Source organism: Enterobacter sp. SST3 (assembly GCF_000286655.1).
GTDB classification, from domain to species: Bacteria; Pseudomonadota; Gammaproteobacteria; order Enterobacterales; family Enterobacteriaceae; genus Enterobacter; species Enterobacter roggenkampii.
In genome coordinates this window covers 173015-263253 of the sequence record NZ_ALNS01000023.1, presented here as the reverse complement: position 1 = coordinate 263253, position 90239 = coordinate 173015, and the positions used below count along the sequence as shown (strand labels likewise).

Here is a 90239-nt window from a genome sequence, read left to right as displayed (position 1 = left end):
CGGGTGGCGCTGCGCTTACCCGGCCTACGTTCGAGCCGTTGTAGGTCCGGTAAGCGAAGCGCCACCGGGCGGAAAAGATGTCTATTTAAACAACGCGTGCACGTTGTTTTGTTTGTAATTGAGCGTTGGGTGCAGCTCGTCCAGCTCAAACGACAGCGCCAGATAGCGGCTCGCCATCAGCGCCGCGAAGTGCGTTTTAATCAGCGCAAACAGCATTTCACCGACCTCTTCCCGGCTCTCCAGACTGCGCCCCGCGCCAATCTTCAGCGTCATATGGACAAAGGCGTAATCGTGCTTGCCGTCGGCCATCTGCCAGGTGTCCAGCCAGTGGGCGCGGCTGCGGATACCGCCGATAGGGAAGATGCCCGTGGCGGCGAGCGCCTCGTTCACTTTGGCGAACAGCCCCGGCAGGTCGGCCTGCTCGCGGATGTTGTCGGTACATTCAGCAATAAAGTGCGGCATGGTGGCTCCTTAGGCGGGCAGCGGGAAAACGGCGTTGACCTGGCCGGTGCCGGAGCTGGCGAACAGCTCGGTGAGAAACTCCACCTTGCCGTCGTATTTGTCCCAGCCGAGCATCCCCAGCAGCATCACCGTGTCGTGCATGTTGCCCTCGCCGTAGCAGTAGTCGGCGTACTCCGGCAGCATGCTGCAGAATTCTTTGAACTGACCCTCGCGCCACAGCTTCACCACGCGCTCGTCCATCTGGCGGTCGAACTCCCGGGTGTAGCTGTTCATCCCTTCTTCCGCGCGCTGGTCGTCGATAAAGCGGTGCGACAGCGAGCCGCTGGCGAGCACCGCCACGGTGCCGTCATATTTTTCGATGGCGCTGACGATGGCCTCGCCCAGCCTGCGGCTGTCGGCGAAGTCGTGAACCGTGCAGAACGCCGAGATGGAGACCACTTTGAAGTGCTTATCCGCGTTCATGTAGCGCATTGGCACCAGCGTGCCGTACTCAAGCTTGAGGCTCGGAATGTTGTGCGCTTTGGCGCGCACGCCACGCTTCACCGCCTCGTCGGCGATCAGCTGGCCGAGTTCCGGGTTGCCGTCGTAGTCGTAGGTCATGTCGCGGATAAAGTGCGGCAGCTCGTTGCTGGTGTAGACGCCCGAAAAATGGTCCGCACAGTTGATGTGATACGCGCTGTTCACCAGCCAGTGGGTGTCGAAGACGATAATGGTGTCGACGCCCAGCTCCCGGCAGCGCTTGCTGATCTCTTTGTGTCCGTCGATGGCGCCCTGGCGGCAGCCGTGGTTTTTGCCCGGCAGTTCGGAGAGATACATCGACGGCACGTGGGTGATTTTTGCCGCTAACGCTAATTTGCCCATTTTCAGATCCCCCACTTTGGAATCGGATGGTCGCCCATGGAGATGCAGACGTTCTTCATCTCCGCGAATACCTCGAAGCTGTACTCGCCGCCCTCGCGGCCGGTGCCGGAGGCCTTCACGCCGCCAAACGGCTGGCGCAGGTCGCGCACGTTCTGGGTGTTGACGAACACCATGCCGGCTTCAATGCTGCGCGCCAGGCGCAGCACTTTGCTGACGTCCTGGGTCCAGATATACGACGCCAGGCCGTACTCCACGTCGTTGGCCAGGCGCAGCCCTTCCGCTTCGTCCTTAAATGGCAGCAGGCAGGCCACCGGCCCGAAGATCTCCTCCTGCGCCACGCGCATGCGGTTGTCGACGTCCGCCAGCACGGTCGGACGCAGGAAGTTGCCGCCCTTCAGGTGCGCAGGCAGATCGGTCGGTTTGTCCGGGCCGCCCGCCAGCAGGGTTGCGCCTTCCTCGATGCCGAGGCGGATATAGCCGGAGACTTTTTCCCAGTGCTGTTGGCTGATGAGCGCGCCAATCTGGGTGTTCGGATCGGTCGGGTCGCCCACGCGCAGGCGGTTGGCGCGCTCGGCAAAGCGCTTCACGAATTCCGGGTAGATGCTCTGCTGGATGAAGATGCGCGAGCCCGCGGTACAGCGCTCGCCGTTGATGGAGAAGATGGTGAACAGGGCGGCGTCCAGCGCGCGCTCGATATCCGCGTCTTCAAAAATCAGTACCGGGGATTTGCCGCCCAGCTCCATGGAGTACTTCTTCAGCCCGGCGTTTTTCATGATGTTGCGCCCGGTGGCGGTGCCGCCGGTGAAGGAGACCGCGCGCACGTCGTGATGCCGCACCAGCGCATCGCCTGCCGTCGCGCCGTAGCCCTGCACCACGTTGAGCACGCCCGCCGGAATACCCGCCTCCAGGGCGAGCTCGCCCAGACGGTCGGCGGTGAGAGGGGAGAGCTCGGACATCTTCAGCACCGCGGTATTGCCTAAGGCCAGACAGGGCGCGACCTTCCAGGTGGCGGTCATAAACGGCACGTTCCACGGCGACACCAGCGCGCAGACGCCCACCGGCTGCACCAGGGTGTAGTTGAGCATCTTGTCGTCGACCGGGTAGGTCTTGCCGTTCATCTGCTGGCACACCTCGGCGAAAAATTCGAAGTTGTGCGAGGCGCGCGGGATCAGCACGTTTTTGGTCTGGTGGATCGGCAGCCCGGTATCGGCGGTTTCCATGGCGGCGATCTCCGGCACGTTCTGGTCGATCAGATCGCCCAGACGACGCATCAGGCGCGCGCGCTCCTTCATCGGCAGGTTGGCCCACTTCGGAAACGCCTCTTTGGCGGCGGCAACGGCCTGATGGATTTCGGCTTCGCCGCCGGAGGCCACTTCTGCCAGGACCTCGCCGGAGGCCGGGTTAGTGGTGTGGAAGTAGTCGCTGCCCGCGACGTTTTTACCGTTGATCCAATGGTTAATCTTTTTCATTTTGCCGTCTCCTCACTCACAATTCGGTTCACCAGGCGTCCCACGCCTTCCACTTCCACCACCACCTCATCGCCCGGCACCACGTCGGACAGCCCCTTCGGCGTGCCGGTGGCAATCATGTCGCCCGGCTGCAGGGTCATAAAATCGCTCAGGTAGGCGATCAGGTACGGGATGCTGAAGATCAGATCCGCCGTGGTGCCTTCCTGACGCAGCTCGCCGTTAACGAAGGTGCGCAGGGCGAGGTTGTGCGGGTCCGGAATGGCTTCTTTTGGCACGATGTTGGGGGAAATGGGGGTCAGCCCGTCGCGGCTTTTCACCCGCAGGTTCGGGCGGTAGTAGTTTTCGAGATAGTCACGAATGGCGTAGTCGTTGCAGACCGTGTAGCCCGCAACATAGTCCATCGCCTCGGCTTCGCTCACCTTGCGGGCGGTTTTGCCGATGACCACCACCAGCTCCGCTTCATAGTGCATGTACTCGACGTTGTTCGGGCGCACCGAGGTCTGGTTGTCGCCGTTGAAGGTGTTAGGCGCTTTGATAAAGACCAGCGGCTCGGTGGGCGGCTTGAAGTCCAGCTCGCTGGCGTGATCGGCATAGTTCAGGCCGAGGGCAAACAGCGTGGCGTGCGGCGGCGTGCGGTGCGCAATAGCGACGTCGCGCTCGTCCACCACCGGGTTTTCCAGCGGCGGAAACCCTTCCGCCAGAATACGCACCCGATCGCCCGGGCGGATCTCAACGCGGCTGTGCGGGGTACCGAGCAGGATCGCATCACCGGGATTAAGGGTGGCGAACTCGCTCAGGGCGCTCAGCAGTTCGGCAGCGTTACGCTGCAGATCGGCGGTGTTCCAGTGGTCCGCTTCGCGGCCGTTGATCTCGGTGATGATGGTCAGGCTATCCACGTTATCAACGGCGACCGGTTCGCCGAGCGGGCAGAATCCGTCGCGGCATTTGGCCTTGATGGCCGGGCGGTAGAAGCTCTCTTCCGGCAGGCTCACCTCGTTGGCCAGCGCATATCCGGCGATGTACGCCGCGGCGTCCTCCACGCGTACCTTACTGGCGGTTTTACCGACCACCAGCGCTACCGTGGCGCCGCTCAGCACCGTTTCCCCCTGCGGGAACGGAATGGGGTCGCCCGCGCGAATCACGGTGTTATGCGGTTTGATAAACCACACCGCCGTTTTCGGCGGCGTGTTGTAGGGGGCTTTTTCAAACGCCTCTCGCCAGGCTTCGCGCTGGCTCTGATGGTTGAGGGCGACGGCAAAGACGGTACCTTTCATTCACATACTCCTCAGGCCGGAGGTCCGGTTTGGATTTCATTAATATGTTAATGATCTGGTTTTATGCTTTTGCTGATTATTTCGCAATCAGAAGTGAAAGATTTGTGATACGAATAACAATAAATTTACATATTGGTTTTTATTGGTATTAAAATCAGAGTGTTAATAAACTTAATGGGTTTCTGTTAGACTTTTTGACGGAAAACGTGTTGTTTATAAAAGCATCTTTTATGAATTGTTTACGTGTTAATGATGTGAAGGGGAGAGGCTATGCATGATTCATTAACCATCGCGCTGCTGCAGGCGCGGGAAGCGGCGATGTCCTACTTCCGACCGATCGTGAAGCGCCATAACCTGACCGAGCAGCAGTGGCGCATTGTGCGCGTGCTGGCTGAACATCCGTCGATGGATTTTCACGATCTGGCGTTTCGCACCTGCATTTTGCGCCCGAGCCTCACCGGCATTCTGACGCGCATGGAGCGCGACGGCCTGGTGCTGCGCTTAAAGCCGCTGAACGACCAGCGCAAGCTGTACGTCTCGCTGACCAAAGAGGGCAATGCGCTGTATGAGCACGCCCAGGCGCAGGTGGAGGAGGCGTATCAGCAGATTGAGGCGGAATATACGCCGGAGAAGATGAAACAGCTGACGGCGCTGCTGGAAGAGTTTATTGAACTCGGAAACCGACATAACGCAGCGCGGGAAGAAGAGTAAAAACCACAAATTTCAGGATGAATTTCGTAAAGTTTTCCCTTTCCAGGCCGAAAATTCTGTATCTGTCTGAGGAAAGAGAAAACATGTTAAACCGTATCAAGATTGTCACCAGCTTAATGCTGGTTTTAGCGATATTTGGCCTTTTACAACTCACATCCGGTGGTCTTTTCTTTAATGCTCTGAAGAATGACAAAGAGAATTTCACCGTCCTGCAAACCATTCGCCAGCAACAGTCCACGCTGAACGGCAGCTGGGTAGCGTTGTTGCAAACCCGTAATACCCTGAACCGCGCGGGTATCCGCTACATGATGGATCAGAGCAATATCGGCAGCGGCGCGACCGTGAACGATTTGATGCAAATCGCGTCTGCGTCTCTGAAACAGGCGGAAAAAAACTGGGCTGCCTACGAAGCCCTGCCGCGCGATCCGCGTCAAAGCGATGCGGATGCCATGGAGATCAAGCGTAACTATGATATTTACCACGGCGCGCTGGCGGAGCTGATCCAGCTGCTGGGCGCGGGCAAAATCAACGCCTTCTTCGACCAGCCGACCCAGAGTTACCAGGACGGTTTTGAGAAACAGTACGTGAGCTACCTGCAGCAGAACGACAAGCTGTACCAGATGGCGGTCGAAGACAGCAACAGCTCCTACAGCCAGGCTATCTGGGTGCTGATGGGCGTCCTGATTGCCGTGCTGGTGGTGATTGTGGCCGTCTGGCTCAACATCAAGCAGACGCTGATCTCCCCGCTGAATCGTCTGATCGACAACATTCGCCATATCGCCAGCGGCGACCTGGTGAAGCGCATTGAGGTTCAGGGCACCAACGAGATGGGTGAACTGGCCGACTCGCTGCGTCATATGCAGGGCGAGCTGGTGCGTACCGTTGGCGACGTGCGTAACGGCGCGAATGCGATCTACAGCGGCGCGAGTGAAATCGCGATGGGCAACAACGACCTCTCCTCCCGTACTGAACAGCAGGCCGCTTCCCTGGAAGAGACCGCTGCCAGCATGGAGCAGCTGACGGCGACCGTTAAGCAGAACGCCGAAAACGCCCGTCAGGCGAGCCATCTTGCGCTGAGCGCCTCTGAAACCGCGCAGAAAGGCGGCAAAGTGGTGGACAACGTGGTGCAGACCATGCGCGATATCGCGGGCAGTTCGCAGAAAATTGCCGACATTATCAGCGTGATCGACGGCATTGCTTTCCAGACCAACATCCTGGCACTGAACGCGGCGGTAGAAGCGGCGCGTGCGGGCGAGCAGGGCCGTGGTTTTGCGGTGGTGGCAGGTGAAGTGCGTAACCTGGCCCAGCGCAGCGCCCAGGCGGCACGCGAGATCAAGAGCCTGATCGAAGACTCCGTGGGTCGCGTGGAAGTGGGTTCAACGCTGGTCGAAAGCGCCGGTGAAACCATGGGTGAGATCGTGAATGCGGTCACCCGCGTCACGGACATCATGGGTGAAATCGCCTCTGCGTCTGACGAGCAGAGCCGCGGTATCGACCAGGTCGGTCTGGCGGTGGCAGAGATGGATCGCGTGACCCAGCAGAACGCCTCGCTGGTGGAAGAGTCTGCCGCAGCGGCAGCCGCACTGGAAGAGCAGGCAAGCCGTCTGACGCAGGCCGTGGCGGTGTTCCGCATTCAGCAGGAGCAGGTGAAAGCGCGTGAGTTCGCTTCTGCGAAAACCGTTGCAGCACCGGCGATGGCGCGTAAAACGGTTACCGCTGATGCAGGTGATAACTGGGAAACCTTCTAACGCCGTATGTTGTGCCGGGTGGCGGCTGCGCCTTACCCGGCCTACGGTTCGTGGTTGTGCCGGGTGGCGGCTGCGCCTTACCCGGCCTACGGTTTGTGGCTTTTGCCGGGTGGCGGCTACGCCTTACCCGGCCTACTGTTCAGGGTTTTGTAGGCCCGGTAAGCGCAGCGCCACCGGGCGGTATTATAGAGGCAGGCGCATGGCGCAGCGCGTTTCATATGCGAAACCGTGCGCCGTCTCTTCTTCCCTTTTCTGACTCAGTTCAGGCGTCAGGGTCGTCATTTTTTCAAACCCCAGCCGGGCATAGAACGGCGCATTCCACGGTACGTCCCTGAACGTCGTCAACGTCAGCGCGGTCATCCCCCTGTTACGGGCATGGTCTGCCACGCAGGCGATGAGCTGCCTGCCGATCCCTGTTCCCTGCCAGTCCAGATCAACCGAGAGTTCGACAATAAACAGTGAAGACGGATGGGCTTCGGCAAGGATAAACCCGACGGGCTGGTCGTTTGCCAGCGCCAGCCAGCTTAACCCGCGTTCGACATAGTCGAGGTGTTGCTCAGCGGAAATGACCTCGCCGTCGGCAAGCCAGGCGAGTGCCGGGAAGTCACGGAAGCGCCCGGCCGCCGCGCGTTCAATGGCGGGCAGGGCGGCAATGTCGTTGAGGGTGGTGGGGCGAATGCGAAGAGTCATGGCGGCAAGTATAGCCTGACCCGTCGACATTATTCCGAGCAGATCAGCACCGGCGAATAGAAATTGCTGATCACCAGCGCGTCTTCCGGCGTGCGCTCGATCGTCAGAAGCCTTTTATTGCCCAGCGTCAGGCCGGCAACGTATTTTTCAAAGACCCCGGGCGGCATGGCGTCATGGCTAAAACGCTCCACTTTTTGAATAGCGATCTCATACAGTTCGCCCTCCACGTGACGCCATTTAAACATCTCCTGGCGAGAAACCTCCCAGCTGCGTGGGGCATTTACCACGCTGCCGTTAACCGTGATGTACCCGGTTTTGTCGGGATGAAAACGCATAATGATCTCACCGTCAAAGGTGAAATCGTGGTTGTCGCGCCGGTCGGAAAAGGTCAGGTTTCCGTCGCAGGCCACCGACAGCGGGGGCGTGTGAAAGTACCACGCCAGCACGGTGCCCAGCAGCAGCAGGTTGAGGATCAGGGTTAGCCAAACTTTTTTGTGTCCCATCATCACCACTCGTAATAGTAAAGCGTACGACAGGCGCTGGCTTTACCCTGCGTGAGGGAACATTGGGAGAGCACCAGCCGCCCTTCGTGGCCGTAGAAAAGCGTTCTCTGAATGTGCATGTAGAAAATTGAATTTTTCAGGCACGGAAGATGGCCGTCCTTCTGAAGCGTTTGCGCCAGCGCTATTGCCTTCCCGTGAAATACGTCCGCCAGCGGCGTAAAGGTATAGACCGGGCAGGTGCCGATATGCGTCAGCAGATGGATCTCCCTTTGTGAATTTTCTGGCTTGATCAGCACGATCCAGAGGCATAGCGCAACGACGACCAGCGTGAGCGCGCCGCAGAACAGCCATTCAGGGCGAACGCGCCATGCAGGTTTCGCTGTTTCGGCGGTCGGTGGAGCCTCCTCCAGCGGAGTGACCGTAACGTCCGCGCTGAGCATAAAGCCCGTTTTCGGTACGGTAACGATAAGCAGCGCGTCGGGAAGCAGGGCCGCCAGCATCTTGCGCAGAATGCTGATGTACTGGTTTAAGGAGTTGTTAGACCCCTGAAGCCCTCGCCGATCCCAGACTTCCTGGAGAAAGGTTTCCCGTTCAACCACGTTCCCATGATGCTGAACCAGCAGCTTCATGATGGTATTGGCCGTACAGGTGAGGAGCTGCGCATCCTCATCCGGCGCATTGATAAGAGAAACAGAACCGTCCTCGTCGTTATAGACGATGGCGTCAGCAAGCAGGTATTTCATAAGTTGTTGTAATAAAAACAGAGATAAAAAATAAAAAGAGAAGGTCTACGCCTTCCGGGCTGCATTGCTGGCTATTTTAACGCCACTGTTACCGATAACATTGATCCAGACAGGATTTTGGGTGGTTTAATAAGTCAGCGTGATAATCACGTCATCAATAAATTCCCCGGTACCGGTTAGCGGCTGTGCCGGGACCTCGCCGTAAACGGTGTAGTTCTGGGTGCCGCCAGCGGGATTGGTGACCTGCAGCGCATCGCCGCTGCTTTGATCTCCCCAGCGTTGCGTGGCCGCCTCATCCTGCCAGAGCCCGTAGTGCAGGCACTGGCCCTCGCTGTTGCAGAGCTGCCGCTGGTTACCGCTGGCATGGTTGCCTTTGCCCATGGCAAGGGTGAACGCGGTTCCGGCCGGACAGCGCGTGGTCAGGGTGGCGGTGGAACGCGTCGGACGCAGGGTCGCGGTGCTGGTCAGGGTGCCGAAGTTAAGGGGCGTCACGCGCTCGATGTAGCATCCCTGGCTGATTTCGGCCTGCGCGCTGGTGCCGCCCTGCACTTGCTCCCCCTCTGCGGAACCGTCCGAGCAGTTTTGCAGGGCATCCTGACGCAGGGCGCTGTGCCAGGCGATGCGCAGATTCATGTTGTAGTTGTAATAGTGGTAGGCCGGAAGCTGGCTTTGCCCTGCCGGAATGGTAGCGATAAGCGGAAAGGTACCGCTGACGTTGGCATTGCTTTGCGCGGCCAGAGTCTGCTGAATCAGGTTCCCGCTGCTGGCAGGCCCCAGCTCCTGAGAGCGTGCTGCGCCGTTCAGCAGGCGGAAGAGGAGGGTGTACTGTTTTCCCTCCTGGTCCCCCGGCGAGATCATCTCAAAGGGCGGGGCGTCTACGCTGCTCAGGCAGACGTTGAGATATTCCGTCCTGCCCTCGTTGTCGGCCTGGCAGCTAAACTTGACCTCGGTGTTGACGGAGGTGGTATTGCCCGCCACGACGTTGCCAAAGTTAATGGCGGGCATGGAGGTTATCCAGCAGGCTGCCGCCATCGCCTTTACGGACAGGACGAGCAGCAATAATAACGGCGCTCTTAATGACACAGTTGTTCTCCCATATTCTGTATAGATGACGCGGTACGGGGCGCCGGAAGCGCGACCCGGCACTCTCCCTCACCGGTCTTCACCACCAGTTCACCCGGCAGAGGCGGATCTTCAAGCCAGATAAAGCCATCGCGGCCCACGATGGTGGCACCCTGCGGCGCTGACACGACGCTGCCCAGCGGGAGCGGCCTGCGGCGGCTGTCGACCAGCCGGGCCTGAACCGTGACGGCGTGATGGACGTTAAAATCGACTTTGACCGCGCTGTTGTTGCCCGGCCTGGCATGCATGTCGGTGACGGGGGCGATCACATCGGCGGGCAGATCGAGCGGGTTAATGCTGACTTTGCTGTTGTGGTAGCGCGGCAGGTCGGTCAGCAGGAGATAACCGTCCTCATCCGTTTCACCGGCCGGGCGGTTTTCCAGCATCACCGGTACGTGCCCAATGCCATGCGTGGACACCAGCGCCATGCCCTGCTGGATGTAGCGCAGCGCGTGCAGGCTGCCGTCCAGCAGCGTCAGGCTCCCTTCGGCTGAGGCGTACTGGTTGCGCTGGCTGGCACCTTGCTGCAGCCCAACGTGCCATTCGCCCGCGCGGCCCAGATAGCCTGCGTCTGCATATCTTTCACGTCGTTCGCCAAAGCCCTGGCCCAGCTCCCATGACCAGCCGCCGGCCTCATCGTCCGGCTGGTGGCGGTAATCCATGCGTGGTTTATCCCGGCTGGCCTGAACGGAGAGCGTGTCCTCGCGACCCAATGGGACGGAAAGCAGTAGCTGAACCTGACTCGACGCATCCGTAAACGAGCGGGTATAGCTCAGCGTGGTGGAGATGTGTGCCGGCAGCGACACCGACCAGGAGGCATTGAGGTAGCGCTGCGTGCTGCCCTGAATGTTCTGCTGTACCCAGCCCGCGCCCACGGTGCCGAAGTGGGGGACGGACTGGCTTACCCAAACGCTGTCGCTGCGTCTGACGGGGGCGGCACCGCTCATGCGGGCGTTGTCGGCGAAATCCGCCTCGGTGCGGACGGTGCTGGCAGAAATGCCCGTTCCTCTGCCGTTCCACTGCCAGCCGAGGCCCCACTGAACGCCCTGACCGTAAGGGCTGTCGCTCACGGCAACGTGCTGGCTAACCACCCCTACGGCGGGAGAGACCAGCCAGTCAGCGCCCGTGCCCACGTTGTGCAGCCTGCGCTGCTGCTCCGTATGCAGTGCCAGCGTCAGGTGATTATTCACCCCATAGCGCCAGCCCGCGTCCAGCAGCGGCGAGGCGGCATAGTCGTCGGAGTGCAGGGCGTAGTTTTCCCGCATCCAGCCGATGTCCAGCGAACCGCTGCTGAGCCCTTCCGCCAGCATGCCCGGCGCGCCGTAGAGATCGAGCTGTACGGTGCGACGCTGGCCGTTGATATCGGTAATCACCACCTCCGCCTGCCCGCTTCCGGTGAAGGAGGGCAGGGTATCCAGCAGAAAGTCACCCGGCGTGACGCGCTGGCTGCTCTGCTTAAGGCCGTCGATATACAAATCGACCGTGGAAGGCAGTACGGCCGTGTCGCTGTAGCGGCTGCGCGGTTCAGTATTGAGTTGCGGATTGAGCTCAAAATTACGTGCCCAGTGCAGCCCGCCAAAGCGCACCTGTCGGCTCCAGCGGGTGCCGGTGGTGATGCTGTCGCCCAGCGCCAGCGTGGTCAGCGAGTCGGTGTTGTCCCACTGCCAGCGGGTTTCGAGACGCGTGTGGGTCGGTCGACCTGCGCTGTTTTCCTCCCCGGCATGGCTTGAGAAACTGCTGCTGAACGTTCCGGGTAATCCTCCGGATGCGGTCAGCATGGTCTGGGCGTTGAGCTGGCGCTTCCCCTGCGCATCGCTGGCGTAGAGCGCGTATCCGAGCGTATAGGCGCTGACGGGTTGCGCATCAGGGTAGCGATACATCGGCGCGGGCTTTGAGGCGGTGAGATGCTGCTGGCCCTCAAGCGCCTCTGCCTCAGCGGTAATCGACACCTGCTGGGACAGCACGTCGAGATTAACCTTCAGGCCCGGCAGGGACGTCAGCTCAACCCATTCGGCGCGATCGTCCGGGGCGTGAAGCCCCAGCTTTTTCATGTCGCTGCGGCTTATCCATAACGCATTATCCACCACCCGGCAGGCCCAGAGCTCGCCTCGCGGGGCGTGGTTTACGGTAATGGCCAGCCATTGTACGGTGTCGGCGGGTTCAGTCCGGGCTGACAGCATGAGCGGTAGCCAAAACAGGAGCGCGAGAAGCGAGCGGGCGCAGGGGTATCTGGCTGGCATGGTGGTCATCATTGAGATAGACGCGCAGCGTGCTGAGCGCGTGACGTGAAGCGTGTTTAAGCGGCAAAAGGGCGGTTTGTCCCGGGAGCACATAGCCCGCCAGGCCTTTAATCGCCCCTACAACCTGCCCATCGGCCGTCAGGGCCTCAAGGTGGCTCAGACGGATGTGGCGGTTTCCGGCATTAAAGCAGCGAAGGGTGGCCGGTATTTCAGACTGCTCACAGCTCAGGGCATCGTGGCTGACGGGCGCGCTCTGGTTACCGGCAATAAACACCGGAATCGAGTAGCGCAGCAGGAAGTGCACCGCGGTGGGATTGGCGGCACGGGACGTGGCGTCCGGCAGTTCGTCGATAACCAGCCGGTAACTTTGCTCCTGTGCACGGATGCCGGGCTGCATGACGATAATACGTACCAGCTGCTGCTGGCCCGGCGCCAGTGATGTCATCGCCGGGCTGCTGACCACCTCCCCGGTGGCCACCAGAACATCTTTACCGTTTTTTTGCGTCCATTCGTACACCCGAATCTGCGCATGGATGGCCGCTTTCCCACTGTTAGTGAGATAGACCGCCGCTGCCCGCTGGTCGCTCTGCAGATCGAGCGTTACCGGGGCCACCTGAAGCGTGGCGGCCAGCGCGTAGCGTGACAGCAGCGCCAGCATCATGAGCCACAGAATGAAGCAGGAAAGATAGCGACGCACGATCAGTACTCCAGTTTTAACGTGATATCGTCGCTGTAGGTACCTGCCTGGGCGGTTGTCAGCGCCCCGGCGTCAATCACGCCATACAACGTTTCTTCCTGTTCCGCACCGTTGCCGGTATCGTCCAGGCCATTCGTGCCGGTGATTTGCGTCTGTTTGCCTTCGTCAGCAAAGAGTTTCCACGCAATCTTCTGCGCGCCCGTGTCGCCGTTTTCCGGCTTCAGCCAGAAGGTTCCATTTTCGCCGTCGTTGCTGGTGGCGGTCAGAGTGAACGGCGTGCCGTTGGTGCAGACGATATCGACCTGCGTTTTGGCCTGGATTTCGCTCGACTCATCGGAGCCGTGACGCGAGAAGTTGAGGTCGTTGGCTTTGAGGGTGCACGACTTCACGACCTCAAGTGATACGTGCATCGTCGCGCTTGCGGTGCTGTCTGCGGCGATCGCAGCAGCAGGAAGCAGGAGAACGGAACAACATACAGCGGTGGGAATAATTTTCATGATCTTATTTCCTGACGTGAGTAACAGTGCAATTACAAAGCGAATGACTGAGCGTCCAGCAGGCAGCGTTTTTGATGGAATGCCGCCAGGTTGTGGCAGCAACAAGTGGGGCAAGGCCATAAGCAGGCATTGCCGCGCAGAACGATGACCTTATCGCCAGCATTCGGAATGAGAGGGGTCATTTTCTGCCCCACAGATAGCCCTGGCCGTAATCGGCCGCGCTGGCGCGGGCCAGCGCGAAATCACCCGCGGTTTCAATGCCTTCGATCAGCACCTTGCTGGCGACGCGCTTGCACTGGCGGGTGAGATGCAGAAACTTCGCCTGCTCGGTCCGTCCGTTCCAGAAGGTATGTTTGTCAATTTTGATGCCGCAGAAGCGGATCTGGCTGGTCAGAAGTTCGGGAAGAAGGTCTTCGCAAACATCGTCTGCCCACACTTCTATCCCCCACTGATGGAGCGTTGCGATGCATTTCCGCAGCGCCCGGCTTTGCGTATCGTCGAGTTGGACCATCGTATGGAGATCGGTGATCTCGATAGCAAGTCTCTCCGGGCACGGGGTTTCTTCTTTTAGCCTGTCGAGGAAGTCCGTGTCCAGCAGTAAATCCGATGTCGCATTGAGATAATACTTGTCGCCATCCTTGCAAAACATGGCGTGACGAAGCTGCGCAAAGAAGTGCGCTTTACGCTGCGTCGCGGTCATCGAGCCAAAGTAATCTTCAAGATTGATGTTGGGCTTTGCCGTGGACAATACCTCCCAGGCAATCACATTTTCACTGCGCAGTGCCCGGATGGATTCGAACTTATAGCCGGTTAGCATGATAAAAGTGCGTAACGCTCCGTGGTGATTTCAGGAGCTGCACATTTTATGTATTTGGTTTTTGGCAGGATATTTATAGATAAAAATGGCTTATATAAAGTGCTTTTATCTATTTTATAAGATTTATAAAGGATTATTTATTTTCATAAGCGCCCGGCAGAACGCCGGGCGCGACGCGCATTAACCCGCTTTGCTGATGATTTTGATTTCGACCATGCCAATTCCGATCTCGCGCGGCGAATGCCCAAGGATATTTCCCTCATTCGTGGACTGCGGGTCCGGCGGTACAATCACCAGGGTATTGCTGCGCGAAGGATTCTCAAAATGCAGCGTTTGTGTGCTCACGTCGTTTCCAAGCGTTAACGTCTGCTCCCGATCGCCCACGCGCACGGGTACGGGCTTGTTAGCATTAGGCCCATAGGCCCTGGCGGTGATCACCAGATCAAATTGTTCCGGCAGGGGATGGGTGTACTCAATTTTCACCTCATTGCCCAATTGCGCGTTGGACCAGCGTCCCCAGGACTCCGGCCGCGAGATGCCGCTAAACTGTTTCACTTCCTCCGGCGCGCCGGCCACGTTAAAGATAAAGCTGTCCGCTTTGTAGCGAATATCGTTGTCGACGATTTTCAGCATGTCGACGTTACGCTGATAGCGCGCGGTATCTATCACCGTATCTTTAAAGGCGGTTTTGCCCTTCCACTGCGCCTTATCCACGTGCTGCACGGTTTGCTCTCCGCCAAGCTGGCCCTGCGAGACGCACCAGTCGGTCGAGAGCGCCAGCGGCTGCGACCAGAGCTGGCCCATTTTGTAGCACCGGTCGACCCAGACGAAGTTATCGCGTGGCGCAAAATCGGCCAGCTGGTAGCGCAGCGGCGCGGAATACTCGCTTTCCGGCAGCGGCTCAACGCGTCCTTCCGATACGCGCAGCAGCAGCGGCAGACGGAAGTTGCTGCCCGAGAAGGCAATGGTGTTTTTATCCCGATCGACGGTGAAGTCTTTCATCTCTTTCGGGAAGTTCCACAGGCGGATGATGTCTGGCTTCCAGGCGAGAATTTTTTCCTTCATGTTGAGGAACACTTCCGACAGGGATTGCCCCGACAGCGTGCTGCGGCCCAGGCCAATAAAGTTGTCGCCGCCCAGAATGTCCAGCACGGTGGCGCCGTTATCCATGGAGTTGCGTTTGGTGGCCATCTCCTCCTGCTGCGGCTGGTCGCCGCGCAGGACGAAGAACAGGTTGCTGCGATCCTGCTTGTTGAGCTGATCCCACGCGCTGTTTTTCATCGCCAGATGGTCAGATGAGACGACGATGACGGTGTTTTTAAACCAGGGCGAGGCTTTGATTTTCTCGACCAGTGCGGCGATGTGCTCCTGACTGCAGGTGACGGCGCTGAACGATTTGTTGTTTTTGCCATCAATCTCATAGCTTTTGCGCTTGCAGGTGCGCGAGACAAACCCGTCCGGATGGTGGGTGTCCACCGTCAGCGCAAAGAGAGAGAAACGCTTGCCCGCGCGGGACAGCTCCTCGAATTTCTTCCAGGTTTCGTCGAGTACCGTATCGTCATAGAAGCCCCAGTCGTTGCGGTAGCTTGGATCGGCAACCGTCGTTTTTAACTCTTCTGAGCCGTACAGGTGGTCAAAACCGTGGGATTTCAGGAACACATCTTTTCCGGCGAAGCGCAGGTTTGCTCCCTGCATAAAATAGTTTTCGTAGCCGGAGTTTTTCAGGATATCGCCGAGGCAAATATTCTGCGGGAAGAAGGTCGACATGGAGGCTGAGGCGTTACCTTCAAAAGGCGCGAACAGCGGGATACCACACTGGGAGGCAACCATCCCGGCAATCGTATAATCCGTGCCGGGCAGCTGCATGGTGTGGCTGAAATCGAGACCTTCATTTTTCAGCGCGCCCAAATCTGGCGTCAGGTCCGGGAAGGCATCGTTATCAAAGTAGGTGCGCTCCAGGCTTTCACCGTAGATATAGACGAGATTGAGCGTCGGGTTGGCGATCGTTTTCGACGGCTCTTTGTAGTAAGCCGCGAAATCCGGATCGCCATCGCGCGACTGGGATTTCACCAGCTCGGTGATCTGATGGAACGCCGGGCTGGCGTCGACGGAGGCCAGCGCCAGGAATAACGCCAGCAGGCTGTAGCCATGATGGTGTGGATGATGGCGACGGCGACGCAGCACCCAGGCCAGCGCGCCAAAAATCATCACCAGCGCGACGATAAGGCCGAGCCCCGGAAGTATGTACTTACCCACACCTGCGCCCGTCAGGCTGTTCGTCAGGGTGTAGAGCACCGCATCGTTAATACCGTCACCGGTAAAGTAATCGCTGGCGTATAAGGTAATGTTTAAAATAATAAAAATGCCGAGCACCACCAGCGTGGCGATAAACCACCAGGTGTGACGGCCGGCTTTCCAGGCGTAAACGCCGACAGAAGCCAGAAAAAGGATAAGAGACAAGAATTCTGACAACAGCATATCCTCATGACGCCAGGTGCTTCGCTGGCTAACTGTTTATTTTTTGGGTGATACAATGTAATTGCGATGTCGTTAAGCTGCAATTTTAGTGTCACGAAAGTGTGCTGTTGTTAGGATTTGGTTTAGAAAATCGTTTTTATGAAGATGTGCACATCCTGACAAACGGACGCTGAGACGGTGGCAGGCAGGAAAAACGCTCATTTAGCGCCGCGCTGCAAGACTATCGCACTAAACGCGGCGTGTTGTGGCAGAAAATGGGGTGGATCAGGAGATGAAATTAACGCCTTGTTTCAGCACCAGATCGCAGGCTTTGGTTTTCACCTGTTTGGCCAGAGAAGAGTTGCCGAGGGTGCTCAGGTTAAGCTGCTGACCGTTCTGCGCGTTAAGCAGGCCCTGAATGCCGTCCATGTAGTTGGTGTCCGCTTTTTGCTCCTGAGTATCCAGACCCAGTTTACCCAGCACCTGGTTTTTTACATTTTGCGCGTCGGTCACGGAGGCCAGCTTTTGCTTCGCGCAATATTCCAGAATCCCCGCCGCGTTGTTCATCGTGCCCGCGCTGAGGCTCTGGGAACTGTTGCCCAGCAGGCTGGTGAGGGAAGAGGCGGAGAGTCCGCCCTGCGTGCTGCTGCTCTCTTTGGTCAGCTCATTTGCTGCGCTTGACAGGGATTCCTGCCAGGACGCCGCCTGCGCTGCGCCGGTTACCAGCAGCGCGCCTAAAAAGGTGCTGATTAGAATCTGTTTTTTCATCATGGCTCTCTCAAAAAGGTCCGTTTTGGGCCGAAGGGGTTCCAGTATATACCTGCGACCTGTCGGCGATTCCTGGAACTGTCTTAATACTCTTTCCCGGTGACGCGGCTGCGGTAACTGTCCCAGTCGAAGATGACATACAGGCTGTTACCCAGCTTCATGCGGTCCATGACGCGTTCCCCCAGCAGGCGGGTCATCTCGTCGATGTTGTGGTTTGTCAGCATGCCGGTGGGGCGTTTGGACGAGGAGCGGCGATCGACAATCTGGTTGATGATGACTTTTTCATAGCGGGATTCCGTCTGAACGCCAATCTCATCGATGACCAGCAGGTCGACGTTACTCAGATCGTTAAGCAGCTGTTCTTCGCTGGTTTCACGGTTGCTGAAGGTGTCTTTCATCGCGGACATGATATCGGCCACGGTGATGATGAGGACCGATTTACCGCGCAGAAGCAGCTCGTTGCAGATGGCGGCAGCAAGGTGGTTTTTGCCGGTGCCCGGCTTGCCGCTAAAGATGAAGCTGGCGATATTGCCGTCGAATTCATCCACGTACTGCCGCGCGGCGGCGAGCGCGTTCATCTGCCCGGTGGTCTCAATTTTATAGTTATCGAACGAGCAGTTCTGGTGCAGGGGACGAATACCGGAACGGTTAAAGGTGCGCTGCATTTTCATCGCCCGATTTTCGCGGGCGAGCGCGGCGGCGCGGATCTTGCCTTGCTCTTTTTGCCACGCCAGCAGCTCTTCACCGGTAGTGAAAGCAGGCTTTACGTTGGCAGGCATCATTTTTTGCAGACGTTTCATCAGGTCGCCGACGTTCTTCATTTCGCACCTCGGAATCCGCTGGGGATCTGTTTATCCGGTTCTGAAAAGGCATTGATATCACGTTTTGGCTGGCCGTTGTTGCCGGCGCGGGTAATCTGAAGATGACGCGCGAGCTTTTGCTGCCACTGAATATGGGTGAACACTTTACCCTCCGCCTGCCACCAGGCGGTAAACGCGGCAAGCTCTTCCGCGGTGGCGGGTTGGGTTAACGAAATGCCCCACAGCGCGGCCTGCCGCTGAAAATCTGCATCCGGCTGCCAGCCCGCATAGAGGGCAAATTTACCCATCGGAACGGTCACGGGAACGTTAACCGGTTCATCAAAGAACTGGGTATCCAGCGTGACATCGCTTGCCGGGCGTGCCAATTGCGCTTCGATCTCCAGAAGCTGTGCCAGACGTTCCGGTGTGATTGCGTAAAACGCTGGCGCGTTGTCGGCAAAAACCGCAACCGTGCCGCCTTCGGCGTGGGTCAACACACCGCGTGGGTCGCGCATAAAGGCATCAATACCAGCAATGCTGGTGGTCAGAATTCTGGAGGACATAACGCTTACTCTACTGATGACTACGGGCGTGATAGGGGCTTATGGTAGCACAGAGAGGGGAAAGGAAAGGAGGGGATTTCCCCGGTGGCGCTGCGCTTACCGGGGCTACAGTCGTAGGCCGAATAAGCGCAGCGCCATCAGGCAGTTATCACGCAATGATGTTCAGCGTGACGTCGATGTTGCCGCGGGTCGCGTTAGAGTACGGGCAAACAATGTGTGCCGCATCGACCAGCTTTTTAGCTTCCGCAGGATCCATACCTTCAACATGGATGTTCAGTTTTGCTTCGATACCAAAACCGGTAGGCAGCGGACCAATACCCACTTCGCCTTCAATAAAGGCATCTTTTGGCAGGGTAAATTTGTCGCGTGCCGCCACGAACTTCATCGCGCCCAGGAAGCAGGCAGAGTAGCCCGCGGCAAACAGCTGCTCAGGGTTGGTCACGTCTCCCCCCATGCCGCCCATCTCTTTTGGCACACCCAGTTTGACGTCCAGTACGCCATCGGAGGAGGTGGCACGGCCGTCACGGCCACCGGTGGCTTTTGCTTTGGCGGTATAAACAACTTTTTCTAAAGACATGGCAGGTTCCTCATTTTGTTTAGATGCGTACTATTAAATAGCGTGCGATATATATAGGTAAATAATGACGCGTAAAGTATAGCGTTACGCGCGGTGTAGCTGTTGTCGCAAAAGTTCGAGCTGCTGTTTGAGTGCCAGCAAGGTGTCTGTATCACACTGCGCTGCGCAACCTACCGCATGGGGGATACCCAATGCCTGCTGCTGGAGATCACGTCCCGCTTCACTCAGGGTGACGGCGACCTGACGCTCGTCTTTGCGCGAACGGTGGCGGTTGATGAGCCCGGCGCTTTCCAGACGTTTCAACAGCGGCGTCAGGGTCGCAGAGTCAAGGAACAGCCGTTCACCGATGTCCGACACCGTCATATCATCCTGCTCCCACAGCACCAGCATCACCAGATATTGCGGGTAGGTCAGGTTCAGTGGTGCCAGCAGCTGCCGGTACAGCTTGTTAAGCGCCAGGTTTGCCGAATAGAGGGCAAAGCAGAGCTGGTTATCCAGCTTGAGCGCAGCGGTTGCATCGTTCGTTTTCGCGTTCATGAGATGAATATAGATAGTGTACGATTTAATTGCAAGCAATTTTATGGGCAGGTGTAACGGAGCGCCACCTGAACGGCCATTTTACGGTAGTGCTGGCGCTGCGCCTGCTCGTCTGCGCCTTCTTCAAACAGCAGCGTAAAGGTGTAGCTGTTGGCAACGTAGTGAAAGCTGAAGCTGCTTATCAGACGATGAAGATCGCGGGCGTCAACCGTCTCACTGAAGAGCTGTTTTTCTTTCCCCCGGCGCAGGATCTCCTCCAGCAGATCGAGCGCGCTGCGGTTGACCTGGCGGAGATAGCTCGACTGCTGCATAAAGCGGCCGCGCTGCATGTTTTCCATGCAGATAATCCGGATGTAGTCAGGGTGGTCGGCATGATAGTCAAAGGTGGCTTCAACCAGATTGACCAGCGCTTCGACCGGGGGCATTCCCGTCAGGCTTAGCGCTTTTTCACTGGCGCGAATCTGGGTGTAAACATGTTCAAGTACGAGGAGATAGAGGTTCTCTTTATTCTTGAAATGGTAAACCACCATGCGTTTGGTGGTGCCCGCTTTCTCTGCGATCTGCTCCATCCGTGCACCGTTCAATCCATACTCGGCAAAAAGCGCGATGGCGCTCTGAAAGATTTTCTCTTTCAGGCTGGATTCTTCACTGTGCTCGGGGTGTTCGCTGCCAGGGTTAGCCACATCCTTTCCTTATTTTCACCAAACGGACCAGACGGATTATCTCCACGGCAGCGAAATAACACAAATATCAAACGCGTGGGCGTTTACGGTACAGCCACAGGCCGGGGATCGACAGCCCGATGGAGAGCGCGCCGACGATGGATGACGCCTTAAGAAAGTTGCTGAGAAGAAGGATCATCTGAGGCTCGGTATAGCCGAAATGGCTGATTTTCACTGCGGAAATCATCGCGGTATAGGCCGATATCCCCGGAAACATGGGGATCACGGCCGCAACGGTGAATACTTTGGGATGCGCCAGGTACCAGCGCGACCACTGGATGCCGATACTGCCGACCAGCATGGATGCCATAAATGTTGACCATTCGATATTAAAACCCGTCGTCATCATCACCATTCGCGAGCCATGGCCAATCGCGCCCAGCAGCGCACACCACGGCAGCGCGCGTTGCGGTACGTTAAATACCATCGCGAAGCCGACGGCAGGAATGGCGGCCAGAAGCATGTCCTGCGCCAGCGCCAGCAGAAAATCGATCACGCCCATCCGCGTAACCCCCAAAGTGTCATGGCCATGACCACGCCGATGCAGGTCGCCAGCGTCAGCAGGCTGGCGATAGCCCAGCGAGCCAGGCCGGTATTGATGTGCCCTTTAAACATGTCGGCGACAGCGTTGATCAACGGAAAGCCCGGGACCAGCAGAAGCACGCTGGCGGCCATGGCAACGGTCGGCGTGTTGGCAAACTGCGGCATGCGCAGAAGCAGACCGGAAACCGTAGTGGCGACAAACGCGGTAATGCAGAAGTTAATTTGCGGATGCAGCTGCCGATGCGTCAGCAGCTGGCGAACATACATGGCGATACTGCTGGCGAAAAAGGTGATGATTGCACCGTCCCAGCCGCCTTTGTTGAGCTTACAAAAGCAGGCGCACGAGAGCCCTACCATCACCACGACGAGCCAGCGCGGATAACGTAATGGCTTGATCTGGTTGAACCGTTTTTCAATGTCACTGAGATCGAGAAGCTTATGTTCTGCAAGGATGACAATGTGCTGCACTTCGGTCACGACGTGCATGTTGATGCCGCGGTCATGGTTTTTGCGCGTGGAGGTCAGGCACTGACCGTCCTTGATTGTGGTCAGCACAATGGCGTTGGATGAGATTGCGCTTTCGACGCTGTCCATCCCTAGCGCCAGCCCCAGCCGGGTGGAAAGCTCCTCAACCAGCGCGCTTTCCGCGCCGTGCTGGAGCAGAAAAAGACCGCACTGAATACATAGCCGCGTGATAGCACGCTGCGTTGACCGCTCTGCCTGCATGTATTGTCCTGGAAAAAGATGGATAGCTATCTGTTAACCCATAGTGGGTACTTTTAGCACAGAGTGCAGTCCCTCTTGTTGTGGGCCAGATCAAGGTTTGTGCAAACAGTTGCAGTCCGTGTCGTGGAAGGGGGAAGGGATTAATTTATCAATACCGTGAATTATAAATACCAAAATATAAAATATTTGTATTTAGTTATTCTAATTTTATATTGTCGTTATTTTAATGTCTCCACAATTAATTTTTGTTTCGCTTTGTGAGATATTACTGCTGTTTAGGCATTTCTTAAACTAAGCATACATCTCATCTTCTGCTTGTATTAACCAGTCTTACACTCAGGGACGAAAATACTCATACGTTGATGCGTTTTAACGTTACTCATCAAATGAAAAATGGACACGGAGGGTCTATGTTGTCATTGCATGGTAAGCATGGCGTTGTCATTAGCCGGATGCCCGTGATGCAAAACGGGTTAGGGGGCCTGATGGCACGTCATTTCCCCGAATTTGAATTGAGCTATTGCCGCTCATTGCAGGAATTAACGCTGCTCCAGTTGCGCCGCGCGGACGTCATTATTGCCGATATTTCAGGCGAATACAGAAACCCTCGGGGTGCGCTTGAAGAGTATTACGGTTTATTGAATCAATACCGGGATATTCACTGGATCTTTTTAGTCTCGCGGCCGCTTTACCCTATTGCGGTTGAGTTACTTATGCGCCCGGAAAGCACGTTGCTTTCTGACATGGAGCCTATTGAAGGCGTGGTTAACGCTATTCGGGCCGGTAGCGAGCGGGCAGAGCGGATTAGCCAGACGTTATTAACTCCGGAACCACAGAGTACGGAGAATGAAAATGAACACGTTATCGCGCTCACGCACTCCGAACGTAAGGTCCTGCGTCTGTTAGGGAAAGGATGGGGGATTAACCAAATCGCCACATTGCTCAAGAAGAGCAATAAAACCATCAGTGCGCAGAAAAACAGTGCGATGCGACGGCTGTCATTACGAAGTAATGCGGATATGTATGCCTGGATCAACAGTACACAGGGAATGAGAGAGCTGAGTTTGCTATCAGCCTATGGAGAGTTCGAGGAATGGAAAAAACCGATTCAACAAGACATATCGCCATCATCGAAAATTGCGCGATGAGTGCCGTCGGGCTACAGCATCTTTTTGCGATGCCCGGCCTGAGCCATTATCAGCTACACCTGTTTAGTGAATTTGACAGTTTTAAGAATGCACTTCATCACGTTAATTTTTTCTCGCTGATCTACTCCCTTTCCGATGCGCGAGAGGAGCGCCGTAACTGCCTGGCGCACCTGCGGGATCTGGCGTTTACGCACGGTCATATCCAGCGCATCATTTTGGTTTCTGACGAGATGGAAGCACGGTTAATTAGCCATCTTTCGCCATCGCGCCTGCACGGAGTAGTCAGTAAATCGGTGACGCTTGAGCATCTGCAGAAGGAACTTGTGGAGTTGCTCAGCGAAACGCTGCGCATCAATGACAATATGCTGAATCACTGGTACCGGAGTCAGAACAGGATGCTAAGCCCCACAGAACGGGCAATATTGCGTTATATGTCCTGCGGGTATTCCATCCCTGAAATCGCGGCACAGCTTGAACGGAATATTAAGACCATTCGGGCACATAAGTTTAATGCGATGGTGAAACTGGGTGTGAATTCAGACGTAGGGTTGCTCGATGCGGCGGATATTATTACGCATCTTCCTGCAAGAGAGCCGCAATGTTTGGCTCTCCTCACGCCCACATTTTTATAACCCGTCTTTTGCGCGCCAGATATACTCTGGCGCGTCAATCAGATACAGACATCCACCCATTTTGCGGAAGTCAGTTCTGCCATTCTGTCAGGTGAAATGCGCACAGCGCTGTGAATTGCGCCTGCGGCGGGCAGCACTTCGGCGTACTGCTTCAAAGAGATATCGCAATATACCGCGAGCGGGTTTTCCAGTCCGAACGGGCATACACCGCCAACGGGATGACCGGTAATGGTCACCACTTCATCACTGCTGAGCATGCGCGCTTTCGCACCGAACGTGTCTTTGAGCTTTTTGTTATCCAGACGCGCGTCGCCTTTCGCCACCACCAGGATCACCTCATTTTTAACCTTGAGTGACAGGGTCTTGGCGATTTGTCCCGGCTCGACACGATGGGCGGCAGCAGCCAACGCAACGGTAGCAGTACTTTGACTAAGCTCAATAACGTCTATATCCGGCGCGTTGTCGGCAAAAAACTGCTGTACAGACTGCAAACTCATTGTTTCCTCCTGACAAATATCCTGCGTAATCTGTCATAAGAATTTATGCTCTGTAAATATCTCTTAAGTAACAAATACCCCAAACGGCTGATTTCTGGATCCTCTTCACAATCACGGAAACCGGTTACAGTAACCGGTTGCAGAGCGCGGAGCGTAGATTAATACTGAGTACGTAACGTCCCCTGTATCCAATAATAAGAGCCAAATATGAAACCATTTCGTCTGAGCAGTACCGCTGGTTGGCAAGCCAGCAAGGTTGTGAAGCTGATGTATGGAACAACGTGCGGCGCGTATGTGCCCGTAACAAACGTCTGACAGGAGATCTGCCATGTCTGCCAACCATGCTGCGTTTAATCTGATATTCCGTTTCGTCGAAAATTACGTCAGCCCGATAGCCGGGCGGATCTCTTCCCAGCGTCACGTTATGGCGATTCGTGACGGGTTCATCTCCGCGATGCCGTTTATGATTGTGGGTTCGTTTTTGTTAGTCTTTGCTTACCCACCTTTTTCGCCTGATACCACCTGGGGTTTCGCCCGCGCCTGGCTGGATATGGCGAAGCAGTTTGAAGGCCAAATCCTGACGCCGTTTGATATGACGATGGGCATCATGTCCATTTATATCTGTGCCGCCATTGCCTATAACCTTGGCAAACACTACGTCAAATCTCATCAGCTGGACCCCTTTATGTGCGCCATGCTGTCGCTGATGGCGTTTCTGCTGGTCGCGGCACCGAAAACCAAAGGCACGCTCCCTGTCGACAGTCTGGGGGGAACGGGCATTTTTACCGCGATTCTGGTGGCGATTTATTGCGTTGAGATGATGCGTTTTCTCAAAGCGCATAACATCGGCATTCGTCTGCCGGACCAGGTCCCGCCGATGATCAAAAACTCTTTTGATCTGCTGATCCCGGTGCTGGTGGTGGTGGTGACCCTTTATCCTCTGAGCCTGGTGATTCAGTCTCAGTTTGGTATGCTGATCCCGCAGGCCATTATGTCGGTCTTTAAACCTCTGGTTTCCGCGGCAGATTCCCTGCCTGCGATCCTGCTGGCCGTGTTGATTGGTCATCTGCTCTGGTTCGCCGGGATCCACGGTGCCGCCATCGTCTCCGGGATGCTGCAGATGTTCTGGCTGACGAACCTTGGCGCAAACCAGACCGCGCTGGCCGCCGGTCAGCCTTTGCCGCATATCTTTATGGAAGCGTTCTGGACGTTCTTTATCGTGATTGGCGGGTCGGGCGCCACGATGGGATTGGTGATTTGCTATCTGCGTAGCCGTTCAGCGCATTTACGCTCTATCGGGCGTTTGAGCGTGGTACCCAGCTTCTTTAACATCAACGAGCCGGTCATTTTCGGTACGCCAATCGTGATGAACCCGGTGTTCTTTATCCCATTCCTGCTGGCACCGATGGTTAACGCCGTTCTGGCGTGGGCGGCGATGACCTTTGATTTGATTGGACGCGTCATCTCCGTGGTTCCCTGGACGGCACCGGCGCCGATAGGCGCAGCGTGGGCCCTGGGCTGGGATTTCCGCGCGGCGATTCTGGTTGTGGTTCTGGCCTGCGTATCGGCGATCATCTACTTCCCGTTCTTCAAAGTGTATGAGAAGCAGCTGCTGGAGCAGGAAGCGGAAGAAGCGCAGCGTAGCGCGGAAGAGGACAATCAGCAGGTGGCCTAGGTAAAAGCAAAACGGCAACTCAGGTTGCCGTTTTTGTTTTTGTCGGCCCGGTAAGCGAAGCGCCACCGGGCAATTCACTGCTCTACTTGAGCGTGCAATCCCCACACTGCTTAACGTCCGGCAGGCGATAGCGCTGGCAGCAGGTGCGGCGAACCAGAAGCCCACCACGGAGCACGACGGTACGGAATAGCTGATTGTCCCGGCCATCGGAAAGCTGCTTTGCAAAGAAGCAGGACTGACGCAGGGCCTCAACGTTCTCATCACCGAGAAGCGGCTTCATTTCCGTTAAATACCAGTGGATTAAATAGCCCGTATTGCTCCAGATAAGCTTCCCGTTAATCTCTCCCGTCGCTTCCAGCGCTTCCACCACCGGGATCAGGGCCTGCGTGATGAGCCGCTCCATACGTTCCTGAGCAGTGAGGCGTTCAGCGCTGTGGTCTTCGTGGAGATCAATCCAGAAGCAGGCCGCACGTCCGGTTTCGTGAAACTCGACGTGGAAATTATCCGGCGAAAGTTCAAGCATGCTCTTCTGTGTTAACAGCGCCAGCATGAGCGGAGGCACCATCAGCCCGATATACCACTGCGCCCAGAGGGAGAGCAGGGGTTTATTTTCCCGCGTAAGGGTAGGCTGATTGCGATAGATATGGTCGGAATAGGTGGCCAGCAGTGATTGCAGCTTTGACGGCTGTCGCCACTCTGAGAGCGTCATCGCGTGGGACGGGGGCGCTTCATCAAGCCGGATAAAGTCCAGCAGGTGGGCACGCGTTTCCGCAATCTTTTCCCGTATCGCATCTGCAAGCGAAGCATTCCCGCTGGTGAGCGGCGCTCGCCAGAGGAGTGGTTCGACGATGTGTGCGGTATGCGTGGCCATAGTATAGATAGAAATCTAAATGATAATGATTGCCAATCCTAACTATTGCTCATACCAATGGCAAGACTTTTGTCCTGGTGACCTCGTCGGTAGGTTTATGCCGTCTGAATCTCTTCGCTTAGCAGAATGTTATTGCGTCCCATATGCTTTGCTTCATAGAGGGCTTTGTCCGCTTTTTCCAGCGCGCCTTCCACGTCTTCATCCTCGAAAATGGCGATGCCAATGCTGATAGTGACGTTTGTCGCGACGCTTTCGTTAAACAGATGCGGGATTTTCAAATCATAGACTTTCTGACGGATCCGCTCGGCCGTCTGGCGAGCGTGTTCGAGTGAAATGTTGGTCAGCAGCACCATAAACTCTTCCCCACCAAAACGCGCCACAATATCGCGAGAACGCACGGCGTCGCGGATTGCCGCAGAGACGCGCTTCAGCGCCTGGTCGCCCATCATATGGCCGTAATGGTCGTTATAGGCTTTGAAGTGGTCGATATCCATCAGCAGGACAAAGTGTTCGCCATTTTCTACCGTGGGCAGATTCTCCAGACGGCTTTGCAGACCGCGACGATTATAGAGCCCGGTAAGCGGGTCCATCATGCTGAGGTCGGTAAGGGTTTCTCGTTCTTCCAGAAGGCGAGAGAGCAGCTCCTGAGCGAAACGGTCGTTGCGTCTTTGCAAAATGTTATGAATAGCAATTGCCACCACAGGAAGTGCGAAAGAATAGGTCATTCGCAGCCATATATCGTGATCGCTTAACCACAGGCAGACAATAAAGGTGGGCAATGAATGCAGCGTAAACGCTTTGATATTACTGGCGAACGCCAGCGTGCCGATAAAAAGTACTGTTAAAAGAGCAATTAGCAAATATGTCGCATGGTCCTGAGTAATTAAGGCGAATTTGGAGACAATTTGCCAGGCCCACAAAATACCGAAGATACCTGAAACGACAGGAATATTTATCTTCCGCGCGCGCTTTCTCCAGTGCCAGACGAACAGGCCAGTACTGATGGCGAAAATAGCAATCAGAGGGGCGGAAAACAGGCGTACAGAATTGAGCGGATTTGTTACCGAGAACACTGCCGAAGTTGCGTTCAGAAATAAAAATAAACGTAACGATAATTGATATTTTCTGTGAACCAAAGACCGCCAGGATTGTGATGTCATAGTCGCGTGTTTTTATTAAAATTTAATTAAAACAGATAAATAGGTGTTATTTCGCAATAAAATATGCAAAAAACTCAAAGAGTAATTATCAGAAAATCTTTAGACGTTGTTAACAGGTGCGCAATTTATCACCTTAGACAATTCCTGTCATTACGGGAAAGGTAAAGGTCGATGGATTTTGATTCATTCAGCTGGCAAATGATAATTTTTGTTATATGATATTGGTTATCATTATCGTTGGTGGAGGGAAAAGCATGTTGAACAGAGCGCTGGGCAGTGGTTGGGGGGTACTGCTACCGGGAGCCATTCTCGGCGGTTTGACGTTTGCCGATCTCTCTCTCGATACCTGGAAAGTCATCATCGCGTCAGGACTGTTAGTCACGTCAGGCATGATCTGGCATAAGCAACTGCGTCACTTTGTTTTACTGCCATCCTGTGTCGCGCTGGTCAGCGGAATTCTGGTGATACTGATGAGTTTGAAATAACAGGAAAAAAGAAGAAATTCAGAGGGGTTGTAAGATAATTGGTGCGAGGGGGGGGACTCGAACCCCCACATCCTAAGGACACTAACACCTGAAGCTAGCGCGTCTACCAATTCCGCCACCTTCGCACAGTCATCTTACTCTTTATTGCTATGTTGATATCGCCTCGTTGGTGCGAGGGGGGGGACTCGAACCCCCACATCTGTAAGGACACTAACACCTGAAGCTAGCGCGTCTACCAATTCCGCCACCTTCGCCCAGTGCGAGCAATATCATCGTGATTTATGGTGCGAGGGGGGGGACTCGAACCCCCACATCCGTAAGGACACTAACACCTGAAGCTAGCGCGTCTACCAATTCCGCCACCTTCGCATACCATCGATACTGTAAAAGTATCGTAACCACGGAGGCGCATTCTAGATGTTTTCAGCTTTACGTCAACAGAAAAGTGCGCGTGATGCCTTGATTGATGCAAAAATGGCCGATGGACGCGCCGTGTATAGCCGGATGGCGCTTTCGCTTATCCGGCTTACAGGGGAGGCGATTACTTTTTGGCCTGACGCGTCATCACGGTGCGGTAGACCTTAAAGCGGCCGGTCTGGGCGATAACTTCGTGGAAGCCAAAAGTTTCATCCAGCACTTTCGGGTACGCCAGGAAGGCGTTCGCGACGATACGCAGCTCACCGCCGCTGTTGAGGTGACGAACTGCGCCACGGATCAGCGCTTGTGCCGCTTCCAGGCTGGTCTCCATACCGTCGTGGAACGGCGGGTTAGAGATGATCATGTCGAAGCGACCGGTGATGTCGGAGAAGACGTTGCTGGCAATGACTTCGCCTTCAATGCCGTTTGCGGCAAGCGTTGCGCGGCTGGCTTCAACCGCCGGGGCGCTCACGTCACACAGGGTTAAGCGCACTTTTGGCGAATGGCTGGCGAGCACGGTAGATAGCACGCCCGCGCCGCAGCCCACGTCCAGCACTTTGCCTTTGGTGTGCGGCGTCAGGGTGGAAAGCAGCAGCTTGCTGCCCGTATCCAGCGCATCGCGGCTAAACACGCCCGGCAGCGTTTTGATGGTCAGGCCGTCAAGCTGGTACTCATCCCAGTATGCCTGCGCATCAAACGTTGTCTGTTTTTCCAGACGGCCATGGTACAGACCACAGCGGCGAGCGCTGTCGACTTTATTCAGTGGCGCATAGCCTTCCAGCAGCTGTTCTGCGCTACGCACGCCGCTGCGGTTTTCACCGACCACGAAAATATCGCAGCCGACCGGCAGCAGGGAGAGCAGGTTCATCAGCTGGAACTGGGCTTCCGGTTTATTCTTCGGCCAGTAGTAGATCAGCGTATCGCAGTCGGCGATATCGCTCTGCTCTGCCACCAGGCTAAAGCGCGCGCGCTCGCCCATCTGGCGGCTCAGCACCTGCCAGTGGTGGTAGTATTGGGTGTGGGCACGGCTTTCAGCACAGTCGAAACGCGCGGGCAGGTCATCCTGCATATCTCCGGCAAACAGAATACGGCTTTCTTCGAAATCATCACTGTGACGCAGCAAGACTTCACTTGCCGGGGTAAATGCAGACATGAATTGTTCCTCAATAAACTCAGGCGGGGATTATAGTAGGTAGATGGCGCACTTTCGACACATTTGCTATATTTGCGCGCCTGAGAGACAGGAGTTTTCCCTATGACATCCCGACGAGACTGGCAGTTGCAGCAGCTGGGCATTACCCAGTGGGCTTTGCGTCGCCCGACGGCGTTGCAGGGCGAAATCGCTATCTCCATCCCGGCGCACGTTCGCCTGGTGATGGTGGCGGAAGAACTGCCTGCCCTGAATGACCCCCTGATCGGTGATGTTCTTCGCAGCCTGAAGCTGACGGCCGACCAGGTTTTACCGCTGACGCCAGAGCGTGTCGCGATGCTGCCTCCTGATAGCCGCTGTAACAGCTGGCGTATCGGAGAGGCAAATGAGATCTCTCTTCAGGGGAGCCAGATCTGCTCGCCAGCGCTGGACGAACTGAAAGCCAACCCAAAAGCGCGCAGCGCGCTATGGCAACAAATCTGCGAATATGAACACGATTTCTTCCCTCACGACGCCTGATCTGTCCACCGCGTTCGCGATTGAAACACGCGCCCACGCGTTTCCGTGGAGCGAAAAAACCTTCGCCAGCAATCAGGGCGAACGGTATCTGAACTACCGCCTGGACGTTGACGGCACCATGGCCGCTTTCGCGATCACGCAGGTTGTTCTTGATGAAGCGACGCTGTTTAATATCGCGGTTGATCCCGCGTTTCAGCGCCGCGGGCTGGGAAGAGAACTGCTTGAGCATCTCATCCGTGAGCTCGAAACCCGTGACGTTTTCACCCTGTGGCTGGAGGTGCGCGCGTCGAATGTCGCCGCCATCGCACTCTATGAAAGCTTAGGCTTTAACGAGGCGACAATCCGCCGTAACTACTACCCCACCGCAGAGGGACGTGAAGACGCCATCATAATGGCTCTGCCGATTGGATAATAAAAAATAAGGTTGTAACGATGAAATGGGACTGGATTTTCTTTGATGCCGACGAAACGCTGTTTACGTTCGACTCGTTCGGCGGCCTGCAGCGGATGTTTCTCGACTATAGCGTAACCTTCACCGCTGAAGATTTTCAGGACTATCAGGCGGTCAACAAACCGCTGTGGGTGGATTACCAGAACGGTGCCATCACCGCGTTACAGCTTCAGCACCAGCGCTTTGACGTCTGGGCGGAACGCTTAAAGGTCAGTCCGGGAACGCTGAACGAGGCTTTCCTCAACGCCATGGCCGATATTTGTGCGCCCCTGCCGGGCGCGGTTTCCCTGCTGAATGCGTTGAAAGGTAAGGTGAAACTGGGGATCATCACCAACGGTTTTACCGCCCTGCAGCAGATCCGCCTTGAGCGCACCGGCCTGCGCGATCATTTTGACGCGCTGGTGATCTCGGAAGAGGTTGGCGTGCCGAAGCCGGATCCGCGAATTTTCGACTACGCGCTGGCGCAGGCCGGCAATCCCGACCGCGATCGTGTCCTGATGGTGGGGGATACCGCAGAGTCAGATATTCTGGGCGGCATGAAGGCTGGTCTGTCGACCGTCTGGCTCAATGCGCATGGCCGCGTGAAGCCTGAAGGCATCGAGCCGACCTGGACCGTGACGTCGCTGAACGAACTGGAGCAACTCCTGTGTAAACAATGATTGCCTGCCCCCCGTTGATGGGTAAAATAGCCGCAATTTTGTATTCCATGATGCGTGGCGTGCTGCCGCGCTTATAAAAGAAGATTTAATTATGACGTTGTCTCCTTATCTGCAAGAGGTGGCCAAGCGCCGCACTTTTGCCATTATCTCGCACCCGGATGCCGGTAAAACGACCATCACTGAGAAGGTGTTGCTGTTCGGACAGGCGATCCAGACTGCGGGTACCGTTAAAGGCCGTGGCTCCAGCCAGCATGCAAAATCCGACTGGATGGAGATGGAAAAGCAGCGTGGTATTTCGATTACCACCTCCGTGATGCAGTTCCCCTATCACGACTGCCTGGTGAACCTGCTGGACACCCCGGGCCACGAAGACTTCTCCGAAGATACCTACCGTACCCTGACGGCGGTGGACTGCTGTCTGATGGTGATCGACGCCGCGAAAGGTGTAGAAGATCGTACCCGTAAGCTGATGGAAGTGACCCGTCTGCGCGATACGCCGATCCTCACCTTTATGAACAAACTCGACCGTGACATCCGCGATCCGATGGAGCTGATGGATGAAGTGGAAAACGAGCTGAAGATCGCCTGTGCGCCAATCACCTGGCCAATTGGCTGCGGTAAGCTGTTCAAAGGGGTTTATCACCTCTATAAAGACGAAACCTACCTGTATCAGACCGGTAAAGGCCACACCATTCAGGAAGTGCGCATCGTGAAAGGTCTGGACAACCCGGATCTGGACGCGGCGGTCGGCGAAGAGCTGGCCGCGCAGCTGCGCGACGAGCTGGAGCTGGTCAAGGGCGCGTCTCACGAATTCGACAAAGAGCTGTTCCTGAGCGGCGAAATTACCCCGGTCTTCTTCGGTACCGCACTGGGTAACTTCGGCGTTGACCACATGCTCGACGGGCTGGTGGAGTGGGCGCCGCAGCCGATGCCGCGCAAAACCGACACCCGTGAAGTGGAAGCGAAAGAAGAGAAGTTCACCGGCTTCGTGTTTAAGATTCAGGCCAACATGGACCCGAAACACCGTGACCGCGTGGCCTTTATGCGCGTAGTGTCCGGTAAATATGAAAAGGGCATGAAGCTGCGCCAGGTGCGTATCGGGAAAGACGTTGTCATCTCCGACGCGCTGACCTTTATGGCAGGTGATCGTTCCCACGTTGAAGAGGCCTATCCGGGCGACATCATCGGGCTGCACAACCACGGCACCATCCAGATCGGTGATACCTTCACCCAGGGTGAAATGATGAAGTTCACCGGTATTCCGAACTTCGCGCCGGAGCTGTTCCGTCGCATTCGTCTGCGCGATCCGCTTAAGCAGAAACAGCTGCTGAAAGGCCTGGTTCAGCTCTCCGAAGAGGGCGCCGTGCAGGTGTTCCGCCCGATTGCGAACAACGATCTGATCGTGGGTGCGGTCGGCGTGCTGCAGTTTGACGTGGTCGTTGCGCGCCTGAAGAGCGAATACAACGTAGAAGCGATTTACGAATCGGTGAACGTCGCGACCGCGCGCTGGGTTGAGTGTTCTGACGTGAAGAAATTCGAAGAATTTAAGCGTAAGAATGAAGTTCAGCTGGCGCTGGATGGCGGCGATAACCTGACCTATATCGCGCCAACGATGGTCAACCTGAACCTGACGCAGGAACGTTATCCGGACGTTCAGTTCCGTAAAACCCGCGAGCACTAATCCCCTCTCAGAGCACGGCATTCGCCGTGCTCTTCTTTATTTCCAGTCTTATTAATCCCTTGCGGAATGTTCTTAATTCAACGCAATTTCACGCTATTCGCCCATTTTTTACCCAATTCTGAAAGCGGCTCTGTGAGAGTGATCTATATTTAACTCAGTGTTTAACACCGGGCGTGGATAAATTAACTGTTCAATGCATGACTTTAGGTTATCCATTTTGCTCGTGTGTTTATTCGCAATATATATCACTACTAAGGAAGTATGTAGCCCGAATAACGGGTCAACACAGGAATAGATCGATGAATATGACAAGACTGAAGATTTCTAAAACTCTGCTGGCTGTAACACTGGGTAGCGTTCTGGTGAGCGGCTCCGCCCTGGCGGAAAGCAGCACCATGGATAAAGCACAATCCACGGCCGATAGCGCAGGGCAAAAAATCGATAGCTCTATGAATAAAGTCGGTAATTTCATGGATGACAGCTCTATCACAGCAAAAGTGAAGGCCGCACTGGTGGATGATGAAGCCATCAAGAGCACCGATATTTCCGTTAAGACCGACAAGAAAGTGGTCACGCTGAGCGGCTTTGTTGAAAGCCAGGCTCAGGCTGAACAGGCGGTGAAAGTGGCGAAAGGCGTCGAAGGCGTCGCCTCCGTCAGCGATAAGCTGCACGTCCGTGACGGCAAAAACGCGTCGGTGAAAGGTTATGCCGGTGATGCAGCCACCACCAGCGAAATCAAAGCTAAACTTTTAGCAGATGACATCGTGCCGTCCCGTAAGGTGAAAGTGGAAACCACCGATGGCGTGGTTCAGCTTTCCGGTACGGTAGATTCGCAGGCGCAAAGTGAACGTGCCGAGTCCATCGCGAAGGCGATTGATGGTGTGAAAAGCGTTAAAAACGATCTGAAAACGAAGTAAATCTCGACCATTCGCCCGTCTGGCTAAACCCTGCGGGCGAAATAAGAACGACTCTGGAAAAACGCCGGTGAGTGACCTGAGCGCTCACGTTTAGCGGCCGACATTAACTATGGTAAAGGAGAAGCTTATGTTTCGTTGGGGCATTATATTTCTGGTTATCGCGTTAATTGCCGCCGCATTGGGCTTTGGTGGACTGGCAGGTACAGCGGCATGGGCAGCTAAAATTGTCTTCGTTGTCGGTATTATTCTGTTCCTGGTCAGCCTGTTTACGGGGCGTCGACGTCCATAGCAAACGCAATATTCCTTCAACAAAATAAAGCCAGTCACTGTGACTGGCTTTTTCTTATTTGCGTAACAGGTCGGGTGCGTTACTGTGGTGTTATAAAATAATCAAAACAGGAAAGCAGAGGTGGGGCAACGAATTCCCGTTACGCTCGGCAATATTGCGCCGCTGACGTTAAAACCGTTTCGCGCGGGTCAACTCGCGCTGGTCTGCGAGGGTGGCGGACAGCGCGGCATTTTCACCGCTGGCGTGCTGGACGAATTTATGCGCGCGCAGTTCAACCCTTTTGACCTTTACTTCGGCACCTCTGCCGGGGCGCAGAACCTCTCTGCCTATGTCTGTAACCAGCCCGGCTACGCGCGAAAGGTCATCATGCGCTACACCACGGCGAAAGAATTTTTTAACCCGGTGCGGTTTGTGCGCGGCGGCAACCTGATCGATCTCGACTGGCTGCTGGAGTCAACCTCCAGCCAGATGCCGCTGGCCATGGATACTGCCGCCCGTCTGTTTGATAGCGGTAAAGAATTCTGGATGTGTGCCAGCCGGGGCGATGACTATTCCCCGGGCTATTTTTCGCCTCAGAAAGAGAACTGGCTGGACATCATCCGCGCCTCCAGCGCGATCCCCGGCTTTTATCGTACCGGTGCCCTGCTGGACGGTATTAGCTATCTGGACGGGGGGATCAGTGACGCGGTGCCGGTGCAGGAAGCCGCCCGTCGCGGGGCGAAAACCATTGTGGTGATCCGTACCGTACCGTCGCAAATGTATTACACCCCGCAGTGGTTTAAGCGGATGGAGCGCTGGCTGGGCGACAGCAGCCTGCAGCCGCTGGTGAACATCGCGAAGCAGCATGAAACCACCTACGGCGCGATGCAGCGCTTCATTGAGAAACCGCCGGGCAAGCTGCGTATTTTTGAAATTTATCCGCCTAAGCCGCTGCTGAGCATGGCGCTGGGCAGCCGCGTTCCTGCGCTGCGCATGGATTACAAAACGGGGCGGCTGTGCGGGCGCTACTTCCTGGCGACGGTGGGGAAAATGCTGGCGGAGCAGCCGCCGCTTCATCGCCATAAACGCATTATTACGCCGCCTGCGATTGTCGCCAACGACGCCCTGACGGTGCCGCTGGTCGACATTCCGCAGGCGAATGACGCTTTACTGGATAACGAGGATCTGGCGTGATGCACCGCTTTGTCGATACCCATTGCCACTTTGATTTCCCGCCGTTTACGGGAGATGAAGAGCGAAGCATTGCGAAAGCGGCCGAGGCAGGCGTTCAGGCCATTATTGTGCCTTCAGTGGAAGCGGCTTACTTTTCCCGGGTGCTGGATCTTGCTGCACAGCACCCCGCGCTCTATGCGGCGCTCGGCCTGCATCCGATCGTGATTGAGCGGCATCGGGATGAGGACATTGAGCGACTTGATGAGATAGTGCAGACCGCAGGCGACAAGCTTGTCGCCATCGGTGAGATCGGCCTCGATCTATATCGCGAGCATCCGCATTTTGAGCGCCAGCAGACGATCCTCGACGCGCAGCTCAGGCTGGCGAAGCGTCACGATCTGCCGGTGATCCTTCATTCAAGACGCACACACGATAAGCTGGCAATGCACCTGAAGCGTATCGATTTGCCGCGTAAGGGCGTCGTGCATGGTTTCTCAGGCAGCCTGCAGCAGGCGCAGCGTTTTATCGAGCTGGGCTACAAAATCGGCGTTGGGGGCACCATCACCTATCCGCGCGCCAGCAAAACCCGGGACGTGATGGCACAGCTGCCGCTGTCGGCGCTTCTGCTGGAAACCGACGCGCCGGACATGCCGCTGAACGGTTTTCAGGGCCAGCCGAATCGCCCGGAACAGGCGGCGCGCGTGTTCACAGCCCTGTGTGAACTGCGAAAAGAGCCTGAAGAGGTGATTGCCGGTGCGCTGCTGGAAAATACGCGTTCGGTATTTGGCATCACGCTATAGATAAAGCGCCGGACGGATCACCGTTATCTTCTGTTTTTCCAGCGCCCGCGCCAGCGGTTCAACGTCTTCCGGCGTGGCGCTGCGCCATGACGCCGCCTCGCCGTACACGCCATGCGCATGAAACGCGTTGAGGCGCACCGGCACGTTTCCAAGCCCGTGGATAAACGCCGTCAGCGGCTTCAGATGTTCCAGATAATCACACTGTTCCGGAATCACCAGCAGGCGGAGCTCCGTTAAACGATTACGATCTGCCAGCCAGCGGATACTCTGCTTGATCTGCGGGTTTTCGCGCCCGGTCAGGAAGCGGTGGTGTTCGTTCCCCCATGCTTTCAGGTCCAGCATCGCGCCATCCAGTACCGGCAGCAGCCTTTGCCAGCCGGTTTCGCTTAACAAACCGTTGCTGTCGACCAGGCAGGTCAGATGATTCAGATCGGGATCGGCTTTGATCGCGGTGAACAGCGTCACTAAAAACGGTAATTGCGTTGTGGCCTCACCGCCGCTCACGGTGATCCCCTCGATAAACGGTGCGGATTTGCGGATCTGTGAAAGGATCTCCTCCACGCTCAGGCGGTGCGCCATAGGCGTTGCCTGCTGCTGGCACAGGTGCAGGCAGGTGTCGCACTGCTGGCAGTCACTCTCCTGCCACCAGACGCGTCCCGCCTGTATGGTCAGCGCGTCGTGCGGGCAGTGGGGCACGCAGTCCCCGCAGTCGTTGCAGCGGCCGATCGTCCACGGGTTGTGGCAGGTTTTACAGCGCAGGTTGCAGCCCTGCAGGAACAGGGCCAGGCGGCTGCCCGGCCCGTCCACGCAGGAAAAAGGGATGACCTGACTAACTAAAGCGCATCTGCTGTTCATGGCTTATCACGCGCGGCTGACGTTCCAGAATACGGGTATTGCGCGCGGCTTCTTCACCCAGCCAGGTGGTATTGGTGCGCGATCCGGCTTCCCGGTACTTCTCCAGATCCGACAACCGCACCATATAACCGGTAACGCGCACCAGATCGTTACCCGCGACGTTGGCGGTAAACTCGCGCATCCCCGCCCTGAACGCGCCGAGACAGAGCTGGACCACCGCCTGCGGGTTACGTTTTACCGTCTCATCCAGCGTCAAAATATCGCTGATCCCGGAAGCGTAGTGCTTGTGGTGCGGCGCCACCGCCAGCAGGTGGCTGATGGGATCCGGCTCGTCGCCGTAGGGCAGGCGCGCGCCCGGCGTGGTGCCCGAGTCAGAGCTGATCCCCGACTGCGCATGCAGCATCGCGCGCTGCTTCCAGCCGTGTTTCACCGGCGTGTTTTCGACAAACGCCGCAAGCTGTTCGCTGATGCGATAGCCCAGCGCGTTGGCCTGCTCGTCTTTGCCGTAACGCCCAGTCATCCCGGCTTTCTCACAGAGCACGTTTACCGCTTCTGCCAGGCCGTACATGCCAAACATCGGCACAAACCGATCGGCATCAATCAGCCCCTCTTTCACCAGGAAGCTATTCTCAAAGAAGCCGGATTGTTGATACAGGAAATCGCAGCGGGCATCGATGATGGCCATTTGCTGCTGGCAGTAATGCGAGAGGGCGCGGCTGAAGAAGTCTTCCATTGACGTACTGTGTTCGGCGATGGCCTTGAGGTTGAGGCGCACCAGGGTGCTGCCACCGCCTGCCAGAGGCAGGGAGTTGTAACAGCTCACTACGCCGGAATGGCCTTTTGTGAAAATTTTATCATTCACCGGGCCATTAGAAATATGCGGTTTGCTGCATTCACATATGTTTTTTGCCACCTCAAGCAGCAAATCATCCGGGGTGATCGCTGGATCATAAATAAAGGTCAGGTTCGGCGCGACCTGCTTCAGCTCTGCATCGGCACGCAGAATGGCACGCGTGACGGGGGTATCTTCCGGCCCGATATTGGCATGCATAAAGGCATCGGGCAGCGTACGGTCGAGATAGCGCCAGAAACGTTTTATTCGGCTATTGATTTCTTCTTGTGTTAGAATTCTAACATAAGGTTGCAGCAACGCATCAAGCTGACCGAGATAGACCGGCATCGATGTGACGGACGGAACATGGTGGTAGAGGATGGTTAACAGTGAGAGGGCGTCGTCGAGATCTTTTGCCCCTTCCAGTTCCAGCCATTCTGAACCGTTAGCCAGAAATTTTGCGTAATCCGGCAGAACGTAACGGGGTTTGTAAGGCGCATGGCCTTCGAACATGTCGCAGATGAACCCCTCGTCCAGCGCGGCGCGCGCAGCTTCAGGAAGTGCCGGATACGGCAGGTTGTTTTCCGCTTCCAGCGCCAGAAAGTGACGTTTTTGTTCCGGGGTTAACGCCGGGCTTGTCACAATCTGCTGGCAACGTTGTTGCAGGGCGTCGGGGCTGGAGTGGGACATGTTCGCTTCCTTGAGTGTTCTGCGGATGATGAACGGATTGTAGAAAGCCTGCCTGTCGGCACTTTTGATCCGACAGGGGGTATCGCTGCTTTAGTCCGCAATATGCGCGCTAAAGTTTGAAGAAGATCTCATTACAGTAATGCAAATTTGCACGCAGTTTTCATTAACTGTGATGAATGTCGAAGTGTGGATGCGGGTGGATGTTAGAATACTCACAGACCCGCAAGGTAAAATTTATACGGCACTGCCGTTGGAGAATGTTATGACCGATTTAACTGCAAGCAGCCTGCGCGCGTTGAAACTGATGGACCTGACTACCCTGAACGATGACGACACCAATGAGAAAGTCATCGCCCTGTGCCATCAGGCGAAAACGCCGGTGGGCAACACCGCAGCCGTCTGTATCTACCCGCGCTTTATCCCGATTGCCCGTAAGACGCTGAAAGAGCAGGGCACCCCGGACGTGCGCATTGCAACCGTCACTAACTTCCCGCATGGCAACGATGATATCGAGATTGCGCTGGCAGAAACCCGCGCGGCGATTGCCTACGGCGCAGACGAAGTGGACGTGGTGTTCCCGTACCGCGCGCTGATCGCCGGCAACGAGCAGGTCGGTTTTGACCTGGTGAAGGCCTGTAAAGACGCGTGTGCGGCGGCAAACGTGCTGCTGAAAGTGATCATCGAAACCGGCGAGCTGAAAGAAGAGGCGCTGATTCGTAAAGCCTCTGAAATCTCCATCAAAGCCGGTGCGGATTTCATTAAAACCTCTACCGGTAAAGTACCGGTAAATGCGACCCCGGAAAGCGCGCGCATCATGATGGAAGTGATCCGCGACATGGGCGTGTCCAAAACCGTGGGCTTCAAACCTGCGGGCGGCGTGCGTACCGCGGAAGACGCGCAGCAGTTCCTGGCGATTGCCGACGAGCTGTTCGGCGCCGACTGGGCCGATTCCCGTCACTACCGTTTTGGCGCCTCCAGCCTGCTGGCCAGCCTGCTGAAAGCGCTGGGTCACGGCGACGGTAAGAGCGCAAGCAGCTACTAAGTTTGAATTGCCGGGTGGCGCTACGCTTACCCGGCCTACCCGGATCGTGGTCGGGTAAACCGTACCCGCCACCATTCACCCGATTCCTCATGGGGGTTACCGTGTTTCTCGCACAAGAAATTATTCGTAAAAAACGTGATGGTCATGCATTAAGCGACGATGAGATCCGCTTCTTCATCAACGGCATTCGTGATAACACCGTCTCAGAAGGGCAGATTGCGGCTCTGGCGATGACCATTTTCTTCCACGATATGTCGATGCCTGAGCGCGTGTCGCTGACCATGGCGATGCGAGATTCAGGAACCGTTCTGGACTGGAAAAGCCTCAACCTTAACGGCCCGATTGTGGATAAACACTCCACCGGCGGCGTGGGCGACGTGACCTCCCTGATGCTTGGCCCCATGGTGGCAGCCTGTGGCGGTTATATCCCGATGATCTCCGGGCGCGGCCTGGGCCACACCGGCGGTACACTCGACAAACTGGAAGCCATTCCGGGCTTCGATATCTTCCCGGATGACAACCGCTTCCGCGACATTATTAAAGACGTTGGTGTGGCGATTATCGGCCAGACCAGCTCTCTTGCTCCGGCAGACAAGCGTTTCTACGCGACCCGCGACATCACCGCGACCGTTGACTCCATCCCGCTGATCACCGCCTCTATCCTGGCGAAGAAGCTGGCAGAAGGGCTGGACGCGCTGGTGATGGACGTGAAGGTAGGCAGCGGCGCGTTTATGCCAACCTATGAACTCTCTGAGGCGCTGGCCGAAGCGATCGTTGGCGTCTCCAACGGCGCGGGCGTGCGCACTACCGCACTGCTCACCGACATGAACCAGGTGCTGGCTTCCAGCGCCGGTAACGCCGTCGAAGTGCGTGAAGCCGTCCAGTTCCTGACGGGCGAATACCGCAACCCGCGTCTGTTCGACGTCACCATGGCGCTGTGCGTGGAGATGTTAATCTCCGGCAAGCTGGCCAAAGACGACGCCGACGCCCGCGCGAAGCTACAGGCGGTACTGGACAACGGCAAAGCGGCGGAGATCTTTGGCCGCATGGTTGCGGCGCAGAAAGGCCCAACCGACTTCGTCGAAAACTATGCGAAGTACCTGCCGACCGCGACGCTCAGCAAAGCGGTGTATGCCGACAGCGAAGGGTTTGTCTCGGCAATGGATACCCGCGCGCTGGGTATGGCGGTCGTGTCTATGGGCGGCGGCCGTCGTCAGGCGTCAGATACCATTGATTACAGCGTCGGCTTTACCGATATGGTCCGTCTGGGCGACAGCGTTGACGGCCAACGTCCGCTGGCGGTGATCCACGCCAAAGATGAAGCCAGCTGGCAGGAAGCGGCGAAAGCGGTGAAAGCGGCCATTACGCTTGACAATAAAGCGCCAGAAACCACACCGACTGTCTATCGCCGTATCACCGAATAGCGGTATACTGATCTGATCGATAATTTTTGAAGCACTACGTACGGAGAACAATTATGAAACGTGCATTTATTATGGTGCTGGACTCATTCGGCATCGGCGCAACCGAAGATGCAGAACGTTTTGGTGACGTGGGTTCCGATACCATGGGTCACATCGCGGAAGCCTGTGCGAAAGGCGAAGCGGATAACGGTCGTAAAGGCCCTCTGACTCTACCCAACCTGACCCGCCTTGGGCTGGTGAAAGCACATGAAGGTTCTACCGGTAAAATCGCAGCCGGTATGAACGGCAATGCGGAAGTCGTGGGCGCCTATGCCTGGGCGCACGAGCTCTCCTCCGGTAAAGACACCCCGTCTGGCCACTGGGAAATCGCCGGTGTGCCAGTGCTGTTCGACTGGGGTTACTTCTCCGATCACGAGAACAGCTTCCCGCAGGAGCTGCTCGATAAGCTGGTGAAGCGTGCCAACCTGCCGGGCTACCTCGGCAACTGCCACTCCTCCGGTACCGTGATTCTGGACCAGCTCGGCGAAGAGCATATGAAAACCGGCAAGCCGATTTTCTACACCTCTGCTGACTCCGTGTTCCAGATTGCCTGCCACGAAGAGACCTTTGGCCTGGATAAACTCTACGAGCTGTGCGAAATCGCCCGTGAAGAGCTGACCGAAGGCGGCTACAACATTGGCCGCGTGATCGCGCGTCCGTTTATCGGCGACAAAGCGGGTAACTTCCAGCGTACCGGTAACCGTCACGATCTGGCCGTTGAGCCGCCGGCGCCAACCGTGCTGCAGAAGCTGGTCGATGAGAAAGACGGCCACGTGGTGTCCGTGGGCAAAATCGCGGATATCTACGCTAACTGCGGCATCACCAAAAAGGTCAAAGCGACCGGACTCGATGCGCTGTTCGATGCCACCATCAAAGAGATGAAAGAAGCGGGCGACAAGACCATTGTCTTCACCAACTTCGTCGACTTCGACTCCTCCTGGGGTCACCGTCGCGACGTAGCGGGTTATGCTGCGGGTCTTGAGCTGTTCGACCGCCGCCTGCCGGAGCTGATGGAGCTGGTGGGTGAAGATGACATTCTGATCCTGACCGCGGACCACGGCTGCGATCCAACCTGGACCGGTACCGACCACACCCGTGAGCACATTCCGGTGCTGGTGTACGGCCCGAAAGTGAAGCCGGGTTCGCTGGGTCATCGTGAAACCTTCGCGGACATTGGCCAGACCCTGGCGAAATACTTTGGTACGTCTGACATGGAATATGGCAAGGCCATGTTCTGATGTCATTGCCCGGTGGCGCTTCGCTTACCGGGCCTACGGTTTTGTAGGCCGGGTAAGGCGTAGCCGCCACCCGGCAAAAACAACAAGTTAAAAGGAACTGAAGATGGCAACTCCTCACATTAATGCAGAAATGGGTGATTTCGCTGACGTCGTATTGATGCCGGGCGACCCGCTGCGCGCGAAGCACATTGCAGAAACCTTCCTGGAAGACGTGCGTGAAGTGAACAACGTTCGCGGCATGCTGGGCTTCACGGGTACTTATAAAGGCCGCAAAATCTCCGTTATGGGCCACGGTATGGGTATCCCATCCTGCTCCATCTACACCAAAGAGCTGATCACCGATTTCGGTGTGAAGAAAATCATCCGCGTAGGCTCCTGCGGTGCGGTGCGTATGGACGTTAAGCTGCGTGACGTGGTGATCGGCATGGGCGCGTGTACCGACTCTAAAGTCAACCGCATCCGCTTTAAAGATCATGACTTTGCGGCCATCGCTGACTTTGACATGGTGCGTAACGCGGTTGACGCGGCAAAAGCGCTGGGCGTTGACGCGCGCGTGGGCAACCTGTTCTCTGCCGATCTGTTCTACTCGCCAGAAGGCGACATGTTCGACGTGATGGAAAAATACGGCATCCTGGGCGTGGAAATGGAAGCGGCCGGTATCTACGGCGTAGCGGCTGAATTCGGTGCGAAAGCGCTGACCATCTGCACCGTATCTGACCATATCCGTACCCACGAGCAGACTACCGCTGCCGAGCGTCAGACCACCTTCAACGACATGATCAAAATCGCGCTGGAATCCGTTCTGCTGGGCGATAAAGAGTAAGAGCTGTTGTGCCGGGTGGCAGCCTCGCCTGACCCGGCCTACGGTTTTGTAAGCCCGCTAAGCGCAGCGCAAGCGGGCTTTTTTACTAGCGCACGGCCTGTGCAACCCATGCTGACAAATCCCTTAACTCTTTTTCCTGCTCCGGAAAATCGCCCATCAGCGCATCACACTCCTGCTGCAACATATCCGCCCGATACAAACAGCCCTGCAGACGAGCGGCTAACGCCTCTAACGGTGCCGGATTGAGACTATCCGTAAAGACCTGCGTGCGGGTGATATGGCCTTTCTCCACGTCGAAGTGCAGCTCCACGCCGCCCCAGGTAAACCGTTCGTCCAGCAGATGGGAAAAGGCAGGGGCCTGACCGAAGTTCCACTCCCAACTGCTCTGGCGCGCAAAGGTTTCCGCGAAGTTGGGCAGGTCCGGGGTTTTGTCAGGGGAGATCGCTTCAGCTTCTACCCGCTCGCCGTAATGTTCGAAGAAGGCTTCACGAATCGCATCGCAAATCTGCTCGTGAGTAATCCCGGGCAGCAGTTCCACCAGATTCGCCACGCGCCCGCGCACGGAGGTGATGCCCTTAGCCTGTAGCTTTTTCTTATCTGGATTAAGGTAGTTAGCCAGACGGCTGAGATCGGCGTTCAGCAGCAGGGTACCGTGGTGGAATCCGCGATCCATCGTTTCGCGATAGGCAGAGCCGGATACCTTGCGGTCGCCATCGGGCGTTTTGACCACCAGATCGTTACGTCCGGAGGCTTCCGCCGTCACGCCGAGCGAATTGAGCGCGTTGAGGACGATGGACGTTGAGATGGTTTTGTCGTATTCCGGTTTGCCCGCCATAAAGGTAAAGCAGGTATTGCCCAGATCGTGGAATACCGCGCCGCCGCCGCTGCTGCGGCGCGCCAGACGGACGTTGTCTTCTTCCATACGGCGGGTGTTGCACTCTTTCCACGGGTTTTGCGCACGACCAATAACCACCGTATCGGCATTGCGCCAGAGAAACAGTACGCGCTGGGTGGCAGGCATCTGGCGGAAGATGCACTCCTCCACCGCCAGGTTAAACCAGGGATCGTAAGAGTCAGAGATAAGCAGGCGTAACGTCGACATGGCAGAGTTCCTTTTCCGAATCATCCGCCTACTTTATCACTATTCTTTCTTCTCGCTCTCTTCGTCTTCGGGGACTGACCGGCTGGCGGTCAGCAGGAACGGGGATTGCTGCCAGCGCGTGCGCTTGCCCCGAAGCAGAGTGCGTGCCAGCACAACGCCGATGGCGAGTGAAAGCAGCAGCATCAGGCGCAGAATATTGGTGGTATTATCGACCTGTTTGGCTTCAGTGGGCAGGGTGTGGGTATCAAGGGTGAGGCGCAGATAACCCAGCGGGCCATTCTTCCCCTGAATAGGTTCAACAAGCTGCTGGTTGAAGTAGCCGCCGGCTTTTTTGCCGTCCAGCGCCAGCCTGTCTCGCACGTCGACGTGCTCACCCGCACGGGCAATGAGGTTGCCTTGCTCATCATAGACACCGGCATCAAGAATGCGGCTGTTCTCCGTGAGCAGGCGTAAAACCTGGCCTATCCGCTTCTCGTCAGGCGTTTCGTTACGCATGGACGGCGCGACGTTGAGCGTGACCTGGCGTGCCAGCGTGCGGGCCAGCTCTTCAAACTGCGGGTTGCGTTGCCGTTGATGGTTCTGGCTAAACCACGATGCCCCTTGCATCAGCACCACTAAGAGTGCGAGACAGGAAAGGACAATCACGGCGCGATGGAGCCGGAATTTCAGTTTTGCGCGAGCCATATTCCACCTGCTGAAAATTTACGGCTTAATGTTGCCAGAAGTGATGGTTACAGGGTAGCCTCATGCGTTATTTTCCCTCTGCAACCTTCCGGCGCGAACGAAATTACAGGAGCTTTAATGCCGAACATTACCTGGTGTGACCTGCCAACGGATGTCTCTTTATGGCCAGGATTGCCGCTCTCTTTAAGTGGCGATGAGGTGATGCCTCTGGATTACCACGCCGGTCGTAGCGGCTGGCTGCTGTACGGACGCGGTCTGGATAAGCAACGCCTGACCCAGTATCAAACCAAACTGGGGGCCGCGATGGTCATCGTCGCCGCCTGGTGCGTGGAAGACTACCAGGTCATTCGCCTGGCGGGCTCTCTGACCCAGCGCGCCACGCGCCTGGCGCATGACGCAGGGCTGGATGTCGCACCGCTGGGTAAAATTCCGCACCTGAAAACGCCTGGCCTGCTGGTCATGGACATGGATTCTACCGCCATTCAGATCGAGTGTATCGACGAAATTGCGAAGCTGGCGGGCAGCGGCGAGCTGGTGGCTGAAGTCACCGAGCGTGCGATGCGCGGCGAGCTGGATTTCACCGCCAGCCTGCGACAGCGCGTGGCGACCCTGAAAGGGGCCGATGCCAACATTCTGCGCCAGGTGCGCGACGTGCTGCCGCTGATGCCCGGGCTGACGCAGCTGGTGCTGAAGCTGCAGTCCCTCGGCTGGAAGGTGGCGATCGCCTCCGGTGGCTTCACCTTCTTCGCGGATTATCTGCGGGAAAAACTGCATCTGACCACGGTGGTGGCCAACGAGCTGGAGATCATGGACGGCAAGCTGACCGGCCAGGTGATCGGCGATATTGTGGATGCCCAGTACAAAGCCAATACGCTGACGCGCCTCGCGGAAAAATATGAAATTCCGGTTGTCCAGACCGTCGCCATCGGTGACGGCGCGAATGACCTGCCGATGATCAAAGCGGCCGGCCTGGGCATTGCCTACCATGCCAAGCCAAAAGTGAATGAAAAGACGGAAGTGACTATCCGTCACGCTGACCTGATGGGGGTGTTCTGCATTCTCTCCGGCAGCCTTAATCAGAAATAACGGTCTGCTTTGTAGGCCGGGTAAGCGTAAGCGCCACCCGGCTCGCAGGCCGCAGAGAAATAACGAGGTAAACCGTGGCGAAAGCTCCAAAACGCGCATTTGTCTGTAATGAATGTGGTGCGGATTATCCGCGCTGGCAGGGGCAATGTAGCGCCTGCCATGCCTGGAACACCATCACCGAAGTGCGTGGTGTGGCGGCTTCGCCGAGCGTGGCGCGCAATGAACGCCTGAGTGGCTATGCGGGCAATGCAGGCGTGTCGAAGGTACAAAAACTTTCAGACATCAGCCTGGAGGCGCTGCCGCGCTTCTCCACCTGCTTCAAGGAATTTGACCGCGTGCTCGGCGGCGGCGTGGTGCCGGGCAGCGCGATCCTGATCGGCGGTAACCCGGGCGCGGGTAAATCGACTCTGCTGCTGCAAACGCTTTGCAAGCTCGCCGAACAGATGAAAACCCTGTACGTCACGGGCGAAGAATCACTCCAGCAGGTGGCGATGCGCGCGCACCGTCTCGGCCTGCCGACCGGCAACCTGAATATGCTGTCGGAAACCAGCATCGAGCAGATCTGCATGATCGCCGAAGAAGAGCAGCCGAAGCTGATGGTGATCGACTCCATCCAGGTGATGCACATGGCGGACATCCAGTCCTCGCCGGGCAGCGTCGCGCAGGTGCGTGAAACCGCGGCCTACCTGACGCGCTTTGCCAAAACGCGCGGCGTGGCGATTGTGATGGTGGGGCACGTGACCAAAGACGGCTCGCTGGCGGGACCGAAGGTGCTCGAACACTGTATCGACTGCTCGGTGATGCTCGACGGCGACGCGGACTCTCGCTTCCGTACCCTGCGCAGCCATAAAAACCGCTTTGGGGCGGTGAATGAGCTAGGCGTCTTTGCCATGACCGAACAGGGGCTGCGCGAAGTCAGCAACCCGTCGGCCATCTTCCTGAGCCGGGGAGATGAAATCACCTCCGGCAGCTCGGTGATGGTGCTGTGGGAAGGGACGCGCCCGCTGCTCGTTGAAATTCAGGCACTGGTGGATCACTCGATGATGGGCAACCCGCGGCGCGTGGCGGTCGGTCTGGAACAGAACCGCCTGGCAATCCTGCTGGCGGTGCTGCACCGTCACGGCGGGCTGCAGATGGCGGATCAGGACGTCTTCGTGAACGTGGTCGGCGGCGTCAAAGTCACCGAGACCAGCGCAGACCTGGCGCTGCTGCTGGCGATGGTCTCCAGCCTGCGCGACAGACCGCTGCCGCAGGATCTGGTCGTCTTCGGCGAAGTGGGCCTTGCCGGGGAAATCCGTCCGGTGCCGAGCGGCCAGGAGCGTATCTCCGAGGCGGCAAAACACGGTTTCCGTCGGGCTATCGTTCCCGCTGCCAACGTGCCGAAAAAAATCCCGGAAGGGATGCAGGTCTTTGGCGTGAAGAAACTCGCAGATGCGTTAAATGTCTTTGACGACTTATAATTACGTATTCGATTTTGCAGGAGGCACCGTAATTTATGTCATCATTTGACTACATCAAGACCGCTATCCGCCAGAAAGGCTGCACGTTGCAGCAGGTGGCAGACGCCAGCGGCATGACCAAAGGCTACCTGAGCCAACTGCTGAACGCCAAAATCAAAAGCCCCAGCGCGCAGAAGCTGGAAGCGCTGCACCGCTTTCTGGGGCTGGAATTCCCGCGTATGCAAAAGAACATCGGCGTGGTGTTCGGCAAGTTTTACCCGCTGCATACCGGGCATATCTATCTGATCCAGCGCGCCTGTAGCCAGGTGGACGAGTTGCACATCATCATGGGGTACGACGAAACCCGCGATCGTCAGCTGTTTGAAGACAGCGCCATGTCGCAGCAGCCGACCGTGCCTGACCGTCTGCGCTGGCTGCTTCAGACCTTCAAGTACCAGAAAAACATTCGCATTCATGCCTTTAACGAAGAGGGTATGGAGCCGTACCCGCACGGCTGGGACGTGTGGAGCAACGGCATCAAAGCGTTTATGGAAGAGAAGGGCATTGCGCCTAACTGGATCTACACCTCTGAAGAGTCCGACGCGCCGCAGTTCCGCGAGCATCTGGGCATCGAGACGGTGCTGATCGATCCGAAACGCACCTTCATGAACATCAGCGGAGCGCAGATCCGCGAGAACCCGTTCCGCTACTGGGATTACATTCCGACCGAAGTGAAGCCGTTCTTTGTGCGCACCGTCGCGATCCTGGGCGGCGAGTCGAGCGGTAAATCAACGCTGGTCAACAAGCTCGCTAACATCTTCAACACGACCAGCGCGTGGGAGTACGGCCGCGACTATGTCTTCTCGCACCTGGGCGGCGACGAGATGGCGCTGCAGTATTCCGACTACGACAAAATCGCGCTTGGTCATGCCCAGTACATTGATTTCGCGGTGAAATACGCCAACAAGGTGGCATTTATCGATACCGATTTTGTCACCACCCAGGCGTTCTGCAAAAAATACGAAGGGCGCGAGCACCCGTTCGTGCAGGCGCTGATTGACGAATATCGCTTTGACCTGGTGATCCTGCTGGAAAACAACACCCCGTGGGTGGCCGACGGCATGCGCAGCCTCGGCAGCTCGGTGGACAGGCGGGAATTCCAGTGCATGCTGGTGGAGATGCTCAACGAAAACAACGTTGAGTTTGTGCACGTGGAAGAGTCGGACTACGACTCCCGTTTCCTGCGCTGCGTCGAACTGGTGAAGGAGATGATGGGGGAGCAGGGTTAATAACTTTCCCCTCACGCTAACCCTCTCCCAAAGGGAGAGGGGACTTTAATCTCCCTTTGGGAGAGGGCCGGAGTGAGGGAATCAGTCCACTCAGAACTCAACCACCACTTTCCCGCGCATATGCCCGTCCAGCACCTTGCGGTGCGCCTCGGTAATGCTTTCCACGCTCAGCCCATGCAGCGTTTCACTCAGTGAGCTTTCCACCACGCCGTTATCCACCAGCTTCGCCACCTCATTGAGGATCTCACCCTGACGCGCCATATCCGCCGTCTGATACATGCTGCGGGTGTACATAAATTCCCAGTGCAGGGCGGCGGATTTGGACTTCAGCTTGTCCTGGTTCAGCGGGTGTTCATTCTCCACGATAGAACAGATATGCCCCTGCGGTGCAATCAGGTCGCTGACCGCAGCCCAGTGCCCGTCGGTGTCGTTGAGGATGAAAATGTAATCCACAAAGGTCAGCCCGTGCTTCGCCAGTTCGCCTTTCAGATCGCGGTAGTTCACCACCACATCTGCACCGCGATCGCGGCACCACCGGGCGGAATCTTCACGGGACGCGGTTGCGATCACCTTTACCTTGCTGTTGTGCTTCGCAAACGGGATCGCCAGCGATCCCACCCCGCCCGCCCCGCCGATGATCAGCAGGGTTTTGTCCGTACCGGCATCCTGAATATTCAGCCGTTCAAACAGGCCTTCCCATGCGGTGAGCGCGGTCAACGGCAGCGCGGCGGCAGCCGCCCAGCCGAGGCTTGACGGTTTGTGCCCGACAATGCGCGCATCGATCAGCTGATGTGTGGTGTTGCTGCCCGGACGGGTGATGTCGCCTGCGTACCACACTTCATCTCCCGGTTTGAATCCGGTCACGCCAGCCCCAACGGCTTTGACGATCCCGCTGGCATCCCATCCGAGAATACGCGGCTCGTTCAGCCCGTTCTTAGCAATGCCCGTGTGGACTTTGGTATCGACCGGGTTAACGGAGACGGCTTTCACCTCCACCAGCAGATCGTGCTCGCCGGGCTGCGGCATCGGTGGAGTGATTTCAATGAAAGTAGAGGGATTTTCAGGGTTAACGGCGATGGCTTTAACTGACATGGTGTGCTCCTCAATGGCATGCGTTTTGTTGAGGCTAGTCTATTAAGTGGCCATCTGCGTGATAAGATGGACAATTAAGAACTCAGCGTTCGTACAGGATGAACAATCATGTTTAAACAGCTGCAGGATATGGCGCTATTCGCGCTGGTGGCCGAGATGGGCAGCTTTACCGCGGCAGCCCAGAAGGCGGAGCTGCCAAAATCCAGCGTGAGCCAGCGGATTAGCCAGCTGGAGCAGCAGGTGGGCATTCGCCTGCTTAACCGCACCACGCGCAGGCTGAACCTGACGTTTGCGGGTGAACACTATCTTGTCCACTGCCGGGAGATGCTGGCGGCCAGCGAGCGGGCGGAGTACGCCATTCAGCGCCTGCGCGAAAACCCGAGCGGGCGGCTGCGCATCACCTGCCCGGCGGGGATTGGCGCGACGCTGCTGGCGCATATGAATGCCGAGTTCCAGCTTCGCTATCCTGAGGTTTCGCTGGACGTGTCGATCTCTGATGACGTGGTGGATCTGGTCGAGGCCGGCTTTGACGTGGCGCTGCGTACCGGCAAGCCGCAGGACTCCTCCCTGATTGGCCGCATGATCGGGCACTGCCCGCGCTATATGCTGGCCTCGCCGGACTATCTGGTGCGCCGGGCGCCGCTAACGCATCCCCGTCAGCTGGTGGAGCACCGCAGCATTACGCACAGAGCCTGGTCGGAGTGGCTTCTGCGAAGCGAGAGCGAGGATTACCGCTACCTGCCGGATAACGCGCACATGACCGATAACCTGGTATACGCCCGCGAATGTGCGATTGCCGGTGCGGGGATTACGCTCCTTCCGGCTTTTTTGCTGGAAGATAAGGTCGAGAAAGGGGCGCTGGTGCAGGTACTGCCGGAGTGGAATGTTGAAGGAAACGACCTGTGGCTGGCCTATCCGAGCCGTAAGCTCAACTCACCCGCGCTGATGAGCTATATCGACTTTGCAATGCAGTTTGACGAGGTGAAGCGGTATTACGTGGGTAAATAAAAAAGCCGGGTGGCGGCTTCGCCTTACCCGGCCTACAAACAGCGCAGAACCGTAGGCCGGGTAAGCGTGAGCGCCACCCGGCTTTTGGGCACTTACTTAGAAATACGCTTGTACTTAATACGCTTCGGCTCCAGCGCGTCGGCGCCCAGCGTGCGTTTCTTGTACTCTTCGTATTCGGTGAAGTTACCTTCGAAGAACTCCACTTTACCTTCATCCTGGTAGTCCAGAATGTGGGTCGCGATACGGTCAAGGAACCAGCGGTCGTGCGAGATAACCATCGCGCAGCCCGGGAACTCCAGCAGGGCGTTTTCCAGCGCGCGCAGGGTTTCGATATCCAGGTCGTTTGTTGGTTCATCGAGCAGCAGAACGTTACCGCCCACCTGCAGCAGCTTCGCCAGGTGCAGACGTCCGCGCTCACCGCCGGACAGCTCGCCCACGCGTTTGCCCTGGTCGGTGCCTTTAAAGTTAAAGCGGCCAACGTAGGCGCGGCTTGGCATCTCGGTGTTGCCGATACGCATGATATCCAGACCGCCGGAGACTTCTTCCCACACGGTTTTGCTGTTATCCATCGCGTCGCGGAACTGGTCAACGGAGGCCAGCTTCACGGTCTCACCCAGGGTGATAGAGCCGCTGTCTGGCTGTTCCTGACCGGACATCATGCGGAACAGGGTCGATTTACCCGCGCCGTTCGGACCGATGATGCCAACGATAGCGCCTTTCGGTACGGAGAAGGTCAGTTCGTCGATCAGCACGCGGTCGCCGTAGGACTTACGCAGGTTGGTCACTTCAACCACTTTATCCCCCAGACGAGCTCCAGGTGGAATAAACAGTTCGTTGGTTTCGTTACGTTTCTGGTATTCGGTATTGTTCAGCTCTTCGAAGCGTGCCAGACGGGCTTTGCCCTTAGACTGACGGCCTTTCGTGCCCTGACGCACCCACTCCAGCTCTTTCTCGATAGACTTACGGCGCGCCGCTTCCTGAGACGCTTCCTGAGCCAGACGCTGATCTTTCTGCTCCAGCCAGGAGGAGTAGTTGCCTTCCCACGGAATACCTTCACCGCGGTCCAGCTCCAGGATCCAGCCGGCGACGTTGTCGAGGAAGTAACGGTCGTGGGTAATCGCCACAACGGTGCCTTCGAAGTCGTGCAGGAAGCGCTCCAGCCACGCCACGGATTCCGCATCCAGGTGGTTAGTCGGTTCGTCGAGCAGCAGCATGTCTGGTTTTTCCAGCAGCAGGCGGCACAGCGCCACGCGGCGGCGTTCACCCCCGGAGAGATTCGCGATTTTTGCATCCCAGTCCGGCAGACGCAGGGCATCCGCCGCGCGCTCCAGCTGCACGTTCAGGTTGTGACCGTCGTGCGCCTGGATGATCTCTTCATACTTGCCCTGCTGTGCGGCCAGCTTGTCGAAGTCCGCATCCGGTTCGGCATATTTGGCATACACTTCATCCAGACCTTTCAGGGCGTTAACCACTTCGGACACCGCTTCTTCAACGGATTCGCGAACGGTGTGTTCCGGGTTCAGCTGAGGTTCCTGCGGCAGGTAGCCAATCTTGATGCCAGGCTGCGGACGGGCTTCACCTTCGATGTCTGTATCAATGCCGGCCATGATGCGCAGCAGGGTGGACTTACCGGCACCGTTGAGACCCAGAACACCGATTTTTGCGCCCGGGAAGAAGCTCAGCGAGATATTTTTAAGAATATGACGTTTCGGCGGGACAACTTTGCCGACACGATGCATGGTATAAACGAATTGAGCCACGTTGGACTTCGCCTCTTTTATCGTAATGAGAAGGAATTTCAGCCTCGAAGTGTAGCCTTTTTCCCGCCCTAATCCCAGCCAGGAACGTCGGGAGTGTTAAAACGCGCAAGAAAGGTAAAAAAGTGTCCATGACGTGGCGCGTTGCAGGATGCCTGGTTAGCATAAGTTAATGAGACTTTGACGTGGCAAGACGCTGCAATTGACGAAAAAACAATGAGGAAGAGCTTGTGGAAAAAGCCAAACGGGTGGTCTGGCGTCTGCTGGCTGCCAGCGTATGCGTAATGGCGGTAAGCCAGGCGGTGCATGCCGATTCACTGGATGAACAACGTAGCCGGTATGCCCAGATAAAGCAGGCATGGGACAACAAGCAGATGGATACCGTGCAGGCGCTGATGCCGACGCTCAAGGATTATCCGCTGTATCCGTATCTGGAGTATCGTCAAATTACGGACGATCTCATGAACCAGCCCACCGTTACCGTGAATAACTTCATTCAGGCGAACCCGACCCTGCCGCCAGCCCGGAATCTTCAGTCTCGTTTTGTGAACGAACTGGCGCGACGTGAAGACTGGCGCGGGCTGCTGGCGTTTAGCCCTGAAAAGCCGAATACCACCGAAGCGCAGTGTAACTACTACTACGCAAAATGGGCGACCGGCCAGCAGGAAGAGGCCTGGGCCGGGGCGAAAGAGCTCTGGCTGACCGGGAAAAACCAGCCGAACGCCTGTGATTCCCTGTTCGGCGCGTGGCGTGCTTCCGGCAAGCAGGATCCGCTGTCCTACCTCGAGCGTATCCGCCTGGCGATGAAAGCCGGTAATACGCGTCTGGTGACTGCGCTGGCGGGGCAGATGCCGTCCGATTACCAGACGATCTCCACGGCAGTTATTTCGCTGGCAAACGATCCCAACAGCGTCCTGACCTTTGCCCGCAGTACGGGCGCGACCGATTTTACCCGCCAGATGGCGGCGGTGGCTTTTGCCAGCGTGGCGCGTGACGATGTGGAAAACGCGCGGCTGATGATCCCGCAGCTGGTGCAGGCGCAGCAGCTTAATGAGGAGCAAACGCAGGAGCTGCGCGATATCGTGGCGTGGCGACTGATGGGCACCGATGTGACCGACGAGCAGGCGCGCTGGCGAGACGATGCGATTATGCGTTCGAACTCCACGTCGCTGGTGGAACGCCGCGTGCGAATGGCGCTGGGCACGGGCGACCGTCGTGGGCTCAATACCTGGCTCGCCCGGTTGCCTATGGAGGCCAAGGAGAAAGATGAATGGCGTTACTGGCAGGCCGATCTGCTGCTGGAGCGCGGTCGTGATGATGAGGCCAAAGAAATTCTTCATACGCTGATGCAGCAGCGCGGGTTCTACCCGATGGCGGCCGCGCAGCGCCTGGGCGAGGAGTACACCTTCCGCATCGATAAAGCGCCCGCTAACGCGAATCCGGCGCTGACCCAGGGGCCAGAAATGGCGCGCGTTCGCGAGCTGATGTACTGGAATATGGACAACACCGCGCGCAGCGAGTGGGCGAATCTGGTGACCAGCCGCACCACCGATGAAAAAGCTCAGCTTGCCCGCTATGCGTTTGATAACCACTGGTGGGATCTGAGCGTGCAGGCGACGATCGCCGGTAAGCTGTGGGATCATCTCGAAGAGCGTTTCCCGCTGGCTTACAAGGATCTGTTCGATCGCTACACCAGCGGCAAAGATATCCCGCAAAGTTACGCGATGGCGATTGCCCGTCAGGAAAGCGCCTGGAACCCGAAAGTCCGTTCCCCGGTGGGCGCCAGCGGCCTGATGCAGATTATGCCGGGAACGGCGACGCACACGGTGAAGATGTTTAACATCCCTGGATACAGTAGCCCGTCACAGCTTCTCGATCCGGATACCAACATCAACATCGGTACCAGCTACCTGCAGTATGTGTACCAGCAGTTCGGCAACAACCGCATCTTCTCGTCGGCGGCATACAACGCGGGGCCGGGTCGCGTGCGCACCTGGCTCGGCAACAGCGCCGGACGCATCGACGCCGTGGCGTTTGTCGAGAGCATCCCGTTCTCGGAAACGCGCGGCTACGTGAAGAACGTGCTGGCTTATGACGCCTACTATCGCTACTTCATGGGGCAGAAAGATACCCTGATGAGCGATGCCGAGTGGCAGAGACGTTACTGATCGGCGTGGGTTGTGTTATGCTGTACTCGCTAAAGAGTACAAGAGGCAGCATAACATGACCCAGCATTCCCCGTATTCCTCGGCAATGGCCGAACAACGTCATCTGGAGTGGCTTCGTTTTGTGGAGCTGCTTCGCCAGTCTTACGAGCAGGATTTGCATTTACCCCTGATGCAGCTAATGCTCACGCCAGACGAGCGTGAGGCGCTGGGCACGCGCGTGCGGATCATTGAAGAGCTGCTGCGCGGCGAGATGAGCCAGCGCGAGCTGAAAAATGAGCTCGGCGCGGGCATCGCGACGATTACCCGCGGATCGAACAGCCTAAAGTCGGCGCCCGTTGAGCTGCGCCAGTGGCTGGAAGCGGTGTTGTTGAAAAACGCCTAACGATAGATCGCGTTATGGAACGGGCTTAACGCCAGGATCACCGCCTGGTGATAAACGCCTGAACGCGTCAGCGCACCGGCGGTAAAGACGCCAATCGCCCCTTCTTTACGGCCAATCTCATCAATGCCGGTGTACTGCGACATCACCGGCCCAAGCGCTTCACCCGCACGCACTTTTTCCAGAATGATCTCCGGCAGGGGCAGGGTGGCAGAACGCGCCTCGCCGCGCTGCTCGCGGCTTTCGATCACCACCCAGCTAAAGGTTGCGCCTTCGTCGATACCGGCTTCAATCGCCACCCAAAAGTCCGCATCCGGGGCCGCAGCTCTGGCATTTGCCACGCGATTTCGTGCGCCAGCGCGCGTTTCCTCGCTGCCAAACGGCTGTTCAGGAACGCCACTCTCGACGCCGATGGCCTCAATATGGCAGGATCCTGCGCCGAAGATCTCGTCAAATGCCCTTAGAATTGCCTGAATTTTGGCAGGATTAGTGGTAGCAGAGACAACATGGTGCATAATTAAGCTCGATTCAAAAAAAACTCATCGCAGTATAACGGAAAAAAAGCATGTTACAGGTATACCTTGTTCGCCACGGTGAAACGCAGTGGAACGCCGAGCGACGTATTCAAGGCCAGTCAGACAGTCCTCTCACTGAGAAGGGTGTGCAGCAAGCGTGGCAGGTGGCGGAACGCGCCAGAACGCTGGGCATTACCCACGTGATTACCAGCGATTTAGGTCGCACACAACAGACGGCGCGCATCATCGCGGACGCCTGCGGCTGTGACGTCATGCTTGAGCCGCGCCTGCGCGAGCTGGATATGGGCGTGCTGGAAAAACGCCATATCGATACGCTGACGGAAACGGAAGAGGGCTGGCGCCGCACGCTGGTAAACGGTACCGAAGATGGCCGTATTCCTGAGGGCGAATCCATGCAGGAGCTCAGCGTACGTATGCATGCCGCCCTGGCGGAATGCCTGAAGCTCCCGGCGGGAAGCCGTCCGCTGCTGGTGAGTCATGGGATTGCGTTGGGATGCCTGGTGAGCACCATTCTGGGACTACCGGCTTACGCTGAGCGCCGTTTGCGTCTGCGCAACTGCTCCATTTCCCGAATTGATTATCAGGAGAGCGCGTGGCTGGCGTCAGGTTGGGTGGTGGAGATGGCAGGGGACATTTCGCATCTCGATGCCCCTGCGCTTGACGAACTGCAGCGTTAACGACGTATCGGAATCAAGAATTCCATACGCAGATTGATGGGGCCTTCTTCCGGTTTGGCATCCTGCGCCGGGTAGTAGCGCTCAATGTCCTGACCTTTACGGCGATTCAGATTCAGCATCGGCATGCAGGTTCCGTAAACGGTCAGGATGAACTCCTGAACGCCCGTTCCCAGCCCTTCATAGGCGAACATCACGTATTCACCGCCTTCCAGCACGACAGGTTTTGAACCCTGAATGTAGCCATTGGCCATCTCTGGCGTCAGCGCGGTGGTGTAGAACACCTCCTGCTCGTCGTCCTTTTCCTGGCTTGGGTGCGTTTCGTTGAGACCATACAGAATAGGCGGGATCGCCGGTGCGTGGCTCAGGAAGTCGCGCCAGAACTGGACGCGCATCTGATGACGGAACTCGGAAATCTGCTCCAGCGAACAGGAGTAGCTCTGCGTCGTGCCGATCAGATGGGTTTCCGGCAGGGTAATAATTTCATACTTCGGCATCGCGAACTCGCCCAGACGCAGCGGCGGACGCATGCCAAACGAGCTCCAGTCAGGCGAGCGACGATACAGCGCTGGCGTCAACGAGAACTGTTTTTTAAAGGCGCGGGTGAAGGTCTGCTGCGAATCGAAACGATATTGCAGGGCAATATCCAGAATCGGGCGCGCGGTCAGGCGCAGAGCCACAGCAGATTTCGATAAACGACGTGCGCGAATATAGGCCCCGATAGCATGACCGGTGACATCCTTGAACATCCTTTGCAGATGCCACTTGGAATAGCCTGCTTTAGCCGCCACATTATCCAGTGACAAAGGCTGGTCGAGATGACCTTCCAGCCAGGTGAGCAGGTCGCGAATAATTCCAGCCTGATCCATATACTATCCTCATCCTTAAAACAGCAGGTGCCTGATAACAGGTTAGCGGATAATAGCATTTTTTGATGTTTTAGCATTCAGTGTTTTTTTTGCGCTTTCATGCTTTTTGTAGGGCATTATGGGCAAAAATATTCTAATCCTGTGATCTTGCTACATTTTTGTCTAAAGTGTTGAATAATCGCTCAGTGTAATTTTAAAGAATGGTAACAATATGAAATACAAGACTTTGCTCTTCACCGCGCTGATGTTGATGGTCGGGCGCGTGGCACAGGCGGAACAGATTGGTTCTGTCGACACCGTGTTCAAAATGTTTGGCCCGGACCACAAAATCGTGGTGGAGGCGTTTGACGATCCGGACGTGAAAAACGTCACCTGCTATGTCAGCCGTGCGAAAACGGGCGGTATCAAGGGCGGTCTGGGGCTGGCTGAAGACACCTCCGATGCGGCGATCTCCTGTCAGCAGGTGGGCCCGGTTGAATTGAGCGATAAAATTAAAAACGGCAAAGCGCAGGGCGACGTGGTATTCCAGAAACGAACCTCGCTGGTGTTCAAAAAGCTGCAGGTTGTGCGTTTCTATGATGCCAAACGCAATACGCTGGCTTACCTGGCCTATTCCGACAAAGTGGTGGAAGGTTCACCGAAAAACGCGATCAGCGCGGTGCCGATTATGCCGTGGCGGGAATAAAAAAAACGGCGCAAATGCGCCGTTTTTTATTGCGTTAACTGCGGGATTACTCCTGCAGGTCACCGCAGAAACGGTACCCTTCGCCGTGGATCGTGGCGATGATTTCCGGCGTATCTGGCGTAGATTCGAAGTGCTTACGAATACGACGGATGGTGACGTCTACGGTACGGTCGTGCGGCTTCAGCTCACGGCCGGTCATTTTCTTCAGCAGCTCTGCACGGGACTGGATCTTGCCCGGGTTTTCGCAGAAGTGCAGCATCGCGCGGAATTCACTGCGCGGCAGTTTATACTGCTCGCCGTTCGGGCTAATCAGCGAACGGCTATTGATATCAAGTTCCCAGCCGTTGAATTTGTAGCTATCGACGCTACGACGCTCTTCGCTGACCGTGCCCAGGTTCATGGTGCGGGACAGCAGGTTGCGTGCACGAATGGTTAACTCGCGAGGGTTGAACGGCTTGGTGATGTAATCATCCGCACCGATTTCCAGGCCAAGAATTTTATCAACTTCGTTGTCACGGCCCGTCAGGAACATTAACGCGACGTTCGCCTGCTCGCGCAGTTCGCGCGCCAGAAGAAGACCGTTTTTGCCCGGCAGGTTAATATCCATGATCACCAGGTTGATATCATTTTCAGAAAGGATCTGATGCATCTCTGCGCCATCGGTCGCTTCAAAGACATCGTAGCCTTCTGCTTCGAAAATGCTCTTTAACGTGTTGCGTGTTACCAACTCGTCTTCAACGATAAGAATGTGCGGGGTCTGCATGTTTGCTACCTAAATTGCCAACTAAATCGAAACAGGAAGTACAAAAGTCCCTGACCTGCCTGATGCATGTCGCAAATTAACATGATCGGCTTAACGTGACTAAAGTACGTAATTGCGTTCTTGATGCACTTTCCATCAACGTCAACAACATCATTAGCTTGGTCTTGGGTACTTTCCCTTTGGACCCGACAGTGTCAAAAACGGCTGTCATCCTAACCATTTTAACAGCAACATAACAGGCTAAGTGACACCAGACACCCAATAAAACTACGCTTCGTTGACATATATCAAGTTCAATTGTAGCACGTTAACAGTTTGATGAAATCATCGTAGCCGAATGCTAGCCTTTGTCACAATTTTTCAATAAACCAACTAGTTGCGGACATTGATTTATAAACGAAGCGAATCCAATCAGAATAGAGTATTCATGTTACTATTATCATTATAAAACATAGGGATAATAGTGTTCTGTTAACATTCTAACTGATTGTTCAGACACAGAATAGTTTAGCGTTTTTAATTTGTTATGAAACGCTATTTCGGTGATTTGTGTTGCAATTTTGTAAATTCGCGCTGCGTAATATGTTGAAGTGCATCACATTTTTACCGGCTAACTGATTAAAAAGAGAGCATAAATGCATCTGTCGATTGTACTGGTTGCACCAGCCAGAGCAGAAAATATAGGCGCAGCGGCGCGTGCGATGAAGACCATGGGTTTTACCGATTTACGTATTGTGGACAGCACGGCCCATCTGGAGCCAGCCGCCCGGTGGGTGGCGCACGGTTCGGGAGATATTCTCGATAATATAACCACTTACGCTACGCTTGCCGACGCGCTGCATGACATTTCGTTTACCGTTGCAACCACCGCGCGCAGCCGGGCGAAGTTCCACTATTACGCCACACCTGCTGAACTGGTACCCATGCTCGAAGAGAAAAGCCAGTGGCTGGAGAAAGCCGCGCTGGTATTTGGACGTGAAGATTCCGGATTAACCAACGAAGAGCTGGAATTGGCGGACGTTCTTACCGGTGCGCCGATGGTGGCCGATTATCCTTCCCTGAATTTGGGCCAGGCGGTCATGGTCTATTGCTATCAATTAGCCTCCCTAATGCAAATCCCTCAACCTCAGCCAGAAGCGGCAAATGAAAATCAGCTGGCCGCGCTGCGAACTCGCGTGCAGGGGCTGTTATCGAGCCTTGGCGTCGCGGACGATCAGAAAATGGCCGACTGGCTGCAGCAGCGTCTTGGTCGTCTTGAGCAACGGGACACCGCCATGTTGCACCGTTTGCTGCACGATATTGAAAAAAAATTGGCCGAGTAAAATACTGCCATAAGTTTTTACTATGGCGAATAAGTCTGTCTGAACGGGTTGCGTTTGGGGTAATCGGATGAAAATAAAGCGGCACGCAGCGGGACCTGAGAGTCTCCCAAAATGTGATCAAATTAAAAATCCATTGACTTAAGGGGCCCGATCCTTTAACCCTAAAAGAATACAGCACAGACAGATAATAATGACAGAGTACACAACATCCATGAAACGCATCAGCATCACCACCATTACCACAACCATCATCATTACCACAGGTAACGATGCGGGCTGACGCGTACAGGAAAAACAGAAAAAAGCCCGCACCTGAACAGTGCGGGCTTTTTTTTCGGCTAAAGGAAACGAGGTAGAACCATGCGAGTGTTGAAGTTCGGCGGTACATCAGTGGCAAATGCAGAACGTTTTCTGCGTGTTGCCGATATCCTGGAAAGCAACGCCAGGCAGGGGCAGGTTGCGACCGTGCTCTCTGCCCCGGCAAAAATCACGAACCATCTGGTGGCGATGATTGAAAAAACCATCGGTGGCCAGGATGCACTTCCGAACATCAGCGACGCAGAGCGTATCTTCGCTGACTTACTGCAAGGCCTGGCAGAAGCGCTGCCTGGCTTCCCGCATGCGCAGCTGAAGTCTTTTGTTGAACAAGAATTCGCGCAAATTAAACATGTCCTGCACGGCATCAGCCTTCTCGGCCAGTGCCCGGACAGCATCAACGCGGCGCTGATTTGTCGCGGTGAAAAACTCTCTATCGCCATCATGGCCGGCGTGCTGGAAGCGCGCGGCCATAGCGTGACCGTGATCGATCCCGTTGAAAAACTGCTGGCGGTGGGCCACTACCTCGAATCCACCGTTGATATTGCCGAATCAACCCGCCGTATCGCCGCCAGCAAAATTCCCGCTGACCACATGATCCTGATGGCAGGCTTCACCGCTGGTAACGAGAAGGGCGAGCTGGTGGTGCTGGGCCGTAACGGTTCCGACTACTCCGCCGCCGTGCTGGCCGCCTGTTTACGCGCGGACTGTTGTGAGATCTGGACTGATGTTGACGGCGTGTATACCTGCGATCCGCGCCAGGTACCGGACGCCAGGCTGCTGAAGTCGATGTCGTACCAGGAAGCGATGGAGCTTTCCTACTTCGGCGCCAAAGTACTTCACCCGCGTACCATCTCCCCGATTGCCCAGTTCCAGATCCCTTGCCTGATTAAAAACACCGGTAACCCGCAGGCGCCGGGTACGCTGATTGGCGCGAGTACCGATGAGGACGGACTGCCGGTGAAAGGCATCTCCAACCTGAACAACATGGCGATGTTCAGCGTCTCGGGTCCGGGGATGAAAGGGATGGTCGGCATGGCGGCACGCGTGTTTGCGGCCATGTCCCGCAACGGTATTTCGGTGGTGCTGATCACCCAGTCATCCTCCGAGTACAGCATCAGCTTTTGCGTGCCGCAGGCTGACTGCCTTCGCGCCCGCCGCGCGCTGGAGGAAGAGTTCTATCTGGAGCTGAAAGAAGAATTGCTGGAGCCGCTCGCGATTCAGGAGCGTCTGGCGATCATCTCCGTGGTGGGCGACGGTATGCGCACCCTGCGCGGTATTTCCGCTAAGTTCTTTGCCGCGCTGGCGCGCGCCAATATCAATATCGTGGCGATTGCCCAGGGCTCGTCAGAGCGTTCAATTTCTGTTGTTGTGGATAACGACGATGCCACCACCGGCGTTCGTGTGGTTCACCAGATGCTGTTCAACACCGATCAGGTTATCGAGCTGTTCCTGATTGGCGTGGGCGGCGTCGGCGGCGCGCTGCTGGAGCAGGTGAAGCGTCAGCAGGAATGGCTTAAGAAGAAACACATCGACCTGCGCGTCTGCGGGATCGCGAATTCCAGAGCGCTGCTGACCAACGTCCACGGCCTGAACCTGGAAAACTGGCAGGCCGAGATGAATGAGGCAAAAGAGCCGTTCAACCTGGGTCGCCTGATCCGTCTGGTAAAAGAGTATCATCTGCTTAACCCGGTCATCGTCGACTGTACCTCGAACCAGGCGGTGGCCGACCAGTACGCGGACTTCCTGCGCGAAGGTTTCCACGTGGTGACGCCGAACAAAAAGGCCAACACCTCGTCGATGGATTACTATCACCAGCTGCGTCTGGCAGCGAGCAAGTCGCGCCGCAAGTTCCTCTACGACACCAACGTGGGGGCAGGCCTGCCGGTTATCGAGAACCTGCAGAACCTGCTTAACGCGGGCGATGAGCTGCAACGTTTCTCCGGCATTCTCTCCGGATCGCTGTCGTTTATCTTCGGCAAGCTGGACGAAGGGATGAGCCTCTCGGAAGCCACCCGCGCCGCGCGCGAGCTGGGCTATACCGAGCCGGATCCGCGTGACGACCTTTCCGGTATGGACGTGGCGCGCAAGCTGCTGATCCTCGCGCGCGAAACGGGCCGTGAGCTTGAGCTTTCCGATATAGTGATTGAGCCGGTCCTGCCGGCAGAATTTGACAGCAGCGGTGACGTCAGCGCCTTTATGGCCAGGCTGCCGCAGCTTGACGACGCGTTTGCCGCCCGCGTGGCGAAAGCCCGTGATGAAGGTAAGGTATTGCGCTATGTTGGCAACATTGAAGAAGATGGCGTGTGCCGGGTGAAGATTGCCGAAGTGGATGGCAACGACCCGCTGTACAAAGTCAAAAACGGCGAAAACGCCCTCGCGTTTTACAGCCACTATTATCAGCCACTGCCGCTGGTGCTTCGCGGCTATGGCGCAGGGAACGACGTTACGGCGGCGGGTGTCTTTGCCGATCTGCTGCGTACCCTGTCATGGAAGTTAGGAGTTTAACATGGTCAAAGTTTATGCCCCGGCTTCCAGCGCGAATATGAGCGTCGGATTTGACGTGCTGGGTGCGGCGGTGACGCCGGTGGACGGTTCGCTGCTGGGCGATACGGTGACGGTGGAAGCGGCAGACAGCTTCAGCCTGAATAACGTGGGTCGCTTCGCCAGCAAACTGCCGTCTGAGCCACGCGAGAATATCGTCTATCAGTGCTGGGAGCGTTTCTGTCAGGAGATCGGTAAAAACGTGCCGGTTGCCATGACGCTGGAAAAAAGTATGCCGATTGGCTCCGGGCTGGGTTCCAGCGCCTGCTCGGTGGTCGCCGCGCTGGTGGCGATGAACGAGCACTGCGGCAAGCCGCTGAACAACAACCGCCTGCTTGCCTTAATGGGCGAGCTGGAAGGGCGTATCTCCGGCAGCATTCATTATGACAACGTTGCGCCATGCTTCCTCGGCGGCATGCAGCTGATGATCGAAGAAAATGGCATCATCAGCCAGCAGGTGCCAGGGTTTGATGAGTGGCTGTGGGTGCTGGCCTATCCGGGTATCAAGGTATCAACCGCGGAAGCGCGTGCGATCCTGCCCGCGCAGTATCGCCGTCAGGACTGTATCGCCCACGGACGACATCTGGCGGGCTTTATCCACGCCTGCTACACCCGTCAGCCGCAGCTGGCGGCCAAACTGATGAAGGACGTCATTGCCGAGCCGTACCGCACGAAGCTGCTGCCCGGCTTTAACGAGGCGCGACAGGCGTCCATGGATATCGGCGCGCAGGCGTGCGGCATCTCCGGCTCCGGCCCGACGCTGTTCGCCCTGTGCGACAGGCCTGACACTGCGCAGCGCGTGGCGGACTGGCTCTCTAAACACTACCTGCAAAATCAGGAAGGCTTTGTTCATATTTGCCGTCTGGACACGGCTGGCGCACGAGTACTGGGATAATTAATGAAACTCTACAACCTTAAAGATCATAACGAGCAGGTCAGCTTCGCGCAGGCGGTGACTCAGGGACTGGGCAAAAATCAGGGGCTGTTTTTCCCTCATGACCTGCCGGAATTCCAGCTGACCGAGATTGATGACCTGCTGAAGCAGGATTTTGTCACCCGCAGCACCAAAATTTTGTCCGCGTTTATCGGCGATGAAATTCCGCAGGAGCTGCTGGAAGAGCGCGTACGCGCGGCATTCGCGTTCCCGGCGCCGGTTCAGCAGGTTGAGCCTGATGTTGGCTGCCTGGAGCTGTTTCACGGCCCGACCCTGGCGTTCAAAGACTTCGGCGGCCGCTTTATGGCGCAGATGCTGACCCACATCAGTGGCGACAAGCCGGTGACCATCCTGACCGCGACCTCCGGGGATACCGGCGCGGCGGTCGCCCACGCGTTCTACGGCCTGAAAAACGTCCGCGTGGTGATCCTCTATCCGAAAGGCAAAATCAGCCCGCTGCAGGAGAAACTGTTCTGTACCCTCGGCGGCAACATTGAAACCGTGGCAATTGACGGTGATTTCGATGCCTGCCAGGCGCTGGTCAAGCAGGCCTTCGACGACGAAGAGCTGAAGGTGGCGCTGGGTCTGAACTCCGCCAACTCCATCAACATCAGCCGTCTGCTGGCGCAGATCTGCTACTACTTCGAAGCGGTGGCGCAGCTGCCGCAGGACGCGCGCAATCAGCTGGTGATCTCCGTGCCGAGCGGTAACTTCGGCGATCTGACGGCAGGCCTGCTGGCAAAATCCCTGGGTCTGCCGGTGAAACGCTTTATCGCCGCCACCAACGCCAACGACACCGTGCCGCGCTTCCTGAAAGACGGGAAGTGGGCGCCGAACGCCACGCAGGCGACCCTCTCCAATGCGATGGATGTGTCTCAGCCGAACAACTGGCCGCGCGTGGAAGAGCTGTTCCGCCGTAAGATCTGGCGCCTGGGTGACCTGGGCTATGCTGCGGTAACGGATGAAACCACCAAATCCACCATGCGCGAGCTGAAGGCGGTGGGGTATACCTCTGAACCGCACGCGGCGATTGCTTACCGCGCGCTGCGCGATCAGCTTAATCCGGGTGAATACGGCCTGTTCCTGGGAACCGCACATCCGGCGAAGTTCAAAGAGAGCGTGGAAGCGATCCTGGGCGAAACGCTGCCGCTGCCGAAAGAACTGGCCGAGCGTGCCGATCTGCCGCTGCTGTCCCATGAGCTGCCGGCGGACTTTGCGGCGCTGCGTAAGCTGATGATGACATGACCCGCGCGTGATTTTTGTCGGGTGCGGCTACGCCTTACCCGACCTACAACTGATGATGACGCGTGCGTGATTGTGTTGCCCGGTGGCGGCTTCGCCTTACCGGGCCAACAAAGACGAACAAACCGTAGGCCGGGTAAGCGAAGCGCCACCCGGCTTTTTTTGTGAAGAAATTAAGGAGAAAAATAGCAGGGAAAAAGCAGAAATTCCCAATAAATGCGGTCACTTAGCGTTTAGGATTGCAGAGAATAACATCCCCCGTTCCCCTCGCGTAATCTCCTTACAACGGCCCACGTTGGGCAACGATAATAAGGAGTCACCGATGTCAAAACTGAAACCTGCGCTGATTGCGCTTTCACTGATGCTGGTCGCTCCCATGGCGGTTCAGGCATCTGAAATTACCCTCGTACCTGCGGTCAAACTGCAGATTGGCGACCGGGATAATAACGGGCACTACTGGGACGGTGGCCGCTGGCGCGACCATGACTGGTGGAAGGCGCATTATGACTGGCGCGATAACCGCTGGCGTCCTCACGATGAGCATCGCGAGCGTGACCACCATCATGACGATCGCCGTCCAGGTCCGGACTGGAAACACCACTAATGCAAAACCCCGCCAGCGGGCGGGGTTTGTTTTTACTGCTCGTGGCGCTTAAATACCAGCTCGCCTTTCCCTGACGACGCCTCGTCAAAGAAATAGCCTTCGCTGTTGAAGGCGGTTAGCTGCTCCGGCTTCGTCAGGCGGTTCTGAATGATGTAGCGGCTCATCAGACCGCGCGCTTTCTTGGCGTAGAAGCTGATCACTTTGAACTTGCCGTTTTTCTCGTCGAGGAATACCGGCTTGATGATGTCGGCATCCAGTTTTTTCGGCTTCACCGACTTGTAGTATTCATCGGATGCCAGGTTAATCACCACGTTATCGCCCTGCGCGCGCAGCGCCGCATTCAGCTTATCGGTAATGATATCGCCCCAGAAATGGTACAGATCTTTGCCTTTGGCATTCTCCAGGCGAATCCCCATCTCCAGACGATAAGGCTGCATCAGATCCAGCGGGCGCAGTACGCCGTACAGGCCCGACAGCATGCGCAGATGCTGCTGGGCAAAATCAAAATCGGCTTCGCTAAAATCTTCCGCCTGCAGGCCGGTGTACACATCGCCTTTAAACGCCAGAATCGCCTGGCGAGCGTTGGCAGGGGTGAAATCCGGGTGCCACTCGTGAAAGCGGGTCGCGTTCAAATCGGCCAGCTTGTCGCTGATGCTCATCAGCGAGGCGATTTGCGGCGCAGAGAGCTTACGCGCTTCGCGGATCAGCTGTTGCGAGTAGTCCAGCAGTTCAGGCTGGGTATAGCGCTCGGTGGCGAGCGGGCTCTGGTAGTCGAGCGTTTTTGCAGGTGAAATCAGAATCAGCATATCCAGTCCTTGCAGGAAATTTAGAGCGACTTTAGCAAAAAATCGCCCTGAATTGATCGATAGCTGTTATTGCCGTGGCAAATCATCCCACGTGCCGGGGGCAAGCTGCGCCTTGATATCGGGATAGCGGGCGGGATCAAAGACCGGCGGAACGCCGAGTTTGCGCTGACGCAGATAGTCTCTGGCAATCAGGGTCACCACGGGCGAGAGCAGCAGGATCGCCGTGAGGTTAGTGATTGCCATCAGCGCCATAATGATATCGGCCAGTTGCCAGACCAGCGGCATACTGAGCAGGGAGCCTGCTACCACCATCAGGATAACCCCCAGACGCAGAGTTCCGATCGCGGCGCGGGAGTCGAGTTTCAGGAAAATAAGGTTATTTTCGGCGTAGAGGTAATTCACCACTATCGAGCTGAAGGCAAATAAGATCAGGATGAGCGAGACAAATCCGGCTCCCCAGCCGCCGGTCAGGGTCACCAGCGCCTGCTGAAGAAGCTGTATCCCGACGGTTCCCGACGCGTGGGGTACGGGGCCTGCCAGCAGCAAAATCATGGCGCTGGCGGAACAGATAATAATGGTATCGGTAAAGACGCCAATCATCTGCACAATACCTTGTGCGGTCGGGTGTGGCGGCCAGGAAGAGGCGGCGGCTGCCGCATTGGGGGTTGACCCCATACCGGCTTCATTGGAGAACATGCCCCGCTGAAAACCCGCCATCAGCGCCTGGCTGAAGGTGTAGCCCAGCGCGCCGGAAGCCACTTCGCGCCAGCCAAAGGCGCTTTTGACGATGGTGGCAAGCACGCCCGGCACCTGGTCGAGATGCAGTGCGGCGACGAACAGGCTCGCGGCAACCCAGAGCAGCGCCATAATGGGTACCAGCCACTGCATCAGGCGAGCGATACCCTTGAGACCGAATGAAATGGTAAGCAGAACGATCGAAGCTAAAGCGAGACCCGCGAGCCACTCGGGGCAGGAGAAGGCATAGCGCATGGCATGGGCGACCGAGTTCGCCTGGACGGTATTAAAAATAAGACCGTACGCGAGCAGTAAAAAAAGCGAGAACAGGACGCCCATCCAGCGCATCCCCAGGCCACGCGCCATGTACCAGGCTGGACCACCGCGAAACTGGCCGCGCTTATCTTTCTCTTTGTAGAGTTGCGCAAGCGAACTTTCGGCAAAGGAGGTGGCCATACCGAGAAGTGCCGTCATCCACATCCAGAAGACCGCGCCTGGCCCACCGGCGCTGATGGCCAGTGCTACCCCCGCCAGATTCCCGCTACCCAGGCGTGCCGCAAGGCTGGTACAGAGCGCCTGAAACGACGTTAATCCGCCCGGCTGGGGCGTGACGCTGTTTTTCAGACTTCTGCCAAACTTGCGAATATAGCGAAACTGGATAAACCCACTGCGTAGCGTAAACCAAATACCTGCTCCCAGAAGCAGGTAAATCATTATCGAACCCCAGAGGACTTCGTTAATAAAGAAAAAGAAATCAGGCATTAACGTCCCTCTTGTTGATGCCAACGTGAATATGTAAGCGCTACCACTGATTGGGCATGCTGTTGCTTAGCAGCCTGTTAATATTCTGAGTTTATCATACTCTGCCTAAGCGCACTGTCTGCGGTTGCGCTACCCCTCCGTCGTGTTATCATCAGGGCAGACCGGTTACATCCCCCTAACAAGTAAACCTGTCATTTTTCCGCTGCAGGCATGCTGTCGGTAGCGTGAATTATCCAGGGCACGTTAAAAGAGAAACACTATCATGACGGATAAATTGACCTCCCTTCGTCAGTTCACCACTGTCGTAGCTGACACCGGAGATATCGCGGCAATGAAGCTGTACCAGCCGCAGGATGCCACAACTAACCCTTCTCTGATCCTTAACGCCGCACAGATCCCTGAGTATCGCAAACTGATTGACGAGGCTGTGACCTGGGCGAAAGCGCAGAGCAACGACCGCGCGCAGCAGGTTGTGGACGCTACTGATAAACTGGCCGTGAACATCGGTCTGGAGATCCTGAAACTGGTTCCGGGCCGTATCTCTACCGAAGTGGACGCGCGTCTCTCCTACGACACCGAAGCGTCTATCGCGAAAGCAAAACGTCTGATCAAACTGTACAACGATGCGGGCATCAGCAACGATCGTATCCTGATCAAACTGGCTTCTACCTGGCAGGGTATCCGCGCGGCAGAGCAGCTGGAAAAAGAGGGTATCAACTGTAACCTGACCCTGCTGTTCTCCTTCGCACAGGCGCGTGCATGTGCAGAAGCTGGCGTATACCTGATTTCTCCGTTCGTGGGTCGTATTCTGGACTGGTACAAAGCCAACACCGATAAGAAAGAGTACGCACCGGCTGAAGATCCAGGCGTGATTTCTGTGACTGAAATCTACGAATACTACAAACAGCATGGCTATGAGACTGTGGTTATGGGCGCAAGCTTCCGTAACGTCGGTGAAATCATCGAGCTGGCTGGCTGTGACCGCCTGACCATCGCGCCTGCACTGCTGAAAGAGCTGGCTGAAAGCGAAGGTACTCTGGAGCGTAAACTGTCCTACACCGGTGAAGTGAAAGCACGCCCAGAGCGCATCACTGAATCCGAGTTCCTGTGGCAGCACAACCAGGATCCAATGGCCGTAGACAAACTGGCGGACGGTATCCGTAAGTTTGCTGTTGACCAGGAAAAACTGGAAAAAATGATCGGCGACCTGCTGTAATCATTCCGCGTGACCGGGCTCCCGGTCACGCGACTGCTTTCGTACCCTGTCTGAATTTCCTCTCTGCGTGTATCATTCCCTTTAATCAGTACTCTTTGAATGGAATGGATATGAATACCTTACGCATCGGCTTAGTGTCGATTTCTGACCGCGCCTCCAGCGGTGTTTACCAGGATAAAGGCATCCCCGCTCTGGAAGCGTGGCTGGCCAGTGCACTGACTACCCCGTTTGAGATCCAGACTCGCCTGATTCCCGACGAACAGCCGATTATCGAGCAGACCCTGTGTGAGCTGGTGGATGAGATGAGCTGTCACCTGGTGTTAACCACCGGCGGAACCGGGCCCGCGCGCCGTGATGTGACGCCGGACGCGACGCTGGCGATTGCCGATCGTGAAATGCCGGGCTTCGGCGAACAGATGCGCCAGATCAGTCTACACTTTGTCCCGACGGCCATTCTTTCCCGCCAGGTAGGGGTGATCCGCAAGCAGGCGTTGATTCTGAACCTGCCGGGCCAGCCGAAGTCGATCAAAGAGACGCTGGAAGGGCTAAAAGCGGAAGACGGCAGCGTCATCGTTCACGGCATCTTTGCAAGTGTACCGTATTGTATACAGCTGCTTGACGGCCCGTATGTCGAAACCGATGAGAAAGTGGTAGCAGCTTTTCGTCCTAAAAACGCGCGTCGCGAAACAATCTCCTGAAATTAATCAATATGTGACATAAGCTGAAGCGGCGATAGCGTGGTAACGGTTTTACGGTATAGTAATTTTTTCTTTACGATTGCTGTAAAAATAAATCCACAATACACGCATAATGGTTCGCTATGTCACATAACACCCGACCTCTGAATCGACAGGACTACAAAACCCTCACGCTCGCGGCCTTAGGCGGTGCGCTGGAGTTTTACGACTTCATTATCTTCGTCTTCTTCGCTGCCGTAGTGGGGGAGCTCTTCTTCCCGGCAGATATACCGGAGTGGCTGCGTCAGGTGCAAACCTTCGGCATTTTTGCTGCCGGGTATCTGGCGCGTCCGCTGGGCGGCATTATTATGGCCCACTTTGGCGATCTGGTCGGGCGTAAAAAGATGTTTACCCTCAGCATCCTGCTGATGGCGGTCCCCACGCTGGCCATTGGTCTGCTGCCCACCTATGCCTCGATGGGCATTCTCGCGCCGCTGCTGCTGTTGCTGATGCGCGTGCTTCAGGGCGCGGCGATTGGCGGTGAAGTGCCGGGCGCGTGGGTGTTTGTCGCAGAGCATGTTCCGGCGCGCCGCATTGGTATCGCCTGTGGAACCTTAACCGCGGGGCTGACCATCGGGATCCTGCTCGGCTCGGTGGTCGCCACCATTGTGAATACCAGCATGACGCAGCAGGCCGTACACGACTGGGGTTGGCGTATTCCGTTCCTGCTGGGCGGGGCGTTTGGCCTGGTTGCGATGTACCTGCGCCGCTGGCTGCAGGAGACACCGATTTTCCTCGAGATGCAGCAGCGTAAAGCGCTGGCGCAGGAGCTGCCGGTGAAGGCGGTTGTGGTACGTCATAAAAAGGCGGTGGTGGTGTCGATGCTGCTCACCTGGCTACTCTCGGCCGGGATTGTGGTGGTGATATTGATGTCTCCGGTGTGGCTGCAAAAGCAGTACGGTTTCGCCCCAGCCGTGACGCTACAGGCGAACAGTATCGCGACAATCATGCTCTGCTTTGGCTGTCTGGCCGCCGGGCTGGCGGCAGATCGTTTCGGGGCCAGCGTTACCTTTATTGTCGGCAGCCTGTTACTGGCCGCTTCAAGCTGGGCGTTTTACCATCTGGCAGGCAGCCATCCTGAACAGTTGTTCCTGCTGTACGGCGTGGTAGGGCTGTGCGTGGGCGTTGTCGGCGCGGTGCCTTACGTCATGGTGCGCGCGTTCCCGCCGGAGGTTCGCTTCACCGGGATCTCATTTTCCTACAACGTGTCGTATGCCATTTTCGGTGGGCTGACGCCGATTGCGGTGACGGTCCTGATGGGCGTGTCTCCCATGGCTCCGGCCTGGTACGTGCTGGCGCTGTCGGTGATGGGGCTGGTATTGGGATTTTGGCTTCGTCAGGCGGGGGGATGTCGTGCCCGCCAGGCGGGCACGACAGAGGGATCAGTGTTTTTCACCAATCGGTAGCACGGTGCGGTCAAACTGCTCGTTCAGCACTTCACCCATTGCCAGGTAGATAGCGCTTGCGCCGCAAACCAGACCAATCCAGCCGGCAACGTGAACGATGCCTTCGTTATCCACCAGGTGACCGATTGCCAGCAGGGCAAACAGCACGGTCAGGCTCAGGAAGACGAACTGCAGCATGCGGTTGCCTTTCAGAGTACCGAAGAACATGAACAGGGTGAAGACGCCCCACAGGCCCAGGTAGACGCCCAGGAAGTGGGCGTTTGCCGCGTCTGCCATGCCCATTTTAGGCAGCAGCAGAATGGCGACCAGGGTCAGCCAGAAAGAACCGTAAGAGGTGAAGGCGGTTAAGCCGAAGGTATTGCCTTTCTTATATTCCAGCAGGCCCGCAAAGATTTGCGCGATACCGCCATAAAAAATGCCCATCGCCAGGATGATGCCATCCATCGGGAACATCCCGATATTGTGCAGGTTCAGCAGAATAGTGGTCATGCCAAAACCCATCAGGCCCAGCGGAGCCGGATTAGCCAACTTAGTGTTGCCCATAAGTCCTCAAAAAAATCATCATTAATATGGTGAAATGGTTAAACCCGCGTCAGTTCTCCCTGACGGGGCGCGGCATCATAATGGGCGCAATCGATGGCGTCTATGATCTCATCAGGGTGAAATTAAAATTTTTTTTATGCTTGCCCCTTGATGGATGCCGTCGCGACCCCATCTTGTAGTCAACCGCAGTGTGTGGACCTGAAAAAAATCAAATCTGGGCAGTTGAAAAAGCACGTTCTGCCCTTATTACAGGTACACAACCACATGTTGACTGAATTTTTAGTGGAGACGTTTAGATGGGTAAAATTATTGGTATCGACCTGGGTACTACCAACTCTTGTGTAGCGATTATGGATGGCACTACTGCACGCGTGCTGGAGAACGCCGAGGGCGATCGCACCACGCCTTCTATCATTGCTTATACCCAGGACGGTGAAACTCTGGTTGGTCAGCCGGCTAAACGTCAGGCAGTGACAAACCCGCAAAACACTCTGTTTGCGATTAAACGCCTGATCGGTCGCCGCTTCCAGGACGAAGAAGTTCAGCGTGACGTTTCCATCATGCCTTACAAAATCATCGCGGCAGATAACGGCGATGCATGGCTTGATGTGAAAGGCACCAAAACGGCACCACCGCAGATTTCTGCTGAAGTGCTGAAAAAAATGAAGAAAACCGCGGAAGATTACCTGGGTGAGCCGGTAACTGAAGCTGTTATCACCGTTCCTGCATACTTCAACGATGCTCAGCGTCAGGCAACCAAAGATGCTGGCCGTATCGCAGGTCTGGAAGTAAAACGTATCATCAACGAACCAACCGCGGCTGCTCTGGCTTACGGTCTGGATAAAGAAGTCGGCAACCGTACTATCGCGGTTTACGACCTGGGTGGTGGTACCTTCGATATCTCTATTATCGAAATCGACGAAGTTGACGGCGAAAAAACCTTCGAAGTTCTGGCAACCAACGGTGATACCCACCTGGGTGGTGAAGACTTCGATACCCGTCTGATCAACTACCTCGTTGACGAGTTCAAGAAAGATCAGGGCATTGACCTGCGTAACGACCCGCTGGCTATGCAGCGCCTGAAAGAAGCCGCTGAGAAAGCGAAGATCGAACTGTCTTCCGCTCAGCAGACCGACGTGAACCTGCCGTACATCACTGCAGACGCGACCGGTCCTAAACACATGAACATCAAAGTGACCCGTGCGAAACTGGAAAGCCTGGTAGAAGACCTGGTGAACCGTTCTATCGAGCCGCTGAAAGTTGCTCTGCAGGACGCTGGCCTGTCCGTGTCTGATATCAACGACGTTATCCTCGTTGGTGGCCAGACCCGTATGCCAATGGTGCAGAAGAAAGTGGCTGAGTTCTTTGGTAAAGAGCCACGTAAAGACGTTAACCCGGACGAAGCAGTGGCTATCGGTGCTGCGGTTCAGGGTGGCGTACTGACCGGTGAAGTGAAAGACGTACTGCTGCTGGACGTTACCCCGCTGTCTCTGGGTATCGAAACCATGGGCGGTGTGATGACTGCGCTCATCAACAAAAACACCACCATCCCAACCAAGCACAGCCAGGTGTTCTCTACCGCTGAAGACAACCAGTCTGCGGTAACCATCCATGTGCTGCAGGGTGAGCGTAAGCGTGCGGCGGATAACAAATCTCTGGGTCAGTTCAACCTGGACGGTATTAACCCGGCACCGCGCGGCATGCCACAGATCGAAGTCACCTTCGACATCGATGCTGACGGTATCCTGCACGTGTCTGCGAAAGACAAAAACAGCGGTAAAGAGCAGAAGATCACCATCAAGGCATCTTCTGGTCTGAACGAAGCGGAAATCGAAAAAATGGTTCGCGATGCCGAAGCTAACGCGGAATCCGACCGTAAGTTCGAAGAGCTGGTTCAGACCCGCAACCAGGGTGACCATCTGCTGCACAGCACCCGTAAGCAGGTTGAAGAAGCAGGCGATAAACTGCCAGCGGAAGACAAGACTGCTATCGAAGCTGCACTGAGTGCGCTGGAATCCTCACTGAAAGGTGAAGATAAAGCGGACATCGAAGCGAAGATGCAGGAACTGGCACAGGCTTCTCAGAAGCTGATGGAAATCGCTCAGCAGCAGCACGCTCAACAGCAGGCGGGCGCTGACGCTTCGGCGAACAATGCGAAAGACGACGACGTTGTCGACGCTGAGTTCGAAGAAGTTAAAGATAAAAAATAATCGCCCTGATGCAGGGTAATTAATCGGCACGGGCGTAGGAGAACTCTCCACGCCCGTGCTCGCATGTTAAGGGGCTTAAAAAAACCAATGGCAAAGCAAGACTATTACGAGATTTTAGGCGTTCCGAAAACTGCGGAAGAGCGTGAAATCAAAAAGGCGTATAAGCGCCTGGCCATGAAATTCCACCCGGACCGTAATCAGGGTGACAAAGAGGCTGAAGCCAAATTTAAAGAGATCAAAGAAGCCTACGAAGTCCTGACCGATGCACAAAAACGTGCAGCCTATGACCAGTACGGTCACGCAGCCTTTGAACAGGGCGGCATGGGCGGCGGTGGATTCGGTGGCGGCGGCTTTGGCGGCGGTGCCGACTTCAGCGATATCTTTGGCGATGTCTTCGGCGACATCTTCGGCGGTGGGCGTGGTCGTCAGCGCGCGGCGCGCGGCGCGGATCTGCGCTACAACATGGATCTGACGCTGGAAGAGGCCGTTCGCGGTGTTACCAAAGAGATCCGTATTCCGACGCTGGAAGAGTGTGACGTCTGCCACGGCAGCGGCGCGAAAGCGGGTACTCAGCCGCAGACCTGTCCAACCTGTCACGGCTCCGGTCAGGTCCAGATGCGTCAGGGCTTCTTCGCGGTACAGCAGGCCTGCCCTCACTGTCACGGTCGCGGTACGCTGATTAAAGATCCGTGCACCAAATGCCACGGCCACGGTCGCGTTGAGAAAACCAAGACCCTGTCCGTTAAAATCCCGGCTGGCGTGGATACGGGCGACCGCATCCGTCTGGCGGGTGAGGGTGAAGCTGGTGAACACGGCGCACCGGCAGGCGATCTGTACGTTCAGGTGCAGGTGAAACAGCACGCTATCTTCGAGCGCGAAGGGAATAACCTGTACTGTGAAGTGCCGATCAACTTCGCGATGGCGGCTCTCGGCGGCGAAATCGAAGTGCCGACGCTGGATGGTCGCGTCAATCTGAAGATCCCGGGCGAGACCCAGACCGGTAAGCTGTTCCGCATGCGCGGGAAAGGCGTTAAATCCGTTCGCGGTGGTGCGCAGGGCGACCTGCTGTGCCGCGTCGTCGTGGAAACGCCGGTTGGCCTGAACGATAAGCAGAAACAGCTGCTGAAAGAGTTGCAGGAAAGCTTTGGTGGTCCGACGGGTGAGAAAAACAGCCCGCGTTCCAAAAGCTTCTTCGATGGCGTCAAAAAATTCTTCGATGATTTGACCCGCTAATCCGTTAGCTGGTTTTCATCTTCAAAAAGCCCGGAAGCGATTCCGGGCTTTTTTTATTTACGGTTATTGCTCGGTAAAAGTGAATCTATACTCAATATTAATCTGTTTTTGCCGAGCTATTTGGCTTGGTATTATGGTTTTATCGAGGTATTGTTGTAAAAGAGAGAACTTAAATGAAATTACTACACCGTTTCTTTAGCAGTGAGGCGTCCGGTGGCGTGCTCCTGATTATTGCCGCAGCGGCCGCGATGGTGCTGGCTAATCTTGGCATCACGCGGGATCTCTATCATGCATTTCTGGAAACGCCCGTTGAGCTGAAGGTCGGGGCGCTGGAAATTAACAAGAACATGCTGCTGTGGATCAACGATGCGCTGATGGCGGTGTTCTTCCTGCTGGTGGGGCTTGAAGTTAAGCGTGAGCTGGTTCTGGGCTCGCTTGCCAGCCGCCAGCGCGCGGCGTTCCCGGTCATTGCCGCGCTCGGTGGGATGGTGGTGCCGGCGCTGCTCTTCCTGGCGTTCACCTGGCAGGATCCGGTTGCACGTCACGGCTGGGCGATCCCGGCCGCGACGGATATCGCCTTTGCGCTCGGGGTGCTGGCCTTGCTGGGAAGCCGCGTGCCGGTTGCGCTGAAAATCTTCCTGATGGCGCTGGCGATCATCGATGACCTTGGCGCCATTGTGATTATCGCGCTGTTCTACACCAGCGATCTGTCGATCCTGTCTCTGAGCGTGGCTGCCGGAGCGATTGCGGTGCTGGCGCTGCTGAACATCTTTAATGTGCGCCGCATCGGTATCTACATCCTCGTGGGGATGGTGCTGTGGACAGCGGTGCTGAAATCCGGCGTGCACGCCACGCTGGCTGGGGTGATCGTCGGCTTCTTCGTGCCGCTTAAGCCGCAGAACGGCAAGTCGCCGGCCAAACAGCTGGAGCATGTGCTGCACCCGTGGGTCGCCTTTATGATCCTGCCCCTGTTTGCGTTTGCCAATGCCGGGGTTTCGCTGGGCGGCGTGACGCTGGACGGGCTGACGTCCGTGCTGCCGCTGGGCATTATTGCCGGTCTGTTTATCGGTAAGCCGCTGGGTATTAGCCTCTTTTGCTGGCTGGCGACGAAACTGAAGCTGGCGTCATTGCCGCACGGCACCACGTTTAAGCAGATTATGGCCGTCGGCGTGCTGTGTGGAATAGGGTTTACGATGTCGATCTTTATCTCGACGCTGGCGTTTGGCGCGCATGCGCCTGAGCTGATCGTCTGGGCGAAACTCGGCATTCTCATCGGGTCATTACTGGCCGCCGTAATTGGTTATACCTTGTTGAAGGTGAAATTGTCCGGACAGGCCGTCCAGGCATAACGGAACACCGGGAGGAGGCGATCCTTCTCCCGAAACACACTCAAGGAGCGAAGACGCGATGTCTCATTTGAATTACAACCATCTTTACTACTTCTGGCACGTCTATAGACAGGGCTCGGTGGTCGGGGCTGCAGAGGCGCTCTACCTGACGCCGCAAACCATCACCGGGCAAATCAAGGCGCTGGAAGAACGTTTGCAGGGCAAGCTGTTCAAGCGTAAGGGGCGCGGGATTGAACCCAGCGAGCTGGGTGAGTTGGTTTTCCGCTACGCGGACAAAATGTTTACCCTTAGCCAGGAGATGCTGGATATCGTCAACTACCGCAAAGAGTCGAACCTGCTCTTTGATGTTGGCGTGGCGGATGCGCTGTCCAAACGGCTGGTGAGCGGCGTGCTGGATGCGGCGGTGGTCGAAGACGAGCAAATCCACCTGCGCTGCTTTGAATCCACTCACGAGATGCTGCTGGAACAGCTGAGCCAGCACAAGCTGGACATGATTATCTCGGATTGTCCGATCGACTCCACGCAGCAGGAAGGGCTGTTCTCGGTGAAAATTGGGGAATGCGGCGTGAGCTTCTGGTGCATTAATCCGCCGCCGGAGAAACCCTTCCCGGCCTGCCTGGAAGAGCGTCGACTGCTGGTGCCGGGAAGACGTTCCATGCTGGGGCGCAAGCTCCTGAACTGGTTTAACTCGCAGGGGCTGAACGTGGAAATCCTCGGCGAATTTGACGATGCGGCGCTGATGAAAGCCTTTGGTGAAGCGCACAACGCCATCTTCGTTGCGCCGACGCTCTACGCGCACGATCTCTATTCGGACGACAAGATTACGGAGATAGGCAGAGTGGATAACGTGATGGAGGAGTATCACGCCATCTTTGCTGAAAGGATGATTCAGCATCCGGCGGTACAGCGAATCTGTAACCGTGACTACTCGGCGCTGTTTACGCCACCGGCAATCTGAAGATATAAAAAAACCCGCGTTAAGCGGGTTCTTTTAAAACAAGCAACAACAAGCGGCGATTAAGCCAGTTTGTTGATCTGCGCGGTCAGGTTTGCTTTATGACGCGCTGCTTTGTTTTTGTGGATCAGACCTTTAGCAGCCTGACGATCCACGATTGGTTGCATTTCGTTAAATGCGTTCTGCGCAGCAGCTTTGTCGCCAGCTTCGATAGCTGCGTATACTTTCTTGATGAAAGTACGCATCATAGAGCGACGGCTTGCATTGTGCTTACGAGCCTTTTCAGACTGAATAGCACGTTTCTTAGCTGATTTGATATTAGCCAAGGTCCAACTCCCAAATATGATCTATGTGGACAATTCAAAGGCCGAGGAATATGCCCTCTATACCTTCTTTTGTCAATGGATTTGTGCAAATAAGCGCCGTTAATGTGGCGACGCTACGTTACGTAGTGATGGCGCAGGATTCTACCAGCTTGTTGTCCGTGAATACAGCTTTTCGGCATAAAAATCGCAGTTCGCGAGCAGATTTTTTCGCTGCGAAAGGTCAGCCTGATGAAATCATTACGGCTTTCTGTTTTGCACGAACAATCGCCGGTTAACCTTAACCGCTGTACAAGGTATACTTTGGCGATTTTCACTGTTTTGAGCCAGACATGAAGCTGATACGCGGCATACATAATCTCAGCAGAGCCCCGCACGGGTGCGTGCTGACCATTGGTAATTTCGACGGCGTGCATCGTGGTCATCAGGCGCTGTTGCAGGGATTGCGTAAAGAAGGGGAGGCCCGCGGCCTGCCCGTTGTAGTGATGCTTTTCGAACCGCAGCCGCTGGAGCTGTTTGCGGGCGATAAATCTCCCGCCCGTCTTACACGCCTGCGCGAGAAGTTGCGCTATCTGGCTGAGTCCGGCGTGGACTATGTATTGTGCGTACGTTTCGATCGCCGCTTTGCCGCGCTGACAGCACAAAATTTCGTCAGCGACCTGCTGGTGAAGCGTCTTGGCGTGCAGTTTCTTGCCGTGGGCGATGATTTCCGCTTTGGCGCTGGTCGTCAGGGTGATTTCTTGCTATTACAGAAGGCTGGTCTGGAGTACGGTTTTGACGTCACCAGCGCGATGACCTTCTGTGAAGGCGGCGTGCGCGTCAGCAGCACGGCAGTGCGGCAGGCGCTGGCCAACGATGAACTGGATACGGCAGAAAACCTGCTGGGACATCCGTTCACCATCTCTGGTCGCGTGGTCCATGGCGATGCGCTGGGCCGCACGATAGGTTTCCCGACGGCGAATATACCGCTGCGTCGTCAGGTTTCCCCGGTTAAAGGGGTCTATGCGGTAGAAGTGGCAGGACTGGGCGATAAGCCGTTCTACGGCGTCGCCAATATTGGCACGCGTCCGACCGTTGCCGGTGTGCGTCAACAGCTAGAAGTGCACCTGCTGGACGTTGTAATGGACCTGTATGGTCGCCATATAGATGTGATACTGCGTAAAAAAATACGCAACGAGCAGCGATTTGGTTCGCTGGATGAACTCAAAGCGCAAATTGCGCGAGATGAATTAACAGCCCGCGAGTTTTTTGGGCTTTGAACCCGGCTTAACTGCCTACGTGATAAATACGGAACCGAGAATCTGATGAGTGACTATAAATCAACCCTGAATTTGCCGGAAACAGGGTTCCCGATGCGCGGCGATCTCGCCAAGCGTGAACCGGGAATGCTGGCGCGTTGGACCGATGATGACCTGTACGGCATCATTCGTGCAGCCAAAAAAGGCAAAAAAACCTTCATTCTGCATGATGGCCCTCCCTATGCGAATGGCAGCATTCATATTGGTCACTCTGTAAACAAGATTCTGAAAGACATTATCGTGAAGTCCAAAGGACTCGCGGGATATGACTCGCCTTACGTTCCGGGCTGGGACTGCCACGGCCTGCCAATCGAGCTGAAAGTTGAGCAGGAATTTGGCAAGCCTGGTGAGAAATTCACCGCCGCTGAGTTCCGTGCGAAGTGCCGCGAATACGCAGCCACCCAGGTTGACGGTCAGCGCGCTGACTTCATCCGTCTGGGCGTACTGGGCGACTGGTCGCATCCGTACCTGACCATGGACTTCAAAACCGAAGCCAACATCATCCGTGCGCTGGGCAAAATCATCGGTAACGGCCACCTTCACAAAGGCGCGAAGCCGGTGCACTGGTGCGTGGACTGCCGTTCTGCGCTGGCAGAAGCGGAAGTGGAGTATTACGACAAAACCTCTCCATCTATCGACGTAGCCTTCCATGCCGTCGATCAGGATGCGGTGAAAGCCAAATTTGGCGTGTCGTCCGTTAACGGCCCGATCTCGCTGGTGATCTGGACCACCACCCCGTGGACCCTACCAGCCAACCGCGCGATCTCCCTATCCGGTGAGTTCGAATACGCGCTGGTGCAGATTGACGGCCAGGCGGTTATCCTGGCGAAAGATCTGGTTGAAAGTGTGCTGAAGCGCGCGCACATCGCCGATTACACCGTGCTGGGCACAGTTAAAGGCGACGCGCTGGAGCTGATGCGCTTCAAACACCCGTTCCTGGACTTCGACGTTCCGGCGATCCTGGGCGACCACGTAACGCTGGACGCGGGTACCGGTGCGGTACATACCGCCGGTGGCCACGGTCCTGACGACTACAACATCAGCCTGAAGTACGGTCTGGAAATCGCTAACCCGGTGGGGCCGGACGGCTCCTACCTGCCTGGCACCTACCCGGCGCTGGACGGCATCAACGTCTTCAAAGCGAACGACATTATTGTCGACATGCTGCGCACCAGCGGCGCGCTGCTGCACGTTGAAAAAATGCAGCATAGCTATCCGTGCTGCTGGCGTCACAAGACGCCAATCATCTTCCGTGCGACCCCGCAGTGGTTCGTCAGCATGGATCAGAAGGGCCTGCGCGAGCAGTCTCTGAAAGAGATCAAAGGCGTGCAGTGGATCCCGGACTGGGGCCAGGCGCGTATCGAATCCATGGTGGCTAACCGTCCTGACTGGTGTATCTCCCGTCAGCGTACCTGGGGCGTGCCGATGTCGCTGTTCGTGCATAAAGAGACGCATGAGCTGCACCCGAACACCCTGGAACTGATGGAAGAAGTGGCGAAGCGCGTCGAAGTTGACGGCATCCAGGCGTGGTGGGATCTCGACGCCCGTGACATCCTGGGCGCTGATGCTGACAACTACGAGAAAGTGCCGGATACCCTGGACGTATGGTTCGATTCCGGGTCTACCCACTCCTCCGTGGTTGACGTGCGTCCGGAGTTTGCCGGTCACGCTGCCGATATGTATCTGGAAGGGTCTGACCAACACCGCGGCTGGTTCATGTCATCTCTGATGATCTCTACCGCCATGAAGGGTAAAGCGCCTTACCGTCAGGTACTGACTCACGGCTTCACCGTGGATGGTCAGGGCCGTAAGATGTCTAAATCTATCGGTAATACCGTTTCTCCGCAGGATGTGATGAACAAGCTGGGCGCAGACATTCTGCGTCTGTGGGTGGCGTCGACCGACTACACCGGCGAAATGGCGGTGTCTGACGAGATCCTGAAACGCGCTGCCGACAGCTATCGTCGTATCCGTAACACCGCGCGCTTCCTGCTGGCGAACCTGAACGGGTTTGATCCGGCAAAAGACATGGTGAAACCGGAAGAGATGGTGGTGCTGGACCGCTGGGCGGTAGGCTGCGCGAAAGCGGCGCAGGAAGATATCCTGAAGGCCTATGAGTCTTATGACTTCCACGAAGTGGTGCAGCGCCTGATGCGCTTCTGCTCCATCGAGATGGGCTCGTTCTACCTCGACATCATCAAAGACCGCCAGTACACCGCGAAAGCGGACAGCGTGGCGCGTCGTAGCTGCCAGACCGCGCTGTTCCATATCGCAGAAGCGCTGGTACGCTGGATGGCGCCGATCATGTCCTTCACCGCGGATGAAATCTGGGGTTACCTGCCGGGCGATCGTGAGAAGTATGTCTTCACCGGCGAATGGTACGAAGGTCTGTTCGATCTCTCCAGCACCGAAGCGATGAACGATGCCTTCTGGGACGAGCTGCTGAAAGTGCGTGGCGAAGTGAACAAGGTTATCGAGCAGGCGCGTGCTGATAAGAAAGTCGGCGGCTCTCTGGAAGCGGCGGTGACCCTGTACGCGGAGCCAGAGCTGGCGGCGAAGCTGACGGCGCTGGGCGATGAATTACGATTTGTCCTGTTGACCTCCGGTGCGAAAGTTGCGGATTATGCTGACGCGTCTGCTGATGCTCAGCAGAGCGAACTGCTCAAAGGACTGAAAGTCGCGCTGAGCAAAGCCGACGGTGAGAAATGCCCGCGTTGCTGGCATTACACCACCGATGTCGGTCAGGTGGCGGAACACGCAGACATCTGCGGACGCTGTGTAAGCAACGTCGCCGGTGACGGCGAAAAACGTAAGTTTGCCTGATGAGTAAAACTCTCTGTTCAACAGGACTGCGCTGGCTGTGGCTGGTTGTGGTGGTGCTGATTATCGATCTGGGCAGCAAGTTCCTGATCCTCCAGAACTTTGCTCTGGGGGAGACGGTGCCGCTGTTCCCGTCGCTTAACCTGCACTACGCGCGCAACTACGGTGCGGCGTTCAGTTTCCTTGCCGACAGCGGTGGCTGGCAGCGCTGGTTCTTTGCGGGTATCGCTCTCGGTATCTGCGTGATCCTGGCGGTGCTGATGTACCGCTCGAAGGCAACGCAAAAGCTGAATAACATCGCCTACGCGCTGATCATTGGCGGCGCGCTGGGCAACCTGTTTGATCGCCTGTGGCACGGCTTTGTGGTCGATATGATCGACTTCTACGTCGGCGACTGGCACTTCGCGACCTTTAACCTCGCCGATAGCGCCATTTGCATCGGTGCGGCGTTAATCGTGCTGGAAGGCTTCTTGCCTAAACCGGCCGCGAAAGAGCAGGCGTAAGCATCAATGCCGGGTGGCGCTACGCTTACCCGGCCTACAGAATTTGTGGCTTCCCGTAGGCCCGGTAAGCGTAGCGCCACCGGGCAACAGGTGACCCAAAACAAGCGAGCAATTTGCATGTCTAAATCCGTACAGAGCAACAGCGCGGTTCTCGTTCACTTTACGCTGAAGCTGGATGACGGCTCAACGGCTGAATCCACCCGCAATAACGGCAAACCGGCCCTGTTTCGTCTTGGTGATACCTCCCTGTCTGAAGGCCTTGAACAGCAGCTTCTCGGTCTGAAAGAGGGTGAGAAAAAAGCCTTTTCGCTGGAGCCGGATGCCGCGTTTGGCGTGCCAAGCCCGGATCTGATCCAGTATTTCTCCCGTCGTGAGTTTATGGACGCGGGTGAACCGGAGATCGGGGCAATTATGCTCTTTACCGCTATGGACGGCAGCGAAATGCCTGGCGTGATCCGCGAAATCAACGGCGACTCGATTACCGTTGACTTCAACCATCCGCTTGCCGGGCGTACCGTTCATTTTGATGTTGAAGTGCTGGAAATCGATCCGGTACTGGAGGCCTGAAATGCAGATCCTGTTGGCTAACCCGCGCGGCTTTTGCGCCGGTGTAGACCGCGCTATCAGCATTGTTGAAAACGCGCTGGAGATTTACGGCGCGCCGATTTATGTGCGTCACGAAGTGGTGCATAACCGCTACGTGGTCGACAGCCTGCGCGAACGCGGTGCCATCTTTATCGAGCAGATCAGCGAAGTGCCTGACGGTGCGATCCTGATCTTCTCCGCGCACGGCGTCTCTCAGGCGGTCCGTAACGAAGCGAAAAGTCGCGATCTGACCGTCTTTGATGCGACCTGTCCGCTGGTAACCAAGGTGCATATGGAAGTGGCGCGCGCCAGCCGTCGCGGTGAAGAGTCGATTCTGATTGGCCACGCCGGTCACCCGGAAGTTGAAGGCACCATGGGCCAGTACAGCAACCCGGAAGGGGGAATGTATCTGGTAGAGTCGCCGGAAGATGTCCTGACGCTGAACGTGAAGAACGAATCCCGTCTGTCGTTTATGACCCAGACGACGCTCTCCGTCGACGATACCTCAGACGTGATTGACGCCCTGCGTCAGCGCTTCCCGAAAATCGTCGGGCCGCGCAAGGATGACATCTGCTACGCCACCACCAATCGTCAGGAAGCGGTGCGCGCGCTGGCTGAACAGGCGGACGTGGTGCTGGTGGTCGGCTCTAAGAACTCCTCCAACTCTAACCGTCTGGCTGAACTGGCACAGCGAATGGGGAAGGCGGCGTTCCTGATCGACGATGCCACGGATATTCAGGAAGCGTGGGTTAAAGACGCGGCCTGCGTTGGCGTGACGGCCGGGGCGTCCGCGCCGGATATTCTGGTACAAAACGTCATTTCCCGTCTGCAGGAGCTGGGCGGCGGCGAAGCGGTGCCGCTGGAAGGACGTGAAGAGAACATTGTTTTCGAAGTGCCGAAAGAACTGCGCATCGACGCCCGCGAAGTCGAATAGTCCCTTTTCTGATGAAAGGCCAGCACCTCCTGTGCTGGCCTTTTTTTTACCCGTTACTTTATCGTGACGACAAAATCATGTCTTTTACTGATATTTAAGTCGGTTTCACGTTAAATTCTAATTATTGGTGTTTTCAGTTGGCAGTGCTCAGAAAGGCTGGTTAATCTGAAAACGGTTTACATCATTTTAACGTAAGAGAATAACTATGCATGATGCACAGATCCGTGTCGCCATTGCGGGCGCGGGTGGACGTATGGGCCGTCAGCTGATTCAGGCGGCACTTCAGATGGATGGCGTAGCACTTGGCGCGGCGCTGGAGCGTGACGGTTCATCACTTCTGGGGACCGATGCTGGTGAGCTGGCGGGCGCGGGAAAGACCGGCGTAACCGTACAAAGCAGCCTGGATGCGGTTAAAGAGGACTTCGATGTCTTCATCGATTTTACCCGCCCGGAAGGGACGCTCGCGCATCTGGCATTTTGCCGCCAGCACGGCAAGGGGATGGTGATCGGCACCACCGGTTTTGACGATGCGGGCAAGCAGGCTATCCAGGATGCATCCAAAGAGATTGCGATTGTCTTCGCCGCAAACTTTAGCGTGGGGGTTAATGTCATGCTGAAGCTGCTGGAGAAGGCCGCGAAGGTGATGGGCAACTACACCGATATTGAGATTGTTGAAGCTCACCACCGCTATAAGGTTGATGCGCCATCCGGCACGGCGCTGGCGATGGGCGAAGCGATTGCTCATGCACTTGATAAAGATTTAAAAGACTGTGCGGTCTATGCCCGCGAAGGCCACACCGGGGAACGCGTGCCAGGCACCATTGGTTTCGCAACCGTCCGGGCGGGTGACATCGTCGGCGAACATACCGCGATGTTCGCCGATATTGGCGAGCGCGTCGAAATTACGCATAAAGCGTCCAGCCGAATGACGTTTGCCAATGGTGCCGTTCGATCCGCTTTGTGGCTGAAAGAGAAAAAAAATGGTCTTTTTGATATGAGAGATGTGCTGGATCTCAACAATTTGTAAGCATTATTACCCATCGTGATGTGGTTATTGCAGTCGTAATCATTTGATTGCATAGGGCAATAATTTATTGCCCTTTTATTTTATCCGTTTCGTGCTCATTTTGTTTTTTTATCCTTGAAAGTATAGTTATTCCCCTTGATTTTCGTTACTTAAATGTAAATTTTGACCATTTGGTCCACTTTTTGATGCTGTGCCGACTCATTTTTCATTAAACCCGGTGCGCAAGCGTTTTCCGTAGTGATTTACCTGATCTTTTTGTCGCTTAAGCTTCACTCACCTCGTCAGATACGCAAAAGACTAAACAAAATGTCGGTTTTAAGTTGACTTTTACCCACCAAATCTCCAGAATGCCGCCGTTTGCCAAAAATCCGCTGGCAACACATTTGCATTGATCCATGACATGGTTATGAATTAATATGCAAATAAAGTGAGTGAATATTCTCTGGAGGGTGTTTTGATTAAGTCAGCGCTATTGGTTCTGGAAGACGGAACCCAGTTTATCGGTCGGGCCATAGGGGCAACGGGTTCGGCGGTTGGGGAAGTCGTTTTCAATACTTCAATGACCGGTTATCAAGAAATCCTCACTGATCCTTCCTATTCTCGCCAAATCGTTACTCTTACTTATCCTCATATCGGCAATGTCGGCACCAATGCGGCTGACGAAGAATCCTCTCAGGTACATGCGCAAGGCCTTGTCATTCGTGACCTGCCGCTGATTGCCAGCAACTTCCGCAACACTGAAGATCTCTCTTCTTACCTGAAGCGCCATAACATCGTGGCGATTGCCGATATCGATACCCGTAAGTTAACGCGTCTGCTGCGCGAGAAGGGTGCACAGAACGGCTGCATCATCGCAGGTGATAACCTCGATACGACGCTGGCGCTGGAAAAAGCGAAAGCTTTCCCGGGCCTGAACGGCATGGACCTGGCGAAAGAAGTGACTACCGCTGAAGCCTACAGCTGGACTCAGGGTAGCTGGACGCTGGAAGGCGACCTGCCGGAAGCGAAAAAAGAGAGCGAGCTGCCGTTCCACGTGGTGGCCTACGATTTTGGCGCCAAGCGCAACATCCTGCGCATGCTGGTTGACCGCGGCTGCCGCCTGACGGTAGTGCCTGCACAAACGTCTGCCGAAGAAGTGTTGAAGATGAATCCGGACGGTATTTTCCTGTCCAACGGTCCTGGCGACCCGGCACCGTGCGATTACGCCATCGCCGCCATCAAGTCCTTCCTGGAAACCGACATCCCGGTATTCGGCATCTGCCTCGGCCATCAGCTGCTGGCGCTGGCGAGCGGTGCGAACACCGTCAAGATGAAGTTCGGCCACCACGGTGGTAACCACCCGGTGAAAGATATCGATAACAACACGGTGATGATCACCGCGCAAAACCACGGCTTCGCCGTCGATGAAGCCTCAATGCCGGCTAACCTGCGCGTGACCCATAAGTCGCTGTTCGATGGCACCCTGCAGGGGATTCATCGCACCGATAAGCCAGCATTCAGCTTCCAGGGCCACCCGGAAGCGAGCCCGGGCCCGCACGACGCCGCGCCGCTGTTCGATCACTTCATCGAACTCATCGAGCAATACCGTAAGACCGCTAAATAATCAGGAGCCGAGAAGACAATGCCAAAACGTACAGACATAAAAAGCATCCTGATCCTTGGCGCTGGCCCGATCGTTATCGGCCAGGCCTGCGAATTCGACTACTCCGGCGCGCAGGCGTGTAAAGCCCTGCGTGAAGAGGGCTACCGCGTCATCCTGGTGAACTCTAACCCGGCCACCATCATGACCGACCCGGAAATGGCTGATGCAACCTACATCGAGCCGATTCACTGGGAAGTGGTACGTAAAATCATCGAAAAAGAGCGCCCGGATGCGGTGCTGCCGACCATGGGCGGCCAGACGGCGCTGAACTGCGCGCTGGAGCTGGAGCGTCAGGGCGTGCTGGCCGAGTTCGGCGTGACCATGATTGGCGCGACCGCCGACGCGATTGATAAAGCCGAAGACCGTCGCCGCTTCGACGTGGCGATGAAGAAAATCGGCCTCGACACCGCGCGCTCCGGTATCGCACACAACATGGAAGAAGCGCTGGCCGTTGCGGCTGAAGTGGGCTATCCGTGCATCATCCGTCCATCGTTCACCATGGGCGGCACCGGCGGCGGTATTGCCTACAACCGCGAAGAGTTCGAAGAGATTTGCGAACGCGGTCTGGATCTTTCCCCAACCAAAGAGCTGCTGATTGATGAATCGCTGATTGGCTGGAAAGAGTACGAGATGGAAGTGGTGCGTGATAAAAACGACAACTGCATCATCGTCTGCTCCATCGAAAACTTCGATGCGATGGGTATCCACACCGGCGACTCCATCACCGTTGCGCCAGCCCAGACGCTGACCGACAAAGAGTATCAAATCATGCGTAACGCCTCGATGGCGGTACTGCGTGAAATCGGCGTGGAAACCGGCGGTTCTAACGTGCAGTTCTCCGTAAACCCGAAAACCGGCCGTCTGATTGTTATCGAAATGAACCCGCGCGTGTCCCGTTCCTCCGCGCTGGCCTCTAAAGCGACCGGCTTCCCGATTGCGAAAGTGGCGGCGAAACTGGCGGTGGGTTATACCCTCGACGAGCTGATGAACGACATCACCGGTGGCCGCACCCCTGCGTCCTTCGAGCCGTCCATCGACTACGTTGTGACTAAAATTCCACGCTTCAACTTCGAGAAATTTGCCGGCGCCAACGACCGCCTGACCACCCAGATGAAATCCGTCGGTGAAGTGATGGCGATTGGCCGCACGCAGCAGGAATCCCTGCAGAAAGCGCTGCGCGGCCTCGAAGTGGGCGCGACCGGCTTTGACCCGAAAGTGAGCCTGGACGACCCTGAAGCGCTGACCAAAATCCGCCGCGAGCTGAAAGACGCGGGTGCGGAGCGCATCTGGTACATCGCCGATGCCTTCCGTGCCGGCCTGTCCGTCGACGGCGTGTTCAACCTGACCAACATCGACCGCTGGTTCCTGGTACAGATTGAAGAGCTGGTGCGTCTGGAAGAGAAAGTGGCAGAGCTGGGCATCAACGGCCTGGACGCAGACTTCCTGCGCATGCTGAAGCGTAAAGGCTTCGCCGATGCGCGCCTGGCTAAACTGGCGGGCGTGCGCGAAGCGGAGATCCGCAAGCTGCGCGACCAGTACGACCTGCACCCGGTTTACAAGCGCGTCGACACCTGTGCGGCAGAGTTTTCTACCGACACCGCGTACATGTACTCCACCTATGAAGACGAGTGCGAAGCGAATCCGTCAGTTGACCGCGACAAGATTATGGTGCTGGGCGGCGGTCCAAACCGTATCGGCCAGGGCATCGAGTTCGACTACTGCTGCGTACACGCCTCGCTGGCGCTGCGTGAAGACGGTTACGAGACCATCATGGTCAACTGTAACCCGGAAACCGTCTCCACCGACTACGACACCTCTGACCGCCTCTACTTCGAGCCGGTGACCCTGGAAGACGTGCTGGAAATCGTGCGCATCGAGAAGCCAAAAGGCGTTATCGTGCAGTACGGTGGTCAGACTCCGCTGAAGCTGGCGCGCGCGCTGGAAGCGGCAGGCGTACCGGTTATCGGGACCAGCCCGGATGCGATTGACCGCGCGGAAGACCGCGAGCGTTTCCAGCAGGCGGTTGACCGTCTGAAGCTGAAACAGCCAGCGAACGCCACGGTGACGGCCATCGAACAGGCCGTAGAGAAGGCGAAAGAGATTGGCTACCCGCTGGTGGTGCGTCCTTCCTACGTCCTGGGCGGCCGCGCGATGGAAATCGTCTACGACGAAGCCGACCTGCGTCGTTACTTCCAGACGGCGGTGAGCGTCTCCAACGATGCACCAGTGCTGCTCGACCGCTTCCTCGACGATGCGGTAGAAGTGGACGTTGACGCCATCTGCGACGGCGAAATGGTGCTGATTGGCGGCATCATGGAGCATATCGAGCAGGCGGGCGTGCACTCCGGCGACTCTGCCTGTTCTCTGCCAGCGTACACCCTGAGCCAGGAAATTCAGGACGTGATGCGCCAGCAGGTGCAGAAGCTGGCCTTCGAGCTGCAGGTTCGCGGCCTGATGAACGTCCAGTTCGCGGTGAAAGACAACGAAGTCTACCTGATTGAAGTCAACCCGCGTGCGGCACGTACCGTCCCGTTCGTCTCTAAAGCCACCGGCATTCCGCTGGCGAAAGTGGCGGCGCGCGTGATGGCAGGCCAGACGCTGGCACAGCAGGGCGTGACCAAAGAGATCATTCCACCGTACTACTCGGTGAAAGAAGTGGTGCTGCCGTTCAACAAATTCCCGGGCGTTGACCCGCTGTTAGGGCCAGAAATGCGCTCAACCGGGGAAGTGATGGGCGTGGGCCGCACCTTCGCAGAAGCGTTTGCCAAGGCGCAGCTGGGCAGCAGCTCGACCATGAGAAAATCGGGCCGTGCGCTGCTCTCTGTTCGCGAAGGCGATAAAGAGCGCGTGGTTGACCTTGCGGCCAAGCTGCTGAAGCAGGGCTTTGAGCTGGACGCGACCCACGGTACGGCAATTGTGCTGGGCGAAGCGGGTATCAACCCGCGTCTGGTGAACAAGGTGCATGAAGGTCGTCCGCACATTCAGGATCGTATCAAGAATGGCGAATACACCTACATCATCAATACCACCGCAGGCCGCCAGGCGATTGAAGACTCCAAGCTGATTCGCCGCAGCGCGCTGCAGTACAAAGTGCACTACGACACCACCCTGAACGGCGGTTTCGCAACGGCCATGGCGCTGAATGCGGATGCTACCGAGAAGGTGATTTCGGTTCAGGAAATGCACGCGCAGATTAGCAAGTAAGTAAAAATGCCCGGTGCCGTTCGGTTGCCGGGCATTCACCCCATCTTCAGAACCTTCTGGTTTTTCATCCTCTTTCAGTCAGTTAGCCTAAAATTGTTAGGTCGATAACGAAATTCAACTGAGAGCAGGGGAAAACACCATGCAAAATAAATTACTGATCGCCACCCTTCTTGCCGCCACTGCAACGTTTACCGTCGCGGGCTGTTCCTCTAACCAGGCAGTGAAAACCACCGATGGCAAAACCATTGTCACCGACGGAAAACCACAGGTCGATGACGATACCGGTCTGGTGTCGTATAAAAATGCGGAAACGGGTCAGACCGAGCAGATCAACTGCGATCAGGTGAAATCAATGGGCGAGTTGGATAACTAATAAAAAAAGCCGTGGCGTTTGCCACGGCTTTTAGTCTTTCAGGAAAGATTACCAGCGGTGGTTCAGCAGGATATGACCGCCATAAGCAGCATAGCTGTTCTCACCCCACTCGC

Annotated in this window: 88 protein-coding genes, 3 tRNA genes, 1 pseudogene and 1 other annotated feature (1 of these 93 cut by a window edge); of the genes and pseudogenes, 50 read left to right on the top strand and 42 right to left on the bottom strand. The window is 56.4% G+C overall.

The window, feature by feature from the left end; all coding sequences use genetic code 11:
* Positions 1–81: 81 nt before the first annotated feature.
* From B498_RS07330 to hpaG, 4 genes are read right to left on the bottom strand one after another with little or no spacing between them, the layout of a single operon-like run.
* Complete coding sequence (locus tag B498_RS07330) at positions 82–462, bottom strand: 5-carboxymethyl-2-hydroxymuconate Delta-isomerase (RefSeq protein WP_008502110.1); 381 nt, start codon at positions 460–462, stop codon at positions 82–84.
* A gap of 9 nt (positions 463–471) precedes the next feature.
* Complete coding sequence (gene hpaD, locus B498_RS07335; RefSeq protein WP_008502109.1) at positions 472–1323, bottom strand: 3,4-dihydroxyphenylacetate 2,3-dioxygenase; 852 nt, start codon at positions 1321–1323, stop codon at positions 472–474.
* Positions 1324–1325: 2 nt separating this feature from the next.
* A complete protein-coding gene (gene hpaE / locus B498_RS07340) occupies positions 1326–2792 on the bottom strand; it encodes a 5-carboxymethyl-2-hydroxymuconate semialdehyde dehydrogenase (protein ID WP_008502108.1) in 1467 nt (488 codons plus the stop codon).
* Complete coding sequence (gene hpaG / locus B498_RS07345) at positions 2789–4066, bottom strand: 4-hydroxyphenylacetate degradation bifunctional isomerase/decarboxylase (RefSeq protein ID WP_008502107.1); 1278 nt, start codon at positions 4064–4066, stop codon at positions 2789–2791. Before hpaG ends, hpaE begins: the two co-directional genes overlap by 4 nt.
* 270 nt (positions 4067–4336) lie before the next feature.
* On the opposite strand from hpaG, the gene hpaR reads away from it, so the two are divergent.
* Entirely contained in the window at positions 4337–4777 is a 441-nt protein-coding gene (gene hpaR / locus B498_RS07350; protein WP_008502106.1) for a homoprotocatechuate degradation operon regulator HpaR, read from the top strand.
* 83 nt (positions 4778–4860) lie between these two features.
* Entirely contained in the window at positions 4861–6525 is a 1665-nt protein-coding gene (tsr, locus tag B498_RS07355) for a methyl-accepting chemotaxis protein (RefSeq protein WP_008502105.1), read from the top strand.
* Positions 6526–6708: 183 nt separating this feature from the next.
* Here tsr and B498_RS07360 read toward each other — a convergent pair whose 3' ends face one another.
* From B498_RS07360 to B498_RS07440, 17 genes are all read right to left on the bottom strand, one after another.
* Positions 6709–7215, bottom strand: a complete 507-nt coding sequence (locus tag B498_RS07360) for a GNAT family N-acetyltransferase (RefSeq protein ID WP_032622980.1) — start codon at positions 7213–7215, stop codon at positions 6709–6711.
* Positions 7216–7244: 29 nt separating this feature from the next.
* Positions 7245–7718 carry a hypothetical protein gene (locus B498_RS07365; protein WP_032622979.1) on the bottom strand — a complete coding sequence of 158 codons (474 nt, stop codon included), beginning with the start codon at positions 7716–7718 and terminating at the stop codon, positions 7245–7247.
* A 2-nt stretch (positions 7719–7720) separates the two neighbouring features.
* A complete protein-coding gene (locus B498_RS07370; protein WP_008502102.1) occupies positions 7721–8461 on the bottom strand; it encodes a winged helix-turn-helix domain-containing protein in 741 nt (246 codons plus the stop codon).
* Positions 8462–8587: 126 nt separating this feature from the next.
* Positions 8588–9544 carry a spore coat U domain-containing protein gene (locus tag B498_RS07375; RefSeq protein ID WP_008502101.1) on the bottom strand — a complete coding sequence of 319 codons (957 nt, stop codon included), beginning with the start codon at positions 9542–9544 and terminating at the stop codon, positions 8588–8590.
* On the bottom strand, positions 9535–11823 hold the full coding sequence (locus B498_RS07380) for a fimbria/pilus outer membrane usher protein (protein ID WP_237716804.1): 2289 nt from the start codon (positions 11821–11823) through the stop codon (positions 9535–9537). Before B498_RS07380 ends, B498_RS07375 begins: the two co-directional genes overlap by 10 nt.
* On the bottom strand, positions 11744–12520 hold the full coding sequence (locus B498_RS07385; protein ID WP_008502099.1) for a molecular chaperone: 777 nt from the start codon (positions 12518–12520) through the stop codon (positions 11744–11746). Before B498_RS07385 ends, B498_RS07380 begins: the two co-directional genes overlap by 80 nt.
* Positions 12521–12522: 2 nt before the next feature.
* A complete protein-coding gene (locus tag B498_RS07390) occupies positions 12523–13017 on the bottom strand; it encodes a spore coat U domain-containing protein (protein WP_008502098.1) in 495 nt (164 codons plus the stop codon).
* 178 nt (positions 13018–13195) lie between these two features.
* The gene (locus B498_RS07395; protein ID WP_008502097.1) at positions 13196–13834 is read right to left on the bottom strand and encodes an EAL domain-containing protein; all 639 of its coding nucleotides are present in this window, start codon (positions 13832–13834) and stop codon (positions 13196–13198) included.
* Between the two features lie 180 nt (positions 13835–14014).
* The gene (opgB, locus tag B498_RS07400) at positions 14015–16306 is read right to left on the bottom strand and encodes a phosphatidylglycerol--membrane-oligosaccharide glycerophosphotransferase (protein ID WP_008502096.1); all 2292 of its coding nucleotides are present in this window, start codon (positions 16304–16306) and stop codon (positions 14015–14017) included.
* A 270-nt stretch (positions 16307–16576) separates the two neighbouring features.
* Entirely contained in the window at positions 16577–17059 is a 483-nt protein-coding gene (locus B498_RS07405; RefSeq protein WP_021240596.1) for a DUF2501 domain-containing protein, read from the bottom strand.
* 83 nt (positions 17060–17142) lie between these two features.
* Positions 17143–17880: a DNA replication protein DnaC gene (gene dnaC, locus B498_RS07410; RefSeq protein ID WP_008502094.1), complete on the bottom strand. Its 738-nt coding sequence runs from the start codon at positions 17878–17880 to the stop codon at positions 17143–17145.
* Positions 17877–18422 (bottom strand): primosomal protein DnaT, encoded by a 546-nt coding sequence (gene dnaT, locus B498_RS07415; RefSeq protein ID WP_008502093.1) that lies wholly within the window; start codon positions 18420–18422, stop codon positions 17877–17879. Before dnaT ends, dnaC begins: the two co-directional genes overlap by 4 nt.
* A gap of 148 nt (positions 18423–18570) precedes the next feature.
* Positions 18571–18999, bottom strand: a complete 429-nt coding sequence (locus B498_RS07420; protein WP_008502092.1) for an organic hydroperoxide resistance protein — start codon at positions 18997–18999, stop codon at positions 18571–18573.
* Between the two features lie 84 nt (positions 19000–19083).
* Positions 19084–19536 (bottom strand): MarR family winged helix-turn-helix transcriptional regulator, encoded by a 453-nt coding sequence (locus B498_RS07425; RefSeq protein ID WP_008502091.1) that lies wholly within the window; start codon positions 19534–19536, stop codon positions 19084–19086.
* Between the two features lie 41 nt (positions 19537–19577).
* Positions 19578–20219 carry a TetR family transcriptional regulator gene (locus B498_RS07430; protein ID WP_008502090.1) on the bottom strand — a complete coding sequence of 214 codons (642 nt, stop codon included), beginning with the start codon at positions 20217–20219 and terminating at the stop codon, positions 19578–19580.
* Positions 20220–20286: 67 nt separating this feature from the next.
* On the bottom strand, positions 20287–20760 hold the full coding sequence (locus tag B498_RS07435) for a threonine/serine exporter (protein ID WP_008502089.1): 474 nt from the start codon (positions 20758–20760) through the stop codon (positions 20287–20289).
* On the bottom strand, positions 20751–21527 hold the full coding sequence (locus tag B498_RS07440; RefSeq protein WP_008502088.1) for a threonine/serine ThrE exporter family protein: 777 nt from the start codon (positions 21525–21527) through the stop codon (positions 20751–20753). Before B498_RS07440 ends, B498_RS07435 begins: the two co-directional genes overlap by 10 nt.
* Positions 21528–21937: 410 nt before the next feature.
* On the opposite strand from B498_RS07440, the gene B498_RS07445 reads away from it, so the two are divergent.
* Together B498_RS07445 and bglJ are read left to right on the top strand one after the other, a co-directional pair.
* A complete protein-coding gene (locus B498_RS07445) occupies positions 21938–22675 on the top strand; it encodes a helix-turn-helix transcriptional regulator (RefSeq protein ID WP_008502087.1) in 738 nt (245 codons plus the stop codon).
* On the top strand, positions 22672–23307 hold the full coding sequence (bglJ, locus tag B498_RS07450; RefSeq protein WP_032622978.1) for a DNA-binding transcriptional activator BglJ: 636 nt from the start codon (positions 22672–22674) through the stop codon (positions 23305–23307). The genes B498_RS07445 and bglJ overlap by 4 nt, the downstream gene beginning before the upstream one ends.
* 38 nt (positions 23308–23345) lie before the next feature.
* On the opposite strand, the gene B498_RS07455 is transcribed toward bglJ, so the two are convergent.
* Complete coding sequence (locus tag B498_RS07455; RefSeq protein WP_008502085.1) at positions 23346–23804, bottom strand: YbaK/EbsC family protein; 459 nt, start codon at positions 23802–23804, stop codon at positions 23346–23348.
* 328 nt (positions 23805–24132) lie between these two features.
* On the opposite strand from B498_RS07455, the gene B498_RS07460 reads away from it, so the two are divergent.
* Positions 24133–25479 (top strand): PTS cellobiose transporter subunit IIC, encoded by a 1347-nt coding sequence (locus B498_RS07460; protein ID WP_008502084.1) that lies wholly within the window; start codon positions 24133–24135, stop codon positions 25477–25479.
* Positions 25480–25561: 82 nt separating this feature from the next.
* Here the strand turns inward: B498_RS07460 and fhuF are convergent, their stop codons facing one another.
* Positions 25562–26350: a siderophore-iron reductase FhuF gene (gene fhuF, locus B498_RS07465; protein ID WP_008502083.1), complete on the bottom strand. Its 789-nt coding sequence runs from the start codon at positions 26348–26350 to the stop codon at positions 25562–25564.
* Positions 26351–26445: 95 nt separating this feature from the next.
* Complete coding sequence (locus B498_RS07470) at positions 26446–27510, bottom strand: GGDEF domain-containing protein (protein ID WP_008502082.1); 1065 nt, start codon at positions 27508–27510, stop codon at positions 26446–26448.
* Positions 27511–27725: 215 nt separating this feature from the next.
* Here B498_RS07470 and B498_RS07475 point away from each other — a divergent pair, with 215 nt between their 5' ends.
* Positions 27726–27995, top strand: coding sequence for a DUF1435 domain-containing protein (locus B498_RS07475; RefSeq protein ID WP_032622975.1), 270 nt, complete (start codon positions 27726–27728; stop codon positions 27993–27995).
* Positions 27996–28034: 39 nt separating this feature from the next.
* Here the strand turns inward: B498_RS07475 and B498_RS07480 are convergent.
* The 4 genes from B498_RS07480 to rsmC form a co-directional block, all read right to left on the bottom strand.
* A tRNA-Leu gene (locus tag B498_RS07480) sits at positions 28035–28120 on the bottom strand.
* Between the two features lie 42 nt (positions 28121–28162).
* Positions 28163–28249 (bottom strand) — tRNA-Leu (locus tag B498_RS07485).
* A 28-nt stretch (positions 28250–28277) separates the two neighbouring features.
* A tRNA-Leu gene (locus B498_RS07490) sits at positions 28278–28364 on the bottom strand.
* Between the two features lie 172 nt (positions 28365–28536).
* Complete coding sequence (gene rsmC, locus B498_RS07495; RefSeq protein WP_008502080.1) at positions 28537–29565, bottom strand: 16S rRNA (guanine(1207)-N(2))-methyltransferase RsmC; 1029 nt, start codon at positions 29563–29565, stop codon at positions 28537–28539.
* 102 nt (positions 29566–29667) lie between these two features.
* Here rsmC and B498_RS07500 point away from each other — a divergent pair, with 102 nt between their 5' ends.
* From B498_RS07500 to B498_RS07535, 8 genes are all read left to right on the top strand, one after another.
* Positions 29668–30081 (top strand): DNA polymerase III subunit psi, encoded by a 414-nt coding sequence (locus tag B498_RS07500; protein WP_008502079.1) that lies wholly within the window; start codon positions 29668–29670, stop codon positions 30079–30081.
* On the top strand, positions 30050–30493 hold the full coding sequence (gene rimI / locus B498_RS07505; RefSeq protein WP_008502078.1) for a ribosomal protein S18-alanine N-acetyltransferase: 444 nt from the start codon (positions 30050–30052) through the stop codon (positions 30491–30493). Before B498_RS07500 ends, rimI begins: the two co-directional genes overlap by 32 nt.
* A 20-nt stretch (positions 30494–30513) precedes the next feature.
* The gene (gene yjjG / locus B498_RS07510) at positions 30514–31191 is read left to right on the top strand and encodes a pyrimidine 5'-nucleotidase (protein WP_008502077.1); all 678 of its coding nucleotides are present in this window, start codon (positions 30514–30516) and stop codon (positions 31189–31191) included.
* A gap of 91 nt (positions 31192–31282) precedes the next feature.
* Positions 31283–32872, top strand: coding sequence for a peptide chain release factor 3 (gene prfC / locus B498_RS07515; RefSeq protein WP_008502076.1), 1590 nt, complete (start codon positions 31283–31285; stop codon positions 32870–32872).
* Between the two features lie 299 nt (positions 32873–33171).
* The gene (gene osmY / locus B498_RS07520) at positions 33172–33789 is read left to right on the top strand and encodes a molecular chaperone OsmY (protein WP_008502075.1); all 618 of its coding nucleotides are present in this window, start codon (positions 33172–33174) and stop codon (positions 33787–33789) included.
* Between the two features lie 127 nt (positions 33790–33916).
* On the top strand, positions 33917–34078 hold the full coding sequence (locus tag B498_RS07525; protein WP_003856556.1) for a DUF1328 domain-containing protein: 162 nt from the start codon (positions 33917–33919) through the stop codon (positions 34076–34078).
* 120 nt (positions 34079–34198) lie between these two features.
* On the top strand, positions 34199–35251 hold the full coding sequence (locus B498_RS07530; RefSeq protein ID WP_008502074.1) for a patatin family protein: 1053 nt from the start codon (positions 34199–34201) through the stop codon (positions 35249–35251).
* Positions 35248–36030: a TatD family hydrolase gene (locus tag B498_RS07535; protein ID WP_085930311.1), complete on the top strand. Its 783-nt coding sequence runs from the start codon at positions 35248–35250 to the stop codon at positions 36028–36030. The genes B498_RS07530 and B498_RS07535 overlap by 4 nt, the downstream gene beginning before the upstream one ends.
* Here B498_RS07535 and B498_RS07540 read toward each other — a convergent pair.
* Together B498_RS07540 and B498_RS07545 are read right to left on the bottom strand one after the other, a co-directional pair.
* Positions 36025–36885 carry a YjjW family glycine radical enzyme activase gene (locus B498_RS07540; RefSeq protein WP_008502072.1) on the bottom strand — a complete coding sequence of 287 codons (861 nt, stop codon included), beginning with the start codon at positions 36883–36885 and terminating at the stop codon, positions 36025–36027. The two genes, B498_RS07535 and B498_RS07540, sit on opposite strands and share 6 nt — an antisense overlap.
* Positions 36860–38407 carry a YjjI family glycine radical enzyme gene (locus B498_RS07545; protein WP_008502071.1) on the bottom strand — a complete coding sequence of 516 codons (1548 nt, stop codon included), beginning with the start codon at positions 38405–38407 and terminating at the stop codon, positions 36860–36862. The genes B498_RS07540 and B498_RS07545 overlap by 26 nt, the downstream gene beginning before the upstream one ends.
* Positions 38408–38669: 262 nt before the next feature.
* Here B498_RS07545 and deoC point away from each other — a divergent pair, with 262 nt between their 5' ends.
* The 4 genes from deoC to deoD all read left to right on the top strand — a co-directional run bounded on the left by deoC (position 38670) and on the right by deoD (position 42973).
* The gene (gene deoC, locus B498_RS07550) at positions 38670–39449 is read left to right on the top strand and encodes a deoxyribose-phosphate aldolase (RefSeq protein WP_003856543.1); all 780 of its coding nucleotides are present in this window, start codon (positions 38670–38672) and stop codon (positions 39447–39449) included.
* Positions 39450–39550: 101 nt separating this feature from the next.
* Positions 39551–40873: a thymidine phosphorylase gene (gene deoA / locus B498_RS07555; protein WP_032622973.1), complete on the top strand. Its 1323-nt coding sequence runs from the start codon at positions 39551–39553 to the stop codon at positions 40871–40873.
* A 53-nt stretch (positions 40874–40926) separates the two neighbouring features.
* Positions 40927–42150 carry a phosphopentomutase gene (gene deoB / locus B498_RS07560; RefSeq protein WP_008502069.1) on the top strand — a complete coding sequence of 408 codons (1224 nt, stop codon included), beginning with the start codon at positions 40927–40929 and terminating at the stop codon, positions 42148–42150.
* Positions 42151–42253: 103 nt separating this feature from the next.
* Entirely contained in the window at positions 42254–42973 is a 720-nt protein-coding gene (gene deoD, locus B498_RS07565; protein WP_003856538.1) for a purine-nucleoside phosphorylase, read from the top strand.
* Between the two features lie 85 nt (positions 42974–43058).
* On the opposite strand, the gene lplA is transcribed toward deoD, so the two are convergent.
* Together lplA and B498_RS07575 are read right to left on the bottom strand one after the other, a co-directional pair.
* Complete coding sequence (gene lplA / locus B498_RS07570) at positions 43059–44075, bottom strand: lipoate--protein ligase LplA (protein ID WP_008502068.1); 1017 nt, start codon at positions 44073–44075, stop codon at positions 43059–43061.
* A 39-nt stretch (positions 44076–44114) separates the two neighbouring features.
* Positions 44115–44759, bottom strand: a complete 645-nt coding sequence (locus B498_RS07575) for a YtjB family periplasmic protein (RefSeq protein WP_008502067.1) — start codon at positions 44757–44759, stop codon at positions 44115–44117.
* Positions 44760–44876: 117 nt separating this feature from the next.
* Here B498_RS07575 and serB point away from each other — a divergent pair, with 117 nt between their 5' ends.
* The 3 genes from serB to nadR all read left to right on the top strand — a co-directional run bounded on the left by serB (position 44877) and on the right by nadR (position 48573).
* Positions 44877–45845, top strand: a complete 969-nt coding sequence (gene serB, locus B498_RS07580) for a phosphoserine phosphatase (protein WP_008502066.1) — start codon at positions 44877–44879, stop codon at positions 45843–45845.
* A 74-nt stretch (positions 45846–45919) separates the two neighbouring features.
* A complete protein-coding gene (radA, locus tag B498_RS07585; protein ID WP_008502065.1) occupies positions 45920–47305 on the top strand; it encodes a DNA repair protein RadA in 1386 nt (461 codons plus the stop codon).
* A 35-nt stretch (positions 47306–47340) separates the two neighbouring features.
* The gene (gene nadR, locus B498_RS07590) at positions 47341–48573 is read left to right on the top strand and encodes a multifunctional transcriptional regulator/nicotinamide-nucleotide adenylyltransferase/ribosylnicotinamide kinase NadR (RefSeq protein WP_008502064.1); all 1233 of its coding nucleotides are present in this window, start codon (positions 47341–47343) and stop codon (positions 48571–48573) included.
* 90 nt (positions 48574–48663) lie between these two features.
* Here nadR and B498_RS07595 read toward each other — a convergent pair whose 3' ends face one another.
* Positions 48664–49665 carry a zinc-binding alcohol dehydrogenase family protein gene (locus B498_RS07595; protein ID WP_008502063.1) on the bottom strand — a complete coding sequence of 334 codons (1002 nt, stop codon included), beginning with the start codon at positions 49663–49665 and terminating at the stop codon, positions 48664–48666.
* Positions 49666–49773: 108 nt separating this feature from the next.
* Here B498_RS07595 and B498_RS07600 point away from each other — a divergent pair, with 108 nt between their 5' ends.
* Complete coding sequence (locus B498_RS07600) at positions 49774–50673, top strand: LysR family transcriptional regulator (RefSeq protein WP_008502062.1); 900 nt, start codon at positions 49774–49776, stop codon at positions 50671–50673.
* Positions 50674–50765: 92 nt separating this feature from the next.
* Here B498_RS07600 and ettA read toward each other — a convergent pair whose 3' ends face one another.
* The gene (gene ettA / locus B498_RS07605; protein ID WP_008502061.1) at positions 50766–52433 is read right to left on the bottom strand and encodes an energy-dependent translational throttle protein EttA; all 1668 of its coding nucleotides are present in this window, start codon (positions 52431–52433) and stop codon (positions 50766–50768) included.
* A gap of 227 nt (positions 52434–52660) precedes the next feature.
* Between ettA and sltY the strand changes: the two genes are divergently transcribed.
* A complete protein-coding gene (sltY, locus tag B498_RS07610) occupies positions 52661–54598 on the top strand; it encodes a murein transglycosylase (RefSeq protein ID WP_008502060.1) in 1938 nt (645 codons plus the stop codon).
* Between the two features lie 55 nt (positions 54599–54653).
* A complete protein-coding gene (trpR, locus tag B498_RS07615) occupies positions 54654–54980 on the top strand; it encodes a trp operon repressor (protein ID WP_008502059.1) in 327 nt (108 codons plus the stop codon).
* Here the strand turns inward: trpR and yjjX are convergent.
* The gene (yjjX, locus tag B498_RS07620) at positions 54977–55492 is read right to left on the bottom strand and encodes an inosine/xanthosine triphosphatase (protein ID WP_008502058.1); all 516 of its coding nucleotides are present in this window, start codon (positions 55490–55492) and stop codon (positions 54977–54979) included. The genes trpR and yjjX overlap by 4 nt on opposite strands.
* 50 nt (positions 55493–55542) lie before the next feature.
* Between yjjX and gpmB the strand changes: the two genes are divergently transcribed.
* Positions 55543–56190, top strand: a complete 648-nt coding sequence (gpmB, locus tag B498_RS07625) for a 2,3-diphosphoglycerate-dependent phosphoglycerate mutase GpmB (RefSeq protein WP_008502057.1) — start codon at positions 55543–55545, stop codon at positions 56188–56190.
* Here gpmB and robA read toward each other — a convergent pair.
* Entirely contained in the window at positions 56187–57056 is an 870-nt protein-coding gene (gene robA / locus B498_RS07630) for an MDR efflux pump AcrAB transcriptional activator RobA (protein WP_008502056.1), read from the bottom strand. The two genes, gpmB and robA, sit on opposite strands and share 4 nt — an antisense overlap.
* Before the next feature lie 211 nt (positions 57057–57267).
* Between robA and creA the strand changes: the two genes are divergently transcribed.
* Positions 57268–57741 (top strand): protein CreA, encoded by a 474-nt coding sequence (creA, locus tag B498_RS07635; protein WP_008502054.1) that lies wholly within the window; start codon positions 57268–57270, stop codon positions 57739–57741.
* 46 nt (positions 57742–57787) lie between these two features.
* Here the strand turns inward: creA and arcA are convergent, their stop codons facing one another.
* Positions 57788–58504: a two-component system response regulator ArcA gene (gene arcA / locus B498_RS07640; protein ID WP_003856501.1), complete on the bottom strand. Its 717-nt coding sequence runs from the start codon at positions 58502–58504 to the stop codon at positions 57788–57790.
* Between the two features lie 95 nt (positions 58505–58599).
* Here arcA and yjjY point away from each other — a divergent pair, with 95 nt between their 5' ends.
* The 7 genes from yjjY (at position 58600) to B498_RS07665 (ending at position 65465) form a co-directional block, all read left to right on the top strand.
* On the top strand, positions 58600–58740 hold the full coding sequence (gene yjjY, locus B498_RS22940) for a protein YjjY (RefSeq protein ID WP_085928893.1): 141 nt from the start codon (positions 58600–58602) through the stop codon (positions 58738–58740).
* Between the two features lie 399 nt (positions 58741–59139).
* Complete coding sequence (locus B498_RS07645; RefSeq protein ID WP_008502053.1) at positions 59140–59826, top strand: tRNA/rRNA methyltransferase; 687 nt, start codon at positions 59140–59142, stop codon at positions 59824–59826.
* Positions 59827–60037: 211 nt separating this feature from the next.
* Positions 60038–60106 carry a thr operon leader peptide gene (thrL, locus tag B498_RS22425; protein WP_015572623.1) on the top strand — a complete coding sequence of 23 codons (69 nt, stop codon included), beginning with the start codon at positions 60038–60040 and terminating at the stop codon, positions 60104–60106.
* Positions 60045–60162 (top strand) — a sequence feature (Thr leader region). Its footprint overlaps the gene before it by 62 nt.
* 24 nt (positions 60163–60186) lie before the next feature.
* Complete coding sequence (gene thrA / locus B498_RS07650) at positions 60187–62649, top strand: bifunctional aspartate kinase/homoserine dehydrogenase I (RefSeq protein ID WP_008502052.1); 2463 nt, start codon at positions 60187–60189, stop codon at positions 62647–62649.
* Position 62650: 1 nt separating this feature from the next.
* Entirely contained in the window at positions 62651–63580 is a 930-nt protein-coding gene (thrB, locus tag B498_RS07655) for a homoserine kinase (protein ID WP_008502051.1), read from the top strand.
* Between the two features lie 3 nt (positions 63581–63583).
* Positions 63584–64864: a threonine synthase gene (thrC, locus tag B498_RS07660; RefSeq protein ID WP_008502050.1), complete on the top strand. Its 1281-nt coding sequence runs from the start codon at positions 63584–63586 to the stop codon at positions 64862–64864.
* Positions 64865–65183: 319 nt separating this feature from the next.
* A complete protein-coding gene (locus B498_RS07665) occupies positions 65184–65465 on the top strand; it encodes a DUF2502 domain-containing protein (protein ID WP_008502049.1) in 282 nt (93 codons plus the stop codon).
* Between the two features lie 32 nt (positions 65466–65497).
* Here the strand turns inward: B498_RS07665 and yaaA are convergent, their stop codons facing one another.
* Together yaaA and B498_RS07675 are read right to left on the bottom strand one after the other, a co-directional pair.
* A complete protein-coding gene (gene yaaA, locus B498_RS07670) occupies positions 65498–66271 on the bottom strand; it encodes a peroxide stress protein YaaA (protein ID WP_008502047.1) in 774 nt (257 codons plus the stop codon).
* Between the two features lie 66 nt (positions 66272–66337).
* On the bottom strand, positions 66338–67768 hold the full coding sequence (locus B498_RS07675; RefSeq protein WP_008502046.1) for an alanine/glycine:cation symporter family protein: 1431 nt from the start codon (positions 67766–67768) through the stop codon (positions 66338–66340).
* A 262-nt stretch (positions 67769–68030) separates the two neighbouring features.
* On the opposite strand from B498_RS07675, the gene tal reads away from it, so the two are divergent.
* The 3 genes from tal to B498_RS07690 all read left to right on the top strand — a co-directional run bounded on the left by tal (position 68031) and on the right by B498_RS07690 (position 71127).
* Positions 68031–68984, top strand: a complete 954-nt coding sequence (gene tal, locus B498_RS07680; RefSeq protein WP_008502045.1) for a transaldolase — start codon at positions 68031–68033, stop codon at positions 68982–68984.
* A 110-nt stretch (positions 68985–69094) separates the two neighbouring features.
* Complete coding sequence (gene mog, locus B498_RS07685; RefSeq protein ID WP_008502044.1) at positions 69095–69682, top strand: molybdopterin adenylyltransferase; 588 nt, start codon at positions 69095–69097, stop codon at positions 69680–69682.
* A 122-nt stretch (positions 69683–69804) separates the two neighbouring features.
* Complete coding sequence (locus B498_RS07690) at positions 69805–71127, top strand: MFS transporter (RefSeq protein ID WP_008502043.1); 1323 nt, start codon at positions 69805–69807, stop codon at positions 71125–71127.
* Here the strand turns inward: B498_RS07690 and satP are convergent.
* Positions 71104–71670 carry an acetate uptake transporter gene (gene satP, locus B498_RS07695; RefSeq protein ID WP_008502042.1) on the bottom strand — a complete coding sequence of 189 codons (567 nt, stop codon included), beginning with the start codon at positions 71668–71670 and terminating at the stop codon, positions 71104–71106. The genes B498_RS07690 and satP overlap by 24 nt on opposite strands.
* A gap of 296 nt (positions 71671–71966) precedes the next feature.
* Between satP and dnaK the strand changes: the two genes are divergently transcribed.
* From dnaK to nhaR, 4 genes are all read left to right on the top strand, one after another.
* Positions 71967–73880 carry a molecular chaperone DnaK gene (gene dnaK / locus B498_RS07700; protein WP_008502041.1) on the top strand — a complete coding sequence of 638 codons (1914 nt, stop codon included), beginning with the start codon at positions 71967–71969 and terminating at the stop codon, positions 73878–73880.
* 87 nt (positions 73881–73967) lie between these two features.
* Entirely contained in the window at positions 73968–75113 is a 1146-nt protein-coding gene (dnaJ, locus tag B498_RS07705) for a molecular chaperone DnaJ (RefSeq protein WP_008502040.1), read from the top strand.
* Positions 75114–75286: 173 nt separating this feature from the next.
* Positions 75287–76462, top strand: a complete 1176-nt coding sequence (nhaA, locus tag B498_RS07710; RefSeq protein ID WP_008502039.1) for a Na+/H+ antiporter NhaA — start codon at positions 75287–75289, stop codon at positions 76460–76462.
* A 58-nt stretch (positions 76463–76520) separates the two neighbouring features.
* Positions 76521–77420, top strand: coding sequence for a transcriptional activator NhaR (gene nhaR, locus B498_RS07715; protein WP_008502038.1), 900 nt, complete (start codon positions 76521–76523; stop codon positions 77418–77420).
* Between the two features lie 59 nt (positions 77421–77479).
* Here nhaR and rpsT read toward each other — a convergent pair whose 3' ends face one another.
* The gene (rpsT, locus tag B498_RS07720) at positions 77480–77743 is read right to left on the bottom strand and encodes a 30S ribosomal protein S20 (protein WP_008502037.1); all 264 of its coding nucleotides are present in this window, start codon (positions 77741–77743) and stop codon (positions 77480–77482) included.
* Between the two features lie 115 nt (positions 77744–77858).
* Here rpsT and B498_RS23390 point away from each other — a divergent pair.
* The 10 genes and pseudogenes from B498_RS23390 to B498_RS07765 form a co-directional block, all read left to right on the top strand.
* Positions 77859–78065 (top strand): annotated as a pseudogene (locus tag B498_RS23390) (DUF2575 domain-containing protein); the annotation flags it as partial.
* Between the two features lie 7 nt (positions 78066–78072).
* Complete coding sequence (gene ribF / locus B498_RS07725) at positions 78073–78999, top strand: bifunctional riboflavin kinase/FAD synthetase (RefSeq protein WP_008502036.1); 927 nt, start codon at positions 78073–78075, stop codon at positions 78997–78999.
* Between the two features lie 45 nt (positions 79000–79044).
* Positions 79045–81861, top strand: coding sequence for an isoleucine--tRNA ligase (gene ileS / locus B498_RS07730; protein WP_008502035.1), 2817 nt, complete (start codon positions 79045–79047; stop codon positions 81859–81861).
* A complete protein-coding gene (lspA, locus tag B498_RS07735; RefSeq protein WP_008502034.1) occupies positions 81861–82361 on the top strand; it encodes a signal peptidase II in 501 nt (166 codons plus the stop codon). Before ileS ends, lspA begins: the two co-directional genes overlap by 1 nt.
* Positions 82362–82478: 117 nt before the next feature.
* Complete coding sequence (gene fkpB / locus B498_RS07740; protein WP_008502033.1) at positions 82479–82928, top strand: FKBP-type peptidyl-prolyl cis-trans isomerase; 450 nt, start codon at positions 82479–82481, stop codon at positions 82926–82928.
* A 1-nt stretch (position 82929) separates the two neighbouring features.
* Positions 82930–83880 carry a 4-hydroxy-3-methylbut-2-enyl diphosphate reductase gene (gene ispH / locus B498_RS07745; protein ID WP_008502031.1) on the top strand — a complete coding sequence of 317 codons (951 nt, stop codon included), beginning with the start codon at positions 82930–82932 and terminating at the stop codon, positions 83878–83880.
* 205 nt (positions 83881–84085) lie between these two features.
* Positions 84086–84907, top strand: coding sequence for a 4-hydroxy-tetrahydrodipicolinate reductase (gene dapB / locus B498_RS07750; protein WP_008502030.1), 822 nt, complete (start codon positions 84086–84088; stop codon positions 84905–84907).
* A gap of 454 nt (positions 84908–85361) precedes the next feature.
* Entirely contained in the window at positions 85362–86510 is a 1149-nt protein-coding gene (gene carA / locus B498_RS07755) for a glutamine-hydrolyzing carbamoyl-phosphate synthase small subunit (RefSeq protein ID WP_008502029.1), read from the top strand.
* Positions 86511–86528: 18 nt separating this feature from the next.
* A complete protein-coding gene (carB, locus tag B498_RS07760) occupies positions 86529–89753 on the top strand; it encodes a carbamoyl-phosphate synthase large subunit (protein WP_008502028.1) in 3225 nt (1074 codons plus the stop codon).
* A gap of 139 nt (positions 89754–89892) precedes the next feature.
* Positions 89893–90126: a YgdI/YgdR family lipoprotein gene (locus tag B498_RS07765; protein ID WP_008502027.1), complete on the top strand. Its 234-nt coding sequence runs from the start codon at positions 89893–89895 to the stop codon at positions 90124–90126.
* Positions 90127–90174: 48 nt separating this feature from the next.
* Here the strand turns inward: B498_RS07765 and B498_RS07770 are convergent, their stop codons facing one another.
* A protein-coding gene (locus B498_RS07770; RefSeq protein WP_008502026.1) for an autotransporter outer membrane beta-barrel domain-containing protein crosses the window boundary here: on the bottom strand, positions 90175–90239 show its 3' end. Its footprint extends 2857 nt past the window's final position; 65 of the gene's 2922 nt are visible here — the last part of the coding sequence; its start codon lies beyond the right edge, outside the window; it ends in the stop codon at positions 90175–90177.

Coding starts and splice junctions, on each gene's coding strand:
- B498_RS07330 (WP_008502110.1), bottom strand. CDS start 462: ATGCCGCACTTTATTGCTGAATGTACCGACAACATCCGCGAGCAGGCC.
- hpaD (WP_008502109.1), bottom strand. CDS start 1,323: ATGGGCAAATTAGCGTTAGCGGCAAAAATCACCCACGTGCCGTCGATG.
- hpaE (WP_008502108.1), bottom strand. CDS start 2,792: ATGAAAAAGATTAACCATTGGATCAACGGTAAAAACGTCGCGGGCAGC.
- hpaG (WP_008502107.1), bottom strand. CDS start 4,066: ATGAAAGGTACCGTCTTTGCCGTCGCCCTCAACCATCAGAGCCAGCGC.
- hpaR (WP_008502106.1), top strand. CDS start 4,337: ATGCATGATTCATTAACCATCGCGCTGCTGCAGGCGCGGGAAGCGGCG.
- tsr (WP_008502105.1), top strand. CDS start 4,861: ATGTTAAACCGTATCAAGATTGTCACCAGCTTAATGCTGGTTTTAGCG.
- B498_RS07360 (WP_032622980.1), bottom strand. CDS start 7,215: ATGACTCTTCGCATTCGCCCCACCACCCTCAACGACATTGCCGCCCTG.
- B498_RS07365 (WP_032622979.1), bottom strand. CDS start 7,718: ATGGGACACAAAAAAGTTTGGCTAACCCTGATCCTCAACCTGCTGCTG.
- B498_RS07370 (WP_008502102.1), bottom strand. CDS start 8,461: ATGAAATACCTGCTTGCTGACGCCATCGTCTATAACGACGAGGACGGT.
- B498_RS07380 (WP_237716804.1), bottom strand. CDS start 11,823: ATGCCAGCCAGATACCCCTGCGCCCGCTCGCTTCTCGCGCTCCTGTTT.
- B498_RS07390 (WP_008502098.1), bottom strand. CDS start 13,017: ATGAAAATTATTCCCACCGCTGTATGTTGTTCCGTTCTCCTGCTTCCT.
- B498_RS07395 (WP_008502097.1), bottom strand. CDS start 13,834: ATGCTAACCGGCTATAAGTTCGAATCCATCCGGGCACTGCGCAGTGAA.
- B498_RS07405 (WP_021240596.1), bottom strand. CDS start 17,059: ATGAAAAAACAGATTCTAATCAGCACCTTTTTAGGCGCGCTGCTGGTA.
- dnaC (WP_008502094.1), bottom strand. CDS start 17,880: ATGAAGAACGTCGGCGACCTGATGAAACGTCTGCAAAAAATGATGCCT.
- dnaT (WP_008502093.1), bottom strand. CDS start 18,422: ATGTCCTCCAGAATTCTGACCACCAGCATTGCTGGTATTGATGCCTTT.
- B498_RS07420 (WP_008502092.1), bottom strand. CDS start 18,999: ATGTCTTTAGAAAAAGTTGTTTATACCGCCAAAGCAAAAGCCACCGGT.
- B498_RS07425 (WP_008502091.1), bottom strand. CDS start 19,536: ATGAACGCGAAAACGAACGATGCAACCGCTGCGCTCAAGCTGGATAAC.
- B498_RS07435 (WP_008502089.1), bottom strand. CDS start 20,760: ATGGGCGTGATCGATTTTCTGCTGGCGCTGGCGCAGGACATGCTTCTG.
- B498_RS07440 (WP_008502088.1), bottom strand. CDS start 21,527: ATGCAGGCAGAGCGGTCAACGCAGCGTGCTATCACGCGGCTATGTATT.
- B498_RS07445 (WP_008502087.1), top strand. CDS start 21,938: ATGTTGTCATTGCATGGTAAGCATGGCGTTGTCATTAGCCGGATGCCC.
- bglJ (WP_032622978.1), top strand. CDS start 22,672: ATGAGTGCCGTCGGGCTACAGCATCTTTTTGCGATGCCCGGCCTGAGC.
- B498_RS07455 (WP_008502085.1), bottom strand. CDS start 23,804: ATGAGTTTGCAGTCTGTACAGCAGTTTTTTGCCGACAACGCGCCGGAT.
- B498_RS07460 (WP_008502084.1), top strand. CDS start 24,133: ATGTCTGCCAACCATGCTGCGTTTAATCTGATATTCCGTTTCGTCGAA.
- fhuF (WP_008502083.1), bottom strand. CDS start 26,350: ATGGCCACGCATACCGCACACATCGTCGAACCACTCCTCTGGCGAGCG.
- B498_RS07470 (WP_008502082.1), bottom strand. CDS start 27,510: ATGACATCACAATCCTGGCGGTCTTTGGTTCACAGAAAATATCAATTA.
- B498_RS07475 (WP_032622975.1), top strand. CDS start 27,726: ATGATATTGGTTATCATTATCGTTGGTGGAGGGAAAAGCATGTTGAAC.
- rsmC (WP_008502080.1), bottom strand. CDS start 29,565: ATGTCTGCATTTACCCCGGCAAGTGAAGTCTTGCTGCGTCACAGTGAT.
- B498_RS07500 (WP_008502079.1), top strand. CDS start 29,668: ATGACATCCCGACGAGACTGGCAGTTGCAGCAGCTGGGCATTACCCAG.
- rimI (WP_008502078.1), top strand. CDS start 30,050: ATGAACACGATTTCTTCCCTCACGACGCCTGATCTGTCCACCGCGTTC.
- yjjG (WP_008502077.1), top strand. CDS start 30,514: ATGAAATGGGACTGGATTTTCTTTGATGCCGACGAAACGCTGTTTACG.
- prfC (WP_008502076.1), top strand. CDS start 31,283: ATGACGTTGTCTCCTTATCTGCAAGAGGTGGCCAAGCGCCGCACTTTT.
- osmY (WP_008502075.1), top strand. CDS start 33,172: ATGAATATGACAAGACTGAAGATTTCTAAAACTCTGCTGGCTGTAACA.
- B498_RS07525 (WP_003856556.1), top strand. CDS start 33,917: ATGTTTCGTTGGGGCATTATATTTCTGGTTATCGCGTTAATTGCCGCC.
- B498_RS07540 (WP_008502072.1), bottom strand. CDS start 36,885: ATGAACAGCAGATGCGCTTTAGTTAGTCAGGTCATCCCTTTTTCCTGC.
- B498_RS07545 (WP_008502071.1), bottom strand. CDS start 38,407: ATGTCCCACTCCAGCCCCGACGCCCTGCAACAACGTTGCCAGCAGATT.
- deoC (WP_003856543.1), top strand. CDS start 38,670: ATGACCGATTTAACTGCAAGCAGCCTGCGCGCGTTGAAACTGATGGAC.
- deoB (WP_008502069.1), top strand. CDS start 40,927: ATGAAACGTGCATTTATTATGGTGCTGGACTCATTCGGCATCGGCGCA.
- deoD (WP_003856538.1), top strand. CDS start 42,254: ATGGCAACTCCTCACATTAATGCAGAAATGGGTGATTTCGCTGACGTC.
- lplA (WP_008502068.1), bottom strand. CDS start 44,075: ATGTCGACGTTACGCCTGCTTATCTCTGACTCTTACGATCCCTGGTTT.
- B498_RS07575 (WP_008502067.1), bottom strand. CDS start 44,759: ATGGCTCGCGCAAAACTGAAATTCCGGCTCCATCGCGCCGTGATTGTC.
- serB (WP_008502066.1), top strand. CDS start 44,877: ATGCCGAACATTACCTGGTGTGACCTGCCAACGGATGTCTCTTTATGG.
- nadR (WP_008502064.1), top strand. CDS start 47,341: ATGTCATCATTTGACTACATCAAGACCGCTATCCGCCAGAAAGGCTGC.
- B498_RS07595 (WP_008502063.1), bottom strand. CDS start 49,665: ATGTCAGTTAAAGCCATCGCCGTTAACCCTGAAAATCCCTCTACTTTC.
- B498_RS07600 (WP_008502062.1), top strand. CDS start 49,774: ATGTTTAAACAGCTGCAGGATATGGCGCTATTCGCGCTGGTGGCCGAG.
- trpR (WP_008502059.1), top strand. CDS start 54,654: ATGACCCAGCATTCCCCGTATTCCTCGGCAATGGCCGAACAACGTCAT.
- yjjX (WP_008502058.1), bottom strand. CDS start 55,492: ATGCACCATGTTGTCTCTGCTACCACTAATCCTGCCAAAATTCAGGCA.
- gpmB (WP_008502057.1), top strand. CDS start 55,543: ATGTTACAGGTATACCTTGTTCGCCACGGTGAAACGCAGTGGAACGCC.
- robA (WP_008502056.1), bottom strand. CDS start 57,056: ATGGATCAGGCTGGAATTATTCGCGACCTGCTCACCTGGCTGGAAGGT.
- creA (WP_008502054.1), top strand. CDS start 57,268: ATGAAATACAAGACTTTGCTCTTCACCGCGCTGATGTTGATGGTCGGG.
- arcA (WP_003856501.1), bottom strand. CDS start 58,504: ATGCAGACCCCGCACATTCTTATCGTTGAAGACGAGTTGGTAACACGC.
- B498_RS07645 (WP_008502053.1), top strand. CDS start 59,140: ATGCATCTGTCGATTGTACTGGTTGCACCAGCCAGAGCAGAAAATATA.
- thrA (WP_008502052.1), top strand. CDS start 60,187: ATGCGAGTGTTGAAGTTCGGCGGTACATCAGTGGCAAATGCAGAACGT.
- thrB (WP_008502051.1), top strand. CDS start 62,651: ATGGTCAAAGTTTATGCCCCGGCTTCCAGCGCGAATATGAGCGTCGGA.
- thrC (WP_008502050.1), top strand. CDS start 63,584: ATGAAACTCTACAACCTTAAAGATCATAACGAGCAGGTCAGCTTCGCG.
- B498_RS07665 (WP_008502049.1), top strand. CDS start 65,184: ATGTCAAAACTGAAACCTGCGCTGATTGCGCTTTCACTGATGCTGGTC.
- yaaA (WP_008502047.1), bottom strand. CDS start 66,271: ATGCTGATTCTGATTTCACCTGCAAAAACGCTCGACTACCAGAGCCCG.
- B498_RS07675 (WP_008502046.1), bottom strand. CDS start 67,768: ATGCCTGATTTCTTTTTCTTTATTAACGAAGTCCTCTGGGGTTCGATA.
- tal (WP_008502045.1), top strand. CDS start 68,031: ATGACGGATAAATTGACCTCCCTTCGTCAGTTCACCACTGTCGTAGCT.
- mog (WP_008502044.1), top strand. CDS start 69,095: ATGAATACCTTACGCATCGGCTTAGTGTCGATTTCTGACCGCGCCTCC.
- B498_RS07690 (WP_008502043.1), top strand. CDS start 69,805: ATGTCACATAACACCCGACCTCTGAATCGACAGGACTACAAAACCCTC.
- satP (WP_008502042.1), bottom strand. CDS start 71,670: ATGGGCAACACTAAGTTGGCTAATCCGGCTCCGCTGGGCCTGATGGGT.
- dnaK (WP_008502041.1), top strand. CDS start 71,967: ATGGGTAAAATTATTGGTATCGACCTGGGTACTACCAACTCTTGTGTA.
- dnaJ (WP_008502040.1), top strand. CDS start 73,968: ATGGCAAAGCAAGACTATTACGAGATTTTAGGCGTTCCGAAAACTGCG.
- nhaA (WP_008502039.1), top strand. CDS start 75,287: ATGAAATTACTACACCGTTTCTTTAGCAGTGAGGCGTCCGGTGGCGTG.
- nhaR (WP_008502038.1), top strand. CDS start 76,521: ATGTCTCATTTGAATTACAACCATCTTTACTACTTCTGGCACGTCTAT.
- ribF (WP_008502036.1), top strand. CDS start 78,073: ATGAAGCTGATACGCGGCATACATAATCTCAGCAGAGCCCCGCACGGG.
- ileS (WP_008502035.1), top strand. CDS start 79,045: ATGAGTGACTATAAATCAACCCTGAATTTGCCGGAAACAGGGTTCCCG.
- lspA (WP_008502034.1), top strand. CDS start 81,861: ATGAGTAAAACTCTCTGTTCAACAGGACTGCGCTGGCTGTGGCTGGTT.
- fkpB (WP_008502033.1), top strand. CDS start 82,479: ATGTCTAAATCCGTACAGAGCAACAGCGCGGTTCTCGTTCACTTTACG.
- ispH (WP_008502031.1), top strand. CDS start 82,930: ATGCAGATCCTGTTGGCTAACCCGCGCGGCTTTTGCGCCGGTGTAGAC.
- dapB (WP_008502030.1), top strand. CDS start 84,086: ATGCATGATGCACAGATCCGTGTCGCCATTGCGGGCGCGGGTGGACGT.
- carB (WP_008502028.1), top strand. CDS start 86,529: ATGCCAAAACGTACAGACATAAAAAGCATCCTGATCCTTGGCGCTGGC.
- B498_RS07765 (WP_008502027.1), top strand. CDS start 89,893: ATGCAAAATAAATTACTGATCGCCACCCTTCTTGCCGCCACTGCAACG.